At 64.2% G+C, this 112453-nt stretch carries 111 protein-coding genes and 1 pseudogene (2 of these 112 cut by a window edge); 58 read left to right on the forward strand and 54 right to left on the reverse strand.

What is annotated here, in order from left to right; all coding sequences use genetic code 11:
* The 4 genes and pseudogenes from rdgB to ACH196_RS02155 all read left to right on the forward strand — a co-directional run.
* Positions 1 to 3: the 3' end of an RdgB/HAM1 family non-canonical purine NTP pyrophosphatase gene (gene rdgB, locus ACH196_RS02140; RefSeq protein WP_396644533.1), read on the forward strand. It extends 645 nt beyond the left edge of the window; 3 of the gene's 648 nt are visible here — the last part of the coding sequence; its start codon lies beyond the left edge, outside the window; it ends in the stop codon at positions 1 to 3.
* Between the two features lie 4 nt (positions 4 to 7).
* Entirely contained in the window at positions 8 to 1159 is a 1152-nt protein-coding gene (hemW, locus tag ACH196_RS02145; protein WP_396644535.1) for a radical SAM family heme chaperone HemW, read from the forward strand.
* Between the two features lie 8 nt (positions 1160 to 1167).
* Positions 1168 to 1490: pseudogene (locus ACH196_RS02150) on the forward strand (low molecular weight protein tyrosine phosphatase family protein).
* A 23-nt stretch (positions 1491 to 1513) separates the two neighbouring features.
* The gene (locus ACH196_RS02155) at positions 1514 to 1951 is read left to right on the forward strand and encodes an EamA family transporter (RefSeq protein ID WP_396644537.1); all 438 of its coding nucleotides are present in this window, start codon (positions 1514 to 1516) and stop codon (positions 1949 to 1951) included.
* 62 nt (positions 1952 to 2013) lie between these two features.
* Here the strand turns inward: ACH196_RS02155 and ACH196_RS02160 are convergent, their stop codons facing one another.
* The gene (locus tag ACH196_RS02160; protein ID WP_396644539.1) at positions 2014 to 2205 is read right to left on the reverse strand and encodes a hypothetical protein; all 192 of its coding nucleotides are present in this window, start codon (positions 2203 to 2205) and stop codon (positions 2014 to 2016) included.
* Positions 2206 to 2373: 168 nt separating this feature from the next.
* Between ACH196_RS02160 and rsmI the strand changes: the two genes are divergently transcribed.
* Positions 2374 to 3243, forward strand: coding sequence for a 16S rRNA (cytidine(1402)-2'-O)-methyltransferase (rsmI, locus tag ACH196_RS02165; RefSeq protein ID WP_396644759.1), 870 nt, complete (start codon positions 2374 to 2376; stop codon positions 3241 to 3243).
* Positions 3233 to 3610 carry a YraN family protein gene (locus ACH196_RS02170; protein ID WP_396644540.1) on the forward strand — a complete coding sequence of 126 codons (378 nt, stop codon included), beginning with the start codon at positions 3233 to 3235 and terminating at the stop codon, positions 3608 to 3610. Before rsmI ends, ACH196_RS02170 begins: the two co-directional genes overlap by 11 nt.
* A 47-nt stretch (positions 3611 to 3657) precedes the next feature.
* On the opposite strand, the gene ACH196_RS02175 is transcribed toward ACH196_RS02170, so the two are convergent.
* Positions 3658 to 4776, reverse strand: a complete 1119-nt coding sequence (locus ACH196_RS02175; RefSeq protein WP_396644541.1) for a hypothetical protein — start codon at positions 4774 to 4776, stop codon at positions 3658 to 3660.
* Between the two features lie 477 nt (positions 4777 to 5253).
* A complete protein-coding gene (locus tag ACH196_RS02180; RefSeq protein WP_396644542.1) occupies positions 5254 to 6624 on the reverse strand; it encodes a cytochrome P450 in 1371 nt (456 codons plus the stop codon).
* An 829-nt stretch (positions 6625 to 7453) separates the two neighbouring features.
* Here ACH196_RS02180 and gyrB point away from each other — a divergent pair.
* On the forward strand, positions 7454 to 9925 hold the full coding sequence (gene gyrB, locus ACH196_RS02185) for a DNA topoisomerase (ATP-hydrolyzing) subunit B (RefSeq protein WP_396644543.1): 2472 nt from the start codon (positions 7454 to 7456) through the stop codon (positions 9923 to 9925).
* Between the two features lie 520 nt (positions 9926 to 10445).
* On the opposite strand, the gene ACH196_RS02190 is transcribed toward gyrB, so the two are convergent.
* Positions 10446 to 10814: a hypothetical protein gene (locus tag ACH196_RS02190; RefSeq protein ID WP_396644544.1), complete on the reverse strand. Its 369-nt coding sequence runs from the start codon at positions 10812 to 10814 to the stop codon at positions 10446 to 10448.
* Positions 10815 to 10857: 43 nt separating this feature from the next.
* Here ACH196_RS02190 and ACH196_RS02195 point away from each other — a divergent pair, with 43 nt between their 5' ends.
* Positions 10858 to 11208, forward strand: a complete 351-nt coding sequence (locus ACH196_RS02195; protein WP_396644546.1) for a hypothetical protein — start codon at positions 10858 to 10860, stop codon at positions 11206 to 11208.
* Between the two features lie 230 nt (positions 11209 to 11438).
* On the opposite strand, the gene ACH196_RS02200 is transcribed toward ACH196_RS02195, so the two are convergent.
* Positions 11439 to 12014, reverse strand: a complete 576-nt coding sequence (locus tag ACH196_RS02200) for a TetR/AcrR family transcriptional regulator (RefSeq protein ID WP_396644547.1) — start codon at positions 12012 to 12014, stop codon at positions 11439 to 11441.
* A 223-nt stretch (positions 12015 to 12237) separates the two neighbouring features.
* On the opposite strand from ACH196_RS02200, the gene ACH196_RS02205 reads away from it, so the two are divergent.
* The gene (locus ACH196_RS02205; RefSeq protein ID WP_396644548.1) at positions 12238 to 13050 is read left to right on the forward strand and encodes an SDR family NAD(P)-dependent oxidoreductase; all 813 of its coding nucleotides are present in this window, start codon (positions 12238 to 12240) and stop codon (positions 13048 to 13050) included.
* 27 nt (positions 13051 to 13077) lie between these two features.
* On the opposite strand, the gene ACH196_RS02210 is transcribed toward ACH196_RS02205, so the two are convergent.
* On the reverse strand, positions 13078 to 14136 hold the full coding sequence (locus tag ACH196_RS02210) for an ornithine cyclodeaminase (RefSeq protein ID WP_396644549.1): 1059 nt from the start codon (positions 14134 to 14136) through the stop codon (positions 13078 to 13080).
* Positions 14133 to 15053, reverse strand: a complete 921-nt coding sequence (rocF, locus tag ACH196_RS02215; protein WP_396644550.1) for an arginase — start codon at positions 15051 to 15053, stop codon at positions 14133 to 14135. The genes ACH196_RS02210 and rocF overlap by 4 nt, the downstream gene beginning before the upstream one ends.
* A gap of 136 nt (positions 15054 to 15189) precedes the next feature.
* Here rocF and ACH196_RS02220 point away from each other — a divergent pair, with 136 nt between their 5' ends.
* The 4 genes from ACH196_RS02220 to ACH196_RS02235 all read left to right on the forward strand — a co-directional run bounded on the left by ACH196_RS02220 (position 15190) and on the right by ACH196_RS02235 (position 17609).
* Positions 15190 to 15627 (forward strand): Lrp/AsnC family transcriptional regulator, encoded by a 438-nt coding sequence (locus ACH196_RS02220; RefSeq protein ID WP_396644551.1) that lies wholly within the window; start codon positions 15190 to 15192, stop codon positions 15625 to 15627.
* Between the two features lie 126 nt (positions 15628 to 15753).
* The gene (locus ACH196_RS02225; RefSeq protein ID WP_396644552.1) at positions 15754 to 16131 is read left to right on the forward strand and encodes a hypothetical protein; all 378 of its coding nucleotides are present in this window, start codon (positions 15754 to 15756) and stop codon (positions 16129 to 16131) included.
* Positions 16132 to 16228: 97 nt separating this feature from the next.
* Complete coding sequence (locus ACH196_RS02230) at positions 16229 to 16804, forward strand: copper chaperone PCu(A)C (protein ID WP_396644553.1); 576 nt, start codon at positions 16229 to 16231, stop codon at positions 16802 to 16804.
* 88 nt (positions 16805 to 16892) lie between these two features.
* Positions 16893 to 17609: an MBL fold metallo-hydrolase gene (locus ACH196_RS02235; protein WP_396644554.1), complete on the forward strand. Its 717-nt coding sequence runs from the start codon at positions 16893 to 16895 to the stop codon at positions 17607 to 17609.
* A gap of 35 nt (positions 17610 to 17644) precedes the next feature.
* Here the strand turns inward: ACH196_RS02235 and ACH196_RS02240 are convergent, their stop codons facing one another.
* Positions 17645 to 18418 (reverse strand): IclR family transcriptional regulator C-terminal domain-containing protein, encoded by a 774-nt coding sequence (locus ACH196_RS02240; RefSeq protein ID WP_396644555.1) that lies wholly within the window; start codon positions 18416 to 18418, stop codon positions 17645 to 17647.
* Positions 18419 to 18544: 126 nt separating this feature from the next.
* On the opposite strand from ACH196_RS02240, the gene ACH196_RS02245 reads away from it, so the two are divergent.
* Genes ACH196_RS02245 through pcaF form a run of 3 tightly spaced genes read left to right on the forward strand, consistent with a single transcriptional unit; the run spans position 18545 to position 21397 of the window.
* On the forward strand, positions 18545 to 19402 hold the full coding sequence (locus tag ACH196_RS02245) for a CoA transferase subunit A (RefSeq protein WP_396644556.1): 858 nt from the start codon (positions 18545 to 18547) through the stop codon (positions 19400 to 19402).
* Positions 19399 to 20190 (forward strand): CoA-transferase subunit beta, encoded by a 792-nt coding sequence (locus ACH196_RS02250; RefSeq protein ID WP_396644558.1) that lies wholly within the window; start codon positions 19399 to 19401, stop codon positions 20188 to 20190. Before ACH196_RS02245 ends, ACH196_RS02250 begins: the two co-directional genes overlap by 4 nt.
* A gap of 1 nt (position 20191) precedes the next feature.
* Positions 20192 to 21397 carry a 3-oxoadipyl-CoA thiolase gene (pcaF, locus tag ACH196_RS02255; RefSeq protein ID WP_396644560.1) on the forward strand — a complete coding sequence of 402 codons (1206 nt, stop codon included), beginning with the start codon at positions 20192 to 20194 and terminating at the stop codon, positions 21395 to 21397.
* Positions 21398 to 21476: 79 nt separating this feature from the next.
* On the opposite strand, the gene ACH196_RS02260 is transcribed toward pcaF, so the two are convergent.
* The 12 genes from ACH196_RS02260 to ACH196_RS02315 all read right to left on the reverse strand — a co-directional run bounded on the left by ACH196_RS02260 (position 21477) and on the right by ACH196_RS02315 (position 33393).
* Positions 21477 to 21827, reverse strand: a complete 351-nt coding sequence (locus ACH196_RS02260) for a VOC family protein (RefSeq protein ID WP_396644562.1) — start codon at positions 21825 to 21827, stop codon at positions 21477 to 21479.
* Between the two features lie 125 nt (positions 21828 to 21952).
* A complete protein-coding gene (locus tag ACH196_RS02265; protein ID WP_396644564.1) occupies positions 21953 to 22837 on the reverse strand; it encodes an intradiol ring-cleavage dioxygenase in 885 nt (294 codons plus the stop codon).
* Between the two features lie 9 nt (positions 22838 to 22846).
* Positions 22847 to 24601: an FAD-dependent oxidoreductase gene (locus ACH196_RS02270; RefSeq protein WP_396644566.1), complete on the reverse strand. Its 1755-nt coding sequence runs from the start codon at positions 24599 to 24601 to the stop codon at positions 22847 to 22849.
* Positions 24594 to 25676, reverse strand: coding sequence for a branched-chain amino acid ABC transporter permease (locus ACH196_RS02275; protein WP_396644568.1), 1083 nt, complete (start codon positions 25674 to 25676; stop codon positions 24594 to 24596). Before ACH196_RS02275 ends, ACH196_RS02270 begins: the two co-directional genes overlap by 8 nt.
* Before the next feature lie 9 nt (positions 25677 to 25685).
* Positions 25686 to 26549: a branched-chain amino acid ABC transporter permease gene (locus ACH196_RS02280; RefSeq protein ID WP_396644570.1), complete on the reverse strand. Its 864-nt coding sequence runs from the start codon at positions 26547 to 26549 to the stop codon at positions 25686 to 25688.
* Positions 26550 to 26757: 208 nt separating this feature from the next.
* The gene (locus ACH196_RS02285) at positions 26758 to 27465 is read right to left on the reverse strand and encodes an ABC transporter ATP-binding protein (protein ID WP_396644572.1); all 708 of its coding nucleotides are present in this window, start codon (positions 27463 to 27465) and stop codon (positions 26758 to 26760) included.
* Positions 27465 to 28184 carry an ABC transporter ATP-binding protein gene (locus ACH196_RS02290; RefSeq protein WP_396644574.1) on the reverse strand — a complete coding sequence of 240 codons (720 nt, stop codon included), beginning with the start codon at positions 28182 to 28184 and terminating at the stop codon, positions 27465 to 27467. The genes ACH196_RS02285 and ACH196_RS02290 overlap by 1 nt, the downstream gene beginning before the upstream one ends.
* 197 nt (positions 28185 to 28381) lie before the next feature.
* A complete protein-coding gene (locus tag ACH196_RS02295; RefSeq protein WP_396644576.1) occupies positions 28382 to 29683 on the reverse strand; it encodes an ABC transporter substrate-binding protein in 1302 nt (433 codons plus the stop codon).
* Between the two features lie 25 nt (positions 29684 to 29708).
* The gene (locus ACH196_RS02300; RefSeq protein WP_396644577.1) at positions 29709 to 30776 is read right to left on the reverse strand and encodes a maleylacetate reductase; all 1068 of its coding nucleotides are present in this window, start codon (positions 30774 to 30776) and stop codon (positions 29709 to 29711) included.
* Positions 30773 to 31453 carry an alpha/beta hydrolase gene (locus tag ACH196_RS02305; protein WP_396644579.1) on the reverse strand — a complete coding sequence of 227 codons (681 nt, stop codon included), beginning with the start codon at positions 31451 to 31453 and terminating at the stop codon, positions 30773 to 30775. The genes ACH196_RS02300 and ACH196_RS02305 overlap by 4 nt, the downstream gene beginning before the upstream one ends.
* Before the next feature lie 11 nt (positions 31454 to 31464).
* The gene (locus tag ACH196_RS02310) at positions 31465 to 32412 is read right to left on the reverse strand and encodes a VOC family protein (RefSeq protein WP_396644581.1); all 948 of its coding nucleotides are present in this window, start codon (positions 32410 to 32412) and stop codon (positions 31465 to 31467) included.
* Between the two features lie 99 nt (positions 32413 to 32511).
* Positions 32512 to 33393 (reverse strand): dioxygenase, encoded by an 882-nt coding sequence (locus ACH196_RS02315; protein ID WP_396644583.1) that lies wholly within the window; start codon positions 33391 to 33393, stop codon positions 32512 to 32514.
* Between the two features lie 88 nt (positions 33394 to 33481).
* Between ACH196_RS02315 and ACH196_RS02320 the strand changes: the two genes are divergently transcribed.
* Entirely contained in the window at positions 33482 to 34432 is a 951-nt protein-coding gene (locus tag ACH196_RS02320) for a LysR family transcriptional regulator (RefSeq protein WP_396644585.1), read from the forward strand.
* A 113-nt stretch (positions 34433 to 34545) separates the two neighbouring features.
* A complete protein-coding gene (locus ACH196_RS02325; protein ID WP_396644587.1) occupies positions 34546 to 34899 on the forward strand; it encodes a SnoaL-like domain-containing protein in 354 nt (117 codons plus the stop codon).
* Positions 34900 to 34911: 12 nt separating this feature from the next.
* Here ACH196_RS02325 and modC read toward each other — a convergent pair whose 3' ends face one another.
* The 3 genes from modC to modA form a co-directional block, all read right to left on the reverse strand.
* Complete coding sequence (gene modC, locus ACH196_RS02330) at positions 34912 to 36069, reverse strand: molybdenum ABC transporter ATP-binding protein (protein ID WP_396644589.1); 1158 nt, start codon at positions 36067 to 36069, stop codon at positions 34912 to 34914.
* 79 nt (positions 36070 to 36148) lie between these two features.
* Positions 36149 to 36853, reverse strand: a complete 705-nt coding sequence (gene modB, locus ACH196_RS02335) for a molybdate ABC transporter permease subunit (protein ID WP_396644591.1) — start codon at positions 36851 to 36853, stop codon at positions 36149 to 36151.
* A gap of 17 nt (positions 36854 to 36870) precedes the next feature.
* Complete coding sequence (gene modA, locus ACH196_RS02340) at positions 36871 to 37674, reverse strand: molybdate ABC transporter substrate-binding protein (RefSeq protein WP_396644593.1); 804 nt, start codon at positions 37672 to 37674, stop codon at positions 36871 to 36873.
* Between the two features lie 344 nt (positions 37675 to 38018).
* Here modA and ugpB point away from each other — a divergent pair, with 344 nt between their 5' ends.
* The 4 genes from ugpB (at position 38019) to ugpC (ending at position 42353) form a co-directional block, all read left to right on the forward strand.
* Entirely contained in the window at positions 38019 to 39311 is a 1293-nt protein-coding gene (gene ugpB, locus ACH196_RS02345) for a sn-glycerol-3-phosphate ABC transporter substrate-binding protein UgpB (RefSeq protein WP_396644595.1), read from the forward strand.
* Between the two features lie 211 nt (positions 39312 to 39522).
* The gene (gene ugpA, locus ACH196_RS02350) at positions 39523 to 40407 is read left to right on the forward strand and encodes a sn-glycerol-3-phosphate ABC transporter permease UgpA (protein WP_396644597.1); all 885 of its coding nucleotides are present in this window, start codon (positions 39523 to 39525) and stop codon (positions 40405 to 40407) included.
* Between the two features lie 64 nt (positions 40408 to 40471).
* On the forward strand, positions 40472 to 41320 hold the full coding sequence (gene ugpE, locus ACH196_RS02355; protein WP_396644761.1) for a sn-glycerol-3-phosphate ABC transporter permease UgpE: 849 nt from the start codon (positions 40472 to 40474) through the stop codon (positions 41318 to 41320).
* A 4-nt stretch (positions 41321 to 41324) separates the two neighbouring features.
* Positions 41325 to 42353, forward strand: a complete 1029-nt coding sequence (gene ugpC / locus ACH196_RS02360; RefSeq protein WP_396644599.1) for a sn-glycerol-3-phosphate ABC transporter ATP-binding protein UgpC — start codon at positions 41325 to 41327, stop codon at positions 42351 to 42353.
* 24 nt (positions 42354 to 42377) lie between these two features.
* Here the strand turns inward: ugpC and glnT are convergent, their stop codons facing one another.
* The 5 genes from glnT to ACH196_RS02385 all read right to left on the reverse strand — a co-directional run bounded on the left by glnT (position 42378) and on the right by ACH196_RS02385 (position 47773).
* Positions 42378 to 43685, reverse strand: a complete 1308-nt coding sequence (glnT, locus tag ACH196_RS02365) for a type III glutamate--ammonia ligase (protein ID WP_396644601.1) — start codon at positions 43683 to 43685, stop codon at positions 42378 to 42380.
* 272 nt (positions 43686 to 43957) lie between these two features.
* The gene (locus ACH196_RS02370) at positions 43958 to 45286 is read right to left on the reverse strand and encodes an FMN-binding glutamate synthase family protein (RefSeq protein ID WP_396644603.1); all 1329 of its coding nucleotides are present in this window, start codon (positions 45284 to 45286) and stop codon (positions 43958 to 43960) included.
* 6 nt (positions 45287 to 45292) lie between these two features.
* Positions 45293 to 45982, reverse strand: coding sequence for a protein GlxC (locus ACH196_RS02375; protein ID WP_396644605.1), 690 nt, complete (start codon positions 45980 to 45982; stop codon positions 45293 to 45295).
* Positions 45983 to 46879, reverse strand: a complete 897-nt coding sequence (locus ACH196_RS02380) for a glutamine amidotransferase family protein (protein WP_396644607.1) — start codon at positions 46877 to 46879, stop codon at positions 45983 to 45985. It lies immediately after the preceding gene.
* Between the two features lie 150 nt (positions 46880 to 47029).
* Positions 47030 to 47773 (reverse strand): helix-turn-helix domain-containing protein, encoded by a 744-nt coding sequence (locus ACH196_RS02385; protein ID WP_396644609.1) that lies wholly within the window; start codon positions 47771 to 47773, stop codon positions 47030 to 47032.
* A 184-nt stretch (positions 47774 to 47957) separates the two neighbouring features.
* Between ACH196_RS02385 and ACH196_RS02390 the strand changes: the two genes are divergently transcribed.
* Entirely contained in the window at positions 47958 to 48959 is a 1002-nt protein-coding gene (locus tag ACH196_RS02390; protein WP_396644763.1) for an ornithine cyclodeaminase family protein, read from the forward strand.
* On the forward strand, positions 48956 to 50470 hold the full coding sequence (gene hutH, locus ACH196_RS02395) for a histidine ammonia-lyase (protein ID WP_396644611.1): 1515 nt from the start codon (positions 48956 to 48958) through the stop codon (positions 50468 to 50470). Before ACH196_RS02390 ends, hutH begins: the two co-directional genes overlap by 4 nt.
* On the opposite strand, the gene ACH196_RS02400 is transcribed toward hutH, so the two are convergent.
* The 5 genes from ACH196_RS02400 to ACH196_RS02420 form a co-directional block, all read right to left on the reverse strand.
* Positions 50434 to 51384, reverse strand: coding sequence for an ABC transporter ATP-binding protein (locus ACH196_RS02400; RefSeq protein ID WP_396644612.1), 951 nt, complete (start codon positions 51382 to 51384; stop codon positions 50434 to 50436). The two genes, hutH and ACH196_RS02400, sit on opposite strands and share 37 nt — an antisense overlap.
* Positions 51381 to 52349 (reverse strand): ABC transporter ATP-binding protein, encoded by a 969-nt coding sequence (locus ACH196_RS02405; protein WP_396644614.1) that lies wholly within the window; start codon positions 52347 to 52349, stop codon positions 51381 to 51383. The genes ACH196_RS02400 and ACH196_RS02405 overlap by 4 nt, the downstream gene beginning before the upstream one ends.
* The gene (locus ACH196_RS02410) at positions 52346 to 53179 is read right to left on the reverse strand and encodes an ABC transporter permease (protein ID WP_396644616.1); all 834 of its coding nucleotides are present in this window, start codon (positions 53177 to 53179) and stop codon (positions 52346 to 52348) included. Before ACH196_RS02410 ends, ACH196_RS02405 begins: the two co-directional genes overlap by 4 nt.
* Before the next feature lie 3 nt (positions 53180 to 53182).
* A complete protein-coding gene (locus ACH196_RS02415; protein ID WP_396644617.1) occupies positions 53183 to 54175 on the reverse strand; it encodes an ABC transporter permease in 993 nt (330 codons plus the stop codon).
* 85 nt (positions 54176 to 54260) lie between these two features.
* A complete protein-coding gene (locus ACH196_RS02420; RefSeq protein ID WP_396644619.1) occupies positions 54261 to 55817 on the reverse strand; it encodes an ABC transporter substrate-binding protein in 1557 nt (518 codons plus the stop codon).
* Between the two features lie 234 nt (positions 55818 to 56051).
* Here ACH196_RS02420 and ACH196_RS02425 point away from each other — a divergent pair, with 234 nt between their 5' ends.
* Entirely contained in the window at positions 56052 to 58061 is a 2010-nt protein-coding gene (locus ACH196_RS02425; protein ID WP_396644621.1) for a CocE/NonD family hydrolase, read from the forward strand.
* Positions 58062 to 58070: 9 nt separating this feature from the next.
* Here ACH196_RS02425 and ACH196_RS02430 read toward each other — a convergent pair whose 3' ends face one another.
* On the reverse strand, positions 58071 to 60470 hold the full coding sequence (locus ACH196_RS02430) for a transketolase (RefSeq protein WP_396644622.1): 2400 nt from the start codon (positions 60468 to 60470) through the stop codon (positions 58071 to 58073).
* A gap of 121 nt (positions 60471 to 60591) precedes the next feature.
* Between ACH196_RS02430 and ACH196_RS02435 the strand changes: the two genes are divergently transcribed.
* Positions 60592 to 61053 (forward strand): Lrp/AsnC family transcriptional regulator, encoded by a 462-nt coding sequence (locus tag ACH196_RS02435; RefSeq protein WP_396644623.1) that lies wholly within the window; start codon positions 60592 to 60594, stop codon positions 61051 to 61053.
* A 2-nt stretch (positions 61054 to 61055) separates the two neighbouring features.
* On the opposite strand, the gene ACH196_RS02440 is transcribed toward ACH196_RS02435, so the two are convergent.
* The gene (locus ACH196_RS02440; RefSeq protein ID WP_396644625.1) at positions 61056 to 62078 is read right to left on the reverse strand and encodes a LacI family DNA-binding transcriptional regulator; all 1023 of its coding nucleotides are present in this window, start codon (positions 62076 to 62078) and stop codon (positions 61056 to 61058) included.
* Positions 62075 to 62878 carry an SDR family NAD(P)-dependent oxidoreductase gene (locus ACH196_RS02445; RefSeq protein WP_396644627.1) on the reverse strand — a complete coding sequence of 268 codons (804 nt, stop codon included), beginning with the start codon at positions 62876 to 62878 and terminating at the stop codon, positions 62075 to 62077. Before ACH196_RS02445 ends, ACH196_RS02440 begins: the two co-directional genes overlap by 4 nt.
* A gap of 265 nt (positions 62879 to 63143) precedes the next feature.
* On the opposite strand from ACH196_RS02445, the gene ACH196_RS02450 reads away from it, so the two are divergent.
* From ACH196_RS02450 to ACH196_RS02490, 9 genes are all read left to right on the forward strand, one after another.
* Positions 63144 to 64571, forward strand: coding sequence for an extracellular solute-binding protein (locus ACH196_RS02450; RefSeq protein ID WP_396644629.1), 1428 nt, complete (start codon positions 63144 to 63146; stop codon positions 64569 to 64571).
* A gap of 28 nt (positions 64572 to 64599) precedes the next feature.
* Complete coding sequence (locus ACH196_RS02455) at positions 64600 to 65520, forward strand: carbohydrate ABC transporter permease (protein ID WP_396644631.1); 921 nt, start codon at positions 64600 to 64602, stop codon at positions 65518 to 65520.
* On the forward strand, positions 65517 to 66344 hold the full coding sequence (locus ACH196_RS02460; protein ID WP_396644632.1) for a carbohydrate ABC transporter permease: 828 nt from the start codon (positions 65517 to 65519) through the stop codon (positions 66342 to 66344). Before ACH196_RS02455 ends, ACH196_RS02460 begins: the two co-directional genes overlap by 4 nt.
* Positions 66341 to 67234 (forward strand): SMP-30/gluconolactonase/LRE family protein, encoded by an 894-nt coding sequence (locus tag ACH196_RS02465; protein WP_396644634.1) that lies wholly within the window; start codon positions 66341 to 66343, stop codon positions 67232 to 67234. Before ACH196_RS02460 ends, ACH196_RS02465 begins: the two co-directional genes overlap by 4 nt.
* A 225-nt stretch (positions 67235 to 67459) precedes the next feature.
* Positions 67460 to 68284 carry an SDR family NAD(P)-dependent oxidoreductase gene (locus tag ACH196_RS02470; RefSeq protein WP_396644636.1) on the forward strand — a complete coding sequence of 275 codons (825 nt, stop codon included), beginning with the start codon at positions 67460 to 67462 and terminating at the stop codon, positions 68282 to 68284.
* 708 nt (positions 68285 to 68992) lie between these two features.
* A complete protein-coding gene (locus ACH196_RS02475; protein ID WP_396644638.1) occupies positions 68993 to 69940 on the forward strand; it encodes a hypothetical protein in 948 nt (315 codons plus the stop codon).
* Positions 69937 to 70260: a hypothetical protein gene (locus ACH196_RS02480; protein WP_396644640.1), complete on the forward strand. Its 324-nt coding sequence runs from the start codon at positions 69937 to 69939 to the stop codon at positions 70258 to 70260. Before ACH196_RS02475 ends, ACH196_RS02480 begins: the two co-directional genes overlap by 4 nt.
* Positions 70261 to 70406: 146 nt before the next feature.
* Positions 70407 to 71525, forward strand: coding sequence for a mandelate racemase/muconate lactonizing enzyme family protein (locus ACH196_RS02485; protein WP_396644642.1), 1119 nt, complete (start codon positions 70407 to 70409; stop codon positions 71523 to 71525).
* 143 nt (positions 71526 to 71668) lie between these two features.
* Positions 71669 to 72697: a substrate-binding domain-containing protein gene (locus tag ACH196_RS02490; RefSeq protein WP_396644644.1), complete on the forward strand. Its 1029-nt coding sequence runs from the start codon at positions 71669 to 71671 to the stop codon at positions 72695 to 72697.
* A 65-nt stretch (positions 72698 to 72762) separates the two neighbouring features.
* On the opposite strand, the gene ACH196_RS02495 is transcribed toward ACH196_RS02490, so the two are convergent.
* The 6 genes from ACH196_RS02495 to ACH196_RS02520 are packed head-to-tail and all read right to left on the reverse strand — an operon-like array spanning position 72763 to position 77121.
* On the reverse strand, positions 72763 to 73551 hold the full coding sequence (locus ACH196_RS02495; RefSeq protein ID WP_396644646.1) for an SDR family NAD(P)-dependent oxidoreductase: 789 nt from the start codon (positions 73549 to 73551) through the stop codon (positions 72763 to 72765).
* 10 nt (positions 73552 to 73561) lie between these two features.
* Entirely contained in the window at positions 73562 to 74329 is a 768-nt protein-coding gene (locus ACH196_RS02500) for an SDR family NAD(P)-dependent oxidoreductase (protein ID WP_396644648.1), read from the reverse strand.
* Between the two features lie 17 nt (positions 74330 to 74346).
* Complete coding sequence (locus ACH196_RS02505) at positions 74347 to 74679, reverse strand: EthD domain-containing protein (protein ID WP_396644650.1); 333 nt, start codon at positions 74677 to 74679, stop codon at positions 74347 to 74349.
* A complete protein-coding gene (locus ACH196_RS02510) occupies positions 74676 to 75167 on the reverse strand; it encodes a VOC family protein (RefSeq protein WP_396644652.1) in 492 nt (163 codons plus the stop codon). Before ACH196_RS02510 ends, ACH196_RS02505 begins: the two co-directional genes overlap by 4 nt.
* 3 nt (positions 75168 to 75170) lie before the next feature.
* Positions 75171 to 76043 carry an amidohydrolase family protein gene (locus tag ACH196_RS02515; protein ID WP_396644654.1) on the reverse strand — a complete coding sequence of 291 codons (873 nt, stop codon included), beginning with the start codon at positions 76041 to 76043 and terminating at the stop codon, positions 75171 to 75173.
* Complete coding sequence (locus tag ACH196_RS02520; protein WP_396644656.1) at positions 76036 to 77121, reverse strand: tartrate dehydrogenase; 1086 nt, start codon at positions 77119 to 77121, stop codon at positions 76036 to 76038. The genes ACH196_RS02515 and ACH196_RS02520 overlap by 8 nt, the downstream gene beginning before the upstream one ends.
* A 573-nt stretch (positions 77122 to 77694) precedes the next feature.
* On the opposite strand from ACH196_RS02520, the gene ACH196_RS02525 reads away from it, so the two are divergent.
* From ACH196_RS02525 to ACH196_RS02570, 10 genes are all read left to right on the forward strand, one after another.
* Positions 77695 to 78444 (forward strand): SDR family NAD(P)-dependent oxidoreductase, encoded by a 750-nt coding sequence (locus ACH196_RS02525; RefSeq protein WP_396644658.1) that lies wholly within the window; start codon positions 77695 to 77697, stop codon positions 78442 to 78444.
* A 31-nt stretch (positions 78445 to 78475) separates the two neighbouring features.
* On the forward strand, positions 78476 to 79354 hold the full coding sequence (locus ACH196_RS02530) for an SMP-30/gluconolactonase/LRE family protein (protein WP_396644660.1): 879 nt from the start codon (positions 78476 to 78478) through the stop codon (positions 79352 to 79354).
* Positions 79355 to 79553: 199 nt separating this feature from the next.
* Complete coding sequence (locus tag ACH196_RS02535; RefSeq protein ID WP_396644662.1) at positions 79554 to 80693, forward strand: mandelate racemase/muconate lactonizing enzyme family protein; 1140 nt, start codon at positions 79554 to 79556, stop codon at positions 80691 to 80693.
* A gap of 77 nt (positions 80694 to 80770) precedes the next feature.
* The gene (locus ACH196_RS02540; RefSeq protein ID WP_396644664.1) at positions 80771 to 81889 is read left to right on the forward strand and encodes a sugar ABC transporter substrate-binding protein; all 1119 of its coding nucleotides are present in this window, start codon (positions 80771 to 80773) and stop codon (positions 81887 to 81889) included.
* Between the two features lie 69 nt (positions 81890 to 81958).
* Entirely contained in the window at positions 81959 to 83005 is a 1047-nt protein-coding gene (locus ACH196_RS02545) for an ABC transporter permease (protein WP_349003612.1), read from the forward strand.
* The gene (locus ACH196_RS02550) at positions 83002 to 84492 is read left to right on the forward strand and encodes a sugar ABC transporter ATP-binding protein (RefSeq protein WP_396644666.1); all 1491 of its coding nucleotides are present in this window, start codon (positions 83002 to 83004) and stop codon (positions 84490 to 84492) included. Before ACH196_RS02545 ends, ACH196_RS02550 begins: the two co-directional genes overlap by 4 nt.
* A gap of 215 nt (positions 84493 to 84707) precedes the next feature.
* Complete coding sequence (locus ACH196_RS02555; RefSeq protein WP_396644668.1) at positions 84708 to 85475, forward strand: SDR family NAD(P)-dependent oxidoreductase; 768 nt, start codon at positions 84708 to 84710, stop codon at positions 85473 to 85475.
* A gap of 67 nt (positions 85476 to 85542) precedes the next feature.
* Positions 85543 to 86610, forward strand: coding sequence for a sugar ABC transporter substrate-binding protein (locus ACH196_RS02560; RefSeq protein ID WP_396644670.1), 1068 nt, complete (start codon positions 85543 to 85545; stop codon positions 86608 to 86610).
* 85 nt (positions 86611 to 86695) lie between these two features.
* On the forward strand, positions 86696 to 88216 hold the full coding sequence (locus ACH196_RS02565; protein ID WP_396644672.1) for a sugar ABC transporter ATP-binding protein: 1521 nt from the start codon (positions 86696 to 86698) through the stop codon (positions 88214 to 88216).
* On the forward strand, positions 88213 to 89208 hold the full coding sequence (locus ACH196_RS02570; RefSeq protein ID WP_396644674.1) for an ABC transporter permease: 996 nt from the start codon (positions 88213 to 88215) through the stop codon (positions 89206 to 89208). Before ACH196_RS02565 ends, ACH196_RS02570 begins: the two co-directional genes overlap by 4 nt.
* Before the next feature lie 6 nt (positions 89209 to 89214).
* Here the strand turns inward: ACH196_RS02570 and ACH196_RS02575 are convergent, their stop codons facing one another.
* The 6 genes from ACH196_RS02575 to ACH196_RS02600 form a co-directional block, all read right to left on the reverse strand.
* Positions 89215 to 90510, reverse strand: coding sequence for a calcium-binding protein (locus ACH196_RS02575; RefSeq protein WP_396644676.1), 1296 nt, complete (start codon positions 90508 to 90510; stop codon positions 89215 to 89217).
* A 91-nt stretch (positions 90511 to 90601) separates the two neighbouring features.
* Positions 90602 to 92128, reverse strand: a complete 1527-nt coding sequence (locus ACH196_RS02580; protein ID WP_396644677.1) for a fumarate hydratase — start codon at positions 92126 to 92128, stop codon at positions 90602 to 90604.
* 140 nt (positions 92129 to 92268) lie between these two features.
* Positions 92269 to 93417: a CaiB/BaiF CoA transferase family protein gene (locus tag ACH196_RS02585; RefSeq protein ID WP_396644678.1), complete on the reverse strand. Its 1149-nt coding sequence runs from the start codon at positions 93415 to 93417 to the stop codon at positions 92269 to 92271.
* Entirely contained in the window at positions 93417 to 93908 is a 492-nt protein-coding gene (locus ACH196_RS02590) for a MaoC family dehydratase (protein WP_396644679.1), read from the reverse strand. The genes ACH196_RS02585 and ACH196_RS02590 overlap by 1 nt, the downstream gene beginning before the upstream one ends.
* 3 nt (positions 93909 to 93911) lie before the next feature.
* Positions 93912 to 94148 carry a lipoyl domain-containing protein gene (locus tag ACH196_RS02595; protein ID WP_349003601.1) on the reverse strand — a complete coding sequence of 79 codons (237 nt, stop codon included), beginning with the start codon at positions 94146 to 94148 and terminating at the stop codon, positions 93912 to 93914.
* Between the two features lie 100 nt (positions 94149 to 94248).
* Positions 94249 to 95391, reverse strand: a complete 1143-nt coding sequence (locus ACH196_RS02600; protein ID WP_396644682.1) for an ABC transporter ATP-binding protein — start codon at positions 95389 to 95391, stop codon at positions 94249 to 94251.
* Positions 95392 to 95555: 164 nt separating this feature from the next.
* On the opposite strand from ACH196_RS02600, the gene ACH196_RS02605 reads away from it, so the two are divergent.
* The 7 genes from ACH196_RS02605 (at position 95556) to ACH196_RS02635 (ending at position 102585) form a co-directional block, all read left to right on the forward strand.
* Positions 95556 to 96698 (forward strand): mandelate racemase/muconate lactonizing enzyme family protein, encoded by a 1143-nt coding sequence (locus tag ACH196_RS02605; RefSeq protein WP_396644683.1) that lies wholly within the window; start codon positions 95556 to 95558, stop codon positions 96696 to 96698.
* Between the two features lie 29 nt (positions 96699 to 96727).
* The gene (locus ACH196_RS02610) at positions 96728 to 97525 is read left to right on the forward strand and encodes an SDR family NAD(P)-dependent oxidoreductase (protein ID WP_396644685.1); all 798 of its coding nucleotides are present in this window, start codon (positions 96728 to 96730) and stop codon (positions 97523 to 97525) included.
* Between the two features lie 108 nt (positions 97526 to 97633).
* On the forward strand, positions 97634 to 98110 hold the full coding sequence (locus ACH196_RS02615) for a VOC family protein (RefSeq protein WP_396644686.1): 477 nt from the start codon (positions 97634 to 97636) through the stop codon (positions 98108 to 98110).
* Positions 98111 to 98173: 63 nt separating this feature from the next.
* Positions 98174 to 99175, forward strand: a complete 1002-nt coding sequence (locus ACH196_RS02620) for an alpha-ketoacid dehydrogenase subunit beta (protein WP_396644765.1) — start codon at positions 98174 to 98176, stop codon at positions 99173 to 99175.
* Positions 99172 to 100227 carry a thiamine pyrophosphate-dependent dehydrogenase E1 component subunit alpha gene (locus tag ACH196_RS02625; protein ID WP_396644688.1) on the forward strand — a complete coding sequence of 352 codons (1056 nt, stop codon included), beginning with the start codon at positions 99172 to 99174 and terminating at the stop codon, positions 100225 to 100227. The genes ACH196_RS02620 and ACH196_RS02625 overlap by 4 nt, the downstream gene beginning before the upstream one ends.
* Before the next feature lie 629 nt (positions 100228 to 100856).
* Positions 100857 to 101033 (forward strand): hypothetical protein, encoded by a 177-nt coding sequence (locus ACH196_RS02630; protein WP_396644690.1) that lies wholly within the window; start codon positions 100857 to 100859, stop codon positions 101031 to 101033.
* Positions 101026 to 102585, forward strand: a complete 1560-nt coding sequence (locus ACH196_RS02635; protein WP_396644692.1) for a mechanosensitive ion channel family protein — start codon at positions 101026 to 101028, stop codon at positions 102583 to 102585. Before ACH196_RS02630 ends, ACH196_RS02635 begins: the two co-directional genes overlap by 8 nt.
* Before the next feature lie 119 nt (positions 102586 to 102704).
* Here ACH196_RS02635 and ACH196_RS02640 read toward each other — a convergent pair whose 3' ends face one another.
* Positions 102705 to 103394, reverse strand: a complete 690-nt coding sequence (locus ACH196_RS02640; RefSeq protein ID WP_396644693.1) for a glutathione S-transferase C-terminal domain-containing protein — start codon at positions 103392 to 103394, stop codon at positions 102705 to 102707.
* 251 nt (positions 103395 to 103645) lie between these two features.
* On the reverse strand, positions 103646 to 104440 hold the full coding sequence (locus ACH196_RS02645; RefSeq protein ID WP_396644694.1) for a sensor histidine kinase: 795 nt from the start codon (positions 104438 to 104440) through the stop codon (positions 103646 to 103648).
* A 434-nt stretch (positions 104441 to 104874) separates the two neighbouring features.
* Between ACH196_RS02645 and ACH196_RS02650 the strand changes: the two genes are divergently transcribed.
* The 6 genes from ACH196_RS02650 (at position 104875) to ACH196_RS02675 (ending at position 109360) form a co-directional block, all read left to right on the forward strand.
* The gene (locus ACH196_RS02650) at positions 104875 to 105633 is read left to right on the forward strand and encodes an SDR family oxidoreductase (RefSeq protein ID WP_396644695.1); all 759 of its coding nucleotides are present in this window, start codon (positions 104875 to 104877) and stop codon (positions 105631 to 105633) included.
* Positions 105634 to 105857: 224 nt separating this feature from the next.
* Positions 105858 to 106688, forward strand: a complete 831-nt coding sequence (locus ACH196_RS02655; RefSeq protein ID WP_396644697.1) for an alpha/beta fold hydrolase — start codon at positions 105858 to 105860, stop codon at positions 106686 to 106688.
* 100 nt (positions 106689 to 106788) lie between these two features.
* Positions 106789 to 107226 (forward strand): cupin domain-containing protein, encoded by a 438-nt coding sequence (locus ACH196_RS02660; protein WP_396644699.1) that lies wholly within the window; start codon positions 106789 to 106791, stop codon positions 107224 to 107226.
* Positions 107227 to 107247: 21 nt separating this feature from the next.
* On the forward strand, positions 107248 to 107751 hold the full coding sequence (locus ACH196_RS02665) for a CBS domain-containing protein (RefSeq protein ID WP_396644700.1): 504 nt from the start codon (positions 107248 to 107250) through the stop codon (positions 107749 to 107751).
* Between the two features lie 138 nt (positions 107752 to 107889).
* Positions 107890 to 108642: an SDR family NAD(P)-dependent oxidoreductase gene (locus ACH196_RS02670; protein ID WP_396644701.1), complete on the forward strand. Its 753-nt coding sequence runs from the start codon at positions 107890 to 107892 to the stop codon at positions 108640 to 108642.
* Between the two features lie 340 nt (positions 108643 to 108982).
* Positions 108983 to 109360: a hypothetical protein gene (locus tag ACH196_RS02675; protein WP_396644702.1), complete on the forward strand. Its 378-nt coding sequence runs from the start codon at positions 108983 to 108985 to the stop codon at positions 109358 to 109360.
* Between the two features lie 121 nt (positions 109361 to 109481).
* Here ACH196_RS02675 and ACH196_RS02680 read toward each other — a convergent pair whose 3' ends face one another.
* The 4 genes in view from ACH196_RS02680 to ACH196_RS02695 are tightly spaced (at most 2 nt apart) and all read right to left on the reverse strand, a layout consistent with a single transcriptional unit that may run on beyond the window.
* Positions 109482 to 110186 (reverse strand): response regulator transcription factor, encoded by a 705-nt coding sequence (locus ACH196_RS02680; protein WP_396644703.1) that lies wholly within the window; start codon positions 110184 to 110186, stop codon positions 109482 to 109484.
* Complete coding sequence (locus ACH196_RS02685) at positions 110176 to 110565, reverse strand: response regulator (protein WP_396644705.1); 390 nt, start codon at positions 110563 to 110565, stop codon at positions 110176 to 110178. The genes ACH196_RS02680 and ACH196_RS02685 overlap by 11 nt, the downstream gene beginning before the upstream one ends.
* 2 nt (positions 110566 to 110567) lie before the next feature.
* Positions 110568 to 111209 (reverse strand): response regulator transcription factor, encoded by a 642-nt coding sequence (locus tag ACH196_RS02690; protein WP_396644706.1) that lies wholly within the window; start codon positions 111207 to 111209, stop codon positions 110568 to 110570.
* Positions 111206 to 112453, reverse strand: partial view of a PAS domain-containing protein gene (locus ACH196_RS02695; protein WP_396644707.1) — the final stretch only. Its footprint extends 2748 nt past the window's final position; 1248 of the gene's 3996 nt are visible here — the last part of the coding sequence; its start codon lies off the right edge, out of view; its stop codon occupies positions 111206 to 111208. Before ACH196_RS02695 ends, ACH196_RS02690 begins: the two co-directional genes overlap by 4 nt.

The raw sequence follows: 112453 nt of genomic DNA on the forward strand, positions 1-112453 counted from the left end.
TGACCGGATGATCGGCGATCCGGGATTCGGAGTCTACGTCCACTGGCCGTTCTGCGCGGCCAAATGCCCCTATTGCGACTTCAACAGCCATGTCCGCCACCAGCCGGTCGATCAGCCGCGTTTCGCCGCCGCTTTCGAGCGCGAGATGGCAACGACGCGCGAGCGCACCGGCCCGCGCACCGTCACCAGCATCTTCCTCGGCGGCGGCACGCCGTCGCTTATGCAGCCGGAGACGGTTAGCGCGGTTCTTGACGCGATCGCCCAGCACTGGACGGTGCCAGCGGACATAGAGATCACTTTGGAGGCTAATCCTTCCTCCGTCGAGGCCGAGCGGTTCCGCGGCTACCGTGCCGCCGGCGTCAACCGCGTCTCGCTCGGCGTGCAGGCGCTGAACGATGCCGACCTGCGTTTCCTCGGCCGCCTGCACAATGTCGAGGAAGCGCTCAACGCGATCGGCCTTGCCCGCGACATCTTCCCCCGCCTCTCCTTCGACCTGATCTACGCGCGCCCCGGCCAGACGCTAGATGCATGGGAGGCGGAACTCAACGAAGCGATCGGCTACGCCGCCGACCATCTTTCGCTCTACCAGTTGACCATCGAGGAAGGCACGCGCTTCCACGCGCTGCATGCCGCCGGCAAGATCGCTATGCCCGACATGGACCTTGCCGCCGATCTCTACGACCTGACGCAAGCCGTAACGGCGGCGCGCGGCCTGCCGGCCTACGAAATCTCCAACCACGCCCGGCCCGGCGCGGAGAGCCGCCACAATCTGACCTATTGGCGCTACGGCGAATATGCCGGGATCGGCCCCGGTGCTCATGGCCGCTTCGTCGAGCACGACCGCCGCGTCGTCACGGTGACGGAGAAGACGCCGGAAACCTGGCTCAACCTGGTCGAAGCCAAGGGCCACGGCGTCGTCGATGGCGAAATCCTCAACCGCTCGGAAGAGGCCGACGAGTTTTTGCTCATGGGCCTGCGGCTGGCGGAAGGCATCGACCTCGACCGCTACGAGCGCCTCTCCGGGCGCGAACTCTCGCCGGAGCGGCTGGCCATCTTGCAGGGCGAAGGGCTCGTCGCCTCGATCGGCAATTCCCGCCTGCGCGCCACGCCTGCGGGGATGGTGGTGCTCAATGCCGTGGTGGCGGATTTGGCGCGGTAACCTCGCCAATGAAGAACGTCCTGTTCGTCTGCAGCCAGAACCGCCTGCGCAGTCCGACCGCCGAGCAGGTCTTCTCCACGCGTCGCGACATCGAAGTGGCTTCCGCCGGAACCAATCATGATGCCGACAATCCCCTGACGCCCGAACTCGTCTCATGGGCCGATCTGATCTTCGTCATGGAGAAAGCTCATCGGGCGAAACTCCAGAAGAAATTCAGGAGCAGCCTCAAGGGCGCCCGGATCATTGCCTCGACATACCGGACGATTATGCGTTCATGGACCCTGAACTGGTCAGACTGCTCGAAACCCGTGTCTCGCGATATTTGGGTTGAATCGATTGCCCGGAGCCACTGAAATGAACACCGCTTTGTCTTCCTGGCAGTTCTGGGCAATCCTGTCAGCGGTCTTCGCCGCTCTCACCGCGATTTTCGCGAAGGTGGGCGTCAGCGGCATCAATCCGGACTTCGCTACGTTGATCCGGACAGTGGTGATCCTGGCTGTCATAGCCGCGATCGTCGCCGCCACCGGTCAATGGCAACCGCCCGCATCGATCGGCGGCCGCACATGGATGTTCCTCATCCTGTCCGGCCTGGCGACCGGCGCGTCCTGGCTCTGCTATTTTCGCGCACTGAAGCTGGGGGACGCGGCGCGGGTCGCTCCGCTAGACAAGCTGAGCGTGGTCCTGGTCGCGGTCTTTGCCGCCGCTTTTCTTGGCGAGCGGCTGACTTTTGCGAACTGGCTTGGCATCGTTCTTATCGCGGGTGGAGCGGTTTTGGTCGCCTACCGCGCCTGAACGGTTCTGCGAGGCGCTGGCGATGCGGCCGACGAATGCGTCGAAACGCGCCGGCATCGTGGTCAGCGCCTTTCCGCTTCCGCCGCCGCTATGGCGCGGGCGAGCCGGTTGCGGCAGGCCTCCAGCCTCGTCCTGATGTCGGACGGGTGAACCGTCAGGGCGCTGGTTTCCTTGCGCTTGGCGGTCTTGTCGGCCTTGGCGGGACGATCGACATAATAGGGCGCGAAAGCGTCCTGTATCTGAAGTGATTCCATGAACTCCTCCTCGGGCGGGAATTAACGGGCGGGCGGCGATATCGTTCCGCAACGCGGTAAAATTGCGGCGCAAATCAATCTTCTTTTGCGCTGTCCACGTAGCGCGTGGCACAAGGCGCAGATGCGAGTTTCAGTCCCGTGAAAGACACCGTTAAAATCCGCGCCTTCATGGTCGGACAGGCGGAAATTCCCGCCCGCCCCCTGGAAGCCGCGCTCTATCTTGTCGCTACGCCGATCGGCAATCTCGGCGACATCACCTTGCGCGCCTTGGAAACACTCGCCGCCGCCGACGTGCTCGCCTGCGAGGACACGCGGGTCACCCGCGTCCTGCTCGACCGCTACGGCATCCGCCAGCGCCCGACCCCCTATCACGAGCACAATGCGGCGGAGGCCGGTCCTCGCCTGATCGAGGCCCTGAGCGAGGGGAGGAGTGTTGCGCTGGTGTCCGATGCCGGCACGCCGCTGGTCTCCGATCCCGGCTTCCGGCTGGTAGAACAGGCGTTGGCGGCAGGAATTCGCGTCGTCCCGATCCCCGGTCCTTCGGCCGTGCTCGCCGCCCTCACCGCCTCCGGCCTGCCATCAGACACATTTTTGTTCGCCGGTTTTTTGCCGGTCAAGGACGGACAACGGCGCGCGCGGCTGGAGGAGCTGAAAGCGGTCCCGGCGACGCTGATATTTTTCGAATCCCCACGCCGGCTGGCCGACACGCTGGCCGCGATGGCCGACGTCTATGGCGAGCGCAAGGCGGCGGTCGGCCGCGAACTGACCAAGGCGTTTGAGGAAATGCGCACCGGCACGCTAGCTGAGCTGGCGGAATTCTATGCCGCCGCCGACACGCCAAAGGGCGAGATCGTCGTCTGCGTCGGGCCTCCTGCCGCCGAAGCTCCGCTCGATGCCCACGATATCGACCGCCTGCTGCTGTCGCTCGCAGCCGAGATGCCGGCGTCGAAGGCCGCCGCCGAAGCCGCGCGCATGACCGGCGGACGCAAGCCGGACCTTTACCGCCGCCTCATGGATTTGAAGGCGGATGACGCCTGATGACGCCCGCTTCCGGCTGAAAGCCTATCGGCGCGGGCATCGCGGCGAGTGGCTGGCCGCACTCGCCCTGCTGGTCAAGGGGTTTCGCATCGTCGCCCGCCGCTACCGCACGCCGCTCGGCGAGATCGACCTGATCGCCCGGCGCGGCAACCTCGTTCTCATCGTCGAGGTCAAGGCGCGAAAAACGCTGATGCAGGCGATGGAAGCGATCTCCTACCCATCCGAACGCCGCATCGAGGGCGCCGCCGACCTCTGGCTGACGCGCCAGCGCGACCACGCCCGCCTGTCCATGCGCTTCGACCTCGTCGCCGTCCTGCCCTGGCGCTGGCCGGTGCATGTCGAGAATATTTTTCATGGGCGGAATTGATTCTGCGGCACGCACCGATTGCCCGACTTCTTGGCCGCCGCGCACATCTACCCGCCCGTGCGCAGCGACTCCAGCAGCGGCCTCAGCTTGTATTTGCGCTTGTGTTTCTCGATCAGCCCATCGAGCCTGGTCATCCACAGCTCGAACCGGTCCGCCGCATCGTAGGCGCGCGCAGCCCGTTCCAGCCATTGCGCCGCCAGCTCATAGAAGCCCGCCTGCCCGGTCTCCATGATGTTCTCGGCCATGCGCTCGCAGAGATCGATGACCCAGTCCGGGTGGCTGGCATGTGCCGCCTCCGCCAGCCGCAGCAGCACATGATCGCTCGGGTTCTGCAAATGGTTCTTCACCATGACGGACCTCACCGCCTCGTCGATCAGGCCCTCCTCAAGGAAAATCTCGGTTCGGTCCTGGCCGTATTTCACCTTGGTCAGCTCCCCAAGGAGACGCAGGCGCAGTTGGTCCCAATCCTGTTGCGCAACGATCTTGGCGTGCCTGAAATCCTCGATGGAAAGGCTGCGCTCGAAAGCCGCTGCCGCTGCCGTCATGGCGAGCGCATGCCTTCCCAGCCCGGCGGCAGTATCGCGCAGCCACTGAGCGAGCCCCACTCGCTCCTCCCAGCCCGTCTCGGACTTCATCGCCAAACCCCATTCGGCCAGGGCCAGTGCCGCCTCGGTGTCGCCTGCCTCGTTCAGAAGGCGCGCAAGCCGCAAAACCTCGTCGCCGGAGCGGAATTTTTCGCGGGCGTAGCCGGCGGCGTCCTCTGTCCGGCCAAGGCGCAGCAGCATCGCGGCGTGGTCGCTATGCCTTCCGGTCGCACGAGCCAGGTTAAGGTACTCGTCATGCCGCCCGCTTCGGTCGAGCACCTGCAGCCGCGCCTCGGCCAGCAGATCCTCGGTCCACTTGTCCTTGCCTTCCGTCGGCCAGCGCTCGCTGCGGCCCGCCAGCGCATCGGCAAGGCCGGGCGCCCCCCAGCCCTGTTCGAGCGCGTCCATCGCGACCTGGAAATACTCGCTGATCCCATAGTCGTCGAGTTCGCCGCGCCAGCCGTCCAGTCGGGCGGCAAGATCGTCCCGTTCGTCGGGCGTGAGGTCTTCCGTCAGCACGGCCTCCGCTACGAACTGGCCGATGACCGGAAAGAATTCGTGCAGCGTTTCGTCCCAGCTCATCCGTTCGATGTAAGCCCGGGACCAGGGCGTCGGCGATCGGCGCGACGATCGCCAAAGCGGTTCTTATGTCCCCTGCCGCGAGGAAGGATCTTGCATTGTCGATCAGTGCGGTGATCGCAGCCTCGTCTGGATCGGCTTCATTGTGGTAGTCATACCGGCCGCGTGGCTGCGAGGTGCCTTCAGAAAACGCGGCGCGGACCTGCCGCTCGATCGCCTTCGGGTCGATCGCTACGCGCGGCGCCTCGGTTGGCAGCGAGGGCATCGCCGCCAGTTCCCACTCGACCCATGATGCGAAACCCTCATCGATCCTGGTGCGTTTCACCAGCAGCGCGACGAGCTTGTCCCTGTCGAGCGCTCGCAAGCGCTGTTCCAAAGTAGCCTTCGGGTCAGTCATGAGAACTCCGGAGAATCACGGTCTAGCCACGAATAGTGGTAGTATGGGCAAAACCAATATCGATCGCAGCCGCTACGCCTCTGTCATCTCCGCGTCACCTTCATCGGCAGACCACCCTGCGGCTGTGTCGTCAGTTTCTGCACCGGCCAGGGTTTCGTCTCCGCCGTGCTGTCGAAGCGGAAGCGTGAAAGCAGCACGGCCAGCGCTATCACCGCCTCCTGCATGGCGAAACTCGCGCCGATGCAGGTCCTCGGCCCGGCGCCGAACGGCAAGTATTGGAAACGGTTGATCTTCTCCCTGTTGGCGGGATGGAAACGCGACGGAAGGAACGCGTTCGGGTCGTCCCACAATTTCCGGTGCCGGTGCACCACCCAGGGCATGACCAGCACCTGCGCGCCGCGCGGAATCTTCAGCGTATCGTAGGTTTCCGGCTCGATCGGCTCGCGGTTGATCGACGGCGCAGGCGGATAGAGCCGCATCGCCTCCTCGAACGCCGCGCGCGTCAGCGGCATCAGGTCGAGCCACTTCACCGGATCGGGCTCGCTTTTCATCACCCGGTCGATCTCGGCTTCGATCGGCGCACGCTCCCACGGCGCCTCGGCCAGGCAATAGAGCGTCCAGCCCAGCGCCCGCGCCGTCGTCTCATGGCCGGCGCCGATGAAGGTGATGATGTTGTCCTCGACCTCCTGCCGGGTCAGCCCGTCCTTGCCTTCGGCGCGCAGCAGCAGGGTGAGGAAATCCTCCGGCACGTCGTCTGGCGTCTTTTTCATACGCTCGATGCGCATCGCCACCGTATCGGTGACGATTTTTCGGAAGAACTTCATCGTCCGGCGGCCACGGATATGTGTGAAGCGCGGCAGCCAGTCGGGTGCGCGCAGAATGTCGAGCGGATCGACCCGGCCCATCGTCTCGAACAGCCGTTCGATCTCGCCGCCGAAACTGCCGGGTTCGCCGGCTATCTCGTTGGAAAACAGGGTCTCCGCCATGATGTCGAAGGTGAGCAACGTCATCTCGTGGGCCATGTCCACGGTGCCGTCGACATTTTCGTAGCGCTCGGCAAAAACCTCTGTTCGCCGCAGCATCGGCTCGGCGAACCCAAAGATGTGGCGCGGCGTGAACACCGGCGCCATCGCCTTGCGCGAGCGTTTCCACACTTGCCCTTCCGCCGTCAGCAGACCGTCACGCAGGATTGGCCGCAGCACCTTCTGGCGCACGGTGGCCAGCTTGTAGTTTTTCGCATTGTCCACCAGCACGTGCCTTATCAGGCCGGGATCGTTGGCGATCACCAGTGGACCGCCGACGCCGTTCACGACGATCCAGGGCTGGTTGTAGGAGGGCTCGCCCCACAGTTCGAGCGGATTGCGGTAGATGATACGGATCATCTCCAGCATCGACGGCGGCCGCGTGCGCGGGATTGGCGCGGGCGGGCGGAAGGGGGCGGGAGAGCTATCCATCTCTGCTCATCTGTCCGGGCGAACTTGTCATAAGATAGGCGCGAGCGACATGCGACACCATGGAAACGGCGAGAATCGATTGCGATCCTCTTGCTCGCCTTGCCCGATGTCCATCACTCGTCGGTCGAGCTAAAAAGGGGGATAAAAAAGCCGCTCCGCCAGTGAATTATTTTTTTCTCCTGGCGCCAATCGTTTCTTTTCAATGCTTTAGCGGACACGCCTTCGGCTCGACCCCGAAAATTTGCTGCCGCTTATCCCCGCCTCTTCGGCCTGCCTTATAATTCGGCCATCGCCCTCGCGGGAACACGGGTCATGAACCGGATGAGCGTGGAGGGGACGGCGCCGGGGTGGCCACGTAACGGTGCGCGGCTTGGCAAGAGCCTTCAGACCCGGGCCCCAGATCGCGACGACAAGCCTCGGATTGAGCCGGGGCGGTATCAGCGATCGGGCAAGCACGCCGGCGGGGCGCAAGGTTCGCGCCACGTTTCTAATTTTGAGAGGCTCGGCCTCGCGCCCCGCTTCCCACCTTCCATCAATGGCCAGATTGCGAAAGCAAGGCGTGGTAACGGGGAAGGCCGCATGCGTGGGGATAGTCTACTTTTGCCAACGGAAAGGTTGAAGCCTTGAAGAGTTCGTGCGGGTGGACAAACGCAAACTGTCTCAGCGAGCCGACATCCGGCGATGCGCCGCAAATCGGCGCAAATAGCCGGGAAAACAGCCGTCCGGATTGGAAAACCGGCGCGAAAACGCCTATATGTGGATGGTCAAAAAAGAGGCGCGAATCGGCGGCATTCAGCGCCTGTTTGTTTCAGTAAAACGAAAGCACTTCATGAGCGACGAGCTAGACACCGGCAACGGCGGCAGCGCCGAATATGGCGCGGATTCCATCAAGGTTTTGAAGGGCCTGGATGCCGTCCGCAAGCGGCCGGGAATGTATATCGGCGACACCGACGACGGCTCCGGCCTTCACCACATGGTCTACGAGGTCGTCGACAACGCCATCGACGAGGCGCTGGCCGGCCATGCCGACCTCGTCACGGTGACGCTCAATCCCGACGGTTCGGTCACCGTCATCGACAATGGCCGCGGCATTCCGACCGACATTCATACCGGCGAAGGCATTTCGGCCGCCGAAGTCATCATGACGCAGCTTCATGCCGGCGGAAAGTTCGACCAGAATTCCTACAAGGTGTCCGGCGGCCTGCATGGCGTCGGCGTCTCCGTCGTCAACGCGCTGTCCGTCTGGCTGAAGCTGAAGATCCGCCGCGACGGCAAAATCCATGAGATGAGCTTTACCCATGGCGATGCCGACGCGCCGCTGAAGGTCACCGGCACCTACGAGCCGAACAAGATGCCCGGCACCAATGAAGGACGCAGCGGCAGCGAGATCACCTTCATGCCGTCGACCGACACCTTCTCGATGGTGGAGTTCGACTACGGCACGCTGGAACACCGCCTGCGCGAACTCGCCTTCCTCAATTCTGGCGTGCGCATCGTGCTCACCGATGCGCGCCATGCCGATGTGAAGCAGATCGAGTTGCTCTATGAGGGCGGGCTGGAAGAATTCGTCAAATATCTCGACCGTGCCAAGAAACCCTTGATATCAACGCCGATCGCCATCCGCGCCGAGCGTGACGGCATCGCCGTCGAGGTCGCCATGTGGTGGAACGACAGCTACCACGAGAACGTGCTGGCCTTCACCAACAACATTCCCCAGCGCGACGGCGGCACCCATCTCGCCGGTTTTCGCGGCGCGCTCACCCGCCAGGTCACCGGTTATGGCGAAAGTTCGGGGCTGACCAAGAAGGAGAAGGTGGCGCTGATCGGCGACGACTGCCGCGAGGGCCTGACGGCCGTGCTGTCGGTCAAGGTGCCCGACCCGAAATTCTCGTCACAGACCAAGGACAAGCTGGTCTCCTCGGAAGTCCGCCCGGTGGTCGAAAGCCTTGTCAACGAGGCGCTCGGCACCTGGCTGGAGGAGCATCCGGCCGAAGGCAAGGTGGTGATCGACAAGGTCATCCAGGCCGCAGCGGCGCGCGAGGCGGCGCGCAAGGCGCGCGACATCACACGCAAGAGCACGCTCGGCATCACCTCGCTCCCCGGCAAGCTCGCCGACTGCCAGGAGCGCGATCCGGCCAAGTCCGAGATTTTCATCGTCGAGGGTGATTCCGCGGGCGGCTCGGCGAAGGGCGGCCGCTCGCGCCAGAACCAGGCGATCCTGCCGCTGCGCGGAAAAATCCTCAACGTCGAGCGGGTGAAGCTCGACCGCATGCTGTCGTCCGAAATGATCGGCACGATGATCGTGGCGCTCGGCACCGGCATCGGCAAGGACGAGTTCAACGCCGACAAGCTGCGCTACCACAAGATCATCATCATGACCGACGCCGACGTCGACGGCGCCCATATCCGCACGCTGCTGCTCACCTTCTTCTTCCGGCAGATGCCGGAACTGATCGAGCGCGGCCACCTCTACATAGCCCAGCCGCCGCTCTACAAGGTGACGCGCGGCAAGAGCGTGCAATACGTCAAGGACGAGACCGCCTACGAGGAGTTCCTGATCAATTCCGGCCTCGACGAAGCGTCGTTGACGCTGGGCTCGGGCGAGGCGCGCGCAGGCCAGGATTTGCGCACGGCGATCGACGACGCTCTGGCTGTCCGGTCGCTGATCAACGGCCTGCACTCGCGCTACAATCGCGGCGTGGTTGAGCAGGCGGCAATCGCCGGCGCCTTGAAGCCTGAGATTTTCGACGACCTCGGCCGCGCCAACGCGATGGCGGATACCGTCGCCAAGCGGCTGGACGCCATCGCCGAGGACATGGAACGCGGCTGGACCGGCCGTACCTCGGTATCGAATGACGGTTCGGGCGGCTACGTCTTCGAGCGTGTACTGCGCGGCGTGAAGGACGTGGTGGCGCTCGACATGGCGCTGATCAACTCGGCCGACGCGCGCGCGCTCGACCGCCACGCGCCGCGCCTCGGCGAAATCTACGGCATCCCGCCCGTTCTGCGCCGCAAGGAAACGTCCGAGACGATCGCCGGGCCGCTGGCGCTGCTTTCCGCCATCTTCGCCGCCGGCCGCAAGGGCCTGACCATGCAGCGTTACAAGGGTCTCGGCGAGATGAACGCCGAGCAACTCTGGGAAACCACGCTCGACCCGAATGTGCGCTCGCTGCTGAAGGTCCAGGTCAACGACGCCACGGACGCCGACTCGCTGTTCGCGCGGCTGATGGGCGACGAGGTCGAGCCGCGCCGCGACTTCATCCAGGAAAACGCGCTGAGCGTGGCCAATCTGGACGTCTGAGCGGGCTGCCGCTTTCTGCCCCTCGCCCGCCTGCCGGAACCCTTCCCGGCGGGCGGAGATAGAATAGCTGTCCGCAACGTCGGCCATGGGCGAAACCGCCGCCGCAGCCTCCTTCTCCCCGTTTTACGGGGAGAAGGTCCCGGCAGGGGATGAGGGGCGGCGCCAACCCATCAAGGTTAGGCTGCCCAGTCAATGCACTGTGATTGCAAGAAAAATCGCATCCGAAGCACTGGCGCGCAACTGCCTCTGCTCAAAATCCGCCGGCATTATTACCCTCCGATTTATCCCCGCCCCTCCAACCCGCGCGATAATCCCTTCAGCCCGTGCTGGAAAGGGGGCGGCGGCGATGGACTGGAATGCGGCAATCGACAAGAACCGGGAGGCGCTGAAGCGTATCCTCGCCATGCTCGTCGCCATGGCCAGGCTGGGCGCCGGTGCCGAGCCTGGCAGTGGGGGCCTGTCCCCGACGTTTGCGCCAGCCCGGCCGCTCGCTTCCAGCGAACAGATTTCGGCTTATCAGCTAGACCGGGTAAAACTGTCCCCGGCACTTACGCCGGTATTCACCCTTCCCCGCCACCTCCATCGCACCATATGCAAGCTGCTGCATCCGGCCGAAGCAGCGGCGCGAAGGCTGATCATCGTGGCGGCGCGGGGCCTGACCGTATCCCTGCCGCCGCTGCGCGCGCGAAAACCGAAACCAAAAAACCCGGAGCCGCTGCTGCGCGGTTTTGGAATCGCCGTCACCCTGTCGCGGGACGATCTCAGGCGTGCCGCAGCCGCCAGGCGGGCCGCGGCCCTGCGCGCCGCCCGACCGCGCCGCTTGAGCCTGCCGCTGCTCGATCCGCTGCGGAGTCCATTCCGCGTTCATCAACGCTTTGTCCCGGCGCATGCGGCCCCCCCGCATCCTGTTTCCCAGCATCAGCGAGCCGTTTGTGCTCCCGGCGCCGCCGTCGCCCCAAGATCCAATTCACGCCGCGCGTCTGGCGCTCCGCCTCGAGGCGCTGGGCCAGGCACTCGACGACCTGCCATGTCAGGCAAAACGCTTCGCCCGCTGGAAGGCGCGGCGCGATGCCGCGCTCGCGCATGCCAAGCAAGGCCGGGACACTGAAGGCGTTCAAAATGCAAATGCCGGCGGCAAGGCGGTCCGGTTTCGCCGCCCGTCGCCGCTGCGCTCCGGCCGCCCGCCGGGCTGGCGGCGAAAACCCACCCACGACGTCCACGAGGTTCTGGATGTCATGCACGGCCTCGCCTTCTGGGCGCTGGAGAAGCCCGACACGTCATGACGCTACCATTTTTCGACGTGAAAAGCTGAGCATCAGAGGCCGGTGCGAAAAATTTCGCGGCCCGGCAACGATCCGTGCCGTCAAAAAATGCCGTTGCTCATGCGTTGGCGAAATTCGCTCCTTGTTGGACAGTCGCATCGCACTTAAATGATGATTATCATCAAAAAAGCGCAGAGCCCGGCGACATGCCAGACGGCGTCAGAGATCGCAGATTGGAAACGGCCGGAGCGTCAGGTGCTCGCAGTCCCGGCGGGAGGCAACGCGCCGAGGCTGCCGCACAGGCTGGCGAGGATTTCCTCCGACAATTCCGGCGAAGCTTTTCCGGCACGGGCCAGCGTGAGGCCGCCGACCAACGCCGACAGAAGCAGGATCGCGCGGTCGCGTCCCGCTCCGGCCTCCTCCACAAGCGCAGCGGTCAGGGCGTCCAGATATTTCCCGATATCGGCCGCGAAGTGCTGCCTCACCAGTTCGTCGCGCTGCGGCACCGCCGCTCCCAGCGCCGCCACGGCACAGCCCCGGCCAGGGTTGTCCCGGTGTGTGGCGCTGAGATAGCGGCCGACCATCGCGGCGACCGAGGCAGGATCAGTCAGTTCGGCGATCTTGTCGGCGAAGGCGGCGTCCACGCACTCGGCCTCCAGCGCGTCCTTGGATGCAAAATGCCCGTAGAAGCCGCCATGCGTCAGCCCCGCCTCGCCGCAGACATCAGCCACGCTGACCCGATCGAAACCCTGTTCGCGGAACAGCCGCGCGCCGGCCTCGACGATCGCCGCGCGGTTTTCCTCGGCCTTTTCCCTGCTGACGCGCATTCCGCTTCCTTGGTATCATTGGCTCGCCGTCAATCCGGCGAGCACCGCCAGAAACATAAGAACAGCGAACCGTTTCACAAGCGCGGTCCCAGCCGAGGGTGGATCGGCCCCGGATTCCCGCGCGATATCGAAAGACCGTACCCGCGGCATCAGTCAATTTTGCCATCCCCACCGCCGCACGATGTCCGCGCGGCTCAATTGAGAGCAGACAGGAGCATCTGAAATGACGACAACCAAGGGAACGGCGCTGATCACCGGCGCATCGACCGGCATCGGCGCCGTCTATGCCGACCGCCTCGCCCGGCGCGGCCACGACCTCGTGCTGGTCGCGCGCGACGTGGCCAGATTGGAACAACTGGCGGCGCGGCTGAAGGCCGAGACCGGCGTGGCGGTAGAAGTCTTGCGTGCCGACCTAAACTCACCCGCCGATCGCGCCAAGGTCGAGGAACGCCTGAAGCACGACGACATCGCCGTCTTCGTCAACAATGCCGGCATGGCCGTCACCGGCCCGACCGTCGATGCGGATATCGAGAAGCTTGACACGATGATCGAACTCAACGTCGTGGCGGCTGCCCGCCTGGCCCGCGTCGCCGCCGGAACCTTTGCCCGCAAGCGCGCGGGAACGTTGATCAACCTCGCCTCGATCGCCGGCATCACCAACGACCGCCCCGCCGTCGGCGTCTATTACAACGCCACGAAAGCCTTCATGCTGTCGCTGAGCGAAGGCATCGAGACCGAGCTTGCGCCGCTCGGCGTGCGGGTCCAGGCCGTCCTGCCCGGCGTCACCCGCACGGAAATCTGGGAGCGCGGCGGCGTCGACATCAACCAGCTTCCCGCCGAAATCACGATGGAGGTCGACGACATGGTCGACGCCGCCCTCGCCGGTCTCGACGCGGGCGAAAGCATCAGCATCGTCTCCCTGCCTGACCATGCCGACTGGGAAGCTTTCAAGGCGGCGCGCACGGTGCTTTATCCGAACCTGTCGCGCAGCCGTCCCGCCCCGCGCTATGGGATCGGAACTGCGAAGGCTGCCTGACCCGACACGTGCTGTCCGGCGGCCGCCTCAGGCAGCGGCCGCCGCCTTGGCTCGCAGCAGCATGCCGAAGAGATCGCGCGGCTCGTCCGGATCGGCAAGCAAGTCGAGTTCCTCGTAGAGCCCGGTCGACTGCAACTGGTCGCGCACGTAACGCAGCGCCGAAAAATCCTCGATGGCGAAGCCTACGGAATCGAACAGCGTGATTTGCCGGGTGCTCTTGCGGCCCTCGGTCTTGCCGGCGATCACCTGCCACAGTTCGGTAACCGGATGATCGGCGGCAAGCTGCTGGATCTCACCCTCGATGCGCGTCTGCGGCGGGAATTCGACGAAGATGTCGGAGCGCAGCAGGATATCGCGGTGCAGTTCGGTCTTGCCGGGGCAATCGCCGCCGACAGCGTTGATATGCACCCCCGGCCCGACCATGTTGTCGGTCAGGATGGTCGCATACTGCTTGTCGGCGGTGACGGTGGTGATGATGTCGGCGCCCTCGACCGCTTCCTGACCCGTCGCGCAGATGGTGATGTCGAAACCCATTCCGGCCAAGTTTTTCGCACACTTGCGCGAGGCGCTTGAATCAATGTCGTAAAGCCGCAGCCGGTCGATGCCGAGCAGCGCATTGAAGGCGATCGCCTGGAATTCCGACTGGGCGCCGTTGCCGATGATCGCCATGGTGCGTGCACCCTTGGGCGCCAGATGTTTTGCCGCCACGGCCGACATGGCAGCAGTGCGTAGCGCCGTCAGGATCGTCATTTCGGTCAACAGCATCGGATAGCCATTACCGACATCGGCCAGCACCCCGAAGGCCGTAACGGTCTGCAGGCCCTCACGCATATTCTTCGGATGGCCGTTGACATATTTGAATCCGTAGAGCTTTCCGTCACTGGTCGGCATCAGCTCGATCACCCCGTCATGGCTGTGCGAGGCGACGCGCGGCGTCTTGTCGAACAGTTCCCAGCGCCGAAAATCGTCCTCGATGTAACCGGCAAGCTCGGTCAGGAAGCGCTCGACGCCGACGGCCAGCACCAGCTTCATCATGTGGTCGACACTGACAAAAGGAACGATGTTAAGTTTCGGCTGCATGATCAAAAGCTCCTCGTCGGACGGTCCATGATGCGCTTGCCCATCAGGCTGGCGGTAAGGTCGACCATCAGCGTCGCGGTTCGGCCACGCTCGTCGAGGAAGGGGTTGAGCTCGACGAGATCGAGGCTGGAGACAAGCCCACTGTCCGACAGCATTTCCATGACGAGATGCGCCTCGCGGAAGGTGGCGCCGCCGGGAACCGTGGTGCCGACAGCCGGCGCAATTGACGGGTCGAGGAAATCGACGTCGAGGCTGACATGCAGCAGCCCGTTTTCCGCCTCCACCCGCGCCAGGAAGGCGCGCAAGAGTTTTGGAATGCCGTGCTCGTCGACGGCGCGCATGTCGTGCACGGTCACGCCGGCTGCGATCAGCGCGCGGCGCTCGGCCGGATCGACGCTGCGAAGGCCAAGCGTGCAGACCCGCGACGGATCGACGGTCGCCGTGAGATCAGGGAAATAGCCCGAAAAGCCCGGCTGGCCGCTGGCATAGGCGAGCGGCACGCCATGCAAGTTTCCGCTGGTGGTGGTGTCGAGCGTGTGGAAATCCGGATGGGCATCCAGCCACAGCACAAACAGCGGACGCCCCTGCTCGGCGGCGCGGCGGGCCACGCCAGAGAGCGTGCCGGCGGAAATCGAATGGTCGCCGCCGAGGAAGATCGGCATTGCATCCGCACTTGCCGAATAGGCGGTCTCGGCGATGGCCGAGGTCCAGGCGGAGATTTCCGGCAGCGCCTTCAGCGCCAGATTGCCGTGGACGACACGGCGAGCGGCCAGCGGCTGGACGGCTCCGAGATCCTCCACCTCATGGCCAAGGTCGCGCAGCGCCGACACCAGCCCGGCGGTGCGCAGAGCGCTCGGCCCCATCTCGCAGCCCATGCGGCCAGCGCCGTCCTGAACTGGCGCGCCAACGATCCTGCACAGCATCGAAAACTCCATCGAAGTCGGAAAGGTCTGTTTCGCTGATTGAACCAGAGATGCCTGTCGAAACGAACAGCGAAAATTGGCAAATCTTTTGATATGGGTTATCAATTTGCTTAATCTGGCTGGCGGATCGGCAACCATGGATGCACTCGACGAAAAACTCGTGACCCTGCTGAGGCATGACGGACGCCGCAGTATTTCCGACCTCGCCATCGACCTCGGCGTCTCGCGCGCCACCGCCCGCGCCCGCATGGAACGGTTAGAGCAGTCGGGCGACATCATCGGCTACACCGTCATCCTGCGCGCCGACGCCGTCGACCAGCGCATCCGCGGCATCATGATGATCGAAATCGAGGGCCATGCCGCCGACCGGGTGATCCGTGCGCTCGGCGGCTTTTCCGAGGTCTCGACCATCCACACTACCAACGGCCGCTGGGACCTTGTCGTCGAGATCGGGACCACCTCGCTCACCGACCTCGACGCGGTTCTGCGGCGCATCCGCCTCATTCCGGGCATCACCGGTTCGGAGACCAGCCTGCTGCTCGCCACGCCGAGGTCGACGCGGGCGAGGTTGTAGAACCTACGCTGGATCGGCTTTAGGTCGCCCCCTCGGATCGGGAGGCACGTTGCCGCATCGCGACAATCCGGTTTCGTGCGACGCGAAAGCCGTGATATTCAGGCGCCATATCGGGGAAGGCCGCCAGTGAAGGCTATGCGGAAAGGATGGAGGAAAGGGCTCGCGCTGGTCGCGGCCTGGCTGTTCCTCATCCAATCGCTGGCGGGCGGGTTCGCGCTCGCGGCAGGCGAGGTTCCGCTCGACGCCTTCGGCAATCCGCTGTGCATCACCAGCACAGATCACGGTACGCCGGCCGATCGCAGCAACCACGGCAAGATGCCGGGCTGCTGCATGCTGGGCTGCGCGGCCTCGGCAACGGTCTCCGGCACGCCTCCGGACGAAGTTTCGCTGACTATAGCTTTCCGGACCAAAGCGGCCGGCAGGCCTCTGCCCGCGCCCGTCGTCATCGTCCAGGCCGATGATCACGACCCCGGCAGTCCGCGCGCCCCGCCTGCCCTCGCCTGACCTGGCGACTGACGGCGTCCTCGCGCCGTATCCTTTTGAATTCCCGAATAGAATTGCCGCGGCCATGCAGGCTCGGCCAGAACCAATGGACATTCCCATGCAAAACTTTTCGCGCGCTTCGGCGCATCCCCGCGCCATCGTTCACCGCTTTGGCAGCATCGAGGAACGGATCGGCATCCTCGTTTTCGCCCTGATGCTGCTCCTTGCGCTTTCCAAGCCTCTCTGGGCACATGAATACAAGCTGGGCGACCTTGAGATCGGCCATCCATGGTCACGCGAGACCCCGGAAGGCGCCAAGGTTGCCACCGGCTATATGGTCATCAAGAACCATGGCACGTCCGCCGACCGCCTCGTCTCTATCACCTCGCCGATCGCCGGCAAGGCTGAAGTCCATGAAATGACTGTGAGTTCCGAAGGCGTCATGACCATGCGGCCAGTCGGGGCCGGCGTCGAAATCCCGGCCGGCGTCGAAATCCCGGCCGGCGGCGAAGTGGCGCTGAAGCCCGGCGCCTTTCACATCATGTTCGTGGACCTGAAGCAGCCGCCAAAGGCCGGCGTGAAATTCCCGGGAACGCTGACTTTCGAGAAGGCGGGAACGGTCGACGTGGAATTCGCGGTCGAGCCGAAGGCCGGCGAGGTCGACCACTCGAAACACCAGACGACCGGCGGCTGAACGGCGCGCAATTTCCTGCTATGCAAGCGGGCCGCACACCGTGGCCCGCTTGCTTCGCTGCGGCGTAAACCATTGGAATTCAAGCGCCATGCCGTCTTCCTGGTTCGAATGCCGTAACATCTCGCCCAGTGTCACTCTGATTACCGAACCCTTCGTGCATTCGTTCTTCCGGGCCAATCTCTACCGCATCGAAGGCCGGGATTTCGACATCCAGCTCGATTTCGGTGTCGGTATCTCCAGTCTTTCCAAGGCCTTGCCGGGAAACCGCAAACCCGTTTTGGCGATCGCAACTCATGCGCATGTCGACCATGTCGGCAGTTTTCACGAGTTCGAACGGCGCGCCGGGCATGCGGCGGAGGCCGAATTTTTCCGCACGATGAAGGACGAGGGAACACTGGCTTCCTGGTTCGTCAGGCAGGAGGAGCCGATCGAACGGCTGCCGCATGAAGGCTATTCGTTCAACGATTACCGACTGTTACCCGCACCGCTGACTGAATTGCTGGACGAAGGCGACACCGTCGACACGGGCGACAGGCTGTTCAAAATCCTGCACCTGCCCGGCCATTCGCCGGGATCGATCGCGCTACTGGACGAGAAGAATGGAGAGTTCTTCTCAGGCGACGCCATTTACGACGATGAACTGGTGGACGACATTCCCGGAGCAGACATTCCGACCTATGTCCAAACTATGCGCCGGTTGGCCGAACTCGACATCAAGGTTGGCCATGGCGGCCACGGCCCAAGCTTCGACCGGGCCCGTATGCATGCAATCGCGCGTGCCTATGTCGGGATGAGAGCGATATAGCCTCTGTTGGAGTCAGGGAAAAAACCGGCCGTCTCCTACTGCACTGCGAAAAAATCCTCGATCTTTTCGGCGGCGTGTTTCAGAGGCGGCAGGATGGTGCGCTCCATTTCGGCGACCGAGAACCGGGCGGACTGGGTCGAGACGTTGATCGCCGCAACAATGGCGCCCTGCCGGTCGCGGACCGGAACGGCAATGGAGCGCAGGCCGAGTTCCAGTTCCTCGTCGACCAGGGCAAAGCCTTGCTCGGCGGCCTGCCGAACCTTTTGTGCGATCTCGCGGCGATCGGTGACGGTCTTTGGCGTGTTCGGTTCGATCGTCATGCCACCGAGGAAGTCCGCGAGTTGCTCTTGTGTCATGCCTGACATCAGCACCCGGCCCATGGACGTGCAGTAGGCCGGCAGCCGCGTGCCGACTTGCAGCGCCACCCGCATGATGCGCGCGCCGGGGATGCGGGCGACATAGACGACGTCATGGTCGGACAGCACGGCGGCCGAGCAGGATTCGTTCATCTCGGCGGCCACCTCGCGCATGAAGGGTTCGGCGAAGGACCATAGCGACGCGCCCTCCAGCCACGCGCGAGACAGCGACAGCAGTTTTGGCGACAGCGCGAAGACGCGGCCGTTCTGGGTGGCGTAACCGGCGGCGACCAACGTCAGCAGCAGGCGGCGCGCGCCGGCGCGCGTCAGGCCGGCGCGCTCGGCGGTTTCGGTCAGCGTCAGCCCGGCCGGATGCGCGGCGAGGATTTCGATGACGCCAAGACCCTTTTCCAGAGATCCGACGAGATCGCGCGAGGAAGGCGCTTCCGGCATTGAACGCAACGTCCCTGTTTGTCGACAGATCGGACGGTTGACAATCCGGTCCTTGAGATGAATAGTATCGCATATGTAACATATGTTCGCAATACGAACATTCTTGGATCTGTTGGAGGCTACGCCGTGACGAGATTCCTGGCGCTGAAAGAAGCGGTCGCGGAGAATTTGAAGGACGGTGACACCGCCGCCTTCGAGGGGTTTACGCATCTGATCCCGACCGCCGCGGCGCATGAGGCGATCCGCCAGGGGTTCAAGGACCTCACTCTGGTCCGCATGACGCCGGACCTGGTCTACGACCAGATGATCGGCATGGGCATGGCCAGGAAGGCGATCTTCTCCTATGCCGGCAATCCCGGCGTCGGGCTACTGCGCCGCCTGCGCGACGCTGTGGAGAACGGCTTTCCGCATCCGCTGGAGATCGAGGAGCATAGCCACGCCGCCATGGCCAACGCCTATGAGGCGGGCGCGGCCGGCCTGCCCTGCGCGATCTTTCGCGGCTATCGCGGCGCCGGGCTGGCCGAGGTCAATCCGAACATCAAGTCGGTAACCTGCCCGTTCACTGGCGAAAAACTCGCTGCCGTGCCCGCGGTGCGCCCGAACGTGACTTTCATCCACGCACAAAAAGCCGACCGCAAGGGCAATGTGTTGGTGGAAGGTATCGTCGGCATCCAGAAGGAGGCGGTTCTGGCGGCCAAACGCGCCGTGGTGACGGTTGAGGAAGTGGTCGACAATTTCGACGACCTGCACCCGAACCTCTGCGTGCTGCCGTACTGGACGGTGCATGCGATCTCGGTCGTGCCAGGCGGCTCGCATCCCTCCTACACGCAGGGCTATTACGACCGCGACAACGCCGCCTATCTGGAGTGGGACGAGATCGCGGCCGACAGGAACCGGTTTCGCGAGTGGATGCAGAAGAACGTCATCGAGAAGAGCGCCGACGATTTCGCCGGCCGCGTCGCGCATCTGAGGAAAGCGGCATGAGCGACTTCACCCCCAACGAGATGATGACGATTGCCGCCTCGCGCGCCCTGACCAATGACGACGTGTGTTTCGTCGGCATCGGCGCGCCGTCGGCCGCCTGCAACGTGGCGCGGCTGACCCATGCGCCAGATATCACGCTGATCTACGAGAGCGGCACGATCGGCACCGCGCCGGACGTGCTGCCGCTCTCCATCGGCGACGGCGAGCTTTGCGAGACGGCGGTGACCACAGTGCCGGTGCCGGAAATGTTCCGCTACTGGCTGCAGGGCGGCCGCATTACCATCGGTTTTTTGGGCGCCGCGCAACTCGACAGGTTCGGCAATATCAACACCACTGTCATCGGCGACTATTTCCATCCGAAGACCCGCCTGCCCGGCGGCGGCGGCGCGCCGGAGATCGCCACCTCGTCGCAGCAGGTCTACATCACCATGGCCCAGACCAGGCGCGGCATGGTCGAAAAAATCGACTTTTTCACATCGTTCGGCCATGGCGAAGGCGGCGACCATCGCAAGCGGCTCGGTATCGACACCGCCGGGCCGACCCTGCTGATCACCGACCTCGCCATCTGGAAGCCGGACCCGGAGACGAAGGAGTTCACGGTGGTGTCGCTGCATCCGGGCGTGACGCGCGAAAAAGTGCAGGAAACCTGCGGCTGGACGGTGAGATTTGCCGAGCAACTGGAAGTGACTCCTGCCCCGAGCGACCTTGAACTGAAAACGTTGCGCGACTTGCAGGCCCGTACCAAGGCAGCGCATGAGGGGACCGCGAAGAAAGAGAAGGCCGCCTGACATGACCGAAGCTTTCATCTGCGACTACATCCGCACCCCGATCGGCCGGTTCGGCGGCGTGCTTTCGTCGGTTCGCACCGACGACCTCGGCGCCGTTCCGTTGAAGGCCTTGGTCGAGCGTAACCCGGCGGTCGACTGGGGCGCGGTGGACGACACGATCTTCGGCTGCGCCAACCAGGCGGGCGAGGACAACCGCAACGTGGCGCGCATGGCCCTGCTGCTCGCCGGCCTGCCGAAGGAAGTGTCGGGCACCACCATCAACCGGCTCTGCGGTTCCGGCATGGACGCTGTGATATCAGCCGCCCGCGCCATCAAGACCGGCGAGGCCGAACTGATGATCGCCGGCGGAGTGGAATCGATGAGCCGCGCGCCCTTCGTGCTTCCCAAGGCCGACAGCGCATTTTCGCGCAATGCCGAGATCTATGACACAACCATCGGTTGGCGCTTCGTCAACCCACTGATGAAGAAGCAGTACGGCATCGATTCCATGCCGGAGACCGGCGAGAACGTGGCGGAGGATTTTGCCGTGTCGCGCGCCGACCAGGACGCGTTTGCGGTGCGCAGCCAGGACAAGGCGGTGGCAGCGCAGGCCAACGGCCGGCTGGCGAAGGAAATCACCCCGGTGACGATCCCCCAACGCAAGGGCGACCCAGTGGTGGTTTCGAAGGACGAGCATCCGCGCGCCGGCACGACCGTCGAGACGCTGGCCAAACTGCCGACGCCGTTCCGGCAGGGCGGCACGGTGACCGCCGGCAATGCCTCCGGCGTCAATGACGGCGCGGCGGCTTTGATCATCGCGTCGGAGGCGGCGGCGAAGAAGTACGGGCTGACGCCGATCGCGCGCATTCTCGGCGGCGCGACGGCGGGCGTGGCGCCGCGCATCATGGGTATTGGCCCGGCGCCGGCGACGAAGAAACTCTGCGCGCGGCTGGGCCTTTCGCCGAAGGATTTCGGCGTGGTCGAGCTGAACGAAGCCTTTGCCTCGCAAGGCATCGCCGTACTGCGCGAACTCGGGATTGCCGAGGATGCCGAATACGTCAACCCGAATGGCGGGGCGATCGCGCTGGGTCATCCGCTCGGCATGTCGGGTGCACGGATCACCGGCACGGCGGCCCTGGAACTGCGGGAGCGCTGGGCGCGGCTGGCACTGGCGACGATGTGCATCGGGGTCGGACAGGGGATCGCGGTGGCGCTGGAGCGGGTGTAAGCAGGGAACGTCCTAACCTGAACCCGCTGGAGTTCTGGCGTTACAGATCGCCAGGTTCGGCTGGCACGGCGAACCGCTCTCAGCGGTGTACCAGAATGTTCACCAGCCGTCCGAACGGGTCGCGCACGAAGAAGCGGCGCACGTTCCACGGCTCTTCCGCCGGGCCGTATTCGACGGCAATGTCGGCCTTGTGAACGCGCTCAAGCGCTTCGTCGAGATCGTCGACCTCGATCGAGATGTCGGGCACCGGCGTTCCCGACCCGCCCTGCGACATCACGCTGATCTGGACGCTCATCGTCGTGTCCGTGCCGTAGGTGGTGATCCAGCCCATATCCATCAGCAAATCGAGGCCGAGCACGTCCTGGTAGAAGCGTCTTGCGGCGGCGACGTCCGGCGTGGCGATGTTGGCGACGATGCGTTTGACCTGCATGGGTGGCTCCTCGTACCGCGCGAGTGTTCCTTCGCAGCCCGCTGTCCTACCGAAGCCTAAACTTTGGTGCTCATATTTGTCACGCCTCGCTCCGTGGCAGTAGGAGGGCACAAGAACCTTCGTGCTCAGTTCACCTTCCCCGCCAGCACGAAATCATACTCCACCTCCCAGAACCAGCCATTGAAGCCGAGTTCCTTCGATCTTGCCGGGTCGTCTACCCGCTTGAACTCCGCGAGCAGGCTTTCCTTCACGCCGAAGACCGCGTCCGAGTTTATGTACGGGTCGTCGGGGTCGAAGATGTGGGTGACCAGCGGGTCGAAACCTTCGGCCTTGACGATGAAGTGCAGGTGCGCCGGGCGGTAGGGATGGCGGCCGAGCGCCCCGAGCAGTTGGCCGACCGGACCGTCGTCGGGGATCGGATAGAATTTCGGCTTGACCGCCCGGAACCAGTAGCGGCCGTCCTCGCCGGTACGGAACACGCCGCGCAGGTTGAAGTCGGGCTGGATGCCCTTCTGCTGCACGTCGTAAAAGCCCTCGTCATTGGCCTGCCAGACATCCAGCACCGCGCCGGCGATTGGTTTGCCTTGCGTGTCTAGGATGCGGCCGGAGATCGCCATGTCCTCACCTTTTTGGTCGAGGCAGATGTTGGCGCCCATCGGCAATTGCGGCGCGTCGGCGACGTGGAACGGCCCGAGCACCGTGCTCTCGGAGGCGCCCGAAGGTTTGCGGTTGTTGATGGCGTCGACCAGCATGGAGACGCCGGTCACGTCGGACAGCAGGATGAACTCCTGCCGCCAGTCGTTGCACATATGGCCGGTGCGGGTGAGGAAGAGAATAGCTTGCATCCACTCATCCTGCGTCGGCTCGATCTCCTTCACCGCCTCGTGCAGCTTTCGTGTGATGACCTCCATGACAGCTTTCAGCCGCTCGCTTTTGGCGTTGGCGTTGCGGCCGGTGACGACCTCGACGGAATTCTGCTCGGTGAAAAACCCTTTTTCATGCGCTTCCATGATCGTTCCTCACAAAGCCAGGGTTGATTTCAGCACACGGCGCAGTTCCGCCACCGGATCGTCGGCGATGATTTCGCGGCGCCAACAGACGTGCTGGTCCGGCCGCACCAGCACGATGCCGCTGTCGCGAACCTCGCGCGCCCGCGCCCAGTCGCCGGTAAAATCCTGCCAGTGCTGGCGCGGGCCGATGATTTGGGTGGCAATATCGAGGCCGAGTTCCCTGCCGACGATTTTTCCCGCCTCGACCCAGCCCTGTCCGCCGATACCCGTGAGAACTGAGAAGCGGCCTTTCCCGGCGAGGTCGAGCGTCGAGATCTTGCCGCCGTGGTTGTCGAAGACCCAGACATGCGGCAGGCGTGCGCCGGGCCATGTCGTCGGCTGGTAGTGCAACTCGGCATCCTTCTCGAAGGCCGGTTCGGGCTGCCCGTCGGTGACGACCGCGTCCGATTTGTAGCGCTGGTTCATCTCCACGCCATGCGCGTCGAACTCGTAGACCTTGAAGGCGACGGTCTCGCGGATTTTTTTGCGCTGCTCCTCGGCCTCCGGCGTGTCGTCGCAGCGGGCGTCCATGTTCTGCTGCATCTTCACCGGATCGATGGAATCGAGCAGGCCGAGCGCCTTGAAAATCGGCCCGAACTCCTCGATCGACTGGTTGGCGCGCGTCACGATCTGTTTTGCGATCGGCGCGCGCTCGGTGTTGAAGCTGTCCAGCAGTTTCGGGCCGGCCTTGCCTTTCAGCACGTAAGCGAGCTTCCAGGCGAGGTTGAAGGCGTCCTGGATCGAGGTGTTGGAGCCCAGCCCGTTGGACGGCGGATGGCGGTGGGTGGCGTCGCCCATGCAGTAGACGCGGCCGGCCGACATTTTGGTCGCGTACATGTTGTTGACGGTCCAGGTGGAGACCGACTGGATGTCGACCTCCAGTTCCGGATCGCCGACCAGGTCGCGCGCAACCTTGGTGGCGAAGGTGGTGTCGACCTTCGGCTCGGGACCGTTGATGTCGTAGCCCCAGACGATCAGCCACTCGTTCCACGGACGGATCATGCGCACCAGCCCCATGCCGATGCCGCCGACATCGGCGCCAGGCTGCACCACCCAGTAGAGCACCGAGGGGCGATGCGCGACGTAGCGAGACAGGTCGGCCTTGAACAAAATATTCATGGAGCCGCCGACGCCCATCTTGCCCTCGAAGGTCAGCCCGGCATGTTCGGCGACCTTCGAATTGCCGCCGTCGCAGCCGACCAGATATTTCGAGCGGACAGTGAACTCCTTGCAGGTCAGGCGGTCGTAGCAGGTGGTGGTGACGCCCTCAGCGTCCTGGGCATGGGAGACATATTCCGTCGACATCCGCGCCTGCGTGCCGCGCGAGCAGGCGGTCTTGAACAGCAGCGGCTCCATGAAGGTCTGCGGCAGGTCGTTCATGTGGCTCGGCGAGGAAAGGTAATGCTCGGCGCGCGACAGCGGATGTTTGCCCCAGCTCCTCATCCGGCCGATTTCTTCCCCCGCCAGCGAGGTGCAAAAGATGTTCTCGCCCATCAGATCCTGCTCGGTGGCAAACATGTAGGCCTCGTCCTCGACCTCGCGGCCGAGGTCGCGCAGCACCTCCATGGTGCGCTGGTTGGTGATGTGGGCGCGCGGCGTGTTGGCGAGCCATCGGTAGCGGTTGATCACCATGTTTTCGACGCCGTAGGTGGCAAGCAACGCAGCGGTGGCTGAGCCGGCCGGGCCGGTGCCGATGATGAGGACGTCGGTGGAAATGTCAGCCATGCGGCGCTCCCTTGGTCGTTGAAGTAGGCCCGCCGCGCAAGGTGCGGCGGACGGGGAAGAACTGGATGCCGGTGCGCTCAGTGAACTGGCCCCAGAGGCCGCGCGGCGCAAACAGCATCACCGCGATGCCGATAAGGCCGAGCACCAGCAGGTACCAGGAGCCGTAGTCGGCGAGCATGTTCTGCAGCAACAGGAAGACGATGACGCCGACGATCGGCCCCTCGATGGTGCCGATGCCGCCGATGACGACGATGAAGATGACGTAGGCCGTCCAGTCGATGACGGAGAAGGCGGCGTCGGGCGAAATGCGCGCCTTTTGCACGTAGATCAGCGCGCCGGTGAGCCCGGTGATGAAGGCGGCGGCGAGATAGACGTAGGTTTTTACGCGGCGCGCGTCGACGCCGACCGAGCGCGCCGCCTCCTGGTTGTCGCGCACGGCGGCCAGCGCCAGCCCCTGGCGCGAGCGCAGCAGACGATAGACGAAGCCGATGGTAGCGACGGCCAGCAGCAGCGCCAGCCAATAGCAGACGACATCGGCTGCCTGGGCCGCGCGCATGCCGAAGAGCTCGCCCACCAGCCCGACGCCGAGCATATCGCGCGTCGTGCCTGAGGGGAGCGACGTGCCGGTGCCGCCGCCCAGCGCCTTCCATTGCGCCAGAAGCAGCCGCACCACCTCGGCGATCACCCATGTGCCGATGGCGAAGTAGGCGCCCTGCAGGCGGAAGGCGAAGAAGCCTGTCGGGATGGCGAGAAGGGCGGCTGCAGTGCCGGCAAGCAGGATCGAGGGCAACGGATCGAGGCCAAGAAGGATGACGCAGGCGAACATCGCGTAAGCGCCGAAGCCGACGAAGGCCTGCTGGCCGACCGAGACCAGTCCGGCATAACCCGCCAGCAGGTTCCAGCTCTGCGCCAGCGTCAGCATGGTGAGAATGAAGAACAGGTCCTGGAGCAGGCCGCGCGACATGAACAGCGGGGCGAGGATCGCAAGCACGACCATCAGCACGGCCGCGATAGCAAAGGCGCTGGATGCGCGGGTGCGTGTTTCGACGGTCCAAGGCGTGGTCATCGCATCCATGCCGCGCCCTCAGTCCACCGCTCTTGGAAACAGGCCGCGCGGACGGACCAGTAGCACCAGCAGGAAGGCGAGGTGCCCGGCCAGAATCTGCCATTCCGGATTGATGGCGGCGCCAAGCGTCTGCGCCACGCCGATGATGACGCCGCCGGCCAGCGTCCCCCATAGCGAACCCAACCCGCCGATGATCACCGCCTCGAAGGCGTAGATCAGCCGGGCCGGGCCGATGGTCGGGTCGAAATTGGCGCGCGTGCCGAGATAGAGCGCGGCGATTGTGACCACCACCATGGCGATGCCGGTGGCCGTGGCAAAGATGCGGTCGGGCCTGATGCCCATCAGCCCGGCCGTCACCGCGTCGTCGGAGGTAGCGCGGAAGGCGCGGCCGAGCGCGGTACGGTAAAAAAGCTGGTTCAGCCCGACGATGACCAGAACCGCCGATAGAAAGGTCAACAGCGGCATCACCCCGACATTGACCGGCCCCAATGCCAGCGACGCGGTCTCAAGCGCGCCGGCCGAAATTCGGCGGCTGTCGGCGGAAAAACCTTCGAGCAGCGCGTTCTGGATGACGATGGAGAGACCGAAGGTGACGAGCAGCGGCGGCAATATGTCCGGGCCGAGCGTGCGGTTGAAGAGCTGCGATTGCAGCAGCCAGCCGATGCCGAACATGACAGGCATGGCAACCAGCGCCGCGATGAACGGGTTGAGGCCGAGCGCGCTGACCAGCAGCAGGATCAGGAAAGCGGCGAGCACGATGAGATCGCCATGGGCGAGATTGACCAGCCGCATGATGCCGAAGACGAGGCTGAGTCCGGCCGCAAACAGCGCGTAGAGCCCGCCGAGCAGGATTCCCTGGACGATGGTGTCGAGAAGACTCATGGGCGGGCTCCGCAATCGAACCCGGAACGCTGCGCACCCCCCTCTGTCCTGCCGGACATCTCCCCCTCAAGGGGGGAGATTGGCCGTCGCCACGACCTTCGCCAATCATCAACGTTGCAGGAGATGCAGCGAGGCCGAAGCTGCCAATCTCCCCCCTTGAGGGGGAGATGTCCGGCAGGACAGAGGGGAGTGCGAAGTAACGCAAACATCACACCCTTGCCCCGAAATACGCCGCGTGAATATTTTCGCGCGTCAGGTCGCCAGGCGTGCCGGACAGGGTGATGCGGCCCTCCATCATGCAATAGACACGGTTCGCCACCTTCAGCGCCTGCGAAATATCCTGCTCGACGACGATGACAGACGCGCCCGCCGCGCGGATTGCCGGGAAGGCGGCGTAGATGTCGCGGATGACGACCGGCGCGAGGCCGAGGCTGATCTCGTCACACAGAAGCACCCGCGGGTTGGACATCAGCGCCCGACCGATCGCCACCATCTGCTGTTGGCCGCCCGAGAGCGCCGTGGCCGGGCTATTGCGCCGCTCCTTTAACATCGGGAACAGGGTGAAAACCGACCCCAGCGACCACGGCCCGTCGACCGCGCGGCCATAGCGACCAATGAGAAGATTCTCCTCGACCGATAGCGACGGGAACAGCTTTCGCCCCTCCGGCACCATGGCGATGCCCCGCGCCATGACGTCGGGCGCGGTCAGAGCGCCGATCGGCTCGCCGCCAAACAGGATCTGTTCAGGAGCGTTCTTCAGCACGCCGGAGATCGAGCGCATCAACGTCGTCTTGCCGGCGCCGTTAGCCCCGATGATGGCGACGGTCTCGCCGGCTTCCAACACAATGTCGACGCCGAACAGCGCCTGGAAATCGCCGTAGCGCGCCGTCAGCCCGCGGGTTTCGAGGAGCGCCATCAGACTTCGATCCCGAGATAGATTTCGCGCACCTCGCGGGAGGCCATGATCTCGTCGGGCCGGCCGATGCCGATCACTTTTCCGAAATTGAGCACCAGCAATCGGCCGACCACGGCGTTCAGCGCATGCAGCACGTGTTCGATCCAGACGATCGACGTGCCGCGTTGATGCACGGCGCGAATGGTCTCGACCAGGGCATGGCACTCGCCCTCGGTCAGCCCCCCCGCAATCTCGTCGAGCAGCAGCACCTTTGGATCGGTCGCCAGCGCACGCGCCAGCTCCAGCCGCTTGCGCTGTAAAAGGCCGAGGCTGCCCGCAGTCTGGTTGGCGCGGTCCAAAAGCCCGGTCTCGACGAGGATGCCGGCGCAGCGGTCGGTGACCTCCGCCTCGCGCTTCTGCGATCCGAAGGCGGCAGCAACCAGCAGGTTTTCGAACACCGTCAGTTTTTCGAAGGGCTGCGGGATCTGGAACGTGCGGCCGATGCCCGACAGGCAGCGCGCCATCGGCGGCGTGCGCGTGACATCCGTGCCCGCGAAATGGATGGCGCCGGCATCGGCGGCGATGTTGCCGGTGATGAGGTTGAACAGCGTCGATTTGCCGGCGCCGTTCGGGCCGATGATGCCCAGCGCCTCGCCCTGCGAAAGGTCGAACGAAACCGCATCGGCGACCTTCAGGGCGCCGAAGGATTTCGAGACGTTTTGGAGGGCGAGGATGGGCATGGAATCCTTTGGTGGCGCTGACGCTGACGACACCCTCCCCCTTGAAGGGAGGGTCGATCCGAGAATGCCGCGGAGCGGCTTCGAGGAGCGGGGTGGGGGTAAATTTCGTCGCACGCACCTCCACCCCGGCTCGCGATCTCCGCTTCGCTCCGACCGCTTGCCGACCCTCCCCCCAAGGGGGAGGGTAAGGGCAGCCCTTACGAAATCGCCTCCATCTTGCCGCCGGTCGGGATCTCCGGAGCCGTCTTGTTGTCCGTGATCACCAGATCATAGCCGCCGCCATCCTTCAGCCGCCACTGGCCACCGACCAGCGGCGTCTTGCAGATGTTCTTGGCGGCGAAGGGCGGCACGTTGGCGCCGTTCCACTCGATGTGGCCGACGATGGTGTCGAGGTTTGTCGCGGCGATCGCGGCTGTCACGGCCTCGGCGTTGGTCGGGTCGTCGACACGCCTGATGACGTCGACCGCGACCTCGAACAGCGCATGGATGAAGCCGATCGGCTGCGTCCACGGCCGCTTCGTGGCCTCGGTGAAGCCGACCGCGAGTTCGGCGCAGGAGACGCCGGTCAGCGACGACTTGAACGGATGCGTCGGTGACCACCAAACCTCGGAAGACAGGTTGTTGCCCTGGTTGCCGAGCGCTTCGACCGCCTGCGGGAACAGGATCGCCTTGCCGATCGAGGCCACCTTGGGCGTGAAACCCTGCTGCTTGGCCTGGTTCCAGAAGGTGGTGAAGTCCGGCGGGATCATCACGCCGGTGATGATCTCGACGCCGCCCGACTTGAAGGCGTTGATCTGAGCGGAAAAGTCGTCGGTCAGATTCTGGTAACGGCCGGGATCGTTGAGGGTAAAACCCTTCTCCGCCAGCACCGGCGGGAAGCCGACCGTCTTGTCGCCCCAAGCGTTGCCGTCGCCGTCATTGGGGAAGAGACCGCCGACCTTCTTGTTGGTCTCCACCTGCGCCCACATGTTGGTGAAAACGGCGATGACGTCCTCCAGCCCCCAGAAAAAGTGGTAGGCGAAGTCGAACGGCTTCCAGGTCGAGGGATCGCCAGGGTTGCCCTGCTGGCCGATGAACCAGGGCTGCCACGGTGCCTTGGTGGAGATGCAGGGCATGCCCTCCGCCTCGCAGGTGGTGGCGACGGGATTGGTCGTCTCCGGCGTCGAGGCCACGCACATCAAATTGACCTCGTCGTTGACGATCAGTTCCTTGGCGACCTCCGCCGCGCGGTTCGGGTTGGACTGGCTGTCCTTGACCACGACCTCGATGTCGAGGCCGAGCGACTTGGTGACGGCCTTAAGCCCTTCGATGGTGAAGGCGTCGGCCTCGGCGAAGGCGGCGAGCGGCCCGGTCTGCGGGCTGACATAGCCGATCTTCACCGCCTTGTTCTGGGCGATGGCCGGCATCGGCAGGCCCGACGCGCCGGCAACGAAGCCGGTCGCCGCGGCGCTCTTCAGCAATGTGCGTCTGGTCAGTCTTTGCGTAACAAGCTTTGTCATGGTCTTCCTCCCAAGCTGCTTTCGTTCATTGCGGCGGTCGCCGGCCCTCCCAGGCGTCGTAGAGAAGCGCGCGGATGCTTTCGCGATCGAAGGGCCGCGGATTCCAGTATGGATTTTTGGTCGCGATATCAGCCGCGCGATCGAGATCGCTTTCGCTCAACCCAAAATCCCTGAGTTTTGTCGGCGCGCCGAGCGAGGCGGCGAAATCGAACAGGGCGACGCCCGGCGTGCCGCCAAGCACGTCGGAGACCGGCGTGAGCAGGTCCGGCGCCTCGACGGAATTGAAACCAATCGTGTGCGGCAAAAGAATCGCATGCGTCTCGGCATGCGGCGTGTTGAAGGAGCCGCCAAGCGTGTGGCAGAGCTTGTGGTGCAAGGCCATCGACGCGCCGCCAAGTGCAGCCCCGCAAAGCCATGCCCCGTAGAGCGCCCCTGCCCTCGCCTCGCGGTCGTCGGCATCCTTCGCCAGAACCGGCAGCGCGCTTGAAAGCGCCCCGAGCGCATCGGTCGCCATCAGCGTGATGATCGGGTTGCGGTCACGGGCATAAAGCGCCTCCGCCGCATGGGCCATGGCGTTCAGGCCCGACGTGATCGTCAGGCCCAGCGGCAATGTGAGTGTCAGGTCGACATCGTAGATCACCGTTTCCGGCAGGATCGACGGATCGCGCCGCGTCGTCTTCTCGCCGCCGGCGGTCTCGCCCAGAATGTCGGTCATCTCCGAGCCGGCATAAGTGGTCGGGATGACGATCTGGTCGGCGCCGGTGCGCGTGGCGATGGCCTTGCCGAGCCCGATGGTCGAGCCGCCGCCCAGCGCCACGACACAATCCGCGCCGCTTGCCTTGAAGGCAGCGAGCGCCCGCTCCGTGACCTCGACGGGCGTATGCATGGTGGCATCGGCGAAGACCCCGGCGGACACCGCGCCAAGCCGCTCGGAAAGCGCCTCCGCGTCGGCTTTCTGGTTGGGCGTGGACAGCACCAACGCTTTGCGGCGCCCCAGCCTTTCGATCTCGGCGCCGGTCTCGGCAATCGTGCCATGGCCGAAGATCACGCGCGAGCGCAGGCCGGGAAAGACGAACGGATTTATCGCGGTCATGCCGCCGCTCCCCTTCTCGCGCCGGCTGGCGTGCGGTGGGCGGCGACCTGACCCAGCATGGCATCCAGTGCGGCGATTTCGGCGTCGAGAACCTCATGCGCCCTTCCCGGGAACACGTCCGCACGCAGCGAGGCACCCGCCTGAGCTAGGTCGTGGGCCGCCTCGAAGAATGGACCAAGCGGAATCCATGGATCGGCATCGCCACAGGAGAGATAAGCGGGCAATCCGTTGAGAAAGGCCGCCGCCCGCGCCCGCGATGCGCCACCGACACGGCACCCGGTGAACGCGACCAGCCCGCGCAGCCGGCCGGGCCGCCGCAGCGCGTATTCCAACGCCAGGCAGGCGCCCTGCGAAAACCCGGCGAGCACGATGCGGTCGCCCGGCGCGCCTTCGGACACCGCCATGTCGATCGCCGCGTCAACAGCGTCGAGCGACGCCGCCAGTTGCGCCGTCGTGTGTTCAGACAGCGGATCGACGGCCCGCGCATCGTACCAGACGCCGCCCGGCGCGCGCGGCAGCACGACATGCGCGGTCGCATTGCGGAGACGGGCGATCACATGCTCGCCCATCTCCTCCGGCGACTGGCCGCGGCCATGCACGAAGACGCAAAGCGCGTCGGCATGGGCGGGCATCGCCCCCAGCCTCAGCACGGCACCCTCTGCCTCGTCGGCAGCCATTTGCAAACCGCCTACCACTCGAACTTTTCGAGGCCGGCGACCATCTCCGCCTTGCGGTCCTCGAACCAGGGTGGGAAGACCAGCGTCTGGCCGGTCTTGCCTTCCGGCTCGTCGACCGCCCAGCCGCGCTCCACCGACCAGGCGATCTCGAACAGCGCGCCACCCGGCGAGCGGACGTAGCAGGACTTGAAATAGTTGCGGTCCTTCTGGTCGGACACGTCGGTGAAGCCGAGGCCTTCCAGATGGGCCTTCAGTTTTAGCTGGTTCTCCTCGTTGATGGTGTTGAGCGCCAAGTGATGGATGGTGCCGCCGGCCAGCGTCCAGGTTCCTTGCGGCTTGTTCGGCTCGTGCAAAACCTCGACCGAGCCCATCGGGCCGGAAGCCGGCAGCTTGAATTTCAGCGCCGACGCCTCTTCACCAAGTTTCTCCAGCCCCAGACCGATGGTGAGGAAATCGTCCATCGACGTCTTGTCGAACACCGCGATGCCGACGCCGTAGATGCCCTTGATGCCATGCGCCGCGCTGATGCCGTCCGCCGTGATCGATTCCCGCTTGTCGTTCTCGGCGGCCACCAATTCGATCGGGATGCCACAGGGATGTTCGAAGGCGACACGCTTGATGCCGAACCGCTCGATCTGTTTTGCGTTGCGGCCTGCCTTGTTCAGCCGGTCTTCCCAAAAATCCAGGCTTTTGGGCGGAACCGCGAGCTGGATAACTTTGGTCTGGTTGGTGCCGCGCTTGCCGAAAATGCCGGGCTTGCGGAACGGAAAGGTGGTGACGATGGTCGAAGCGTCACCAGCGGCGTTGCCGTAGTAGAGGTGATAGACCGGCGTCGTGCCGTCGAACAGCACGGTCTTCTTCACCGACTTCATGCCGAGCGTTTTTGTGAAGAAGTCGAAATCCTCCTGAGCGCCGTCGACGCTCATGGTGAGATGGTGGTAGCCGTCGATAAGAGCCATTTTCTCCTCCTGAAAATTAGACCGTGCGGGACTGTAGCACCGTTTCCGGCGGACAAGTCCCCTTGACTGGACAGTTGATCGTCGACGTATTCGAAACCCTCATGCCGCCCGCCTCCCCGGCTTCGCCCGCACCATCACGAAGGTGAAGTCGAGCGCCCAGACGGTCGTCCCGCCCTCGCAGCTCTCGTGTCTGATGTCGCCGATGAGCTCCTCGCGCACGCCGAACAGCGGGTCCTCGTGGAGCATCGCCTCGGCGCGCTCGAACACATGCGTCGTGACCGTCTCGAAGCCGGCGGCGCTGATCATGAAATGCAAATGCGCCGGCCGCCGCAACGGACCGCCGACAGCGCGCAGCAACTGGCCCGCCGGCCCGTCGTCCGGAACCGTGTAGCCCGCCGGCTTCACCGTGACATAGTTGAAACAGCCCTCGCCGCCTGTGGTGAACACCCCTCGTAGGTTGAACTCCGGCTGCAAATCCGGCTGCTGGTTCTCGTAAAAACCCTTGTCGTTGGCCTGCCAGGTCTCGACCGTAGCGCCAGCGACCGGCCGTCCGTCGAGGTCCAGCACTTTTCCGCGTACTTTGAGCCGCTCTCCGGCGCCATCCAGCGAAATGCCGGCGCCGTTCGGCAGTCTCGGTGCATCGGTGCGATAGAACGGCCCGCGCGCCGTGTTCGGCGTCGCGCCTTGCGGGCGGCGGGAATTGAGTTCCTCCACCAGCGCAGTCACGCCGAGCAGATCGGAGAGCAGCACCCATTCCTGGCGCTTGTCGTCGCTGGCATGGCCGACCTCGGTGAGGAAGGCGACGATCTTCTTCCATTCGGCCGGCGTCGGCCTGACCTCGCGGACAAGCTGGTGGAGATGCGCCACAGTCGACACCAGCGCCTTCGACAGGCGGCTGGCCTGCGCCTTGTCCAGCCGGCCGGCAAAAATATCGACAGAGGTGTCCTCGCCGAAAGCCGGCGCGGTGCTCAGCGATGGCATGTTTCCTCCCACGCCTTGTCGAAAACAAGCTAGCACCGGCGTTGCGATTATTTGATGATTTTATGCAGAGGTAATATACCACATCGTTATGAAACTCGATGAACGCCATCTGGTGCAACTCGCGGCAGTCGTGCAGACCGGCAGCGTCACTGAAGCGGCGGCGATACTCGGCCTGACCCAGCCGGCGGTATCACGAACTCTCGCCATGCTGGAAAAGCGCCTCGGCGAGCCGCTGTTCCACAAGGGCCGCCGGCCGCTGGAGCCGACCTCGCTCGGCCGCGCCTTGGCGGATCACGGCCAGGTGATGCTCTCGGCCTCGCGAAAAGCCTCGGAACTGGTGGCGGATTTTCGCCAGGGACAGGCCGGCGTCGTGCGGCTGGGCGGCGTACCGTTCTTCATGGACGCGCTGATCGCCGGCATGATCGCCGAATTCCAGCAGACGCACGCCGACGTGCGCATCGACCAGAGTTACGGCTACCTGCCGGACCTCAGCGCCGCGTTGCTGTCGGACAGGATCGACATCGGTGTCTGCCCGATCGACATTCTGGACGAGGGATCCGGCCTGACGTTCCAGGAGATATTGCCCGCCCGCAACGTGATTGCCTGCGGCGCGACGCACCCGCTGCTGATGAAACGTCGCATCGTCGCCGCCGATCTGGTCGCCTATCCGTGGATCGCGCCACCGCCCGGCAGCCCGCTGCTGTCGGACCTGCACCGCATCCTGCTCTGGCTGGGCGTCACCGAAATCCGCATCCGCTATTCCGGCGGGTCGCCGCTCAGCGTCGTCAACTACATGAAGGCCACCGACGCGCTCACCGTTCTGCCGCACAGCGTGGTCTTCGCGCTGCGCAAGGACCGGGCGATCACCGCGCTGCCCTTCGACTTCCCGCAGCCCGAGCGTGCGCTCGGTCTCTTGCGCCTGTCGGACACGCCGCGGGCCCCCGCCGTCGAGGCATTCGCCGCCCATGTCGGCAAAAGTTTCGAGAACTTGAAGCACCTGATCAAGCGGCACGAGCAGGCGGTGGTCTGGGGGGCGTGAGCCTCCTGCCAGATTTGACAGGTGGCGGATGGCCGTCACGTTATCGTCGAGGTCTCGGTGATATACTTGGACATGGGTAGGCATAGCCACTTCAATCCATAGGAAAAACGCTCATGACCACCGCCGAACTCGCCAGGGATTTCACCGACCTTCTCAAGCGGAACGACCACGAGGGGGCCGCCGAAAAATACAATGCCGACACCATCGTAAGCTACGAGGCCATGGAGGGGCCGATGCCGGTCTGCAACGGCAAGGAAGCCGTCAGGCAGAAGAGTGACTGGTGGCGCGACAACCACGAGGTCCACGGCGGCACGGTCGAAGGCCCTTATGTCAACGGCGATCAGTTCGCCGTCCGTTTCCAGATGGACATTACGCCCAAGGCGACAGGCGAGCGTGTGACGATGGACGAAGTCGGGCTCTATACCGTCAAGGACGGCAAGATCGTCGAAGAGCGCTTCTACTACTAGCGCCGACCTCCCTCATCGTGAGGTGCGAGCCTCCTGCTGGGGTGGAACTTGCAGCGTAAACGGATCGCGGGCGAGGCCCGAAGGACCGCCCACGCTGCCCCGGTCGAACGTCACCGCCTTGACCACCGCGAACACCTCCCGCCCCACCGTGAGGCTGAGCGCGTCGATCGAGCGGCGGGTGACGCGAGCGGCCAGCCGGTCGCCGCCGCAATCGAGCGAGACCAGCGCGTCCGGCCCCTCACCCGCAGCGATCGCCGTGATTTTGCCAGGCAACACGTTGAGCGCGCTGATGCCCACCGGTCGCTCCACCGCCAGCATGACGTCCCTTGCCCGCACCCGGGCGCGGATTGTCGCACCCGCGGGCGCGTCGATCCTGGGCAACCGCCATTCGCCGCCCGCCGAATGCAGCACTGTCAGCCCAAAAACCTCGTCCTGCCCCGCCATGGCCAGGTCGACCATGGCGCCGGCCTCCGCCCGCTCCTCCTCGGGCAGCAGGTCGAAACGCGAAAGGATGTCGTCCGCCGGGCCGCTGGCTGTCACCTTGCCGGCCGAAAGCACGACCACGTCGGAGGCGAGCCGCGCCACCTCGGCCACGGAATGGCTGACATAAACGATCGGAATTTTCGTCTCGTCGCGCAGCCGCTCGATGTAAGGCAAGATCTCGGCCTTGCGGGCGTCGTCGAGCGAGGCGAGCGGCTCGTCCATCAGGATCAGTTTTGGGCTGGCGATCAGCGCCCGGCCGATGGCGACGCGTTGCTTTTCGCCGCCCGAGAGCGAGACGGGTTTTCGCGAAAGCAGATGGCCTATGCCGAGCAGGTCGACCACGCCCGTAAAATCGGCGTAGCGTTCCGTCGCCGGCGTAAAGAACCGGCCGTAGCCGAGATTCTGCGCCACGCTCATGTGCGGAAACAGCCGGGCATCCTGGAACACATAGCCGATGCGGCGGCGGTACTTCGGCACGAACAGACGCGCCTCGGTATCGACCAGCAGCCGTCCGCCCGCCTCGATACGGCCGCTCTTGGGGCGAACCAGCCCGCCGATCATGTTGATCAGCGAGGTCTTTCCCGATCCCGACGGACCGAACAGCGCCGTCAGCCGGCCGCTGCTTTCGAACGTCGCGTCAAGCAGGAAGTCCCCTTGTCTGTGGCGGATGCGAACCGACAGCGTCATCGGTCGCGCTCCGCCGGAAACTCCGTCCGCCGAAACATAGCGGAATCGGGCGGAGAGCGTTGCTCCATGACCACCGCCATCATCCCTCGATATCCAGCCCGCGGCTGACGCGCCGCGCCAGCACTTCCGAGGCGACCAGCGCCACCATGGCAATCGCTATCGACACCAATGTCAGCCGAAGCGCGCCGAGATCACCGCCCGGCACCTGCGTAAAAGTGTAGATGGCCGACGGCAGGGTCTGCGTCTCGCCCGGAATGTTGGAGACGAAGGTGATGGTCGCGCCGAACTCACCCATCGCCTTGGCGAATGAAAGAATCATGCCGGCGATGATGCCGGGAAAGATCAGCGGCAGGGTGATCGTCGCGAACACCCACAAGGGATTGGCGCCGAGCGTGCCGGCCGCCGCCTCCAGTTTTTTGTCGACTGCCTCGATGGAGAGCCTGATCGCCCGCACCATCAAGGGAAAGGCCATGACACCGCAGGCAAGCGCAGCACCGGTCCAGCGGAAGGAAAAGACGATGCCGAAATGCTCGGCGAGGAAAGCGCCCACCGGACCACGCCGGCCGAAGGTGAGGAGGAGAAGATAACCGGTGACCACCGGCGGCAGAATCAGCGGCAGGTGAACGATACCGTTGAGGATCGACTTGCCCCAGAACTCGCGCCGCGCCAGCGCGTAGGCGATGGCGATGCCGAACGGCAGCGCGACCACCGTCGCCCAGGTCGAAACCTTGATGGAGAGCCGGACCGCATTCCACTCATCCGGGCTGAGATGCAGCCACTCCATTCAATATCCCGTCGAAATCAGTTCGAGGCCGGCGGCACCAATACGGCAAAACCCTGTTCCTCGAAAAGCGCCTTGGCCTTGGCCGATTGCAGGCACTTCAGGAAGGCCGGCGTCTCGGCATCCTTGGATTCGGCGGTCTGCGCCACCGGATAGATGATCGGCGGATGCGAATCCTCCGGGAAGGTGCCGACGATCTTGACTTTTTTGTCGGCGGCCGCGTCGGTCTGGTAGACGATGCCGACCGGCGCCTCGCCGGTGGAGACCAGCGCCAATGCGGCGCGCGCATTCTCCGCCTGCGCCACCTTGCCCTCGACCGAGGCCCAGACGCCCAGCTTCTCCAGCGCGGCCTTGCCGTATTTGCCGGCCGGCACCGAATCGACATTGGCCATGGCGAGTTTTCCGTCGCCGACCAGTTTCGCCAAGTCGAAGTTCGGCGCGATCTCGGTGCTGGCGGTCGAATCGGCCGGCGCGACGAGCACGATGCGGTTGCCAAGCAACTGGACTTCGGTGTCCGTCCTAGTCAGCTTCTTCTCGGACAGGTATTTCATCCAGGCGAGGTCGGCCGAGATGAACACGTCGGCCGGCGCGCCCTCCTCGATCTGCTTGGCAAGCGCCGAACTGGCGGCATAGGAGATGGTCGCCTTCTCGCCGACATCGGCCTCGCAGGCGGTATTCACATTGTCGAGCGCGTTCTTGAGGCTGGCCGCCGCGAACACCGTCAGGCTTTCCGCCGCGAAGGCGGCGGGCGCCGCCGCCAGCATGAGCGCCGCAACCCCGGCGGCCGTCAGAAGCCGCATCTCTCCAGCCTTGAGTCCGGCCATGACAACCTCTCCTGTTCCCGGCGTACTGACGACATGCGGTTGTCGGACACGACAACCGATATATACAATCAAACATAACTCATGCCGTGAGCGCAACCCAAGAGAATATGAGACGCGACGATTTGATCGCCGCCGACCTGGCCCGCGCGTCCGGCAAGCGCGTCAAGAAAATATAACGCTATCCGCAGAGACCGGCAGGGAATGCAGCCCTGTATCGGGCCAACTCGCCGGTATAGTTAGTCGGCAAACTCTCGCGAGAAAAAATCGTTGTCCGGCTGTCACAATCAGTCGATACTCCCGTTCGCGAACCTCAACCCTTCGCCAACGAAGAACGGGAGCGAACGATGAAACTTTATGGCATGGCGGCCGCATTGGCTGCGACCCTTCTCTCCACTACCGCCTCCTGGGCCGTCACCGAAATCTCCTGGTGGCATGCCATGACTGGCGCCAACAACGAGGTCGTGGAAACGCTTTCCAAGGAATTCAACGAGAGCCAAAGCGACTACAAGATCACGCCGGTTTTCAAGGGCACCTATCCCGAGACGCTGAACGCCGGCATCGCCGCCTTCCGCGCCAAGCAGCCGCCGGCGATCATGCAGGTGTTCGACGCCGGCACCGGCACGATGATGGCCGCCGAAGGCGCCATCAAGCCAGTCGCCGAGATCCTGTCGATGGGCGGCACGCCGTTCGACAAGAGCCAGTACCTGCCGGGCATCGTCTCCTATTATTCGAAGCCCGACGGCACCATGCTGTCCTTCCCCTACAACTCGTCCTCGCCGATCCTCTATTACAACAAGGACATCTTCCAGAAGGCCGGCCTTGACGTCGACAACCCGCCGAAGACCTGGAATGAGGTCTGGGACGCCGCCAAGAAGATCAAGGCGAGCGGCGCCGCGCCCTGCGGCTTCACCTCGACCTGGCTGACCTGGATCCACACGGAAAACTTTGCCGCTTGGAACAATTACCAGTGGGGCACGCAGGAAAACGGCATTGCAGGCCCGAATGTCGAATTGAAGATCAATGCCGAGCCCTTCGTGAAACACTTCCAGGCGCTGGCCGATCTCGCCAAGGACGGGACCTTCAAATATGGCGGCCGCACCTCCGAGGCCAAGCAGATCTTCCTGGCCGGCGAATGCGGCATCTTCACCGAATCGTCGGGCGGTCTTGGCGACGTCGTGAAGTCCGGCATGAATTTCGGCACCGGCATGCTGCCCTACGACACCGAATCGCAGAACACCATTCCGGGCGGCGCTTCGCTCTGGGTGTTCGCCGGCAAGTCGGACGAGGAATACAAGGGCGTCGCGGCCTTCTTCAACTTCCTGTCCAAGACCGAGATTCAGGCCCGCCTGCACCAAGTGTCGGGCTATCTCCCGGTAACGATGGCGGCCTACGAAAAGTCCAAGGCCGACGGTTTCTACGAAAAGAACCCGGCGCGCGAAATCCCGATCAAGCAGATGATGGGCAAGGCGCCGACCGAGAATTCCAAGGGCGTCCGCCTGCCGAACCTGCCGCAGGTGCGCGACATCATGAACGAGGAGTATGAGAAGATGCTGGCCGGCGAGCAGACCGCCCAGCAGGCGCTCGACAACGCCGTGTCGCGCGGCAACGCGGCGATCAAGGAAGCGCTGGGGAATTGATGAGCGCGCTTTTACCCTCCCCCTTGCGGGGAGGGTCGGCGAGATCGTTCCGCGTGAGCGGATCGATTGAGACGGGGTGGGGGTTGATCATGTTTTCAGCCCTCACTCCAGTTTTCCCTGTCACATTTCGCCCTGTGATCGATCGTTACCCCAACCCCGATCCGCTATGCGGATCGACCCTACCCGCAAGGGGGAGGGTGGGAGCTGTGCCATGACCCCGCGCATCACGTTCCCCAACAAACTCCTGCCCTATCTCCTGCTGGCCCCGCAGCTCGCCATCACGCTGGTGTTCTTCTACTGGCCGGCCGGCCAGGCGCTGCAGCAGTCGATGCTTCGGGAAGACCCGTTCGGGCTCAAATCGAAATTCGTCTGGTTCGCCAATTTCGAAAAGGTCCTCGCCGATCCCAATTACCTGAACTCGCTGAAGGTGACCGTCATCTTCTCGGTGTCGACGGCCTTCGTCGCCATGTCGGTGGCGCTGCTGCTGGCGGTCATGGTCGACAAGGTGATCAAGGGCCGGGGTTTCTACCGCACGCTGATGATCTGGCCCTATGCGGTCGCACCGGCGATTGCCGGCATGCTCTGGCTGTTCCTGTTCAACCCATCGATCGGCACTCTGGCGGTCGGCCTGCGCTCAATCGGCATTCCGTGGGACCCGCTGCTCAACGGCAACCAGGCGATGATCCTGATCGTCACGGCGGCCTCCTGGAAGCAGATCAGCTATAACTTCCTGTTCTTCGTCGCCGGCCTGCAGGCCATTCCGAAATCGCTGATCGAGGCGGCGGCAATCGACGGGGCGGGCGAGAACAAGCGGTTCTGGACGATCGTCTTCCCGCTGCTCGCGCCGACGACCTTCTTCCTGCTGGTGATCAACACCACCTACGCCTTCTTCGACACCTTCGGCATCATCCATGCCGTCACCGGCGGCGGCCCCGGCAAGGCCACAGAGACGCTGGTCTACAAGGTCTACAGCGACGGCGCGCTGAACCTGCTGCTCGGCGATTCGGCGGCGCAGAGCGTGATCCTGATGGTCATCGTGATTGCGCTGACGGCCATCCAGTTCCGCTATGTGGAGAAGAAGGTGCACTATGACTGACGCCGCCGCCAAGCCGGAGGCGCAGGGAACCGCCGTCGCGCTGGGCCGGCGGGAAGAAGGCGAGATGCTGGGGCTCAGCCGCTCGTCGCGCTACCTCGCGCATGCGCTGCTCATTCTCGGCATCGTGATCGTCGCCTTTCCGATCTACTACACCTTCGTCGCCTCGACCCACACACTGCAGACCATCCTGCGCCCACCTTTGCCACTACTGCCCGGCGGCGAGTTCTTCGACAACTACTACGAGGCGCTGTTCGGCGGCATCGGCCGCATCGGCGGCGTCAACGTCTGGACGCTCCTGTTCAACACCACGGTGATGGCGCTGGCGATCGCTATCGGCAAGATCGTGATCTCGATCCTGTCCGCCTATGCGATCGTCTTCTTCCGCTTCCCGCTCAGGATGACCTTCTTCTGGCTGATCTTCATCACGCTGATGCTGCCGGTCGAGGTGCGCATCATGCCGACCTACAAAGTGATGGTCGACCTCGGACTGATCGACACCTATACCGGCCTGACCCTGCCGCTGATGGCGTCGGCCACCGCGACGCTGCTGTTCCGCCAGTTCTTCCTCACCATTCCCGGCGAATTGGTGGAAGCCGCGCGCATCGACGGCGCCGGGCCGTGGAAGTTCTTCAAGGATATTTTGCTGCCGCTGTCGCGCACCAACATCGCGGCGCTGTTCGTCATCCTCTTCATCTACGGCTGGACGCAATATCTCTGGCCGCTGCTGATGACCAACCGCAACGACATGAACACCATCGTCATCGCCCTGAGAAAGATGGTGTCCTTCGCCGACGCCGACACGCAGTGGCACCTGGTGATGGTCACGTCGATGCTGGCAATCGTACCCCCGATCCTGGTGGTGGTGCTGATGCAGCGCTGGTTCGTGCGCGGCCTGATCGAGACGGAGAAGTGAATCTGTGGCAACCGTCGATCTGAAGGACGTCCGAAAGACCTACTCCGGCAAGGTCGAGGCGGTGAAGGGCGTCTCCATCGCCATACCCGACAAGGCGCTGTGCGTACTGGTCGGTCCGTCCGGCTGCGGAAAGTCGACCCTTCTGAGGATGATCGCGGGGCTGGAATCGATCACCTCGGGCGCAGTCGCCATCGACGGCAAAATCGTCAATACCATCGGACCAGCCGAGCGGGACATCGCCATGGTGTTCCAGAACTACGCGCTCTACCCGCATATGAAAGTCTACGACAACATGGCCTACGGCCTGCGCAACCGCGGCACGGCCAAGGACGATATCGACAAGCGGGTCCGCGCCGCCGCGAAAACGCTGGAACTGTCGCATCTGCTCGAACGCCGCCCACGCGAGCTTTCGGGAGGCCAGCGCCAGCGCGTCGCCATGGGCCGCGCCATCGTGCGCAATCCAAAAGTTTTCCTGTTCGACGAGCCGCTGTCGAATCTCGACGCAAAACTGCGTGGCCAGATGCGGGTCGAGATCAAGAATCTGCAGCGCGCGCTGGGCGTCACCTCGGTCTACGTCACCCACGACCAGTTGGAGGCGATGACGCTGGCCGATGTACTGGTGGTGATGAACGCCGGCGTGGTCGAGCAGACCGGCGCACCGCTCGACGTCTACGAAAAGCCCGCCTCGACCTTCGTCGCGAGCTTCATCGGCGCGCCACCGATGAACCTGCTGCCGGTCGCCGCCCTGCCCGACTCATCCGGCGTCACCGTTCCCGCCGGCGCGGCAACGCTCGGCTTCCGGCCGGAAGATGCGCTCGTTCAGTCCGGCGCGGCTGGCGCGCTGGCGCTTGAGGTCATGGTCGAAGGCGTCGAGCCGGTCGGCGCCGAAAGTTTCATCCATTGCCTGCTGGCTGACAACCGGCTGATCCTGCGCGCGCCGGGGCGCACCGCGATTGCACCGGGCGACCGCATGTCGGTCGGTGTCGAAGCAGCAAAACTCCACTGGTTCAACGCAGCAGGCAGGCGGCTGTAAGCCACTCTCGCCGAAGCAGCGCCTTCAAACATCCAGCGTGTTGTCGCGCTCCCACTGGGTAAAATGCTGGGCGTAGGAATTCCACTCCTGATGCTTCAGCTTCAGATACGCGGCCGAAAATTCCTCGCCGAGCGCGGCCTTCAGCCCCTTGTCCTTGTCGAACTCGCGCAGGGCGTCGAGCAGGTTGAGCGGCAGTTTCGGCGCGCCCTTCACCGTATGCCCGAACTGGTACATGTCGATGTCGTAGCGTTTTCCCGGATCGGCTTTTGTGCGCATCCCGTCCAACCCCGCCGCGATGATGACGGCCTGCAGCAGGTACGGATTGGCGGCGCCGTCGGGCAGGCGCAGCTCGAAACGCCCCGGCCCCGGCACGCGCACCATGTGGGTGCGGTTGTTGCCGGTCCACGTTACTGTGTTGGGCGCCCAGGTAGCGCCCGAAATGGTGCGCGGCGCATTGATTCTCTTATAGGAATTCACCGTCGGATTGGTGATCGCGGCCAGCGCCGAGGCGTGTTTCATGATGCCGCCGAGGAAATTGCGGCCGCGCGCCGACAGGCCGAGTTCCATCGCATCGTCGGCGAACACATTGGTCTTGCCGGCCTCGTCCCACACCGAGATGTGGGCGTGGCAGCCATTGCCGGTCAGGCCCGGAAAGGGTTTCGGCATGAAGGTGGCGCGCAGCCCGTGCTTTTCGGCGACCGACTTCACCATGAACTTGAAGAAGGAATGCTTGTCGGCGGTGGCGAGCACGTCGTCGAACGCCCAGTTCATTTCGAACTGGCCGTTAGCGTCCTCGTGGTCGTTCTGGTACGGCCCCCAGCCCAGCGCCAGCATATGGTCGCAGATCTCGGCAATCACGTCGTATCGGCGCATCACCGCCTGCTGGTCGTAGCAAGGTTTCGACGCCGTGTCGGCGGCATCGGATATCGCTGAGCCATCGGGAGAGATCAGGAAAAACTCGGCCTCGACGCCGGTCTTCACATACATGCCTTCCTCGGCCGCCTCGGCCATCAGCCGCTTCAGCGTGGCCCGCGGCGTCTGGTCGACGGTTTTTCCTTCCATCACGCAGTCTGCGGCGACCCAGGCGACTTCCGGCTTCCACGGCAACTGGATGACGGCGTTGGCGTCGGGCACGGCCAGCATGTCCGGATGAGCCGGCGTCAGGTCGAGCCAGGTGGCGAAGCCGGCAAAACCTGCGCCGTCCTTCTGCATGTCTGATATCGCCTGCGCCGGCACCAGTTTTGCACGCTGGCCGCCGAACAGGTCGGTGTAGGAGATCATAAAATATTTGACGCCGTTCTTCTTGGCGAATTGCGCGAGATCAACTGTCATTTTGTCCCCTCTTCACGCCCTCCTCGGGGTCGTTTTTTTGGCTACGGTTGCGAATGCAAGATCATGAAAAGCCGTGTCCGTCACGCCCCCCTCTGTCCTGCCGGACATCTCCCCCACAAGGAGGGAGATTGGCTGGCCGCTTTGCTGGCGCTCCTTCTGCAACTCTGGCGATTGGCGAAATCAGAAATGAAGGGCAATCTCCCCCCTTGTGGGGGAGATGTCCGGCAGGACAGAGGGGGGCAACGTGGAGCGCCAAGGTCGCAAATCTTATCTTAGTATCCACCCCGACCCGGCACCCACTCCGTCCCTGCCAGCGGCACCTGCGCCATCGCCGCCGCCTCGACGGTCAGCGCGCAAAGGTCCTCTGGCTCCAGATTGTGGACATGGTTCTTGCCACAGGCGCGCGCAATGGTCTGCGCCTCCAGCGTCATCACCTTCAGATAGTTGGCCAGCCGCCGTCCCGCCCCGATCGGGTCGAGGCGCAGCATCAGTTCCGGATCCTGCGTGGTGATGCCGGCCGGGTCCTTGCCCTCATGCCAGTCGTCATAGGCGCCGGCGGTGGTGCCGAGTTCGTTGTATTCCGCCTCCCAGCGCGGATCGTTGTCGCCGAGCGCCACGAGCGCGGCCGTGCCGATCGACACGGCGTCGGCACCGAGCGCCAATGCCTTCGCCACATCCGCGCCGTTGCGGATGCCGCCCGAGACGATGAGTTGCACCTTGCGGTGCATGCCCAGATCCTGAAGCGCCTTCACCGCCGGGCGTATACAGGCCAGCGTCGGCATGCCGACATGCTCGATGAACACTTCCTGCGTCGCCGCCGTGCCGCCCTGCATGCCGTCGAGCACCACCACGTCGGCGCCTGACTTCACCGCCAGCGCGGTGTCGTAATAGGGACGCGCGCCGCCGATCTTCACATAGATCGGCTTTTCCCAGTCGGTGATCTCGCGGATTTCAAGAATCTTGATTTCCAGGTCGTCCGGGCCGGTCCAGTCGGGATGCCGGCACGCCGAGCGCTGATCGATGCCCTTCGGCAACGTGCGCATCTCGGCGACGCGGTCGGAAATCTTCTGGCCGAGCAGCATGCCGCCGCCGCCTGGCTTCGCCCCCTGCCCCACCACGATCTCGATGGCGTCGGCGCGTCTGAGGTCGCGCGGGTTCATGCCGTAGCGCGACGGCAGGTACTGGTAGACCAGCGTTTTCGAATGGCCCCGCTCTTCCTCGGTCATACCGCCGTCGCCGGTGGTCGTCGATGTGCCGGCCGCCGTCGCGCCACGGCCGAGTGCCTCCTTAGCCGGACCGGAGAGCGACCCGAAACTCATGCCGGCAATGGTGATCGGTATCTTCAGTTCGATCGGCTTTTTGGCATGGCGGCTGCCCAGCACCACGTCGGTGCCGCAACGCTCACGATAGCCCTCAAGCGGATACCGCGAGATCGAGGCACCGAGGAACAAAAGGTCGTCGAAATGCGGCAGCTTGCGTTTCGCGCCGGCGCCGCGGATATCATAGATACCGGTCGCCGCCGCGCGGCGGATTTCCGACAGCGTGTAGTCGTCGAAAGTCGCGGATTTGCGCGGCGTCGTCGGCGGGTTGCGATAGGTCATGCGGCCTCAATACGCGTCGGCATTGTCGATGTTGAAATTGTAGAGCGTGCGGGCGGAACCGTAGCGCGTGAATTCCTCCGGTTCGACACCAGTCACGCCGGCCTTTTCCAGCAACGCGCGCAAGCGTTGCAGATGCTTCGGCTTCATCTTCTTCTTCACGCAGTCGGCGCCCAGGCTCTTCACCTTGCCCCGCACGAACAGTTTTGCCTCGTAGATGGAATCGCCCAGCGCGTCGCCCGCGTCGCCGACCACCACCAGCGTGCCCGATTGTGCCATGAAAGCCGACATGTGGCCGATCGACCCGTGCACGACGATGTCGATGCCCTTCATCGAGATGCCGCAGCGCGACGAGGCGTTGCCCTCTATGACCAGCAGCCCGCCTTTGCCCGTCGCGCCGGCATACTGGCTGGCGTCGCCTTTGACGACAATGCTGCCCGACATCATGTTCTCGCCGACGCCGGGGCCAGCCGAACCATGCACGGTGATCTCGCCGCCGTCGTTCATGCCGCCGCAGTAATAGCCGACGCTGCCGCGCACATCGACGCTGATGGGCTTGTCGACGCCCGCCGCAACGGCATGGCTACCGCGCGGATTGAGCACCTCCCACTCCGTGTCGTTGGAGCCCTCGGGAATGTCGTGGAGCGCCTGGTTCAGTTCGCGCAGCGAGGTCTTGGCGAGATCGACGACGACCGGCATTCAGTGCTCCCAGAAATAGACTTTCGCCGGCTCCGGCTCCCAGACTTTTGCCTCGGCGATGCCGGGAAGACTGGCAAGCGCCCGGTATTCCGAGCCGAAGGCGACATATTGCTCGGTCTCGGCCATCACGGCCGGCTTGCAGGCGATGGGGTCGCGCACCACGCCAAAACCGTTGCGGGTGCCGACGACGAAGGTAAAGAATCCGTCGAGATCGGCCAGCGTGCCGTCGAGCGCTTCGCCGAGATCGCTGCCGTCCTTGAGCCGCGACGAGATATAGGCGGCAGCCACTTCCGTATCGTTCTCGGTCTCGAAACGCATGCCCTTGCGCTTCAACTCGCGCCGCACATTGTTGTGGTTGGAGAGCGAGCCATTGTGCACGAGGCACTGGTCCGGTCCGGTCGAGAACGGATGCGCACCCAGCGTCGTCACCGCCGATTCCGTCGCCATGCGGGTATGGCCGATGCCGTGCGTGCCGCCCATGCCGGTTATCCCGAAGCGGTCGACCACCTGCCGGGGCAGGCCGACTTCCTTGTAGATCTCGACGGCATCGCCCGCGCCCATGATGCGGATATCGGGACGCAATTCGGAAAGCATGTCCCGCGCCGCCTCCATCTTTGCCGCGGGCACCTCGATCACGGCATGGGTGGATTTGACCTGTATCGACACTTTCGCGCCCAAAGCCTTGCCGAGTTCCAGGTCAAGCCCCTCGAAATCCCGCTTCGGCGAGGCCGACTGCACAGTGATCTTCGCCTTGCCCTTCGCAGGCGGCCCGTAGATGGCGATACCGGCGCTGTCCGGCCCGCGGTCGCTCAGCGACACCAGCATGTCGGAGAGCATAGCGCCGAGTTTCGGCTCCAGCGATTTATCCTTCAGGAACAGTCCGACGATACCACACATGGCGCAGCCTCTCCGCAGTTTGCGTTCCCTTCAACGCTTAGCAGAGGCCGCAATGACCTTCAACCACCATGAATTTTATATTCATGTGAGAGAAATCATCCAAGAGGACTGTGGCGTCCTTGATAGTCCGTCACATCGCGCCAGCCATGCTCATTCGCCACGGTTTTCCGGATAGGAGATGATGGAGAGATAGCGCATCGGCAGCTTCGTCAGTTCCTCCGGCCCGTGCGGAGCGTCCGCATCGAAGAACAGGCTGTCACCCGGCGTCATGCGGTAGAGGTTGCTGCCGTGGCGATAAACGACCTCCCCCTCCAGCATATAGAGGAACTCCATTCCGTCATGCTGGAAGGTCGGGAAGACGTCGGAGTTTTCCGTAAGCGTGATGAGATAGGGCTCGACCGTAACACCGCTGGCGGTCGCGCCGACATAGCCGAGCAGCCGGTATTGATGTCCGGCCCGCGTCCCTCGGCGCTCAACGTCGACACCCTCGCCCGCCTTCACGAACACCGCCTTGCGGTCTTCCTCGAAGCGCCGCAGGAAAGCCGTGAGCGGCACGCCGAGCGCCCGCGACAGCGCCTGCAGCGTCGTCAGCGACGGCGAGGTGTTGCCGTTCTCGATCTTCGACAGCATGCCGAGCGAAATGCTGGCAGCGGCAGCCAGATCAGCAACGGTGACGCCGAGTTTCTTGCGCAGCGCCCGCACCTCGCGGCCGATGGCGACCTCGAGAACGTTTTCCTTCTGGTCGCGGACCGCGTGCGGATTCTGCTTGAGCGTGACATGCGCGGCCTGGCTTGCCCTTGCGTCCATGGAGGCAGGCGCGGCGGCTTCGCCAGATTGAACCGTGGCGCGCTTTCCGCCTTTTGTCCCATCCTCGGCGGATTTCGTTCCGGCCATGATGATGCCCTCGGTTTCTTCGTCCTGGCTTTTTCACCCGGAGTGAACAAACGATGCAAGTGGAAGCGACAGCAGCATTTGATTCCGTCAGTTCCGCATCGCCCCCAAAGGACGGCTTTGAATGCGACGATTGCGTCCGGCCGCCATTGCCAATATCACCGGCCGGAACCAGGAAGCGGCGCGCATGACGGCAATCTACATCGACTATCTCAACGCCCTCGACATCGAGGCGCTGGCGATGACCGACGCCGAAATCCTCGACGCGGTCGAGGCCGGACTGATCGCCCAGGGCAACGGCCAGACGGTGATCGAGCCGCGCGTGCATCTCGAGCCAAATCCGGATTTCCACGGCCATTTCAATGTTTTGCGCGGCTATGTTGCGCCGCTGGATGCGGCGGGTGTCAAAATCGTCGGCGACTATGTCGACAATTATCTGCATGGCCTGCCCTCGGAATTCGGCATCCTGAACCTGTTCGATCCGCGCACCGGCATGCCGCGCGCCATCCTCGACGCGACGGTGATTACCGACATGCGCACAGGCGCGGTCACGGCGCTCGGCGCAAAGCATCTGGCGCGAAAAGGTTCGAAAATCCTCGGCCATATCGGCGCGCGCGGCACGGCTTACTGGAACGTGCGGCTGCTCGATTCCCTGTTCGATTTCGACGAAATCCGGGTGCATTCGCGCCGCCCGGAGAGTCGCGACGGTTTTGCCGCCAAACTTTCAGCCGACCTCGGCAAGCCGGTGGTCGCCACGCAGGATTGGCGCAGTTGCGTCGAAGGCGCGGATATCGTGGTCGAGGCCTCGCGGCTCAGCAAGCCCGAGCCGATGCTGAAGACGGAATGGATCAAGCCAGGCGCCTTCGTGGTCCCCTACGGCACGATGAGCGCGGTGGAACTGTCACTGACCGACATCATGGACAAGATGGTCGTCGACGATTGGGGCCAGTGCAAAGGCGGAAAATTCGGCTCGCTGCGCGCCCATGTCGAGACCGGCCGGCTGAGCGAACGGACGCTGCATGCCGAACTTGGCCAGATTGCCGTCGGCAGAAAGCCGGGCCGCGAAAGCGATGGCGAGACCATCCTGTTCTGGCATCGCGGCCTGTCGCTGTCCGACATCGCGCTGGGCAAGGCGATGCTTGCCAAGGCGGCGGCCAAAGGCATCGGTCAGAGGCTGCGCTTCGCGTGAAGACGGTCGAGATCGGCGGCGGGTCCGCCACGGTCGAGGACGTCGTGGCCGTCGCTCGTGACGGCGCAGTTGTCGGCACCACGCCCGCTGTCGCAGAGCGGATTCGCAAGGCGCGCGAGGTGCTGAATCGGGTCGCGGCCGGCGGCCAGCGCATCTACGGCCTGAACACCGGGCTCGGCGCCAATCTCGGCACGTCGGTCGAGGGCGATGCCAGCGAATTCCAGCGGCAGCTTCTGCATGGACGCTCGGGGGCGGTCGGCGAGCCGCTGCCAGTCGAGACCGTCCGCGCGACGATGTTTGCGCGCGCGTCGATGCTGTCGCGTGGCGGCTCGGGCATCTCGCCGGAAGTGTTCGAGGCGCTGGTTGCAGCGCTGAACGCCGGGATACATCCGCTGATGCCGTCGATCGGCTCCATCGGCGCGGGCGATCTGGTGTTGATGACGGCGCTGGCGCGCTGCCTGATCGGCGAAGGCGAAGCCGACTATCGCGGCGAGCGCCTTCCGGCTGGCGAGGCGCTGGCCGATGCCGGCCTGTCGCCCGTCAACCTCGCTCCGAAAGACGGGCTGTCGCTTATCAATGCCTCGGCGATTTCGGCCGGCGCGGGAGCACTGGCTGTCGCCGATGCGCTTTCGGCCTTCGGCCAGCAGCAGCAGGCCGCGGCGCTGACCATGGATGCGATGGGCGCCAACCTGACGATACTCGATCCGCGTCTTCAAGCGGCTCGGCCGGCTCCCGGCCAGGCGGAATCCGCGGCGCAGTTACGCACCCTGCTGGCCCGCGACGCCGAACCGGCACCCGGCACGCTCCAAGATCCGCTGTCGATCCGCTGCGTACCTTCAATCCACGGTGCGCTGCTCGACGCCATCGGCCAAGCACGGCGCGCGATAGAGATCGAACTCAACACCGCCGCCGACAACCCGCTGGTGCTGGCCGACGACGCGCTGGTACTCTCCACCGGCAATTTCCATACACCGGCGCTGGCGCTCGCCTTCGAGACGCTTGGCCTCGCCGTCGCGCAGGCCGCCGCCGCGAGCGCGGCGCGTTTCATCCAGTTGACCGGCTCCGGCCGCAACGGCCTGCCGAAATATCTGTCGCCGATTGGCGGCGCGTCGGCAGGCTTCGTGCCGTTGCAGAAGACGGTGACGGCTATCCTCGCCGCCATCCGTCACAAGGCGAACCCGGTAATGCTCGACTTCCTGCCGGTGTCCGAGGGCGTCGAGGACCATGCGACGCAGACGCCGCTGACGATCGCCAAATGCGCCGAGATGATCGCGCTGTGGCGGCGGCTCATTGCCTTCGAGCTGATGGCTGCGGCGCAGGCGGTGGACTTGCGCGACGGCGAACTAAACGACACCGTTCAGAAACACCGGCCTTTCGTACAGAGCCCTAGGATCAGGACGATCCACGCGGCGGTTCGCGCGCATGTAGCGACGTTGCGGGAAGACCGGCCGCTCGGTACCGACGCCGAAACGCTCTACGCGGCGCTTTCCAGTGGAAAATGGCAGGCGTAGCGCTGGCCTTCTGGCCCGGTGAGCAGCGGTTCGTCGACGCGGCAGCGGTCTTGGGCGCGCGGGCAGCGTGTGTGAAAACGGCAACCCGATGGCGGCTTCGACGGGCTCGGAATCTCGCCGCTCAGCACCAGTTTTGTGCGCTTGTGCTCGGGGTCGATGACCGGATTGGCCGACAGCAGCGCATGCGTATAAGGATGGCGCGGCGACCGGAACACGGTGCGCGTCGCCCCCTCCTCCATGATCTTGCCGAGATACATGATGGCGACGCGATCGGTGATGCGGCCGATGACATTGAGATTATGGCTGACGATCAGGATGCCCAGCGAATGCCGCTTCTGCAGATCGGCGAGCAGGTTGAGCAGTTCGCCCTGCACCGAGACATCCAGTCCGGCCGTCGGTTCGTCGGCGATCAGGAAGGACGGATCGGTGACCAGCGCCCGCGCAATCGCCACGCGCCGCGCCTGGCCGCCGCTGATCTGGTGTGGATATTTCTCAAGCTGCGCCTCGGAGAGGCCGAGCCGCGCAAGCAGATCGAGCACCTGCGGCCAGCGCTCGCGGCGGTCGAGACCATGAATCTTGATCGGTTCGGCCAGCAGCGATGCGATCTTCATGCGCGGCGACAGCGACGACAGCGGGTCCTGAAAAATCATCTGCACGCGGCGGCGCAGCCACAGCCGGTCGGCCCGCGTCAGGCTGGTCAGGTCGCGGCCCTCGAGCTTCACCTTGCCGGAGGTCGGCCGGTTCAGCCTGACCAGCGCCTTGGCAAGCGTCGTCTTGCCGCTGCCGCTTTCGCCGACCAGCCCGACCGTTTCGCCGACCTTCAGCGCCAGACTGATGCCGGCCACCGCCTGGACGCCACCGGAGAAGGTGACGCGCAGGTCCTCGACTTCGATGGTTTGCACGCTGTCGGTCATACCAGCCAGCACGCCGATTTATGGCCTGCCTGCACCTCGCGCAGCGGCGGCTCCTCCACGCATTTCTCGAAGCGCGACGGGCAACGCGCGGCGAAGATGCAACCCTTTGGCACGTCGATCAGATCGGGCAGGCCGCCCTTGATCGTCACCAGCGCCTCGCCCGGTTCATCGTCCGGATCGATCTCGCAGGCGAGCAGCGCCAGCGTGTAGGGATGGCGCGGGTTGCCGAACAGGTCTTTCGTCGGCGCGCTCTCCACTACCTTGCCGGCATACATGACAGCGACCTCGTCGCAGAGTTCGGAGATCAGGCCAAGGCTGTGCGAGACCAGCACGATCGAGCCGCTGAAGTCGGCGCGCAGGTCACCGAGCAGCCGCACGATCTGCGCCTCGATGGTCACGTCGAGCGCCGTCGTCGGCTCGTCGGCGATGAGAATGTCGGGCTCGCAGAGCAGCGCCATGGCGATCATGACGCGCTGGCGCATGCCGCCGCTGAGCTGGTGCGGATAGGCGGCGAGCCGCGCCTGCGGGTTGGAGATGCCGACGCGAACAAGCATGTCTGAGGCACGTTTCAGGAGCTCCCGGCGGCCAAGCCCCGGATGGCGGTTGCGCTGGGCGTCCACCAATTGGGTACCGATCGAGAACACCGGGTTCAGCGCCGTCATCGGATCCTGAAAGATCATGGCGATGCGCCCGCCGCGCAGCTTCCGCAGTTCCTCCGGCGGTACGTCGAGCAGGTTTTCGCCGTCGAGTTCGATGCGGCCGGAGACCTCGCCCGTATTGTCGGGCAGCAGCCCGAGCAGCGCCAGCGCCAGCGTCGACTTGCCGCTGCCACTCTCGCCGACGAGACCGACGACGCGGTTGCGGCCGATCGACAGGCTGACATCGCGCAGCACATGCAGCGCGCCCTTGGCGGTGGAAAAATCCACCGACAGATTTTGGATCTCGACCAGGCTGTCACCCTTCATGGCTCGCGCCTCAGCTTCGGGTCGAGCGCATCGCGCAGGCTTTCGCCGAACAGCGTGAAGCCGAGCGTCGCCAGCGTCAGCATGCCGCCGGCGACCAGCACCGGCCAGACCGACTGTTCGAGATAGGTGAAGCCGTCGAACAGCATCGATCCCCAGCTCGCCAGCGGCGGGCGGATGCCGACGCCGAGAAAACTCAGTCCGGCTTCCAGCGTGATGACCACCGGGATGTTCATGGAGGCCAGCACGACGATCGGTCCGACGATGTTGGGAAGAACATGGAAGAGCATGATGCGCGGGGCGGATGCGCCCAGCGCCCGCTCCGCCTCGATGAACGGCCGCTGCCTGATCGCCAGCGTCTGCGCCCGCGCGACCCGCCCGAACTGCGGGATAAAGACGATGGTGACCAGGATGATGATGTTGAGCAGCCCGGGCCCCAGCACGGCAACCAGCGCCAGCGCCAGGATGAGGCTGGGAAACGAGCTGATAATGTCGAATGTGGCAAGGATAACGCGCTCGATCGCCGGCGGCGTGCTGGCCGCTGTAACGCCAAGCAGGATGCCGGCCACCAGCGCCGTCGCGGTGACCGACAGCGCCACGCCGATGGCAATGCGCGTGCCGAAAAGCCCGCGCGAAAACAGGTCTCGCCCAAGCTGGTCGGTGCCCAGCCAGTGTGCGACCGAGGGCGGCGTCAGCCGTGCGGCGACGTCGAGCTGGTTCGGCGGATGCGTGGCGAGCAGCGGCGCGGCGAGCCCGCCAAAGACCACCAGCAGCGTGGCGATCAGGCCCAGCCTGCCGCCCGGGCTCGCCCATATGCGGCGAAGCACCTCCACGGGTCAGGCTCCGCCGCCGGCCTTGCCGAGACTGTCGCGCACGCGCGGATCGAGCCAGGCATAGGACAGGTCGACAAGAAGGTTGACCACGACGAAGACGGTAACGACCACCAGGATGCCGCCCTGCACGATCGGATAATTGCGGTTGCGGATCGCATCGAAGATCAGCGAGCCCAGCCCCGGCCGGTTGAAGATGATTTCCACGAACAGCGCGCCGCCCATCAGTTCGCCGATGCCGACGCCAAGAATGGCGACGGTCGGGATGCAGGCGAGCTTCAGCGCGTATTTCATGACGACGCGGCGTTCCGGCTGGCCGTAGGCGCGCGCCGTGCGAATGTAGGGCTCGCCCAGTACTTCCAGCAGCGAGGTTCGCACCAGCCGGGCGATGTAGCCGATCCAGCCAACGGCGAGCGCCACCGTTGGCAGCACGAGGTGGTGAAGCTGGTCGAGCGGATTGCCGGCGTCTCCTGCCCCCAGCACCGGAAACCAGCCGAGCCGCACCGCGAAGAAATAGAGCAGCAGGATTGCCACGACATAGCTCGGCGTGGCGACCAGCCCGACGCTGACCACCGCAAGCCCCTGGTCGAGCAGGCTGCCCTGCCGGACGGCAGCATAGCAACCGATCGGGATGCCGATCAGCACCGCCAGCCCGATCGCCGACACGGCGAGCAGCATCGTGTTGGGAAGCGCCGCGAAAACCATCGCGGCGACCGGCCGGCCATTGATCACGTCGGCGCCGAGATCGCCGCGCAGCGCATTGAAGAAAAACAGCGCGACACGTTCGTACAGAGGCAGGTTCAGCCCCATCTGCTCGCGCAGCAGCGCCGCCGCTTCCGGCGTGGCGCGCGGGCCGAGCAGGATCGTCGCCGGGTCGCCCTTGACGATGAGCGTCAGGCAGCAGAGCAGTGTCATCGAGCCGATGAGCACGAGGACAGCTGTCGCCAGCCGGAACGCGCCGTAGCGGAACAGGCTGCCTTCGTTCCAGAAAAGGTTCATGAGGATCGGCCCTGGCATCCCGCTAACGGCAAGCGCCCGGCACGAGAGCCGGGCGCCTCGATGTCCTCGTTTCGGTTCAGACAGGTCAAGCCTGCTTGAACGAAGCGTATTGCCATTGGTTGCCATTCGGCAGGATGCCGGGCGACAGCGTGTCCTTGAAGCCGAAGGTGTAGGCGTTGTGGGTGATCCACCAGAAGGCGGCAGAGTCGTCCATCAGCTTCTGGGCGGCGATGTAGATTTCCTCGCGCTTCTTCACGTCGGTCTCGATGCCGCCCTGTTTGTGCAGGTCGTCGAATTCCTTGCTGCCCCAGCGCTGCCAGTTCCACTTGCCGATCTGGTCGGAGGTGAACCACTGCGTCTGGAAACCCGGATCGAATTTGCCGCGATATTCGACCAGCACAAGGTCGAGATCCTTCGAGGCGTCGTTCTCGCCATAGGCCCAATAGGCGCCCTCGTCGATGGCGTCGATCTGCACGTCGATGCCGATCTCGGCGAGGTTGGCCTGCACGACCGCCGCCGTCGCCTGCGCGACCGCCTTGTTGAGCACGGTGAGCCGCGTCGAGAAGCCGCCACCCTGCCCTGCTTCCTCGAGCAGCTTCTTGGCGCCCTCGATGTCGCGCTCGCGCTTCGGCGCATCCGCCCAATAGCCGAGGATGCCCGGGGCCTCCAGTGCGTAGGCGGGCTCGACCGAGCCGTTATAGGCGGCGGCAATGATTGCCGGAACGTCCAGCGCCAGCCGCACCGCCTGCCGCACGCGCACGTCGTCGAACGGTTTTTTCTCGATGTTCGGGCCGATCCAAATGTAGTCGATGGCCGACAATTTCTCGACCTTGAGGCCAGCCGTCGCCGCGACATCCTTTGCCACCGCCGGATCGAGCCGGGTAAAATCGATCTCGCCCGCCTGCAGCGCCAGCTGCGCCGTCTTGTCCTCGGCGATCGGCTTGCCGACGATTTCCGAAAAAGCTGGCTTGTCGCCGAGATAGTCGGGATTGGCGACGAGCGTGAAATGGTCGCGCGGCACCCATTCCTTGAGGATGTAGGGGCCGGTGCCGATCGGCGTGGTCGTGAACTTGTCGCCGAGTTCAGTGAACGCCTTCTTCGAGATGATCACGCCCGAGCCGTCGGCCAGCGCGATCAGCCAGACGGCAGGCGACGGGTTCTTGAGATGGATTTTTCCGGTCAGCTTGCCGGTGACCTCGACCGACTCCAATGCCGCCCAATCGTCGGCGTAATCCACCTTCTTGCCGTCCGGACCGGGCGTGATGAAACGCTCGAACGAGAATTTCACGTCCTCGGCAGTGAGTTCGCCATAATTGCCGCTGAACTTCAGCCCTTCCTTCAGCGTGAATTCGATCGTCTTGTCGTCGACCTGCTTGATCTCGGTCGCCGCATCGTTCTCCCATTCGGTCGAACCCGGCTTGAATTTCACCAGCCCCTGCCCGACCGCGAGGATGACATTGACGTCGGTCGCGCCGGTGCGGTTTGCCGGATCGAGGTTCTTCAAATCCTCGTCGATGCGCACGACGATGCGGCCTTCGGCGGCGTGCACGACATTCGACCACGGCTGGCCGAGCACGGTGACGCCCGCGGCAGCCGCGGCGGTCCCCGCTAGAAAACCTCTCCGCGTAACTTCGTAGCCCATGGTCGTTCCTTTCAAAATCCGGTTGCCGGCGACGTGCGATGAGAAAATTCGTCCCGGCTTTCAAACTGAAGGCAACTCATTTCGCACACAAGAAAGCCCACTCCGCAAGCCCGATACGTCTAGACAATTCATTCCGTTTTGGCGTTGGTTCGTGGAACGCGGCCGCCGACCCGGGCCGTATCCTTTGGCAAGGGGGCGTGACGGCTTCGTCGTAGCACCCCGGGAAAGATATTCATGACTATCCGGACCATCACCGAATTCCCGAGGCGCGTCCGCACCGTCGACACCGAGTGGATCACGCTCTCGGATGGCACGCGGCTGGCCGCCACCATCTGGCTGCCGGACGATGCCGAAAGCGATCGGGTGCCGGCGATCCTCGAATTCCTGCCCTACCGCCGCCGCGACAGCACCGTGCTGCGAGACCGCCAGACGCATGCCTATTTCGCCGGACACGGCTATGCCGGCGTCCGTGTCGACATGCGCGGTTCCGGCGATTCCGACGGCATTTTGCATGACGAATATCTGCCGCAGGAACAGGCCGACGCGGTGGAAGTGATCGCCTGGCTGGCCGCTCAGCCCTGGTGCAGCGGCACAGTCGGCATGATGGGCATCTCATGGGGCGGCTTCAATTCCTTGCAGGTGGCGAGCCACCGCCCGCCGGCGCTGAAGGCGATCATCACCGCCTGCTCCACCGACGACCGCTATGCCGATGACTGCCATTTCATGGGCGGCTGCCTGCTCAACAATTCCATCGCCTGGGCCTCGACCATGTTCGCCTATGGCGCGCAGCCCCCGGACCCGCAGGTGGTCGGCGAGCGCTGGCGCGACATGTGGCTGGAGCGGCTCGACAACAACCCGCTGATGGCGGCCACCTGGATCGAACACCAGACCTATGACGACTACTGGAAGCAGGGTTCGGTCCGCGAGGATTTTTCCGCGATCACCGCCGCCGTCTACGCGGTCGGCGGCTGGGCCGACGGCTATTCCAACGCCATCCCGCGCATGCTGGCCGGCCTGCCGGGAGCGAAGAAGGGCCTGATCGGACCGTGGGCGCACGCCTGGCCGAATGCCGCGCAGCCCGGCCCGCAGATCGGATTTTTGCAGGAAGCGTTGCGCTGGTGGGATTATTGGCTGAAGGGCATCGACACCGGCATTATGGACGAGCCAATGCTGCGCGCCTGGATGCAGGAATGCGTGCGCCCGGCAACGACCTATGCGGAGCGGCCGGGCCGATGGATCGCCGAGACGACCTGGCCGCCAGCCGATCGGCCTGCAAAGGTGCTTCATCTGTCCGGCCGCGACCTTGCGGACAACCCTGCCGAGAACCAGCAAATCCTGGTCGCTTCGAGCATCTCCACGGGCGTCACCTTCGGCGAGTGGTGTCCTTACGGCCTCGCGGGCGAACTCCCGGCCGACCAGCGGCCGGACGACGGGCGTTCGGTCTGTTTCGACACGGCTCCCCTGCAAGAGCGCCTCGAGATCTTCGGCGCGCCGATCCTGTCGCTCGACATCGCCTCCGACAAACCGGCGGCGATGATCGCCGCGCGGCTGGAAGATGTCGCGCCGGACGGATCGTCGACGCTGGTGACCTACGGCCTGCTCAACCTGACCCACCGCGACGGCCACGAAAACCCCGAACCGCTGGAGCCGGGCAAGCGCTACCGGGTGAAAATCGTCCTGAATGACATCGCGCAGGCGTTTCCCGCCGGCCACCGCATCCGGCTGGCGTTGGCGACCGCGCATTGGCCGATCGCCTGGCCGTCTGCCGATCTCGCCACGCTGACGCTTTCGGCGGGATCGCTCAGCTTGCCGGTACGGGCGCCCTCGCCGCTGGATGACCGGCTGAAACCATTTGCCGAGCCGGAACAGGCGGAGGCCGAACCCTATTCGGTTACGAAGCTGGCCGGGCGCAATCGCACCATCACCGAGGACCCGATGACCGGCGAGACGGTGGTGACCGTGCATCGCGAGCGCGCGTCTTATACGCTGCCGAAAATCGACCTGTCCTTCGCGGCGGATTCCGAGGAGCATTATCGCGTTCGAGAAGGCGACCCGTCGGCGACGACCGCCGAAACCCGCGCAACCTGGCGGCTGAACCGCGACGGCTGGGACATCAGGACGGAGACCTCGACGCGCGTGTACTGCACCCCGACAACCTTCGAGGTGAAGGCCTCCATGCAGGCCTTCGAAAATGGCGAACTGGTGAAACGCCGCGATTGGGACCGCAGCATTCCGCGATTGTAGTTGCCTCGCTCACACCGCCCGCAAATGCCGGATCGGCCGGCCGGGCGCGACTGCTTGCGCCGCTGTGACGATGCCGCGCGCATCGATGCCGAAATGCCGGTAGAGGTCGCCAATCGTGCCGGTCTGCCCAAAATGCTCGACGCCAAGCGAGCGCGTGCGGTGTCCCATGACAGAGCCCAGCCACGCGAGCGTCGCCGGGTGCCCATCCAGCACCGTCACCAGCGCACAATGCGGCGGCACACCGAGCAACAGCCGTTCGATGTGGCTCAGCGCCTGGGAAGCCCCCTGCTCCCGCGCCCGCGACGCCGCCGTCCAGCCAGCATTCAGCCGGTCGGCGGAGGTGACAGCCAGCAGGCCGACATCGCGGCGGTCCTCGGCCATCAGCCCGACCGCTTCGATCGCCTCCGGCGCGACGGCCCCGGTATAGGCGACCACGATCTGCGCGTTCGGACCCGGCCGGCGCATCCAGTAAGCGCCGTCGATCATGTCCTGGGCGAGGTCCCGCGTGATCGCCCGCTTCGGCTGCTCGATGGAGCGGGTGGACAGGCGCAGATAAACGGAACCGCCGGTGAGATCGCGCAGCCAACTGCGGGCGTCCGGCTCGGCATCGCCCGAACGCTGCATGTAATCGAACGCCCAGCGCAGGATCGTCGCGAGTTCATCCACATAGGCCGGCTCGAAACTGGCCAACCCATCCTGCGCCATGCCGGTCAGCGGGGTAGCGATCGACTGGTGCGCGCCGCCCTCCGGCGCCAAGGTGACGCCCGAAGGCGTCGCGGCGAGGATGAACCGGGCGTCCTGGTAACAGGCATAGTTCAGCGCATCGAGACCGCGCTCGATGAACGGGTCATAGAGCGTACCGACCGGCAGCAGCCGCTCGCCGAAGATCGAATGCGACAGGCCGAGCGCCGACAGCATGATGAACAGGTTCATCTCCGCGATGCCGAGTTCCATGTGCTGGCCTTTTGGCGAGAAGGTCCAATTGTAGGTGGAGGGAATACGCTCCGCCTTGAACACGTCAGCCAGTTCGTCGCGCGCGAACAGACCGCGCCGGTTGATCCACGCGCCGAGATTGGTGGAGACGGTCACGTCAGGGGAAGTGGTGACGACGCGGTCTGCGAGCGGCGCATCGCTCTTGCCGATCTCGTGCATGAGCAGGCCAAACCCCTGCTGCGTCGACATCGCGGGCTGCTGCGAGAAGGCCAGCGTCTCCGGCACGGGAACCGCTGGCGCGGAATAGCGTCGCCGGCCGGCCTGCACGAACGGCACCGCCGACAAGAAACGCTTGAGGTCGGCTTCGGAGATGTCGAGCCCCTCGAACGGCTCCCACTCGCGCCCGTCACCCACGCTCATCCCCTTGCGCAGCGTCTCGACCTGCGTCGGCGTCATCAGCCCAGCATGATTGTCCTTGTGGCCCGCCAGCGGCAAGCCAAAACCCTTGATGGTGTAGGCGATAAAGCAGGTCGGGCGGTCATGTTTGCGGGCCTGCTCGAAGGCGTCGAGGATCGACGGCAGGTCGTGGCCACCAAGATTGCCCATCAGCCGCGCCAATTCGTCATCGCTGCGGCTGTCGATCAGCCTCGACACCGGCCCTTGGTCGCCGAGATCGTCGCTGAGCCGCTTGCGCCAAGCAGCCCCGCCTTGGAACGTCAGCGCCGAATAGAGCTGGTTCGGGCACGCATCGATCCATTCGCGCAATTTCTCGCCGCCCGGCTCGGAAAACGCCTGCTGCTGGATTTCGCCATGCTTGAGGATAACGACATCCCAGCCGAAATTGCGGAAAATCGCCTCGAAGCGAGCCCACAGGCCCTCGCGCACCACGGCGTCGAGGCTTTGTCTGTTATAGTCGACCACCCACCAGGTGTTTCGCACCCCGTGCTTCCAGCCTTCCAGCAGCGCCTCGAAAATATTGCCCTCGTCCATCTCGGCGTCGCCGATCAGCGCCACCATCTTGCCCTCCGGCCGCTCGAGCCCCCAGCCTTTCGCGCGCACATAGTCCTGCGCCAAGGCCGAAAACAGCGTCTGCGCCACGCCGAGCCCGACCGAACCGGTGGAGAAATCCACGTCGTCGACGTCCTTCGTCCGCGACGGATAGGATTGCGCGCCCTTGTAGCCGCGAAAGTTCCTGAGCTTTTCCAGGCTCTGGTTGCCGAGCAGGTACTGAATCGCATGGAAGATCGGGCTGGCGTGCGGCTTCACCGCGACACGGTCCTCCGGGCGCAGCGCCGAAAAATAGAGCGCCGTCATGATCGTGGCGAGCGACGCCGACGAGGCCTGATGCCCGCCGACCTTCAGCCCGTCGTCGCTGTCGCGAAGATGGTTGGCGTTGTGGATCATCCAGGTCGCCAGCCACAGCACCTTGCGCTCCAGGGCCGAAAGCGTGGCGAGATCATGCTTGTTCATTGGCATCCCCTCCGACGCAGCGATGATAGCAAGCAGCGGCGATACTTTGCGGCTAATCTTCGCTTCACGAATAGTCAGAATTGGTGAATCCAGCTAATCCTGTTCGGCAGAAGCGGGGAAATCACCAATGCGCGAACTGGACGAGATCGACCGGAAAATCATCGCCGCGATCCAGGTTGACGGAAAGATCACGGCGCAAGAGCTTGCCGATCGTGTCGGGCTGTCTGCGTCCCCTTGCGCCCGGCGCGTGCGGCTGATGGAGCAGGATGGCATCATCAAGGGATACACCGCCGTCATCGACCAGAAAAAGGCGGGCCTGCCGATCAGCGCCTTCGCCTCGATCAAGCTGGAGCGGCAGCGCGAAGAAGACCTCGACCGCTTCTCGCAGGCCGTCACGCGCTGGCCGGAAGTGCTTGACTGCTACCTGATGACCGGCCAGCGCGATTATCTCTTGCGCATCGTCGTGCGCGACCTCGACGCCTACGAGGAATTCTTGAAGGACAAACTGACCCGGCTCGATAACGTCGCGTCGATCGAAAGCAGCTTTGCGTTGAAGCAGGTCAAGCGCTCGGAAATCCTGCCTCTATAAGGCTATTTGCGAGCCTTCGGCGGCGGCGCTACCGAGGCGCGCGAAATCAGCGTCGGCGCGACGTCGACCACAACGTCCTTCGGCTCGCGGCCCTCTATCATGGCATGCAGTTCCTCGACGGCCAGCGTTCCCATCTCGTCGAGCGGCATGGCGATGGCCGTCAGCGGCGGCGCGGAATAATTTGCGTCCTCGAAGTCCAGCGTCACCATGGAAAGGTCTTCCGGCACCCGCACGCCGAGGCTGCGGGCGGCGGCCAGCGCGCTGATGCCGACCAGAAGGTTTGATGCGAAGATCCCCGTGGGACGCGGTTTTGCGGCCAGCAGTTTCAGGCAGGCGTCGAAGCCGCCGCGCCGCGAATAGGGTTCGACCGCGTCCACCACGTCAGGCAGTCCGGCCTTCCTGGCCTCCCCGAAAAAGCCGGCACGGCGGCGGCGCGCCGTGTCCATCTCGTCGGAATCGCCGATGAAGCCGAGCCGCTTGTGTCCGGCCTCGATCAGCGTGCGCGCCGCAAGCCGCGCCGCCGCCTCGTCATCCACCGTGACGCTGCGCCCGATGCTGGCGCGGCGGTTGACGAAGACATGCGGCACCGGCTGGGCGTCGATCGCCGCGATCAGGTCGCGTTTGGCGGCCACCGCGATGATGAAGCCGTCGATGCGCCGCTCCGCCACCAGCTTGCCGTAGATCGACGCCGAGGCGGCGTCGTCCTGCGCCTCGGCGACCAGCGTGACGTAGCCCAGTTCCTCGGCCCGCCGCACGGCCCCGCGGATCGTCGCGGCGTAGATCGGGTTGGTGAGGTCGGGCAGCAGCACGCCGATGGCGCCGGTGCGCCGCGTCCGCAGATTCCGCGCCAGCGCATGTGGCCGGTAGTTCAGCCGCGCCGCCTCGTCGAGGATGGCCTTGCGCGTCTCCGGGCGCACGCTGATGCCGCCGCCATTGACGACCTTCGACGCCGTCGAGATGTCGACGCCGATGGCCGTGGCGATGTCCTTCAGCGTGGCGGGCCGGGGACGCGGCGGTTCTGTCAAGCACGCGCCTCCTGATAGCGGGCAAGCAATTGCGCATCTGGATTGTATCGATAGCAGCGCGAGGTCAAGCCGCCATCGACCGCCAGCGACTGTCCGGTAACGAATGACGCCTCGTCGGAAAGCAGCCAGGCGACGGCCGCGGCCACCTCCTCCGGTTCTCCGATGCGCTCCAGCGGATGCTGGATCGACATTTCGCGCTCGGCAATTATGGGGTCCGGGCTCTCGCGGATCACCTGGCTGACCAGCGGCGTTCGGATCGCGCCCGGCGCCACCGCATTGGCGCGGATGCCGACCGGCCCGTATTCGACGGCGATATAACGGGTCAGCGCGTCGATGCCGGCCTTGGCGCAATCATAGGCCGCCCACATGTTGAAGGCGGAGCGGCCGTGAACCGACGAGACGTTGACGATGGCACCCACCCTGCGCTGCCGCACCCAGGTTGAAATCGCCTCCGACGATCCCCAGAAATGCGACATCAGATTGACCTTCATCAGCCGCTCGACCTCGGGCTCCCTGGGCTCGTGCAGGTTGCCCATCAGGGCGATGCCGACATTGTTCACCCAGCCGCAGAGCGGCGCGAAGGCTTCCGCCCTCTCCCGCACGGCGGCAAGAACGGCACGCTCCGAGGCATCTCCGATGATCACGTCATGACCGTCGCCAAGATCGGCGCGGGTCTTTCCGCCCGTCTCCGGGTTCAGTTCCAATCCGACCACGCTCCATCCATCGGCCGCGAGCCGCAGCGCGATGGCCCTGCCGATGCCCGTTCCGCAGCCTGTTACGACGACGCTTTTCCCGCTCATGACACTGTCTCCTCCCAATCCGATTCCGGCGTTTCGCGCCCGTTCTGTCGCGCGCTCCCGCGCCTAGAAAAGACCCGATCCAAGATTTAGGCAATGGTTTGACTAGCTCGCCGGCCCGGAAATCGTCTGCCGGGCGCATTTTTTCAGAATTTTGGATGGAATCGATAACACGACATCACTCAAACGATTGACTAGCGCGAAGCAGCGTAGTTAGCTTGGTGCAAGCCGACGTTTCGAGCTTGGCGTTTCACCTCGGGAGGAAAATATGGACGACAGCACCAAGACAGGCGTTTTGAACGCGCTCGCGCATGCCTCGATCGACCGCCGCCGCCTGCTGCAGAGCGCGGGCATACTCGGGATTTCCGCAACCCTGGCCGGGCGGTTCGGGACGGGCGCAGCGTTCGCAGCCGATTTCGACATGAAGAAGTATGCCGGCCAGAAGGTCAGCATCCTGATGACCGGCGACGAGAACGACCATCGCGCGCTGGCCGACATGCTGCCGCAATTTACCGAGGAAACCGGCATGGAGATGGAGATCACCTCGCCGGCGCTCGGCGCGCTGATCGAGAAGACGCTGCAGAACCTCAAGGCCGACCGCTCGTCCTTCGACCTGATCGAATATCTCGGCTTCCTGACCACCCAGCAGGTCGGCGGCGGCATGTACGAGCAGCTCAATTCCTACATCGACGATCCGGCAAAGACGCCGCCGGACTGGGATTTTGCCGATTTCATTCCGGGGGCAATGAAGAATGTCGGCATATTCGACATGGCGGCCGGCGCCGTCGGTGAAGGCAAGGACGTGTACGGCATTCCCGGCCTGCATTCCGGTTCGGTGATCTATTTCTATCGTAAGGATCTGTTCGAGGCGGCCGGCCTGCAGCCGGCGAAGACCTGGGACGAATTCAAGGCGGCCGCGCAAAAACTCCATACCGACGACGTCGCCGGCTGCTCCTTCATCGGCGCCAACGATTTCTCGCTGGCCGCGGTCGACTGGTACACGCGCTTCATCACCACCGGCGGCAAGCTGATGACCGGCTCGCCGAAGGACAAGAATTTCATGCCGCAGGTGAACTCGCCGGAAGGCGTCGGCGCCTTGCAGATGCTGATCGACCTTCTGCCCTACGCGCCGAAGAACGTCACCAAATACGGCTTTGCCGAAAACGTCGACGGCTTCTCGACCGGCAAGATCGCCCAGATGATCTTCTGGGCGACCATCGCCGGTCCGGTGCTCAACGCCGAGAATTCGATGGTCGCGGACAAGACCGGCACGACCCCGGTGCCCTCCGGCGACGGCAAGTCGCCCAAGGCGATCCAGGGCGGCTGGGGCGTCGGCATTCCGAAGAACCTCGATCCGGCGCGCAAGGACATGGCGTGGCTGGCGTTGACCTGGATCACCAACAAGGCAGTCAACCGCTACTCGATCGAAAAGTACAATATCGACGCCAACCGCACCTCGGCCTTCAAGGATCCGGAACTCGTGGCAAAGTTCCCGTATCTCAAGGACGCGCTGACGGCGATCGAGACGGCCGATACGATTCCGACCAGTCGCATCCCGGAATTCTTCCAGTTGAACGACATGATGAATGTCGAGTTCAACGCGGCCCTCATCGGCACGCAGGACGCCAAGACCGCCTGCGAAAAGGTGCAGAAGCAGTGGGAAGACGCATTGCGCAAGGCGGGGCACCTCGCCTGAGCGGGAAAAGTTCGGCGGGGGCCGAAGCATGAGCGCCGTAAGTGCCGCTCAGCAACCGGTCGCGGTCATCGAAGGCCGCGACCGGCCGGCGCTGACCGCTTGGCTGCTGCTCGGGCCCTGCGTCCTTTACCTCATCGCCTTTTCGATCTATCCGCTGTTTTATTCCCTGAGGCTGTCCTTCACCGACCTGACGGCCGCCACCGGCACCGGCAATTTTGTCGGGCTTGCCAACTATAACACGCTGCTCGCCGACCCGCTGTTCTGGAACGCCGCCATGAACAGCGCGATCATGGTGACGGCCGCCGTCGCCCTGCAGGTGGTGCTCGGCGTGGCGCTGGCCCTGTTCTTCGACCTCGACCTCAAGGGCGCCTGGATCGTGCGCGGCATCCTGCTGCTGCCGATGCTGATCACGCCGATCGTCGTCGGCGTCATGTGGCGCGCGCTGCTCAACCCGGACTGGGGCATGGTCGACTGGACGATCTCGGCCATCGGGATCACGCCGCCCGACTGGCTGGGCTCCGTCGGCATGGCGATGGTGACGCTCATCCTCGTCGACACCTGGCAATGGACGCCGTTCGTCTTCATCATCGTCTTCGCCCGCCTGCAGGGACTGCCGCGCGAGATTTTCGAGGCGGCGGAGGTCGACGGCGCGGGGCCGATCGTCAAATTCCGCCGCGTCGTCCTGCCGATGCTGATGCCGGCGATCGTCTTCGCCGCCGTGTTCCGGGCGGTCGATGCCTTCCGCTCCTTCGACCTGATCTACGGCCTGTCCTATGGCGGGCCGGCGCGCGGCACCACGACGCTCGCCTTCTTCTCCTTCCAGAACGGGTTCCAGTTCCAGAACTACGGCTACGCCGCCGCCGTCGCCTATTCGATGCTTATCATCATCGCGGTCGGCACGACCATCCTGCTGCGCTACGTGCAGCTCCGGCCGGGGCAGGCGCGATGAAACCCGGTCGCCTCATCGCCTATGTCGGCCTGGTCGCGCTCGGCATCATCGGCGCAGCCCCATTTCTCTACCTCGCGATCCTTTCCACCAAGAAAAGGATAGAAATCGTCGCGCAGGTGCCGCCGACCCTAAACTTCAGTTGGGCGCAGATCACCAAGAACTATTCCGAGGTTCTGTTCAGCCAGGGCATGTTGTCCTTCACGCTGAACTCCGTCATCGTCGTCGGCCTGTCGACGCTGATCGCGCTGGTCATCGGCACGCCCGCCGCCTACGCCTTCTCGCGGCTCAAATTCGCAGGCAGCGACCGCATGGCCAGCACCATCCTGTCGATGCGTTTCATGCCGCCCATCGCGGTCGCCATCCCGCTGTTCCTGACCGTCAAGGCGATCGGCCTGACGAACAGCTATCCAGGGCTGATCCTGCCCTACGTCTCCTTCTCGCTGCCTCTCGTGGTCTGGATCCTCATCGGCTTCTTCGACGAAGTGCCGCAGGAGATCGACGAAGCGGCGATGATCGACGGCGCCACCCGCATCCAGGCGCTGTGGCGCGTCATCCTGCCCATCGTTCGGCCGGGCATGGTGACGGCCGCATTGTTCGGCGCGCTGTTCACCTGGAACGAGTTTCTGGTCGCCCTCTACATCATCGACTCCCGCGCCTTGCAAACCATCTCGCTCGGCGCGGCCACGCTGGTCAGCGCACAGCGACCGATCGACTGGAACATCGCGGCCACGGTTGGCGTCGTCACCGTCGTTCCGATCCTCATCTTCTCGCTTTTCATCCAGCGCTACATCGTGCGCGGCCTGACCGCAGGAGCCGTCAAATGACCACATATGGCGAACCCGAACTCATGGCCACCGGCCTCGGCTGGCCGGAGGGACCGACGCTGCAGAAGGACGGCAGCGTCGTCTTCGTCGAGAGCTACCGCAGCCAGCTTTCGGTGTTCCGCGACGGCAAGGTCAGCCGCCTCGCCTACACCGCCGGCGCGCCGAATTCCTGCGTCGTCGGCGCCAGGGGCGAACTCTATGTCTGCCAGAATGGCGGCACGGTCGGGCCGTGGCGCGCTGCGGAGATGAGCGTGCCGTCGATCCAGCGCGTCGAGCCGGGCGGCAAGGCCGTCATCCTCGTCACCGAGGTCGAAGGCATCAAGCTGAACGGCCCGAACGACCTCGTCTTCGGCGCAGACGGCCACCTCTATTTCACCGATCCCGGCACCTACAATCCGGCCAATCCCGACCCCAGCTACATCTTCGCCATCGCGCCGGACGGCACGCCGCGTGTCGTCGTGGCGTTCGAAAAACCGGTATTCCCGAACGGGCTCGCCGTCGAGGCGGACGGCTCCGTCATCTGGGACGAATCGTACACCGGCCACGTCCGCCGCCGCCGCCCGAGTGGCAAGATAGAAGACCTCGGAAAGATGCCGGGCGCTAATCCGATCCTCGACGGCATGAAGATCGGCGCGGACGGACGGCTCTACGTCACCGACCTCGTCGGCAAGGGCATCCACGTCGTCCAGCCCAATGGCAAGGTCGACGCCTTCATCGATGTCGGCGGCGCGCCGACCAACTGCATCTTTTCCGGCGAGACACTGTGGGTCACGGACGCCACCGTGCTGGCGGCGAGCACCGAAGCGAACCTGCAAGGTCAGTTGTGGAAGCTGACGGTCCCCGGCGGCGGCGCACCGACCGCGGCGGGCAGTATTGCGGGGGGCAAATGAGCCGGCGAATGATCGACCGATGGCGCCGCCCCTCATCCGCCCTTCGGGCACCTTCTCCCCGTGAACGGGGAGAAGGTGGCTTGCGGCAACGCGGCGCTCCTTCTGCAACGTTAGCGATTGGCGATACCGGGCGCGACAGCGTCCTTCTCCCCGTATACGGGGAGAAGTGCCCGGCAGGGCGATGAGGGGCGGCGTAAGGATCAAAAATTTGAGGAAAGCCAGGACATGACCCCGCGCGAACCCTTCCCCGGCCTATCTCACAAAGGCAAGATCGCATTTGTCACCGGCGGCGGCTCCGGCATCGGCCTGGAGACCGCCCTCACGCTCACCGACCTCGGCGCCGACGTCGCCATCCTAGACTGGACGCCCGGCGCCGCCGATCAGGCCGCCGAGAAAATCCGCAGGATCGGCCGGAGTGCGCTGGCCTTCACCGGCGACACCGGCGACGAGGCGACCGTGATCGAGGCCTTCGCCGCCACGAAGGACGCGCTTGGGCCAGTCGACGTCGCAGTCGCCTGCGCCGGCGTGCTCGGCGCGGGCGGCCCCGTCTTCGAGACCCCGCTCGCCGATTTCGAAGAGGTCATGGGCGTCAATGTGCGCGGTTCCTTCCTGGTCGTGCGCGAGGCCGCAAAGCATATGCGGCCGAAAAAGTCGGGCGCCATCGTGCTGCTCTCCAGCCTTGACGGCCTGCAGGCCGAGCACGGCATGTTCTCCTACTGCGTCTCGAAAGGCGCGCTGCTCAATATGGCCCGCGCCGCCGCGCTCGATCTGGCGCGCGACCGTGTCACCGTGAACTGCGTCTGCCCGAGCGTCACAAAAACACCGCTGCTCGACGGCCGGCTGGCGACGATCCCCAACGGCGCGGAAATCCTGCAATCCTATGCCGACCGCCACCCGCTCGGCCGTGTGCTGTCGCCGCGCGACATCGCGGCCGCAATCGCCTTCATCACGTCGCCCGTGGCGACCGGCATCACCGGCGCGGCGCTGCCCGTCGACGCCGGCATCGGCGCCACCTGGGACGATTTCAAGACACCGGCCTGGGTGGAGTAGCGCGGTTCGGGGATACCATCCAAACCACGATCCAGGTTGTGGAGCGCTGGAGCGCTGCCGAGTTGGCCATCAGGTCGGGCCGGCTTCGCCAACGATGGCCGAGGCTGTTCAATGTCATCCGGTGGGCAGGATGCGGGCAAGCCAAAGCATCAGGAAAAAGTTGCCGGTCTTTCAAGCCTCCTTGGTCATGCTTGTTACGCAATAATCCACGCGGGTTCCGATCAACTCTCTGTTTCCGCTTGGTTTTGCAAGCATGACATGCTTTTCGAACGGCCTCGCGCCTAGGCCGAAGGCGGCTGTCGTCTCTCGAAAACTCAAGCCTTTTCAATGTGTTGTGTTGGTGGCGGTGGCAGCCTCGCCTATTCCGTCTTCGTCAAGGATACTGTCCTGTGCGCCAAAACGTCCACGCCGCACTCTGTCCAGCACCCCTTGTATCTGCACAAGATCGGATTTGTGCAGATACAAGGGGTGCGGGACGGAGTGCGACGTGAGCATCCTGGAAAGCGAAAGGGTCACCGGCCTTCGTAAAAACGGGGATGGAAAAAGCCCGTTCATTTCAAATTTTTTTTCCTTTCGAAACCTCGCTCCAGTCTTTTCAATGCCTTGGCCGACCACCCGCCGCCACGCGGCAAGAGTTTTTCAGGATTTCATCCCCGCCCTCCCGATCGGTGCGATAATCCGTCAGCCTGTGCTGGAAAGGAGGCGGCGGTGGAGTTTGGAGATGCGAGTGCAACGATCGAGCGATACCGGGAGGCGCTGAAACACATCCTCTTGATGCTCGTCGGCATGGCCGAGATGGGCTTTGGCAGGCCGTTGTCGCTGGTGCTCGGGGAAGCCGCTGTTGCCCCAAGGCCGGGGCGAGCGGGTAGGACGGGGCGGAAAAAACCGGCCGCGGCGCTTTGCTTGCCGCGCCACCTCTACCGCGCCATTCTTTTGCTGCTGCGCCCAGCCGAATCCGCCGCGCGACGGCTGATCATCGCGGCGGCGCAAGGCATCGTGGTGACGCTGCCGCCGTTCCTTCCGCGAAAGCTCAAACCAAAAATTTCCGACACGGTAGCCTCCATGCGCCGCCTCGGCCTCGCCGTCAATCTGTCGCAGGAGGATTTTGCCCGCTATCAAGCCGAGCGGAAGGCCGCCGAACGGCGCGCCGCCAGGCCACGTGCAGTAAACCTTTCGCTGCTCGATCAGCTCAAGAATCCGTTCCGCATCCGCCGCAAATATGTGCCGGCGCATGCCGTACCGCGCATCCGGTCACTCGACGACGATGCGCCACGCATCCCCCTGCCGCCGCCGCCGTCGCGCGACGATCCGATGAATGCCGCGAAGCTGACGCTCCGGTTGGACGCGCTGGGTCAGGCACTTGACGACTTGCCGGGGCAGGCGCAGCGTTTCGCCCGCTGGAAGGCGCGCAACGACGCCGCCCTTCAACGCGACAGGGCGGCCCGCGACGGGGCGGCAGCAGGCGGCAAGCAGGGCCCGGTCCGGTTCCGGCGTTTTTCACCACTCCGGCGCGGGCGGCCACCGGGCGGACGGCTGCCGCGCTTTGATCCTGACGCGCCGCGCCGCAAGAACATCCGCGAGGTCGACGAGATTCTCGCGCATGCCAATGCGATGGCCTACTACGCGCTGGAGCCGCCGAGGCGGGATACGTCATGACGCGTGCCGGCCGGGCCGATCTCGAAAAGCGAAACTTCCAAAACCTTCAATGGCCAGACGGGATAAAATCCGGGCGTGGCGGCGATCCGTGCTGCCGGAAAGGGCCGTTGCCGCATCTGGAGGGAGCCGGCCAGACCGGCTTGGGAAGCATGCCTTGCCGCCGCGCCCCGGCGGCATACAGGAATCCTCATTCACCAACCACCGCCAATGATTGCCAATCGACTGAAACGGTTCCGCCAGCAGTCAATTTTTTCCATACCATCAATCTGCCGCCGCCGCCCGCGCTGCTGGTCAGGTCCATCCCGGGACGCAAAATTTGACGGCATTGGCATGGCTTATATCGCATCGCAGCGGCTGTAGCCACCTCCGGCCACCGGCAGCGCTCCACAACGAACGCCCTTGACCGTCAGGGCGCGTCATGATTATCGTTGGAAACGTTTCAACATTTTGCATCAACCGAGTCCAGATGGTTCCGAAACTGAAGATCGAGCGGATAGAGTGCATTCCGCTGTCGATGCCGCTGCCGCGCACATTTCGGGGCAGCAACTATTTCATGACCCATCGCTGCACCATCATCACAAAACTCTACACCAGCGCCGGCATCGTCGGCGAAATCTACAATGGCGACGAGTTCGAGACCCAGGCCGAGGTGGTAAAAATCATCCTCGACGAGATCCAGCCGCTGCTGATCGGCATGGACGCCTTCAACGTCGAAGGCTGCTGGGAAAAGATGCGCAAACCGTCGACCAACATCCTGCGCGACCGCAAGCTCGCCATGTGCGCGCAGGCCTGCGTCGACAGCGCCATCTGGGACGCCGTCGGCAAGGCGTTGGACGCTCCGCTCTACAAATTGTGGGGCGGCTACGCCGAAAAACTGCCGGTCATCTGCATCGCCGGCTACTATGAGGAAGGCAAGACGCTCGCCGATTTCGGCCGCGAGATGGAGCAGATCCGCAAGGACGGCTATGCCGGCTGCAAGTTCAAGGTCGGCGGCCGCACGCCGAAGGAGGACGCCGAGCGCGTCCGCGCCGGCCGCTCGGCGGTTGGCGACGATTTCGCCCTCATCGTCGACGCCAACCAGGGTTATAGCCTGCGCCAGGCCGTCGAGTTCTCCCGCCACGCCGAGGATCTGAACATCCGCTGGTTCGAGGAGCCGGTGCATTGGCAGAACGACCGGCTCGACATGGCGGCCGCGCGCAACCTGACCGGCATTCCGGTCTGCGCCGGCCAGAGCGAGATTTCGCGCGCCGGCTGCCGCGACCTGATGATGAGCAACGCCATCGATGTCTGCAATTTCGACGCAAGCTGGGGCGGCGGTCCGACCGAATGGCGTCGCGTGGCAGCCCTTGCCCAGAGCTTTTCGGTCCAGATGGGCCATCACGAGGAGCCGCAGATCTCTTCGCACCTGCTGGCCTCGGTGCCCAACGGCACCTATCTCGAAACCTTCCACCCGCATCGCGACCCGATGTTCTACGCGCTGGTCGCCAACCGATCGAAATTCGACAATGGCTGGTACGCCGTGCCGCAAGGCGCCGGTTTTGGCATCGAAATGGACAAGGCGGTCATCGAAAAATATCGGGTTTGAGCGTCAAGCCGGGGATGATCTGCATTTTTCAGCGGACAGCGGTGGGCACGGCGTTGAAGTTGACGGGGGTTCAAGGTAGCGCCTGAGAAAGTACCGGGAAACTTCGCCGAACCGGCCAACAGTCGGCGACATGGGAACAGGTCTTGTCGATCGCGAGAGATAAGCCCGCCACCATAAGGGACGTCGCCAGGGTCTCGGGCGTCTCCGTCGGCACCGTATCGCGCAGCCTCAACGCTCCCGACCTGGTCCGCCCCGAAACGCTGGTAAAAGTCCGCGCCGCGATCAGCGCGCTCGACTTCCGTCCGGATTCGCGCGCCCAGAATATGCGCCGCAAGAGCACGCTGACGGTCGGCTTCATCGTCGACGACATCGCCAATCCGGTGCATGCCGAACTGTTCAAGGCAGCGGACGCGACGCTGCGCGAGCATGGTTTTTCACTCTACCTCGTCAACACCGACGGACGCGCCCGCCAGGAGGCGGACGCCGTCGAGATGCTGCAGCGCGGCCGCGCCGACGGCATTTTGATGACCATCAACAGCGAACGCGACCCGGTCACCCTGAAGCGCCTGGAGGCGTTGCGCGTGCCTTCCGTCCTGCTCGACCGCGACGTGCCGATGCCGCTCGACGCGGTGCTGCCCAATCATGCGGCGGGCATGGCCCAGGCGACCGAATATCTGATCGGGCTCGGCCACCGGCGCATCGCGCTGATCACCGCCGGGCCCGACATCAGGCCGGGCCGCGAACGCGTGCGCGGCTTCACCGAGACGTTCGAGCGGCTGGGTGTGGCGCTGCCGCAAGAGCTGATCCGTTCGCAGAGCCTGTCCGCCGAATATGGTTTTCGCGAGACGCTGGCGCTGCTGCAGGCCCGCGACCGGCCGACGGCGATCATCGCTGGCGGAAACCGAACGCTGGTCGGCGTGCTGCGCGCCTTTCAGGAGCTTTCCGTCTCGTTCCCCGGCGACATTTCGCTGGTGTCCTGCGACCAGACCGACCTGTCGCGGCTCTACCCCGGTCCGATCACCCTGATCGACCGCAGCATGGCCGACATCGGCCGAACGGCGGCACAGCTTCTGCTTGAGCGTCTTGCCGGCAATGAAACCCTGCCCCCTCGCCGCGTCACCTTTCCGACCAGGCTGATACTCGGCCGCTCCTGCGCCCCGCCAAGAGGATGAGCGTCATACCAGCCTATCACCAATCCGTGGGATGCGGCTGCCGCTGATTGTCGCCCGCAAGTCGCTCAGCCACCCGGCACAGCCTGAGACGGCACCAGCCAATCGGCAATGTGCACCATCCCCTGCACCGTCCATCCGCCGTCGACGACCAGCGTCTGGCCGGTGATGTAGCTTGCCCGGTCGCTGGCGAGATAGACGACGGGATCGGCGATCTCCCATGGCTCGGCGAGCCGCCCCATCGGGATGCGCTCGATCTGCCAGTCGCCGCGTATCGAACCGTCCTTCAAGCCCTGCTCGATCAGTTTTGTCCGGGTGGAGCCGGGGGCGACGGCGTTGACGCGAATGTTCGCGGCCGCGGTCTCGGTCGCATAGACGCGGGTAAGACCTTCGATGCCGGCCTTCGCCGCGCTGTAGGGGCCGCGCCCTGGGATGCCGACGATGCCGGCGGCCGAAGCGATGCTGACGATGGCGCCGCCCCTGCCCCGCGCCCGCATCCGCCTAATCGCCTGCGCGCAGCACAGATGCATGCCCGTGAGATGGGTGTTGATGACCAGATGCCAGTCCTCCGGCCGCATGTTTTCTGCAAGCGCGACCCGCTGCACGCCGGCATTGTTGACCAGCACGTCGATCTGTCCGGCCTCGCGGTCGATGCTGCCGAAGGCCTCCTCCACACTGCCAGGGTCCGCAACATTGACTTTTAGATAGGTCACGCCATTGCGCGCCTCGTCGGGATCGTTCAGGTCGAAGGAAAATACCTTTGCGCCCTCCTCGATCAGGCGGGCGGCAATGGCGTCGCCGATGCCGCGGCCTGCTCCGGTGATCGCCGCGACTTTTCCGAAAAATTCGCCGGCCATGGTCGCCTCCTCAATACATCAGCCAGCCGCCCGACACGTTGATCGTCGCGCCGGTGATGTAGTCGGCATGGTCGGAGGCGAGGAACAGCACGGTGCCCGCCAGTTGCGAAGGATGCGCCATGTAGCCCAGCGGGATCTGCGTGACCTGCGCGTCGAGCGCGGCCTGATCCATGCCGCTGCGCATCATCGCGGTGTCTGCCGCACCCGGCGACACGGCGTTGACCGTGATCTTCTGTTTTGCCAGCGAGCGCGCCATGCCTCGGGTCATCGAAACGATGCCGCCTTTTGTCGCCGCATAGGCAACCGACCCGCCAAAACCGCCGCTCCAGAACCCTTGCGAGGTGAAATTGATGATGCGCCCGCCCCCGCCCTGTTCAACCATCTGCCGCGCAGCGGCCTGCGCCAGGAAAAAGCTCGCCTTGAGATTGACGTCGTGCTGGAAATCCCAGTCGGCCTCGGACACGTCGAAGATCGTCGGCCGCCGCACCAGCACGGCCGCCGTCTGCACCAGCGCATCGAGCCGGCCGAACTCTTTTACAACACGGTCGACCAGCGGCTTGTGCCCGGCGACCGGCTTGAGATCGTAGCCGATGCCGACATGGGGCCCGCCCTCCATCTCGGCGACGACTTCGTCGGCGCGCTTCTGGTCGATATCGACCGCCGCCACCCTCGCCCCCGCCCCCGCGAAGGCCAGCGCGACCTCGCGGCCGATGCCGCCAGCCGCGCCCGTCAGCAGCACCGACTTTCCCGCGAGACCGGCATTCAGATCGAAAGGCATCTCGTTCTCCGAAATTCTCAGCGGCCGTCCGGCGGCTGGACGACGGTTTTCTCTTCGACGAAGCAGGCCTGGATCTCGCGCGTGAATTTCGGCCGGTCCGCCGCAAGCAGCGACTTGTACGGCTCCGTCGCGAACGCCGCATGCGCCGCCTCGACGCTGTCGAACCACAATTCGCCGACGCCGTCCCAGCGCGATTCTTCCGGTGTCCAGCTCTGCACCCGGCCAAAACGCAGCCCGCGCACACCCGGCATCTGCCTGACGATATCGGCATGCGGTCCGGTCCAGTGGGCGAAGAACTCCTCCTCGCTCATGCCGTCCTTGCGCCGGAGAAAACTGACGCGCTTGATCATGCGGATTTCTCCTGTGCCGGCGGCTGAAAGATCTCCAGCGTAATCCCGTCATGGATGCGCAGATAGGCCCCGCGCGCGCCGACATTCGGCCCGCCGTCGATGTCGACAGGCCCGTCCGGCGTCAGTGGCCGCGCGCCTGCATCCACGGCCCGCCGCCAACTCGCCGACGCATCCTCGACCTTGACGCAGAGGTGAACATTGCCGGGGTTGGACGTACGGTCGGGATTGGGCGAACGTTCCTCCACCTGGTAGTCGAGCAGTTCGACGATCACCCCTCCCGGCAGATCGATGAAGGCCGCGTTGATCTTGACGCCCGGCATGCCGACGATGCGGCCGAGATAAGGCCGGTCGAGCACCGTCGCCCACCGTGCCGGCTTGCCGAGAAACGTTTCCCAGAATTTCAGGGCACTTGCGCGGTCGGCGACCGTCAGGCCGACATGGTGAACGCCGGACATGACAGATTTGGTGGCATCGGACGTTTCCGGCATGACTCAAATCCTGAAGATGCGTTCGGCGTTGCCGGAGAACATTTTCACCTGCTCCGCACGCGGAAAGCCGGAAATGATCTCGGCATAGGCGTTGATCAGGTCGGGATAGGAACTGAACATGCGGTCGACCGGCCAGTTGGTGCCAAAGACGATGCGGTCCGTGCCGAAGGTCTCGATGCTGCCCAGCACGTAGGGCCGGATCGAGTCCACCGTCCAGAGCGGGTCGCGCATGCCGAGGCCGGAAACCTTCATGATGACGTTGTCGGCCTCCGCCATAACAGCGATCGCTTCCCGCCAGCGGCGAAAATAGTCGGCATCGCGCGCCCTCGGAATCGCGCAATGATCGACAGAAATGACCGTTTCCGGAAATATTCGGGCGAGATCGCGCACGTCCGTGGCGCGCTCGATGCTGGTGTCCAAACAGCATACGAGGTTGCGCGGCCCGAGTTCGGCAAAACCTCGCCGCCAAGCGGGATCCCTCAGATAGTAGTCGCCCTCGCCAAAGTCACGGATACCGCGCAGGTTGGCGAATTTCATGTGCCGGTCGAGCACCCCTGCCGCATCCGGCCGCGCCAGATGACATTCGGCGACGATGCCCTGCGGATAACCGGTCTCATCTGCGAAAGCCTGGAGCCATGCCGTCTCGTCGACCGGGTCGGGCGTGTCCACCGCCGCCTGGACGTGGATCGCCTTCGGCACGTTGGCGAAGCGGATCTCCGCGAGATAGTCCTTGATGCGGTAGCGCTGCGCCTTCAGCGGGTCGGTATCGGGGAGGAAGCCATGCACGGCATCCGGCTCCAGCCACCCGTAGCGAAGCGTTGGATGCTTCATGTCATGCAGGTGGAAATGCGTATCGACGAAAGCGAGTTCAGCCATCGACCAGCACCTTCTTCGCCGGATGTTTTGAAACCGCGTCGGCAATCGCCTGAGAGAGCGAGGATGTCGAAGCGGTGCCCCCCATGTCGCGCGTCAGGTTCTCGCCGGATGCCAGCACGCGTTCGATGGCGCCCACGATCGCGTCCGCCGCGTCCTTGGCGCCGAGATGCTCCAGCATCATTGCGCCCGACCAGATCTGGCCGATCGGATTGGCGATGTTCTGGCCGGCTATGTCCGGCGCCGAACCGTGCACCGGCTCGAACATCGAGGGAAACCGCCGCTCGGGATTGAGATTGCCCGACGGCGCAATGCCGATCGTGCCGGTCACGGCCGGCCCGAGATCGGAAAGGATGTCGCCGAAAAGATTACTCGCCACCACGACGTCGAAACTCGCGGGCCGACGCACGAAATGCGCTGTCAATATGTCGATATGATACTGCTCCGTCGCCACGTCCGGAAATTCCTTGGCGTTGGCACGGAACCGCTCATCCCAGAACGGCATGGTATGGATGATGCCGTTGGACTTGGTCGCCGACGTCAGCTTCTTCTTGCGCTTGCGCGCGAGGTTGAAGGCGAAGCGCATGACGCGGTCGCAGCCGAAGCGCGTCAAAATCGTCTCCTGGCTGACCATTTCCTGGTCCATGTCGGGGAACATCCGCCCGCCGATCTCGGAATACTCGCCTTCATTGTTCTCCCGGACGATACAGAAGTCGATGTCGCCCGGATTTGCGAGCGGCGACGGAACGCCTTCGAAAAGGCGGACGGGACGAAGGTTCACATATTGCTGGAAATTGCGGCGGATCGGCATCAGCAGCGTCCACAGCGATTCCACATCCGAGACGGTCGGCCAGCCAATGGCGCCCAGGAAGATGGCATCGTGGCCGGCAATGCGGTCCAGCCCCTTCTCCGGCATCATGCGGCCGTGGCGGGCGTGATAATCGCAGCCCCAGTCAAGCCGGTCCCAGGAAATGTCGAGACCGAAGGCCTTGGCCGCCGCCTCGACCACACGAATGCCTTCCGGCACGACCTCCTTGCCGATGCCGTCGCCTTCGATCACCGCGATCCTGAAGCCAGCCATATCGTCCCCGAAATGGAGCGCGATGGGTGCGCCCCGTTCATGATATCGTTTCCATTAGTAGCTGTGCTTTGCTGCCTTTTCAAGGCCGTGTATTTGCCAAAGGAATGATCGGAATCGCCACCAGGAAGGATTAGTGCAATTCCGCCGACGCGTTGCGAATGGCCGGGACCATTGGACTGGGACGGACTGGCTATCGACCGACTCCCGCCCGCGCAACCTTTTCCCTAGCCCGGAAAGTGGCACGCCCTTCCGCACTGCACAATGGTTTGACCGGGATTTTCACGCCTCTCGTCAACGTGACGTGAAAATTCAACATCATCCCGAATCGTGTGCGATATCGGCGCAGCAGCACTCTCAGATCGCTTCTTACCGCTGGGGCGCGCGACGCACTCTCGCCTCGCTTCTCGTCACGCAAACAAATCGCTTGCACGCCATGGGAACGTTTCAATATAGTCATCTGGATGTCGCCCGGAGGGTTGGGCGGCTACCGGGCTACTGCCGTCACGGCGTCGTGACTTTCAATGAGTTTCCGGTTGCGGAGGATGGCGGCGTGAAAGCGCCTTGGTGAGGTCGATGAAGTCTGGGAACGGCAAAAAACGGGCGGTGGTGACCGGTGCCGCGCGCGGCATCGGCAAGGCCGTTGCGCAGCGCCTGCTCGCGGAAAGTGTCGACGTGCTGGCTGTCGACATCGACGAAGGCCGGCTGAACGATCTCGCTGGCGAAGGCTGTTCAACCCGCGTCATCGACCTGTCGGACCCGTCTCAGCGCGAGGCGCTCGCAGGCGATGCCGCCGGATACGACTATCTCGTCAACTCGGCCGGCATGCTGCGCGTCAAGCCGATCTTCGAAGTGACGGTCGAGGAATGGCGGACCGTCCAGACGGTCAACGCCGAGTCCGTGTTCTTCCTGTGCCAGGGCATCGGCCCAAAACTCAATCCGGGCGGCGCGATCGTCAACCTCTCGTCCAGTTCGGCAAAACTGGCGACCTCGACGGATGTCGCGGCCTATGCGGCGTCGAAGACGACGATCCTGTCGATTACCCGATCCTTCGCCTATGCGCTGGCGGACCGGCCGGTCAGGGTCAATGCCATCTGTCCCGGCATCGTCGACACCGAGATGCAGGACAATTTTTTGGCCGGCGTGGCGAAGAAGCGCGGCATCACTGCCGCCGAACTTGACGCGCAGCGCAAGAAGGCGGTGCCGCTCGGCCGCGGCGCGAGCGCGGAGGAATGCGCCGGACTGATCTGGTTCCTGCTGTCAGACGAGGCTGCCTACATGACCGGACAGGCCCTGAATTTCACGGGCGGAACGGTCAACTGGTGAAATCCGAGACGAGGACTTTTGGGAGGAGACTATGAAGAAGCCCATCAAGATCCGCGCGACGGGCCTCGGCCATCCGGAGGGGCCCTATGAGCTAGACGACGGACGCGTGATCTACGCCAACACCTACGCCAGCGAGATCGGCTTCTGGGATCCGAAGACCAACACTCAGGGCCAATATGCCTTCGTCGGCGGCGGCCCGAACGCCTGCATGCTAGGATCGGACGGTGCCGTCTATTCGACGCAGACGCCCAATGTCGGTGCCTGGGTGGCGCCGGTGCATCGTCCGCCATCGATCCAGAAGACGCTGCCCGACGGCAAGGTAGAAATCCTGGTAACGGAGGCCGACGGCAAGAAATTCGACGGCCCCAACGACCTCACCTTCGGTGCCGATGGCCGCCTCTACTTCACCGATTCCGGCGACTGGAATCCCGCCGACAAGCCGCATCCCGGCCGCATCATCGTCATTGAGAAGAACGGCGTCGCCAAAATCCTGGAAGAGCTGGACTATGTCTATCCGAACGGCATCGTCGCCGAGCCCGACGGGTCGATCGTCTGGGTCGAATCCTACACGCTGAAAGTCGTTCGCCGCAAACCGGACGGAACGAAAACGCACCTTTGGACGCTGCCCGACGGCCATATCCCGGACGGCTTCAAGATCGACGTCGACGGCAATTTCTGGATCACGGCGGTGGCGGGTGGCGGCGTCGACGTGATCGACACCAACGGCAAGTTCCTGCATTTCGTCGAGACCGGCGGCACCATCCTCAACTGCTGTTTCGGCAAGGGCGGAAAACTGTTCTGCTGCGACATGGGCCCCTTCGACGTAACCGGAGCGGCCATGACGGGCCGGCTGATCGAGGTCGACGTAGGGGTCGAAGGCATGCCGCTGTTTCGCGGCGCAATCGGGTAGTCATGAACTTCGGTCTCTTACTCCCACCCCTAACCCCTCCCCACAAGGGGGAGGGGAACAAGGGCACCGCTCGATGGCCAACACCGCCAAGGGTTGGCACTGGAAGCGCTACGACAAAGTCCCCCTCCCCCTTGTGGGGAGGGGTTAGGGGTGGGGGTAAACCCTTCAAGCGATTGCCTGAGAATTAGGACGCAGCATTATGAAGATCGCCAAGGTCGAAGCCATTCCGGTCAGCTATCCGGAGCCAAACGATTTCAATGCGTTGCGGCATCTCTGCCTGGCAAAGATCACCGCCGATGACGGCCAGGTGGGCTGGGGCGAATCGATCACCCAGTTCACCGAGGCCAACTTCGCCGCCAAGGCGATCATCGAAGGCATGGCGCCGAACCTGATCGGCAAGGACCCGGTGCATACCGAGGCGCTGTGGCGGCAGAACAAGCAGCAGGCCTGGTGGTATGGCTACCATGGCGGCATCGCCTCCTACGCCACCGCCGCTATCGACATCGCGCTGTGGGACCTGAAGGGCAAGGCGCTGGGCAGAAGCGTGCTCGACCTGCTGGGCGGGCCGGTTCATGAGCGCCTGCCGGCGATCGCTTCCTGCCATGCCCACTACGAGAACATCGAGGAAATGGCGGAGGAGACCGCCGAGTGGGTCTCCACCGGCCTGCAGGGGCTGAAGACCGGCTTCGGCAAGCGCGGCAACGCCAATCTCGGCTACGACCACAAGCGCGACGTCGCCTACGTCAAAGCGATGCGCGAGGTGCTCGGCGACAAGATGCTGATGATCGACAACGGCATCAATATCAAATGGGACGTGACCGACGCCGTGCGCCGCGCCAAGGCGATGGAGGAATACAACCTCGCCTGGATCGAGGAGCCGCTCGGCGCCTGGGATCCCGAGGGCTACACCAACCTCCGTTCCAAGACGACGACGCGCATCGCCTATGGCGAGCGCGAGTGGACGCTCGAACAGTTCGAGCGGGTGCTGGCGACGGGCACGGTGGATGTCATCGGCGTCGACCCGGGCCGCGCCGAGGGCATCACCGGATTCAAGAAGGTGACCGAGCGCTGCGAGTTCTACCGCCGCCAGGCCAACGCGCATGCATGGTCGTCGGCGATCGTCAGCGCGGCCAGCCTCGCCATCTCCTTCAACTCGCCGGCCTGCAAGCTGTTCGAACTGAAGCCGCTGCGCAACCCGATGCAGCATGACCTCGTGACAAAACCCTTCGACCACAAGGACGGCTGGATTTACCCGCCGAGCGGTCCCGGCCTCGGCATCGAGGTCATCGAGGAAGTCGTGGAAGGTTATCGCAGCGAAACAGTGCTCGGGCTCATCTGAAAGCAAAACTCCCGGCACGGGACGCCGGGGGGACCAAGGGAACATATCGTCAGACGACAACAATGGGAGGTTTTGAAGTGAAGACGATCTACCAGCATATGCTTGCAGCCGCTGTCGGCTGCGCCGGCCTGGCGCTCGCCGGCGCCGCGCTCGCGCAGGAATCCAGCGAGAGCCAGATTCCGAAATCCGGTGACAAGGTCGAGGGCGCGCCCTTCGAGGTGAAGCGCGACTGGGGCACTTTCAAGCTCGCCGACCGCATCGCCGAGAAGATCAAGAACAACCAGCCGATCAACTATGTCTTCTCGTATCAGGCCTCCGGCATCCCGCTGTTCTCGCCGCAGTACAAAGCGGGCTTCGAGATGGGCTGCAAGATGGGCAAGGAGATCTACCCGATGGAGTGCGCTTCCATCGCCCCAGTCCAGAACGACCCCAACATGCAGGTCAGCCAGATCGAGGCGAAGCTTGCGGCCGGCGAAATCGACTGCCTGAGCATCGAGCCGGTTTCCTCCGACGCCATGACCGCGATCACCAACAAGGTGATGGAACAAGGTATCCCTGTGTTCACGGCTGGCGTCACCTCGCGCGGCCATGAATTCACCAACTTCACGCAGATCCCGGACAAGGAAGGCGCCACCGCCGCCGAGACCGTGCTGAAATGGATCAAGGACAACAACAAGTCCGACATCAAGGTTTTTGCCGTCTCCGGCGGCGACCCGACGCAATTCTGGGCGCAGGGCCGCATGAAGGGTTTTGAAGAGGGCATCAAGGCGGCCATTCCCGACGCTGCCTTCGTTACGGCGGCGGCGAACGGCCTCAACACCTCCTATGAGCCCGGCAAGACATACGACGTTTATAAGGCATTCCTGCTCGCCAATCCGAACGTGCAGTTCATCCAGAACGTCGACATCGGCGCCGAACATGCCGACCGCGCGATCGTCGACCTCGGGCTGGAAGGCAAGGTGTTCACCATCGGCTGGAACTCCTCGAAGGGCCAGCTCGACGCCATCGAAAAGGGTATCCAGGTGGCACAACTCGATCAGCGCTGGCCCGACCAGGCCGCCTTTGGCGGACCGGCCTGCGCAAAGTTCCTGAAGGACGGCGAGATCCTGCCCAACACGCAGACGCTGAAGGCCGTCATGAAGGCCGACGTCGCCAAGGCGCGCGAGGAACTCGACCGCACCCTGCAAGCGAAATAGCACCAGCTATCTCTCGCGGGCGGGAGGTTTCCTGCCCGCTTTCCGTTTCAACAGCATTCGAGGTTCTTGATGACGACCGACACGACGCAGACCGCCGCGACGCGGCCCGCCACGGGTGTCGGAAAAGCCACGCTCGACGTGGTGCTGCGGCTGGGAGGACTGTTCCTGGCCGTCATTCTCGTCGCGCTGATCTTCATCTTCATCAACCCGAATTTTGCCAATCCGGTCCTCGGCGTCTCCGTTCTGCGCGCCATGAGTTCCGTCGCCATCATGGCGCTCGGCCTGACGCTGGTCATCGTGGTCGGCGAGATCGATTTGTCCTTCGGCGCCATGTACGGCCTTGCGGCCAACACGCTGGCCGTCGTCTGGATCGTCATGGGCGTTTCGGTCTACCTGGCAATTCCGATCGCCATCGGCGTCGGCGTGCTGGTCGGCCTGTTCAACGGGCTGATGGTGACCAGTTTCAAGATACCGTCCTTCATCGTGACGCTGGGCAGCTACAATCTGCTCTACGGCCTGTCGCTGTGGATCACCAACACCTCGACCTTCAACCCGAACTACCCGCCGCCGGATGCCGAGATGCCGCAGGGCGAGCTCGACTTCTTCATCGGCCTGACCCAGAGCATCGGCCAGTACCGGCTGTCGATCGAGGTCTTCTGGATGATCGGCATCGCGCTGGTGGTCGGCTTCCTGCTGCATCGCTCGCTGTTCGGTTTCCGGCTTATGGCGATCGGCGGCAATCCTGAAGCAGGCAAGCTCGCCCGGCTGCCGGTCAAGCGCTACAAGGTCACCGCCTTCATCCTCTGCTCCGTGCTGGCGGCCATCGCTGGCATCCTCGACTTCTCCTTCATCCAGACCAGCCAGCCGGACATCGGCCTGTCGCAAACCTTCCCGGTCTTCGCGGCGGTGATCATCGGCGGCGCCAGCCTCTCCGGCGGCAAGGGAACGGTCATCGGCACGCTGGGCGGCGCACTGCTGCTCGCCGAGCTTCAGATCGGCCTCGCCCTCCTCTCCCCCGGCCCCCACGTCCAGCAGATATTCCTCGGCGCGGTCACCATCGGCGCGGTCTCGCTCGATCTGTTCCTCACCTCGCTGCGCAAGAGGCGCGCGGCATGAACGCGGCAAGCGGCATCAGCCTGCACGGCGTCAGCAAGCATTATGGCAACACGGTCGCGCTGAATGGCGTCGATCTCGACATCAGGCCGGGCGAGATTCTCGGCATTGCCGGTCCGAACGGCGCCGGCAAGTCGACACTGGTGCGCATCGTCGGCGGCGAGGAACGGCCGAGTTCCGGAACACTGACTTTTGACGGCAAACCCTGGTCGCCTACGGACGACTGGCACGCGGTGGCGGTGGTTCATCAGGAGCCGCAGCTTTTCCCGAACCTGACGGTCGCGCAGAATGTCATGGCGGGCCGCGAGGGGACGTCGAGGACCTGGCCGAAACTTGGCGCCGCCGACGCAGCCGTGATGGATGCGCTTGGCCTCACGCCCTGGCGGGATACCGCCCTGGCCGATTGCTCGCTGGCCACACAGCAGCGCACAGAGATCGCCCGCGCCGTGGCGCGGGACGCCCGCGTCTTCCTGTTCGACGAGCCGAACTCGGCGCTGACGGCGGAAGAGTCCGACGAGCTGTTCCGCGAGATGGACAAGCTGGCCGCGTCCGGTCGCATGGTGGTGCTGATCACCCACCGTCTCAACGACCTCGTCTCGCATTGCGCGCGTGTGGCGGTGGTGCGCGACGGGCGTGTGCGCACGATCCTTTCAGGCGACGCCCTTACCGAGGACGGGCTGGCGCGCCAACTCGTGACCGAGAGCGCGCAGATTACCTCCAACGGTAACCGGGCATCTGGCAATCGGGCAGGCAAAGCACTTTTCTCAGTGCGCGAGTGGTCGCATGCCACCGCTTTCAAAAACATCAGCTTCGATGCCCACGCCGGCGAGATCGTCGCTCTGATGGGCGTCGAAGGTTCCGGCGCGCGTGAGCTTCTGCGCTCGTTCGCCGGGCTGGAGCGCACGACCGGCGCCGTCAGGCTGGGCGAGACGGGCGATATCGGCCTGCGCCGACTGCGCTCCTATGTTCCGGCCACCCGCGCGCTCAGCCTCTATTCCAATTTTTCCGTCGGCGACAATCTGCTGGTGCGGCTGGGCATACCGGAGATCGCCTGGCCCAGCCTCGCATTGAAGCGGGCAAGGATGAAGACGCTGGCGCAGGCCGCCGTGAAGCGGTTCCTGGTTAAAACAGGATCGATCGGCCAGCCGATCCGCTCGCTGTCGGGCGGCAACCAGCAGAAGGTGGCGATTGCGCAGGCACTAAACTGCTCGCCCGAACTGCTCGTGCTCGAAGAGCCGACACGCGGCGTCGACATCCATTCAAAGGCCGAAATCTATCGCCTGCTTCGCGACTATGCCGCAAGCGGCAAAGCGGTGGTGATATTCTGCACGGAAGTGCTGGAGATATTCGAGGTGGCCGACACCGCCTATGTCGTGTCCGACGGTCGGCTGTCGCCGCCGCTTTCGCTTGCTTCCTACGACCACGTCGAGCAGCTCGCGACCGATATCACGCGCCTGGAGGCTCACGGGCGTACAGCAAAGGCTGCCTGAGCCGCGCCGGCACGGGATCAACCGCCGAACCTTAAAAGGCCTGCAGATGATGGAACCGATTTCTGGTCGAGAAATCTTTTAAAAACAATGCCAATAGCAGATGCTGCACATTGCTTGACGCGAAGAATGGAAACGTTATTATCCATTGAAATGGACGGCAAATAACGCCGTTCCGCTTTACGCGCGACAGCGCCGCGGCGAGCTGGGGAGGAGCGATGCGCGGGTTAAAAGGAAAGGTCGCGGCCATCACCGGCGCCGGTTCCGGCATCGGCCAGGCGGCTGCCATCCGCCTTGGCGAGGAGGGCTGCAAGATTGCTGTCCTCGACTGGAGGGCCGAAAGCGCCGAGAAGACCGCGGCGATGATCAACAGCGCCGGCGGCGAAGCGATTGCCATCAAAGTAGACGTCAGTAATGAGCCTGCCGTCGAGGCCGCTTTTGTCGAGATCGTCGAGACCTTTGGAAGGCTCGACATATTGGTCTCCAACGCCGGCATCTTTTCCGGCGAACGCGACCGCAAGGTCGATGCCTTGCCCAAGGAGGTCTGGGACGAGATCGTCGGCGTCAATCTCACCGGCATGTATCTCGCCTGCAAGCATGGCGTCGCGGCGATCAAGAAGACGGCCGGCAAGGGCGCGGTCGTTTTGACTGGCTCGCCGACAGGCATGTCGGGCTGTACGCCGGCCAACATCGCCTACGGTTCGTCGAAAGGCGGCGTACACGGCCTGTCTCGGGTGATGGCGGTCGATCATGCGCCCGAAGGCATAAGGGTCAACGTCGTGGTGCCCGGCTTCACGCTGACGCCGATCGTGCGCGAACTGGTGGCCGATCCAAAAGTCTATGAATGGCAGATCCAGAACATCCCGCTCAAACGCGGCGCTGAACCGGAGGAGATCGCCGGCGCCGTGGCGTTCCTGGCCTCCGACGACGCATCCTACATGACCGGCTCTTTCATGTTCGTCGATGGTGGTCTGACCGCAATCTGACATCCGCTTCGCCTTCGGTGATGCGGCAATACGAAAGTCACAACGGAAATTTCGGGAGGACATTTTCATGCGCTTGAAGACCATGACTGCAAGACTGGCCGCGACCGCCGCCGCCCTGATCATTAGCACCACGGTCTGGGCAGCCGACGAGACGATCGGCTTCGTCACCCATTCGCAGGGCGACCCTTTCATCCAGCAGATCATCGACGGCGCGCAGGCGGCGGCGAAAGATCTCGGGGTGACGCTCACCGTCGCTCAGCAAGCCGGCGGCGCGCCGGAGGGCCAGTTGAAGCTTGTCCAGAATTTCGCCAATGCCGGCGCCAAGGGTGTCGCGACCTCGGTGCCGGGCGAATCCATGGCCGGCGCGCTGAACGAACTGATTTCGTCCGGCGTACCGATCGTGCAGTACAACCTGCTCAGCCAGGGCGTGAAGGCTCCTTATGTCGGCGAGAAGTCGGTGGAGAGCGGGCGTATCCTCGGCAAGATGATCGTCGAAAAACTGGGTGGCGCCTCGGCCAAGGGCACTGTCATCATCGGCAATTGTTTCCCCGGCTTCCCGGTTCTCGAGAACCGCGCCAAGGGCGTGCAGGAATCGCTGAAGGCGGCGGCTGGACTGAACGTACTCGGCCCCTTCGACGTGAAGGTCTCCGCCGTCGACAACTACAACCGTTGGGAGCAGCTTTACGCTGCGAACCCTGATGCCATCGCGCTGATCGGCCTCTGCGCGCCGGACGTGACCAGCCTCGGAAAACTCAACGCCGCCAACGGCGACAAGTTCGTGGCCGGCGGCTACGACCTGACCGAGCTCAATCTCAAGGCGATCAAGGAAGGCCATGCCTATGTGACCATCGGCCAGAGCGCCTTCGTGCAGGGATACTTGCCGATCGTTCTGCTGGTGAACTCGATCCGCCACGGCGTCGCCCTGCAGCCGGGCTTCTACAATTCCGGCTCGCAGATCGTGACATCCGAGGGCGTCGACATGGCGAACGGCCTGCCGAAGATCACCTTCGAGGAGGCGGAAAAGCTCGCTGCCGACCCGGCTGCGACGGCCACCTACTATGCGCCGTGGACCACGTCGCTGACGGCCGAACTGCTGGGCGCCGCACCGCAGCCGATCGCCGCTGAATCGGAGTGAGGCTTTTCATTTCACAGCTTGCGAAAGGCGGTCGCAGGACCGCCTTTCTCGTTACATGTGCAATCAACTCCGTCACTGGCGTGCGATGTCCCTGATCTCCGTCCGACACCTGACCAAACGCTACGGCGGCGTCGTGGCGCTGGCCGACATGAACATCGAGGTCGAGCGCGGCACCATCCATGCCGTGGTCGGAGAGAACGGCGCGGGCAAGTCGACGCTGATGAAGGTGCTGGCCGGCGCGGTGCACGCCGACAGTGGCGAGATCTTTATCGAAGACGCGCCGGTGACGCTGGGCAGCCCCCGCGCCGCACATCGCCAGGGTATCGGCATCGTCTACCAGGAACTCAGCCTCTTTCCCGAGCGTTCGGTGCTTGCAAATCTTTTCGTCAACCGCGAGCCGACACGCGGCGGCCTGATCTCGCTAAAAGCGATGGAAGACGAAAGCCGCGCCATGTTGGAACGGCTCGGCCTCCATGTCGACGTGCGCGCGCCGCTCAGCCGCCTGTCGATCGGCGAACGGCAACTGGTCGAGCTTTGCCGCGTGCTGCTGGAGGAGCCACGCCTGCTCATCCTCGACGAGCCCAATTCGGCGCTGAACCGCCGCGAGACGGAACGGCTGTTCTCGGTGCTGCAGGGCCTGCGCCAGCGCAGCATCACCATGCTCTATGTCTCGCATCGGCTTGAGGAAGTGTTTTCGATCACCGACCGCATCACGGTGACCCGCAACGGCCGCGACGTCATGACCAAAAACACGGCCGAATTGACAATTCCGGAAGTTATCGAGGCAATGATCGGCCGCCAGCGCGAGGCGCTGTTCCCGCCGCCCCTACCCCCTAAGCCCGGCGTCACCGAGCGGCGTATAAAAGTCTCCGACCTGTCTGGTGGACGGCTGGAGCATGTTTCGTTCTCGGCGCGCTCCGGCGAAGTGGTCGGGCTGGCGGGGCTCGAAGGCTCGGGCGTGACCGACATCCTCGAAATCCTGTTTGGCTTCCATCAGGCGCGCAGCGGCAGCGTGACCTTTCCGGACGGGAAAGGCCTGCCGAAAAACACGACCGAGGCCGCAAAGCGTCGTGTCTGCCTCGTGCCCGCCGATCGCCGCAAGAACGGGCTGATGCTCGACAAGTCGATATTGTTCAACATCTCCAATGTCCTCGTCGGCGCGCGCGGCGATGGGCCCGTCTGGTACCTGCCGCAGGATGCCTTCGAGCGGGCGCGGCGCCAGATCGACGCGCTGCGCATCAAGGCCGGCTCGGCCTGGTCGCTCGCCAATTCGCTCTCCGGCGGTAACCAGCAGAAGGTCGTCATCGGCAAGTGGCTGGAGATCGGCCCAGACGTTTTCCTCCTCGACGACCCGACACGGGGCGTCGACGTCGGGGCGAAACGCGAGATCTACGGGCTGATCCGCGAGATGTCGGCCAATGGCGGCATCGTCCTGTTCAGCTCCACCGAACTGCCGGAGCTGATCGGCCTCTGCGACCGCATCCTCGTCATCTACCAGGGCCGGCTGGTCGGCGAGGTCAAGGGCGGCGAGACCGACAACCGCGCACTGCTGCGCCTCATCAACACCGGCGACCTCGGCGCCAAGAACAGCAAGGCCGCCTCATGAGCGAAACTTCTCCGGCCCGTCGCCGCTTCACGCTGCCCGACGAGATCGGCGTGATCGCCGCACTTGTCGCCATGATGGTAATCGTCGGGGTGGCGCGGCCGCGTTTCCTCAACCCGATCAATCTGTTCGCACTACTCGGCAACACGACATTTTTGGGGATGCTGGCGCTCGGCATGGTGTTCCTGCTCGCCATCCGCGAGATCGACCTCTCCGTCGGCTGGATGTTCAATTTTGCCGCCGTCTTCGCAGCGATCCTGATGGTCGCCGGGCTGAACCCATGGCTCGCGGCCTTCGCCGGCGTGATCTTCGGCGCCGGCCTGGGCTTCGTGAACGGCATTCTGGTCGTAGGCCTTCGACTTCCCGCCGTGATCGTCACGCTCGGCACCTATTCGATGTTCCAGGGCGCCTCGCTGGTCGCCAACCAGGGCCGCGCCATCGTGCCGTCGGACACGTCGAGCAATTTCTTCAGCATCATCTCGACAAAACTGTTCGGCGTGCTGCCCGTGGCAGCCCTCGTCTTCGTAGTGCTGGCGGTCATCATGCATTTCGTCCTCCACCGAACGCGCTTCGGATACCGCGTGCAGGCGGTCGGCAGCAATCCGGAGGCGGCCCGCTTCGCCGGCATTCCGACCGGCAAGGTGAGACTGCAGACGCTGGTGATGATGGGCGCGCTCTGCGGCCTGTCGGGGGTCATGTATGTCGGCTTCCGCGGCGCCATCGACCCGCAGGAAGGCTCGGACTTCGTGCTGGTCGTCATCGCCGCCGTCATCATCGGCGGCACGCCGCTATCCGGCGGCCACGGCACCATCGTCGGCGCGGTGGTCGGCATGATGATCATCCAGGTGATCTCCAGCGGCCTGATCTTCTTCGGCATCGACGCCACCTGGTCGACCTTCGTCACCGGCGCCGTCATCGTGCTGGCGGTGGCGCTCGACCAGGCAATCAAATACCAGCGAGCGCGGCGGGCGGAACGGGCGGCGCGCGCCGATTAGTCGGCCTCAGATCACCACGAAATCCGCGGCGGTCAGCCCGAGACCGACGGCAACCGTCGCGAACTGGATTCGCGCTCCCGCGCCGTTGCCGTCGGCATCGAAGAACAACCTGCCCGTATCGAACTCGAAGATTATCCGGTCGCTGGCGTCGCCGGCGAGCCCCGTTGAATTGGCGCGGAAGGCGGATGCGGCCAACGCACCCGTCGGCAGGCCGGTGAAAAAAGCGTTATCGATCTGGATCGTGTCGTCGGCCACGCTGAAGTCGGTGATCGTGTCGACATTGGTCGAGGCGCTCAGCGCCGAGTTGAACACGAAGATGTCGGCGCCGGTATGGCCGGTCAGCGTGTCCTTGCCGCCATAGCCTTTGATCGAGTCGTTGCCTGCGCCGCCATTAAGCGCATTGCCAGCCGAATTGCCGAAGACGAAATCGTCATAGTTTGAGCCCGAGAGATTTTCGATCGATACGAAGCTGTCGCCGAACGCATCGCCGCTGTTGATCGACGGGTTGGCAAGGCTGACGATGACGCCCTTGGTGGTCGAGGCATAGGACGCCCGGTCGGCCCCGCTGCCACCATTGAGCAGGTCGGCGCCGGCGCCGCCCATCAGCGTGTCGGTGCCGTCCTGACCGTAAAGCAGATCGTCCTGGGCGCCGCCATAGACGCTGTCGTTGCCGCTGCCCGCTTCGACACGGCCGTCAAGCGTACCGAGCCTGCCGTCGTAAAGGTCGTTGTTGTCTCCCAGCGATACATCGCCGATCATCAGGCCCTTGTTGATGATCCGCTCCATCGAGTCGCCTGCGGAATAGGAATAGCTGTATGTGCCGCCGAAGATCGTGCCGTAGTTGGTCACGACGAGCGTCTCCCGAACATCGGAATTCTGCCGCCCGATCCCGGTGTGATCGCCATGGATCAGGCCGTGATTGACGATGGTAGACTGGCCGCCATCCGTCGACGTCGTGTACATGGTGATGCCGCTGCTGCCACGAATCTCGCCATAATTAGCGACTGTGTGCTCGCCACCGCTCAAATAGACGCCGCTGTGGAAGCTCGCGCTTACAGTTCCTGTTTCTCCGACGACGACATGGTTGTTGCGGCTGAGATCGTTATTGTTGAGGATGCCCATGTAGTCGCCGAACACATAGCCGTCGATTGTGTACTCGTGGTCATCCGTTGTTCCCCAGATCGCCTGGTTTTCGGTGGAGCCGACAGTGATCCCGCCAGCAACATAGACGTGTTCGCCGGCAAGCAGCGTCTCCTGTATGCCTGTCCCGACCCGATCCTGATAGATGATTTTGGTGGGCATTGCCGAACCTCCGACTTTTGTCGCGCTGAACTGATCTCAAGCAAGGTATTTATCGGCAGCGTAGGCCATGTCGCAAAGACTTCCAAGCAATTCAACTTATGGCTTCAGCAATCACCTTCCGCCACATCCTCGGTCCGCTCTCGTGGATTGATTGGCCGGTCACGTCGACCGCCACCGTCACCGGCATGTCCTTGACCTCGAATTCATGGATCGCCTCCATGCCGAGATCCTCGAAGGCGATGACCCGGGCCGACTTGATCGACTTGGAGATCAGATAGGCGGCACCGCCCACCGCGATCATATAGGGCGCGCCATGTTCGCGGATTGCCTCGATCGCCGCCGGGCCGCGCTCCGCCTTGCCAACCATGCCGAGCAAGCCCGTCCTGCGCAGCACGAGATCGGTGAAATCGTCCATGCGGGTAGACGTCGTCGGGCCGGCCGGGCCGACCACTTCGTCGCGCACCGCCTTGACCGGCCCGACGTAATAGATGACGCGGTCCTTGAGGTCGACGGGCAGAGGTTCCCCACGCTCCAGCAGTTGCGCGATGCGCTTGTGCGCGGCGTCGCGGCCGGTGAGCAGACGGCCGGAAAGCAGCAGCGTCTCGCCAGCGCGCCATGTCGCTGCTTCCTCGCGCGTCAGCGTGTCGAGGTTCACGCGCCGCGCCGCGCCCCCCGCCTCTTCCAGAAAAATCTCCAGCCAATCGGTGATGTCGGGCGGGTCGGCGAAAACCGGGCCGCGGCCGTCGAGCACGAGCTTGATATGCCGGTTGGCGGCGCATTGCGGGATCAGCGCCACCGGCTTCGAGGCCGCATGGGATGGATAGGCCGCGATCTTCACGTCGACCACCGAGGTCAATCCGCCGAGTCCTTGCGCGCCGATGCCCAGCGCGTTGACCTTTTCATAGATCTCGATCCGCATCTCCTCCAATGGATTGGCCGGGCCGCGGCGAATGAGGTCGAGCATGTCGATCCTGTCGTTCAGCACCTCTTTCGCCAGCAGCATCGCCTTTTCCGCATCGCCGCCGACGCCGATGCCGATCATGCCGGGCGGACACCAGCCACTGCCCAGGCTCTCCATCGTCTTCACCACCCAGTCGACGACGGACGCGGCCGGATTGAGCGTGACGAAGCGCGCCTTGTTCTCCGAGCCGCCACCTTTCGCCGCTACGGTCAGCTCGATGGTCCTGCCCGGCACCAGTTCGACATGGGTTATCGCCGGCGTGTTGTCGCGCGTGTTGACCCGCGAAAACAGCGGGTCGGCGACCATGGACGGCCGAAGCGGATTGTGCTCATCGAGGTAGGCCTCGCGCACACCGGCGTTCACCAGATCGGCGAAACTCCCTTCGGCCTCGATACGCACGTCCATGCCGACCTTGGCAAAGACGACGACGAGCCCGGTGTCCTGGCAAATCGGCCTTTTTCCGAAAGCAGCCATGCGCGAATTGACGAGGATCTGGGCAATGGCGTTTTTCGCCGCCGGACTCTGTTCGCGCTCATAGGCTGCAGCGAGATGCCGGATGTAGTCGGGTGGATGGTAGCAGGAGATGTATTGCAACGCACCGGCGACAGTTTTGCTGATGTCGCTGCCGAGGATGGTGACTGGAGGTGCCGCTGGCATCGCTGAGTCCTAACGGGTGGCGCACTCACATTGAACCCGTGAGCCCGGTCGTCATAGATGAATTTGGCGGCTGTCTCATCGTCTGGCACCATCCTTCGTAGGCAAGTTCTGCGCCGCCGGAGCCTTCCGGCCCCGCATCCTCACCCCACCGCATCTTTCTCATGCAGCGGTTCGAGCACCACCTCGTTGTCCGCCCCAAACGCCTTTCCCGCGTGACGCAATCGCCCCGGCGTCTTCGACAAATTCGCCAGCATGTTCTGCATGACGACGCCGTCAACCTCGGTGATCATCTCCCGCGCCTTGAAGTGCGGGTCAGCAAAAATATCACGCATGTCGAGCACCTTGGCGATCGCCGCATCGACCCGGCGGAATTCCGCAACGACGGTCTCGTAGGGCCGCTCGGCGATCCAGGCACTGATCCATTCCTCCAGCGCCTCGCGGTTGGCGCTGCGGGCCTGGAAAGACGAAAAGCGTTCGTCGCCGGTGAGGCCGACAAGGTCGAGCACCCGCCGCGCGATGCTGTCGGACGAGCTGGACACTGCCACCCACACGCCGTCAGCGCAGCGATAGGTGCCGCGCGGCACGGTGTAGGGAATGCCCGAACCCAGCCGCGGCTGAAGGTAGCCCATATGGGCATAGGCCGAAACCAGCGGCCCCATGATCTGGAACATGGATTGCAGCAGGTTGACGTCGACCACCTGCCCCTCGCCGGTGCGTTCCGCGTGGCGCACGGCGACCAGCGTCGCGAAGGCGCCGCCAAGTGCGGTCACCTCGTCGGTCAGCGCGATCGGCGGCAGCAACGGCGGCCCGTCGGCCTCGCCGAGCAGGCCAGCGAAACCGGACAGCGCCTCGGCGATGGTGGCGAAGCCGGGATGCTGCGCATAAGGTCCGTCCTGCCCAAAACCGCTAACCCGCAGGATGACGAGCCCCGGGTTCTTTGCGTGCAGCGCCCCGGGAGAGAAGCCGAGCGCTTCCAGCTTGCCAGGCCGCATGTTCTCGATCAGCACATTGGCGTCGGCGACCAGCGCCCAGAGATCGGCCCTGCCCTGCTCGGATTTGAGGTCGAGCGAGACCACCTTCTTGTTGCGGTTCACCAGCTTCCAGAAATAAGCGTCCTGTTCGCCTGGGCCGGTCCAGCCCATGCGGCGCGTCGGGTCGCCGCCCGGCGCTTCGACCTTGATCACTTCGGCGCCGAAATCGGCGAGGTATCGCCCGCTGCCCGGCCCCGCCACGACCGTGGCAAGTTCGATGACTTTTATCCCGGCGAGCGGGCCTTCTGTCGCGTCCATCACGCCTCCCCGGCAGGACGCATCGGCAAAAGCACCGACCGCGTGAAGGTGCAGACCTTCGTTTCGTCCTGTTTGAAACCGTCGGTGCGCACCGTCAGCACCCCCTGCCCCGGCCGCGACTGCGACGGCCTGGTGGAGAGCACTTCGGTGACGCCGTAAAGCGTGTCGCCGTGGAAGAGCGGCGCGAGATGCTTGAGTTCCTTGACGCCGAGATTGGCGATGGCGCGGCCGGAAATGTCGCGCACGCTCATGCCGGCCAGCAGCGAATAGACATAGGTGCCGACGACGACGTTGCGCCCGAACTCGGTCTCGTGCTCGCCATAGTGGCGATCCGTGTGGATCGAGCTGGCGGAATGCGTCAGCAGGCAGAACAGATGATCCTCCGCCTCCGTCACCGTGTGTCCCGGCCAGTGCCGGAACACGTCGCCAGCCTCGTATTCGTCCAGATACAGGCCGAAATGCTCTTGCCGTGCATCGTGGACGCGGGGCATGCGTCAGCCCTCCAGCACCAGGGTCGGAGCGCCGGTCGGCACCTCGTCGCCCACTTTGATCAATATGTCGCGCACGGTGCCGGCAAACGGAGCGGGCACTTCGAGCTGCGCCTTGTCGGTCTCGACGACGAACAGGTTCTGGCCCTCGGCGACCGCGTCACCCACCTTCACCAGCAATTCCATGATCACCACCTCGTTGGCGGCGTCGCCGACTTTCGGCATCTTCAGGGTCGAACGCATAGGCTGCCTTTCTTTTGAAACGTTTCCAGTTCTGGACGGCCACCCGCCCTGGGGCAGCCTCGCCCCCTTCCGATAGGAGAAAAACCAGGCCACGTCGACATCACAATGCGGCTCCGCTGGCGGCATCAAACAGCCTTACGTGCTTGGGATCGACGGTGAGCACCACTTTCTGCCCGAGCGCGGGCGCGGCGCGCGAGGAGACGCGCATCTGGATGCGCTGCACCACCTGCTGGGCGCCATTGGCCTCGCTTGCCGTTTCATCCGCCCGGTGCACGCGCGCGGAAGGATCGTCCAGCGCGATCGTCACATAGGCTTCTGGCTCGATGTTTTCGACAAGGTCAACCGTGCCGGCCAGAGCACCGGATGTCCCCTCCTCGCGCGGCTTCCAGCTCAAATGTTCGGGTCGCACCCCGGCGATGACGCGCCCGGATTGGCCTCCTGCCTTCACAGCGCCGGGCCGGATGGTGGCGGCGCCAATCTGAACAACACCATCGCCTCCGAAAACGCCCTCCAAAAAATTCGTCGCCGGACTGCCGATGAAGCCGGCCACGAACAGGTTTTTCGGCGCGTCGTAGAGTTTTTGCGGCGTGTCATATTGCTGCAGCGTACCGCGCGAGAACACTGCGACGCGGCTGCCCAACGTCATCGCCTCGACCTGGTCGTGGGTGACATGGATGGTGGTGACGCCGAGCCGCTGATGCAGGCGCCCGAGTTCGGCGCGAAGCTGGACGCGCAGCTTTGCGTCGAGATTGGAGAGCGGTTCGTCGAGCAGGAACGCCTGCGGATGGCGCACGATGGCGCGGCCCATGGCGACGCGCTGGCGCTGGCCTCCGGAAAGCTGGCCGGGCTTGCGGTCGAGCAGTTCCTTCAGGTCGAGGATGCGCGCCGCCTCGTTGACGCGCTCGTCGATGGCCGCCTGCGGGAATTTCCTGAGTTCGAGCGCGAAGGCGATGTTTTCGCGCACCGTCATGGTCGGATAGAGTGCGTAGTTCTGGAACACCATGGCGATGTCGCGATTTCGCGAGGCAACCTCGTTCACCACTTTGCCGTTGATCGCCACGGTGCCGGAACTGATCTTCTCCAGCCCGGCAATCATCCTGAGCAGCGTCGACTTCCCGCAGCCGGACGGGCCGACGAAGACGACGAATTCGCCGTCCTCTATCTCGAGATTGACGGATTTGACGGCGGCGATGGCGCCCCCGCCATACGTCTTGCTCAAGTCCCTGAGGCTTATCGACCCCATCCGCTCCACTGCCCGGTAAATAGCCATCCTGGCCCAACCATGCACCGAGTCCTAGACAGCAGAATCCCTCTTGTCAATCGTTTGACTTTACGCAATCAATCGGTTGACTAGACAGCAAGCGGCTCGTAACGTCGCGACCAAAAGCACAACGGGGAAACGTTTCAATGGCGACATCGGCCATCATCAAGGACGTCCAGGTCGCATCCATTCAGGCGCAGCTTCCGGCCCCGGTGGTCTTCGGCGACTGGGTCATGAAGATCCGCGAATTCGCCACCGTACGCGTGCGCACATCGACCGGACACGAAGGCTGGGCATTCACGCTGACGCGCGACGGCGCGGTCGCCGAGCAGATCCGCAAGAGCATCGCCCCGGTCTATGTCGGCACCGATATCGCCGAGCGCGAGGCGACCTACCGGACCACGAAGGGGCGCACTTACGGCTCCCACAGCGCCGGCGTCGGTCTTCGCGCACTTTCCATCGTCGACCTCGCCTGCTGGGACGCCGCGGCCAAGATTGCCGACAAGTCGATCGCAGAGTTCCTTGGCGGGCAGGTTAAGCCGATGCCGGCGACCTGCATCATCGGCTATCCGCCGGCCATCATGCCCCCGGAGAAGACCGGCGCGCAGACGGCGGAGTTTTATGCCAACGGGTGGCGGCGCTTCAAGGCGCCGATGGGCGCGACCTGGGAGATTTCCGGCGCGCGCCTTCGCGCCGCACGCGCCGCCGCGCCCGACGCCTGGCTCGGAACCGACCTCGTCTGGATGTTCAAGACGGTCGACGACGCGGCCGCCTACGCCAACAGCATCGCCGACATCAACATGGGCTGCATCGAGGACATTTTTCCGCCGGGCAATGCCCGCATGCTTGCCGAATTGCGCAAGCGCGTGCCGATGCCGATCTGGCAGGGCGACGAACAGGGCGGCTCCTACTACCCGGAAGCGCTGATCATGGCGAAGTCGGTCGATCGGGTGCGCGTCGACCTGACCTGCATGGGCGGCATCACGGGCGGCCGCGCTGTCATCGACGAATGCCTGGCGGCGGGCGTCGATTTCGGCCCGCATATGTTCCCGCACACCCACAGCCAGGTGTTCAGCGCCTGGGGTTTTGACGACAAGCCGGTCGAGTGGGGCGTGCCGTGGACGGGCGTACACCCCTACGACGATGCTCTGGCTCAACCGGAGATCATGACGGACGGCAGCGGGCTCATGAAGCCGCTGCCGCAGGGGCCGGGATTCGGCAAGATGATCGACAAAGAATGGTGCCTGAGCCAGCCGCATCAGGACCCCGACCGCATCCTCCAAGACTAATGATCGCCACCGAAACCGGTCACAAACTCATGACGGACGAACCTTCCGTACCCGCCAACTACGCGAAAACCCTGTTCGACCTCGACGGCCGCGTCGCGGTCGTCACCGGCGCCGGCAGCGGGCTGGGCGCCGCCATGGCGATCGGCTACGCCCAGGTCGGCGTCGACGTCGTGCTGGCCGACATCAATTTGGATGGCATGGAGGCAACGCGCGCCACTATTGTCGAACAAGGCGGCAAGGCGGAAATCGAAAAGCTCGACGTGACGGACCGCGCCGCCTGTTTTGCGCTGGCCGACAAGGTCGCGGCCTCGCGCGGCCATGTCGACATATTGGTGAACAGCGCGGGCTCCGCCTTCCGCAGCCCGGCCGAAGAGTTTCCCGAGGAAAAATTCAACTTCATCCTCGATCTGAACCTGAAGGGCACCTATTTCTGCTGCCAGGCCTTTGGCGGCAAGATGCTGACGCAGGGCAAGGGCTCGATCATCAACATCGCCTCGATCGGTTCCTTTACCGCCTACCCATGGGCCAGCGCCTACCTCGCTTCCAAGGGCGGCGTGCTGCAGGTGACCAAGGCGCTTGCGCTGGAATGGCGCGACCGCGGCGTGCGGGTGAACGGCATCGGCCCGACGCTGATGGAATCGCCGCTGACCAAGGCGGCGGGGCAAAAGACCTCGATCACCGCCGACTGGATCAAGGCACGCATGCTGCGCCCGCGCCTCGGCCTGCCACGCGAACTGGTCGGCACGGCGATCTTCCTCGCCAGCGATGCGTCCGAACTTGTGACCGGCCACATCGTCATGTGCGACGATGGGTACATGACGCAGTGATGATATCAAGGGCAGTCGGCAATGGGCAGTCGGCAGTAGGAAAGGAGTCATCTGAGGTCCCTCAACTGCCGACTGCCGACTGCCTACTGCCCTAGAAAAAGGACCACCATGGCCAAGATCACCAAGGGACACCACACCGGCTTCACGGTCACCTCGCTGGAACGCTCGATTGCCTTCTATCGCGACCTGCTCGGACTGGAACTTGTCTTCCAGTGGAATCCCAAGGCCGCCTATATCGGCGAACTGGTCGGCTATCCCGATGTCGACCTGCACGGCGCCATCCTGAGGGTGCCGGGAACGGAAACGTTTCTGGAGCTTCTCGAATACCGGAACGTGCCGCAGGACCGCGTTGACATGGCAAACGCCAATATCGGGAACGGTCACATAGCCTTTACCGTCGATGATTTGGAAACGTTTCACAAACGACTTGCCTCCGCCGGGGTAAAAAGCGTATCTCCTCCGGTGACGCCGACGATCGGTCCGAACAAGGGCGGCCGGGCGATCTATCTGATCGATCCGGACGGCTTTCGAGTCGAGCTGATCCAGACGGCGACAGGGTTCGGAGACTACAAACCGGCCGCTTGACGCGGCCTAATCAGCCGGCCTCGACGCAGGCCGGGCCAGCAGCAGGGAGGTGTTGAAGTGGCCATGATGCGCATGCGTCAGGCGGTGATGAAGGCACTCGACGACGCGCTTCGCGAGGACCCCACCGTCATCATGATGGGCGAGGATATCGCCGCGGCCGGCGGACCGTTCAAGGTGACGGAAGGCCTGCTGGAGATCCACGGACCGCAGCGGGTGATCGACACGCCGATCTCGGAAATGGCCTTCATGGGCGCGGCGGTGGGCGCCGCCGTCTGCGGCATGAAGCCGGTTGTCGAGATGATGTTCATCGAATTCATCGGCGTCGCCCTCGACCAGTTGACGACGCAGGCCGCGACCATGCGCTATCTGTCGCGCGGCCGGCTCACCACGCCGCTAGTGGTGCGCGCCTCCGCCGGAGCCGGCCAGGGTTTCGGCTGCCAGCACTCGCAGATGCTCGACCATTGGTTCCGCGGCACGCCCGGCCTCAAGGTCTGCGTGGCCTCCGGGTCGCGCTCGGTCTACGGGCTGCTGCGCTCGGCGATCGAGGATCCGGACCCGGTGGTCGTGCTGGAGCCGCGCATCCTCTATGGTGAACGCGACGATTTCGACGAGCCGGACACGTTCCGCATTCCGTTGGGGAAGGCCGAGGTTGTCCGCCAAGGCAAGGACGCGACCATCGTCGCCTGCGGCCAGATGGTGCGCGTGGCCAGGAAGGCCGTCGAACAGGGCGGCATCGACGCCGAAGTGATCGACCTGCTGACCATCTGGCCGTGGGACCGCGAGACCATCCTGAACTCGGTGCGCAAGACCGGTCGCCTGATCACGGTTGAGGAAGCGACGGCCGGCAGCGGCTGGGGCGGCGACATAGTCGCCACGGTCTCGACCGAACTGTTCGGCGAACTCAAGGCGCCGCCGCTGCGCATCACGCTTCCAGATGCGCCGGTGCCGTACAACGGCGAACTCGAGGCCCGTTACCTGCCGAGCCCGGAATATGTGGCGATGCAGGCCGCCTCGCTGATCTCCAAGAACCGCACGCCCGAACCCTGGTGGAGGAAGGCATCATGACCGCCAAGAACTCAAACACCCCAATCGCCCGCCGCGAGGCGCTGGGAGACCGTGTCGAGCAGTTGAAACGGATGATGGAGATCCGGTTCGTCGAGGAGCGCATCCAAAAACTGTTCTCGGACGGCTATGTGCGTGGCTCCACCCATCTGGCGAACGGCCAGGAGGCGGTCGCAGTGGGCATCGCCCGCAGCATAGACCCTGACGACATCGTCACCTGCACCTATCGCGGCCACAGCCACGCGCTGGCGCTCGGCGCCACGCCGCAAGGTGTGCTCGGCGAGATCTGCGGCCGTGTCATCGGCTGCGCCGGCGGGCTGGGCGGCTCGATGCATCTGGTCGAGCCGAGCGTCGGCCTGATGCCGACGGCGGCAATCATCGGCGCCGGCCTGCCGATCGCCTGCGGCGCGGCCATCGCCGCCAAGGCGCGTGGCACGGACCGTGTCGCCGTGGCGATCTTCGGCGACGGTTCGGCCAATATCGGCGCCTTCCATGAATCGCTGAACTTCGCGGCGATCCAGAAGCTGCCGGTGGTCTTCGTCTGCGAAAACAATCTTTATGGCGAATACAGCCGCATCAACCTGACGACGCCGATCGAGGACATCGCCATCCGCGCCACCAGCTACGCCATGCCGGGCGTCATCGTCGACGGCCAGGATGTCGACGCGGTGGCGGCGGCGATGGAGACGGCGGTAGCGCGGGCGCGGGCCGGCGTAGGCCCCTCGCTGATCGAAATGAAGACCTACCGCTATTCCGGCCATTCGCGCTCGGACCCGGCGACCTATCGCCTGCCGGGCGAACTCGACAAATGGCTGCAGCGCGATCCGATCAACCTGTTCGCCGACAAACTGGTCGGCGAGGGAGCGCTGGATGCGGGCGGTGTCGACGCGCTGCGCACCGAAATGCGCGCCGAGGTCGAGGGTGCGACGGAGGAGGTGCTGGCCGCGCCGCAGCCGGAGATCGTCGAGCTGCTGTCGCATGTCAGCGCCAGCGGCCCGGGCGGCGACCGCCGCATGACTTTTTGGGACAACCGCGCCGGCAAGCACGCGCATTGAATAGCCTTGCCGACGGCGCGCCGATCGATTGATCGACCGGCGCGCCTTTTTCATCCGAAGAGCCGTCGACAGATTGGATGGATGCTGCGGGGAGTACGCCCGTCGAGGCCAGATGCCCACCGCTCGACACAATGCCCGCTGATGTCCGCGCCGCCCCTCACTGTCCTGCCGGACATTTCTCCCCGTGAACGGCGAGAGGGACTAAGCTTCGCCGTTTTCGCCAACCTTCAACGTTGACGATTAGCGAAATCATCGCGGCCATCGTCTCTCTCCCCGTTCACGGGGAGAGATGTCCGGCAGGACAGTGAGGGGCGGCGTGAACGGTCAAGGCAAAAGCCCCTGGGTATGAACCGTCGACCCAACTCTGGCTGCGGCATTGCGCTTGGCGGCCCAGCGCGACACCATTTCCTTGTCGCTGACCAGCCAGGCAACGGCTCGCTTCCCTATCGGCAACACTGCCGGTCGCGAGGACCGATTTTCCGCAGCGTCCCCGGCAATCGAACTTAGCCCTTCAATCAGCAACGCATAGACCAACGTATCGGACGCTCGCTCCCTCGGCACGATAGCCGGCAACCGGGAAGACTTGGCATTGTTGGAAGGCCGTTGCCCGACGGAAGGTGAATCGAAAAATGACGCTGCGTTCCCTCCGCTCGAAAGCGCTGCGGATTCTCTGGAGACTCTGGGGCGTTGATACAGCGATGCCGCCGGCCAAGCGCGGCGTCGGACCGGATCTGCTTGCCCGCGCGGTGTTCCTGCCGGTCGATGCCCGCAACATGCCGCAGAGCCAGCAGCCAGACCATGCTTGAACTCGGTCCAATATCGGAAGGGTGGAGCAGTCCCCTCCTCTCCATCGCAGCAGTCGGTCTTGCGGGCATCGTCGTCTGGCATCTCATTCCCAGGCGCCTGGCCAATGTCAGGCTGGTCGTCCAGATCGGTTTTTTCCTTGTCATGTCGGGGATGCTGCTCAACCAGCATGTCGTCCCCTACGAGCCTCCACGCGGAGACGTGACCACGGCGAATGCGGTTCTGATCGGATCGGTCAAGCTGCTCTGGTGGCTGCATCTCGCCTGGGCCCTGATCGGTTTCGTCCGCATCTATCTCGTCGTCGAGCGCAAGCCGCGCGAGGCGCGTCTGTTGCAGGATCTCGTCGTCGGCGTGGTCTATGCCGGCATGCTGCTGTCGGTGCTGGCGTTCGTCTTCGCCGTGCCGGTGGGAACGCTGATCGCCACCTCGGGCGTTTTCGCCATCATCCTCGGACTGGCCCTGCAGAACACGCTGAGCGACCTGTTTTCAGGCATCGCGCTCAATCTCGGCCGGCCCTATGTGCTCGGCGACTGGATCGTCTTGAGCGACGGCACCGAAGGCCGGGTGGTCGAGACCAACTGGCGCTCGACCCACCTGCTCACCTCCGACCATAATGTCGTGGCATTGCCGAACAGTTTTCTGGCAAAACTCGGGCTGACCAACATCAGCAGCCCGGACGAGAGCCATGGGCTGTCGCTCGTCGTCAGGCTGGCGCCGACAAAAATGCCGGCCATCGTCGCGGACGTGATGCGCACTGCCCTGCTGAGCTGCAATTCCATCCAGAAGGAACCGCCGCCCGCCGTCAAGATCAGGAGCCTGGATGCGATGGCGATCGAGGTGGAGCTGATCTACCGCGTCGCCACTGTCGCCCAGCGGATCGCGGCACGGAACGAGATCTATGATCTCGTCTATCGCCATTCAAAATCGACCGGCCTGCTGCTGGCGATGCCGCCGACCGCCTCGATCTCCATGACCGACCTGCCGAGCGAGGAGACGGCGGCCCCGCAGCAGCCCGCCCCGATCGACCTGATCAGGGCCATACCGCTGTTCTCCCGGCTGACCGGGGACGAGCAGGAGGCTCTCGCGGCAACGACCACGGTGCGCACCTACCGCAAGGGCGAGGTCATCGTGCGCCAGGGCGACGCGCTATCCTCCCTGATGATCGTGCGGGCGGGCGTCATCGCGCGGCTGAGAGGCGGGGACGAAACGCATCCGGAGGAAATCGGCCGCCTGGCGCCGGGCGACTTCTTCGGCGAGACGGGCCTGCTCGCCGGCATCGGCGAGATTGCGACGCTGCAGGCGATGAGCCATGTCGTGGTCTACGAGATCGATCAGCAGAGTTTTGCTCCCCTGCTGCTCGACCGGCCCGAGATGGCCGAGGATCTCGCGGCGATCCTGTCGGCCGGGACGTCCGCCTTCGCCGATGGCGTCGCCGGCCAGCGGCAGGTGCGATCGAAATTCGCGCTGCTAAATGCCATCCGGACGGTGTTTCACGCCGTTCCGTTCAGGCGCGTTCGAACATCCGGCCAAATGGAAGACGAGAAGGTACCATGACCATCCCCGCCTGGCGGAGTAGCAGCAGTCGACACACTGGTGCTGCCGCTGATCCGTGATTTTCGGGTGGATTCAAGTTCGACGCGCCCTGCGCTCCGGAGCGTTGCGGTCCGCGCCGATCAGGCAATGGCGGCGTGGATGGCGTGGCAATGGCGGACAAGCTCCGGCTGGGATGCGGCAAACCGCTTCAGCGACGTCTCGATCGGATAGAACAGGATGTTGGCTGTGAAACCGTAGATGGCGGCGTCGACGCTGGTGGGTTGCGGCCCGTGCACATATTGGCCGCCGGCAAGAAGATTCGCCAAGACCTCCAGATCGGCGACGCCCCGGGCATAGGCATCGGCCGGCACGTAGCGCCCGATGCCCTGGTAATAGTAGCGCCGTGAGTTGAATTCCTGCGCCTTGCCGAGATCCTGTTCGGTCAGGCGCGGATGTTCGCGCAGCAGCGCGTCGCGAAAGGCCGGCCAGTATTGCTCATCCTGCCAGCGCGAATAGGACATCACCCAATAGAGATCGTCGAGCATGCGCGTGATCATATGGCTTGTGTCGCGCTGCGCGGCTGTCAGCGCCGTGTCGATGGTAAGGCCGTACTTCCGGATCAGATGGACCAGGATAGTGCCGCTGTCGCCGACGACCTCTCCGTCGTCGACGATGTAGGGGAGCTGGCCTCGCGGCGCGGCAGAGGCGTCGAAGACGTTCTGATGGATGAAAGGAACGCCGGTCAGCTTGAGGAAGGCATACACCTTCAACCCGTATCCGTTGTTGTCGGCAACGCCGAAGAGTTTTGGGTAGGAATAGAGAGTAAGCATGGTAACCTCCGCCATCCGCCCAGTGTAGCCGAGACCGTTCGCGCGCGCGACCTGACGAAGGCGTGCTATCGGCCCAATATCAGCGGGATACCACTGGCATTTCCTACGTCACGAGAATTGCCGAATGACCGGCACCGGCCGCGGCGGCAGGGCGGAACAGGCTATCTCGGCACGCCGCTGAACAACGCGTTCATCGTTTCTTCGTCGGGCAAGCCGTCGAACCAGACGCCGAACATGGTCTCGTCTTCGTTTCACGGCTGTGCAGCGGGCAATCGCAGGATCACGGTTGTGCCAGACCCGAGCACGCTCTCGATTTCGACGCTCCCGCCATGCTCCTCGGCGAAGTGCTTCACCATTGGCAGGCCGACGCCGCCCAGGCCCTCGCCCTTCGTGGTGAAAAACAGATCGAAGGCGCGACGCACCGTCTCGCAGGTCATGCCGATGCCGCTGTCCGCGATGCGAAGCTCGACGATCGTGTCAGGCCCTTGAACGACCGCCACAGCGTCGATCGAGATCAGGCCGCCGTCCGGCATCGCGTCGCGGGCGTTGAAGACGAGATTCAGAACCGCATTCTGCAAGCCCACCTGGTCGCATTGCACGGAGGGCACGCCGGATTCGACACTGAGATCGATACGAAAGTTCGGCTCCCAAGCGCTTCGGACAAACGTCTGGACCTCAGCCAGGCACGCGCCGACGTCGCCACATGCATTGTCGCGACGGCTCTCCTGGGCTCTGACGAGCGTCTCCCGGACAAGCCGACCCGCCCGTTGCAGGGCCGTTTTGGCACTGTCGATCACTGGTTCCAGCGCCGGAGCCGTCGAGACACTCGGGTCACGGGCGACGCGGTTCAAAGCAGAGGATGCAACCTGGATGAGATTGCCCAGGTCATGAACAATGCCGGCTGCCGGCTGCTCCATCGCCCGGCCGTGCAAGTCAACGCCGGCATCTCGATCGCGGGTATTGTGGCCGGCTCCGCCCGAGCTTGTTTCCGCGCGTGACAAATTAACCCCCCCTTCGTGTTGAAGACACTTGGCGGCCTTGGCCATTCAGCACGTTATGGTGGCGGGTATCTTCCGTCGATTGGATCGAGGATGAGGGCGAGCCATACCGCGGTATATGTCGCGCTATAGTCTTGATGGACTGCCAGTGCGGACGCGATGCGGAACAGCCGTTTCGCCTGCCGATCGAGGCGATCGAACCTCCCAGCGCGTATCCCGCTGCACACGAACGGCCGCCATTTGCCCCGATCGTCCGGTCGACAGATGCCTGGGATGCTGCTTTCCGCCTCTTGCCGGACAGGGTCCCCAGCCTCTGGACGAGCCTGCCCTAGACCTTCGCATCCCCCGACAGACGCTTAGGTTCGATGGTTCGGCCGGCGGCTCGGGCGCATTGTTGCTGGCGAGACGGATTGGCCGCGCCAGCCGCAAGAGGCGGCACGGCGGACAATCCGATCCCGAAAAAGCGGACAAGGAGACCAGACATGAAGATCGTGGTTATTGGCGGCACCGGGCTGATCGGCTCGAAGACGGTCGAGCGGCTGCGCAAGAAAGGCCATGAGGTGATCGCGGCCTCACCCAACTCCGGCGTCAACACCATCACCGGCGAGGGGCTCGCCGAGGCTCTGGCGGGAACGCAGGTCGTCATCGACCTCGCGAACTCACCGTCCTTCGAGGACAAGGCCGTGCTGGAGTTCTTCGAGACGTCCGGCCGCAACCTCGCCGCCGCCGAGGCCAAGGCCGGCGTGCACCATCACGTCGCGCTGTCGATCGTTGGCACCGAGCGCCTGCCCGACAGCGGCTACATGCGCGCCAAGATGGCGCAGGAGAGATTGATCAAGGCTTCCGGCATACCCTACACCATCGTCCACTCGACGCAGTTCTTCGAATTCCTGGGCGGCATCGCCCAGTCGGCGGTTGTCGGCGACGTCATTCGGCTGCCGGCCGTCTCGTTCCAGCCGATCGCCTCGGACGACGTCGCCGACGTGATGGCTGACGTGGCGCTCGCCCCGCCGCTCAACGGCACCATCGACATCGCGGGGCCCGAGCGGGAGCGCTTCAACGAGTTCGTGGCGCGGTTCCTGAAAGGGACCAAGGACCCACGAAAAGTGGTTGCCGATCCGCATGCAAAATATTTCGGCACGGAGCTGGAGGACGGCTCGCTGGTCCCCGCCGGCAAGGCGCGCATCGGCGCGATCCGCTTCGAGGAATGGCTTCCCCGCGCCTCGCTCCAGCGCCACTGATCCAGCTCATCCGCAGCCCGCGCGTCCTCCCGATACCGCGCGCGGGCCGAGCACGAACGCCAAGGTGCGAAATGATGAAAGACGAGTCTTCTTGCCCGTGCGGAGCATCGCGCCGCGACGTCCTGCTGGGCGCTCTGGCCGCCACGGTGGCGGCCGGCCTGCCCCTGGCCGCGCGGGCGCAGGACGGGCAGGCCCACCCCTCTTCCAGTTCAGGAACAACGAGCATGAGCACGATCACCACCAAGGACGGGACTGAAATCTACTACAAGGACTGGGGGCCGAAGGAGGCCCAGCCGATCGTCTTCCATCACGGGTGGCCGCTGAGCAGCGACGATTGGGACGGACAGATGCTCTATTTTCTCGGCAAGGGTTTTCGCGTCGTCGCCCATGACCGGCGCGGCCATGGCCGCTCGGCGCAGGTGAGCGAGGGGCACGACATGGACCATTACGCGGCCGACGCCGCGGCCGTCTTCGACCACCTCGACCTCCGCAACGCAGTCCATATCGGCCATTCCACCGGCGGCGGACAAGCGGCCCGCTATGTCGCCCGCCACGGCAAGGGGCGCGTCGCAAAGCTGGTCCTCATCGGCGCCGTGCCGCCGGTCATGGTGAAGACGCCGGCCAACCCCGGCGGGCTTCCGGTCGAGGTGTTCGACGGCCTGCGCGCGTCGCTCGCCGCCAATCGGGCGCAGTTCTATCTCGATTTCGCGGGCGGCCCGTTCTACGGCTTCAACCGGCCGGGGGTGACGCCGATCCCGGGCGTCATCCAGAACTGGTGGCGGCAGGCCATGATAGGCGGCGCCAAGGCACAATATGACGGCATCAAGGCCTTTTCGGAGACCGATTTCACTGACGATCTGAAGGCCATCGACGTGCCGACGCTTGTGATGCACGGCGACGACGACCAGATCGTACCGATCGCCGACTCGGCGCTGCTTTCGGCCAAGATCCTGAAGCACGCGACCCTCAAGGTCTACGAGAAATTCCCGCACGGCATGTGCACCACCCATGCCGATGCGGTGAACCCCGACCTGCTCGCCTTCATCCGGTCATAGGCTTTCGCCGCGTCCCCACAGCGAGAGCCCGATCGCCGGCCGCCCTCCCCGCCGGCCGGCGATCACCATCCATCCTCAACCGCAAACTGGAGCCAAGACAATGATCCGGAAAATCCTATGCGCCACCGCCCTTGCGGCTGCCTTCGCGACCGGCGCCATGGCCGACGACGCGGCGAGCCACAAGCCCGCCGGCCTGTCCATCAAGGGCGTGAAGCTCGTCTACGACCACCCGCTGCCGAACGTGCCGGGCAAGAGCATGAGAGGCGTGCTCGTCGAATATGAGCCCGGCGGCAGCTCGCCCGGCCATCTGCATCCGAAGTCGGCTTTCATCTACGCCACGGTTCTTGAAGGCGCGATCCGCAGCAAGGTCAATGACGAGCCGGAAGTCACCTATCGCGCCGGCGAAAGCTGGTCCGAATATCCCGGCGATCGCCACAGCGTCAGCGCCAATGCCAGCGCGACCGAACCCGCCAAGCTGCTGGCGGTGTTCGTCGTCGACACCAGCGACACGGAACTGGTGCTGCCCCTGGACGACTAAGCCGGGATTTTCCGGATCGGCTTGAGCAGGAAGAGCGCCGCGCCGCCGACACCCGGCGGCGCGGCCGACAAGGCAAGGACGGTCGTTATGCTTATCGAAAAACTGCATGCGGTGACGTCGTCGCGTCTCGCCGTCATCGGGCTCGACGCCGGCCTGCAAACCGCGGCCCAATGGCTGTCCAGGCCAGGCGTCGGGCTCGTCGTGGTCTGCGACGGCAAGGGCGGCGCGGCGGGCGTGCTCACAAAATCCGACCTCGTCCGCCATCTCGCCGGATCGACATGCTCGGCGCCGCCGGTGTCCGAACTCATGAGCAGGTCGGTGGCGACGTGCAGCCCGTCGGACGATGTTCACGACGTGTGGCAAACCATGGCCGCGCGAAGCCTGCAAAACATCCCGGTGGTCGATGGTGGCAGAAAGCCTCTCGGCATACTGGACATCCGCGACGCGATGAAAGCCCTGTTCGAGCAGGAACAGATGGAAGAGCGGATGCTGGTCAACTACGTCACCGGCATCGGCTATCAATAGGCCGTTTCCCAACAACGCCAAGACGTTGGAGCTGACTTCCCGGCGAGCGATCCGGTCGCCGCCTTCATTCCTCAGCATTCCCAAAACGCCGTCAATCAGACAATTCACCCGGCTCGCGGGCTGGCCAGGAACAAGATCATGTCCACATTCGACAACAAGGTCGTCATCGTCACCGGCGGCAGCTCCGGCATCGGCCGCGCCGCGGCGCTGGGTTTTGCAAGGCAAGGCGCAAAGGTCCTCATCACGGGCCGCCGCCCTGCCCCGCTGGACGAAGTGGCAGCCGAGCACCCGAACATATCCGGCCTAGTCGCCGACGTCGCCGAGCCCGGGGACGCGGCACGCACCGTCGCAACCGCAATCGACAGGTGGGGCCGCCTGGACGTGCTGGTCAACAATGCCGGCGCCGGCGCCATCATGCCGCTCGGCGAAGCCACCGCCGACAAGATCGAAAAGATATTCGCCGTGAACGTCGTCGGCCCCAGCCTGCTGACGCAGGCCGCACTTCCCCACCTGGCGGCGGTCAGAGGAGCGATCGTCAACATATCGAGCACCTTCGGCCAGAAGCCTGGGGCCGATCTCTCCCACTACGCCGCCAGCAAGGCGGCGCTGGAGCACCTCACCCGCTGCTGGGCGCTGGAACTCGCGCCGCGAGCCGTGCGTGTCAACGCCGTCGCCGCCGGCCCGACCGAATCGGGCGCGTTGACCGGCATGATGGGCCTGTCGCTGGAACAGGCCGCCGTCATCGAGGAAACGGAACGCGAGATGATACCGCTGCAACGCCGCGGCAATCCGGACGACGTTGCCCGGTGGATTGTGCATCTGGCCGATCCGGCTTCCGACTGGGTGACCGGACAGGTGATTGCCATCGACGGCGGCCTGGGGCTTACGTGACGGCCTGCGCCGAATCTTCGGTGCGCAGGCGCCGGCGAACCGTTGCTGAAAAACCCGGTGAGGACCATGGACGCGAACGTTATCAACAGTCGTGTGCTCGCGGGGATCTCTGTTCCAGACACGCCACTCGTAGGACGAGCCCTCGATTACGCCCGGAGGGAATGCGAACCCTATCTGTTCAACCACGTCGTCCGCTCCTGGCTGTTCGCGGTAAGGATCGGACAGCTTCGCAACATCGATCACGATGCGGAGGTCGTCGCCGTGGGAACGCTCCTGCACGACGTCACACTCAACGAGCACTTTGACGGCCCACGCCGCTTCGAAGTCGAAGGCGCCGACCTTGCTCGTGTTCGCACGGCAAGCCGGTGTCGACGAGCGCCGGGCACAACTGATCTGGGACAGCGTCGCCCTCAACTCGACACCGTCGATCGGCCTGTACAAGGAGGCGGAGGTGGCGCTCTGCACCGCCGGCATCTGCCTGGACGTGGTCGGCCTGCAATACGAGATCGTCCCCGCCGCGGAGATCGCTGGGATCGTCAAGGAATTCCCGCGGCTCGACATGAAGCGGCGGATCACCCGGTGCTTCTGTCACATCGCCACGGCGAGGCCGGAAACGACCTACGACAACTTCGTCAGGGATTTTGGCGAACGCTATGTGGACGGATACCGGGCTCAGTCCTCGGTGGACCTCGTGTCAACCGCGCCCTTCGAAGAATAAGCTCCCAAAGGCATCCGGCTCTCCGCTTGAATTCGTCATATCCAACGAATTCAGTTTTCAAGCCTCCGGCCGCCGACGCATTGCCCTGCCGGCGCGCTGGCGACCTTGTACGAAAGCCTTATCAAGCCAAAGTCCTCGTCGCGCCGGCCTCGCGCATCGGCACAGGCAATGTTTCCCACGCCCGGATCAGCTCGCCAATCGAAGCGGCCTCCATCTTGCGCATGACATTGCCGCGATGCAGCTTCACCGTCACTTCACTGATGCCGAGGTTGAAGGCGATCTGTTTGTTGAGGCGCCCGCGGGCCACTTCATGCAGAACCTCGCGCTCGCGTGGCGTCAGCGTCTCAAGGCGTTCGACGTTGCGCTTGACGACCACGGCTTCCGCTCGCCGCGCGGCATCCATCGCAATGCTCGCAATCACCGCGTCGAGCAGCGTTTGATCCCGCACTGGTTTGGTGAGGAAATCCACGGCGCCGGCCTTCATCGCCTGCACGGTCATCGGGATGTCGCCATGCCCGGTCAGGAAGATGATCGGCTTGAGGTTACCGTTTTGAGCAAGTTGACGTTGCAGGTCGAGGCCGCTGGCGCCCGGCATGCGTACATCGAGGATCAGGCAACCGGGGCAGTCCAATATTTCCGCGTCAAGCAATTCTCGGGTCGAGGCGAATGAGACTGGCCGAAATCCAGCCGAAAGGATGAGTTCGGACAGCGCCTCGCGGACGGAAGCATCGTCATCGACAATGATGACGAGCGGCTGCTCTGTTTCGCATCTCCGCGGCGGTGACAACGGCGCCGATCTACGGGGTATTGGCAGGTCATTTCTCATGCTTACCCTCCATCTTTTGATCACGTAATACGTCGCCGACGGCCGCAAGCAGGGCCTTCGCATCGAAAGGCTTTCGGAAAAACCCGCTGATGCGCTGGGTCCGGACCCGATCGGCGATCTCATGGCGGCCGGTGATCAGGAACACCGGCAGTTCCGGACGCACTTTCTTCACTAGGTCGCGGAGTTCGAAACCGTCCATTCCAGGCATACCGATATCGGTGATCAGCACGTCCACGCCTGACAGCCCATTGCCGAGCAGCGATCCCGCCGACGAGAAGCTGCGGGCCACATAACCCGCGGACTCCAGGAGATCCTGCAGTGACTCGAGCAGTCTCGGATCGTCATCGACAATCGCCACGACTGGTCTTCCATTGCTCACGATCAGTTCCCTCCCGCCCGGCGCGAGTGGGTGATCGGTATTTCCAATCTCTCCGCGATACGCACGAGATCGGCGAGCGACGCCGCCGCCATTTTCTGCATCACATTCCTTCTGTGGATTTGCAGCGTGACCTCACTGATCCCCAGTTCAGCAGCAGCCTGCTTGTTGAGAAGGCCGCTAACCACCAGCGGCAGCACCTCGCGCTCGCGCGGCGTCAGTTCATCGAAGCGTTGCCTCAGCACATCGAGTTCAGCGCGCTCCGATCGGTTTTCCCGGTCCTGGGCGATCGCCATATCAATCGCGGCCATCAGGTCCGCATCGCTGAAAGGCTTGGTCAGAAAATCCACGGCGCCGTGCTTGATCGCACGCACCGAGGACGGGATGTCGCCATGGCCCGTTATGAAAACGATCGGCGGATGGTGGCCTTCCGCGATCTGCCTCTGCAGTTCGAGGCCGTTGATATCCGGCAGTTCGACATCGAGGATAAGGCAGGCCGGGACGTCCGGCTTGTCCGCGCCGACATAGTCGCAGGCCGATCCGAAGGCCATGGCGCGCATGCCGTGCGACTCCAGAAGGTCGCCAAGCGCCTCCCGGATGCGTTCGTCGTCATCCACGATGAAGACAATGGGCTCGTTGAACGTCATGGCGCCGTCTTCATCTCAACCGGCAACGTGAAGATGAACGTCGCTCCGTGCGGTTCGTTCTTCTCCGCCCATAACCTTCCGCCGTGAGCCTCGACGATCGAGCGGCAGATCGCGAGACCCATGCCCATGCCGTTCTGCTTCGTCGTGAAGAATGGCTCGAACATCCTGTCCGGAGACTGGACACCGGGGCCGCGGTCGCTGATCGCTGTCTCGACGACATTCCCGATCCGGCGCGCGTGGACGCGAAGAACTCGGTCGCCCGCACTGGAGTCCATCGCCTCCACACCGTTGCGGATGAGATTGACCAGGACCTGCTGGATTTGAACGCGATCGAGCGCCACTGGCGGCAGATCGCCTTCCACCTCGATATCCATGCGGACGCGTCGCCTTGCTGCCTCCTCTTGCATGAGGTCGCGCGCCTCGGTGACGACGCTGTCGAGCCTCGTCCTGTCTCTCATCTCCACGGACCGCCTGAACAGGGCACGGATGCGCCCGACGACATCCGCGGCCGAGTTGGCGTCCCGGATGATGCGCTCAACTGTTTTCTGCGCCCGCTCGATGTTTGCCGGCTCGGCATTGAGCCAGCGCTGGCAGGCATGCGAGTTGGCGACGATCGCCGCCAGCGGCTGGTTCACCTCGTGCGCAATGGAAGCCGAAAGCTCCGCAAGGCTCGCCGCCTGGCTGGCGCGTGCGAGCCTTTCCTGCGCCAAGCGCAGTTCCTCTTGAATCCGAACCTCGCCGTCTATGTCCAGGCAGATGACGTTCCACTGCACGATGGCGCCTTCGCCGTTGCGCATCGGCGCGGCGCGCGTCTCGACCCAGCGATACTCGCCGTCGAAACGTCGCAGACGATGTTTTCGTGCATACGGCTCGCCGGTGGACAGCGACCGGGCATATTGCTCCTTGACGCCCGCTACCTCGTCGGGATGAACACCCGCGTCGAGCGTTCCGGCAAGCCGGGACTTTCCGCTTCCGTCCAATTCTTCAAGGTCATAGCCAAGGAATTCGCGGAGCTGCTGGCTGCGATAGACCGGCTCGCCATCCGGCGCGGCGCAGTCAATCATCGCCGGCAGCGTTTCGACAAGCTGCCAAAGGAAGCGCTCCCGCTCCCGCAGCGCCTCCTGCGCGCGCATCTCCTCTTCAATGTCGATCGAAGCGACATACCATTGCACGATCGTGCCCTGCGCGTCGTGCAGCGGCTGCGCGCGCGCCTCTATCCAGCGGTAGCCGCCACTCTTGAGGCG

The sequence above is a fragment of the Mesorhizobium sp. IMUNJ 23232 genome (assembly GCF_044326205.1).
GTDB lineage: Bacteria > Pseudomonadota > Alphaproteobacteria > Rhizobiales > Rhizobiaceae > Kumtagia.

Excerpts from the sequence above, each read along its gene's own strand:
- ACH196_RS02570 (WP_396644674.1), top strand. The coding sequence starts at position 88,213 with ATGAGCGAAACTTCTCCGGCCCGTCGCCGCTTCACGCTGCCCGACGAG.
- ACH196_RS02205 (WP_396644548.1), top strand. The coding sequence starts at position 12,238 with ATGACGACAACCAAGGGAACGGCGCTGATCACCGGCGCATCGACCGGC.
- ugpA (WP_396644597.1), top strand. The coding sequence starts at position 39,523 with ATGACCCCGCGCATCACGTTCCCCAACAAACTCCTGCCCTATCTCCTG.
- ACH196_RS02550 (WP_396644666.1), top strand. The coding sequence starts at position 83,002 with ATGAACGCGGCAAGCGGCATCAGCCTGCACGGCGTCAGCAAGCATTAT.
- ACH196_RS02500 (WP_396644648.1), bottom strand. The coding sequence starts at position 74,329 with ATGCCTTTCGATCTGAATGCCGGTCTCGCGGGAAAGTCGGTGCTGCTG.
- ACH196_RS02520 (WP_396644656.1), bottom strand. The coding sequence starts at position 77,121 with ATGGCTGGCTTCAGGATCGCGGTGATCGAAGGCGACGGCATCGGCAAG.
- ACH196_RS02680 (WP_396644703.1), bottom strand. The coding sequence starts at position 110,186 with ATGAGAAATGACCTGCCAATACCCCGTAGATCGGCGCCGTTGTCACCG.
- ACH196_RS02635 (WP_396644692.1), top strand. The coding sequence starts at position 101,026 with ATGCTTGAACTCGGTCCAATATCGGAAGGGTGGAGCAGTCCCCTCCTC.
- ACH196_RS02435 (WP_396644623.1), top strand. The coding sequence starts at position 60,592 with ATGCGCGAACTGGACGAGATCGACCGGAAAATCATCGCCGCGATCCAG.
- ACH196_RS02295 (WP_396644576.1), bottom strand. The coding sequence starts at position 29,683 with ATGACAAAGCTTGTTACGCAAAGACTGACCAGACGCACATTGCTGAAG.
- rsmI (WP_396644759.1), top strand. The coding sequence starts at position 2,374 with ATGGTCGGACAGGCGGAAATTCCCGCCCGCCCCCTGGAAGCCGCGCTC.
- rocF (WP_396644550.1), bottom strand. The coding sequence starts at position 15,053 with ATGCTGTGCAGGATCGTTGGCGCGCCAGTTCAGGACGGCGCTGGCCGC.
- ACH196_RS02285 (WP_396644572.1), bottom strand. The coding sequence starts at position 27,465 with ATGGCGCTCCTCGAAACCCGCGGGCTGACGGCGCGCTACGGCGATTTC.
- ACH196_RS02615 (WP_396644686.1), top strand. The coding sequence starts at position 97,634 with ATGGCCAAGATCACCAAGGGACACCACACCGGCTTCACGGTCACCTCG.
- ACH196_RS02420 (WP_396644619.1), bottom strand. The coding sequence starts at position 55,817 with ATGGGCTACGAAGTTACGCGGAGAGGTTTTCTAGCGGGGACCGCCGCG.
- ACH196_RS02235 (WP_396644554.1), top strand. The coding sequence starts at position 16,893 with ATGCCGTCTTCCTGGTTCGAATGCCGTAACATCTCGCCCAGTGTCACT.
- ACH196_RS02625 (WP_396644688.1), top strand. The coding sequence starts at position 99,172 with ATGACCGCCAAGAACTCAAACACCCCAATCGCCCGCCGCGAGGCGCTG.
- ACH196_RS02190 (WP_396644544.1), bottom strand. The coding sequence starts at position 10,814 with ATGCGCCGGGACAAAGCGTTGATGAACGCGGAATGGACTCCGCAGCGG.
- ACH196_RS02465 (WP_396644634.1), top strand. The coding sequence starts at position 66,341 with ATGACCACATATGGCGAACCCGAACTCATGGCCACCGGCCTCGGCTGG.
- ACH196_RS02175 (WP_396644541.1), bottom strand. The coding sequence starts at position 4,776 with ATGAGCTGGGACGAAACGCTGCACGAATTCTTTCCGGTCATCGGCCAG.
- ACH196_RS02485 (WP_396644642.1), top strand. The coding sequence starts at position 70,407 with ATGGTTCCGAAACTGAAGATCGAGCGGATAGAGTGCATTCCGCTGTCG.
- ACH196_RS02310 (WP_396644581.1), bottom strand. The coding sequence starts at position 32,412 with ATGGCTCTTATCGACGGCTACCACCATCTCACCATGAGCGTCGACGGC.
- ugpB (WP_396644595.1), top strand. The coding sequence starts at position 38,019 with ATGAAACTTTATGGCATGGCGGCCGCATTGGCTGCGACCCTTCTCTCC.
- ACH196_RS02425 (WP_396644621.1), top strand. The coding sequence starts at position 56,052 with ATGACTATCCGGACCATCACCGAATTCCCGAGGCGCGTCCGCACCGTC.
- ACH196_RS02400 (WP_396644612.1), bottom strand. The coding sequence starts at position 51,384 with ATGACCGACAGCGTGCAAACCATCGAAGTCGAGGACCTGCGCGTCACC.
- ACH196_RS02265 (WP_396644564.1), bottom strand. The coding sequence starts at position 22,837 with ATGGAAGCGCATGAAAAAGGGTTTTTCACCGAGCAGAATTCCGTCGAG.
- ACH196_RS02390 (WP_396644763.1), top strand. The coding sequence starts at position 47,958 with ATGACGGCAATCTACATCGACTATCTCAACGCCCTCGACATCGAGGCG.
- ACH196_RS02305 (WP_396644579.1), bottom strand. The coding sequence starts at position 31,453 with ATGGCTGCCGACGAGGCAGAGGGTGCCGTGCTGAGGCTGGGGGCGATG.
- ACH196_RS02560 (WP_396644670.1), top strand. The coding sequence starts at position 85,543 with ATGCGCTTGAAGACCATGACTGCAAGACTGGCCGCGACCGCCGCCGCC.
- ACH196_RS02315 (WP_396644583.1), bottom strand. The coding sequence starts at position 33,393 with ATGCCATCGCTGAGCACCGCGCCGGCTTTCGGCGAGGACACCTCTGTC.
- ACH196_RS02505 (WP_396644650.1), bottom strand. The coding sequence starts at position 74,679 with ATGATCAAGCGCGTCAGTTTTCTCCGGCGCAAGGACGGCATGAGCGAG.
- ACH196_RS02535 (WP_396644662.1), top strand. The coding sequence starts at position 79,554 with ATGAAGATCGCCAAGGTCGAAGCCATTCCGGTCAGCTATCCGGAGCCA.
- ACH196_RS02630 (WP_396644690.1), top strand. The coding sequence starts at position 100,857 with ATGACGCTGCGTTCCCTCCGCTCGAAAGCGCTGCGGATTCTCTGGAGA.
- ACH196_RS02510 (WP_396644652.1), bottom strand. The coding sequence starts at position 75,167 with ATGCCGGAAACGTCCGATGCCACCAAATCTGTCATGTCCGGCGTTCAC.
- ACH196_RS02270 (WP_396644566.1), bottom strand. The coding sequence starts at position 24,601 with ATGGCTGACATTTCCACCGACGTCCTCATCATCGGCACCGGCCCGGCC.
- ACH196_RS02610 (WP_396644685.1), top strand. The coding sequence starts at position 96,728 with ATGACGGACGAACCTTCCGTACCCGCCAACTACGCGAAAACCCTGTTC.
- ACH196_RS02600 (WP_396644682.1), bottom strand. The coding sequence starts at position 95,391 with ATGGGGTCGATAAGCCTCAGGGACTTGAGCAAGACGTATGGCGGGGGC.
- ACH196_RS02605 (WP_396644683.1), top strand. The coding sequence starts at position 95,556 with ATGGCGACATCGGCCATCATCAAGGACGTCCAGGTCGCATCCATTCAG.
- ACH196_RS02450 (WP_396644629.1), top strand. The coding sequence starts at position 63,144 with ATGGACGACAGCACCAAGACAGGCGTTTTGAACGCGCTCGCGCATGCC.
- ACH196_RS02300 (WP_396644577.1), bottom strand. The coding sequence starts at position 30,776 with ATGACCGCGATAAATCCGTTCGTCTTTCCCGGCCTGCGCTCGCGCGTG.
- ACH196_RS02240 (WP_396644555.1), bottom strand. The coding sequence starts at position 18,418 with ATGCCGGAAGCGCCTTCCTCGCGCGATCTCGTCGGATCTCTGGAAAAG.
- ACH196_RS02525 (WP_396644658.1), top strand. The coding sequence starts at position 77,695 with ATGAAGTCTGGGAACGGCAAAAAACGGGCGGTGGTGACCGGTGCCGCG.
- ACH196_RS02460 (WP_396644632.1), top strand. The coding sequence starts at position 65,517 with ATGAAACCCGGTCGCCTCATCGCCTATGTCGGCCTGGTCGCGCTCGGC.
- ACH196_RS02405 (WP_396644614.1), bottom strand. The coding sequence starts at position 52,349 with ATGAAGGGTGACAGCCTGGTCGAGATCCAAAATCTGTCGGTGGATTTT.
- ACH196_RS02480 (WP_396644640.1), top strand. The coding sequence starts at position 69,937 with ATGACGCGTGCCGGCCGGGCCGATCTCGAAAAGCGAAACTTCCAAAAC.
- ACH196_RS02655 (WP_396644697.1), top strand. The coding sequence starts at position 105,858 with ATGAGCACGATCACCACCAAGGACGGGACTGAAATCTACTACAAGGAC.
- ACH196_RS02415 (WP_396644617.1), bottom strand. The coding sequence starts at position 54,175 with ATGAACCTTTTCTGGAACGAAGGCAGCCTGTTCCGCTACGGCGCGTTC.
- ACH196_RS02545 (WP_349003612.1), top strand. The coding sequence starts at position 81,959 with ATGACGACCGACACGACGCAGACCGCCGCGACGCGGCCCGCCACGGGT.
- ACH196_RS02375 (WP_396644605.1), bottom strand. The coding sequence starts at position 45,982 with ATGCCGGTCGTCGTCGATCTCGCCAAGACCTCGCTGCGCGAACTGAAC.
- ACH196_RS02640 (WP_396644693.1), bottom strand. The coding sequence starts at position 103,394 with ATGCTTACTCTCTATTCCTACCCAAAACTCTTCGGCGTTGCCGACAAC.
- ACH196_RS02200 (WP_396644547.1), bottom strand. The coding sequence starts at position 12,014 with ATGCGCGTCAGCAGGGAAAAGGCCGAGGAAAACCGCGCGGCGATCGTC.
- ACH196_RS02495 (WP_396644646.1), bottom strand. The coding sequence starts at position 73,551 with ATGGCCGGCGAATTTTTCGGAAAAGTCGCGGCGATCACCGGAGCAGGC.
- ACH196_RS02590 (WP_396644679.1), bottom strand. The coding sequence starts at position 93,908 with ATGCCCCGCGTCCACGATGCACGGCAAGAGCATTTCGGCCTGTATCTG.
- modC (WP_396644589.1), bottom strand. The coding sequence starts at position 36,069 with ATGACGCTGTCGGTTCGCATCCGCCACAGACAAGGGGACTTCCTGCTT.
- ACH196_RS02290 (WP_396644574.1), bottom strand. The coding sequence starts at position 28,184 with ATGCCCATCCTCGCCCTCCAAAACGTCTCGAAATCCTTCGGCGCCCTG.
- ACH196_RS02555 (WP_396644668.1), top strand. The coding sequence starts at position 84,708 with ATGCGCGGGTTAAAAGGAAAGGTCGCGGCCATCACCGGCGCCGGTTCC.
- ACH196_RS02385 (WP_396644609.1), bottom strand. The coding sequence starts at position 47,773 with ATGGCCGGAACGAAATCCGCCGAGGATGGGACAAAAGGCGGAAAGCGC.
- ACH196_RS02260 (WP_396644562.1), bottom strand. The coding sequence starts at position 21,827 with ATGCAGGTCAAACGCATCGTCGCCAACATCGCCACGCCGGACGTCGCC.
- ACH196_RS02670 (WP_396644701.1), top strand. The coding sequence starts at position 107,890 with ATGTCCACATTCGACAACAAGGTCGTCATCGTCACCGGCGGCAGCTCC.
- ACH196_RS02230 (WP_396644553.1), top strand. The coding sequence starts at position 16,229 with ATGCAAAACTTTTCGCGCGCTTCGGCGCATCCCCGCGCCATCGTTCAC.
- ACH196_RS02180 (WP_396644542.1), bottom strand. The coding sequence starts at position 6,624 with ATGGATAGCTCTCCCGCCCCCTTCCGCCCGCCCGCGCCAATCCCGCGC.
- gyrB (WP_396644543.1), top strand. The coding sequence starts at position 7,454 with ATGAGCGACGAGCTAGACACCGGCAACGGCGGCAGCGCCGAATATGGC.
- ACH196_RS02620 (WP_396644765.1), top strand. The coding sequence starts at position 98,174 with ATGATGCGCATGCGTCAGGCGGTGATGAAGGCACTCGACGACGCGCTT.
- ACH196_RS02575 (WP_396644676.1), bottom strand. The coding sequence starts at position 90,510 with ATGCCCACCAAAATCATCTATCAGGATCGGGTCGGGACAGGCATACAG.
- ACH196_RS02650 (WP_396644695.1), top strand. The coding sequence starts at position 104,875 with ATGAAGATCGTGGTTATTGGCGGCACCGGGCTGATCGGCTCGAAGACG.
- ACH196_RS02445 (WP_396644627.1), bottom strand. The coding sequence starts at position 62,878 with ATGAGCGGGAAAAGCGTCGTCGTAACAGGCTGCGGAACGGGCATCGGC.
- ACH196_RS02515 (WP_396644654.1), bottom strand. The coding sequence starts at position 76,043 with ATGGCTGAACTCGCTTTCGTCGATACGCATTTCCACCTGCATGACATG.
- modA (WP_396644593.1), bottom strand. The coding sequence starts at position 37,674 with ATGGCCGGACTCAAGGCTGGAGAGATGCGGCTTCTGACGGCCGCCGGG.
- ACH196_RS02430 (WP_396644622.1), bottom strand. The coding sequence starts at position 60,470 with ATGCCAATGAACAAGCATGATCTCGCCACGCTTTCGGCCCTGGAGCGC.
- ACH196_RS02595 (WP_349003601.1), bottom strand. The coding sequence starts at position 94,148 with ATGCGTTCGACCCTGAAGATGCCGAAAGTCGGCGACGCCGCCAACGAG.
- ACH196_RS02380 (WP_396644607.1), bottom strand. The coding sequence starts at position 46,879 with ATGTGTGGTATCGTCGGACTGTTCCTGAAGGATAAATCGCTGGAGCCG.
- ACH196_RS02275 (WP_396644568.1), bottom strand. The coding sequence starts at position 25,676 with ATGGATGCGATGACCACGCCTTGGACCGTCGAAACACGCACCCGCGCA.
- ACH196_RS02580 (WP_396644677.1), bottom strand. The coding sequence starts at position 92,128 with ATGCCAGCGGCACCTCCAGTCACCATCCTCGGCAGCGACATCAGCAAA.
- ugpE (WP_396644761.1), top strand. The coding sequence starts at position 40,472 with ATGCTGGGGCTCAGCCGCTCGTCGCGCTACCTCGCGCATGCGCTGCTC.
- ACH196_RS02160 (WP_396644539.1), bottom strand. The coding sequence starts at position 2,205 with ATGGAATCACTTCAGATACAGGACGCTTTCGCGCCCTATTATGTCGAT.
- glnT (WP_396644601.1), bottom strand. The coding sequence starts at position 43,685 with ATGACAGTTGATCTCGCGCAATTCGCCAAGAAGAACGGCGTCAAATAT.
- ACH196_RS02470 (WP_396644636.1), top strand. The coding sequence starts at position 67,460 with ATGACCCCGCGCGAACCCTTCCCCGGCCTATCTCACAAAGGCAAGATC.
- modB (WP_396644591.1), bottom strand. The coding sequence starts at position 36,853 with ATGGAGTGGCTGCATCTCAGCCCGGATGAGTGGAATGCGGTCCGGCTC.
- ACH196_RS02325 (WP_396644587.1), top strand. The coding sequence starts at position 34,546 with ATGACCACCGCCGAACTCGCCAGGGATTTCACCGACCTTCTCAAGCGG.
- ACH196_RS02455 (WP_396644631.1), top strand. The coding sequence starts at position 64,600 with ATGAGCGCCGTAAGTGCCGCTCAGCAACCGGTCGCGGTCATCGAAGGC.
- ACH196_RS02530 (WP_396644660.1), top strand. The coding sequence starts at position 78,476 with ATGAAGAAGCCCATCAAGATCCGCGCGACGGGCCTCGGCCATCCGGAG.
- ACH196_RS02565 (WP_396644672.1), top strand. The coding sequence starts at position 86,696 with ATGTCCCTGATCTCCGTCCGACACCTGACCAAACGCTACGGCGGCGTC.
- ACH196_RS02280 (WP_396644570.1), bottom strand. The coding sequence starts at position 26,549 with ATGAGTCTTCTCGACACCATCGTCCAGGGAATCCTGCTCGGCGGGCTC.
- ACH196_RS02645 (WP_396644694.1), bottom strand. The coding sequence starts at position 104,440 with ATGGCCAAGGCCGCCAAGTGTCTTCAACACGAAGGGGGGGTTAATTTG.
- ACH196_RS02370 (WP_396644603.1), bottom strand. The coding sequence starts at position 45,286 with ATGACCTATCGCAACCCGCCGACGACGCCGCGCAAATCCGCGACTTTC.
- ACH196_RS02660 (WP_396644699.1), top strand. The coding sequence starts at position 106,789 with ATGATCCGGAAAATCCTATGCGCCACCGCCCTTGCGGCTGCCTTCGCG.
- ACH196_RS02250 (WP_396644558.1), top strand. The coding sequence starts at position 19,399 with ATGAGCGACTTCACCCCCAACGAGATGATGACGATTGCCGCCTCGCGC.
- ACH196_RS02170 (WP_396644540.1), top strand. The coding sequence starts at position 3,233 with ATGACGCCTGATGACGCCCGCTTCCGGCTGAAAGCCTATCGGCGCGGG.
- hemW (WP_396644535.1), top strand. The coding sequence starts at position 8 with ATGATCGGCGATCCGGGATTCGGAGTCTACGTCCACTGGCCGTTCTGC.
- ACH196_RS02220 (WP_396644551.1), top strand. The coding sequence starts at position 15,190 with ATGGATGCACTCGACGAAAAACTCGTGACCCTGCTGAGGCATGACGGA.
- ACH196_RS02585 (WP_396644678.1), bottom strand. The coding sequence starts at position 93,417 with ATGGACGCGACAGAAGGCCCGCTCGCCGGGATAAAAGTCATCGAACTT.
- ACH196_RS02320 (WP_396644585.1), top strand. The coding sequence starts at position 33,482 with ATGAAACTCGATGAACGCCATCTGGTGCAACTCGCGGCAGTCGTGCAG.
- ACH196_RS02155 (WP_396644537.1), top strand. The coding sequence starts at position 1,514 with ATGAACACCGCTTTGTCTTCCTGGCAGTTCTGGGCAATCCTGTCAGCG.
- pcaF (WP_396644560.1), top strand. The coding sequence starts at position 20,192 with ATGACCGAAGCTTTCATCTGCGACTACATCCGCACCCCGATCGGCCGG.
- ACH196_RS02690 (WP_396644706.1), bottom strand. The coding sequence starts at position 111,209 with ATGACGTTCAACGAGCCCATTGTCTTCATCGTGGATGACGACGAACGC.